Here is a 112,438-nt window from a genome sequence, read left to right as displayed (position 1 = left end):
GAGCCGTTTGTAGGCCCGTACAAGCGAAGCGCCGCCGGGCAAGAGGGCTACTGACGCTTTTTCGGCATCATGCGCAGAAGAGTATTATCTTTCCAGAAATAGTGATGCATCAGCGCCGCCACCGCGTGCAGGCCAATCACAAAATAGCCCAGGTTCGCCAGCGTCTCGTGCCATTCTTTCAGCACATCAACCAGGTCAAAATTGGACTCCGCCGCATGCGGCATCACCATGCCAAAAGCCAACCAGTCGCTGCCCCGGTTGTACATCATCACAATGCCAATCAGCGGCAGCGCAATAAACAGCAGATACACCACCAGGTGCCCCAGATGAGACATCCCCGTCACCATCGCTTTTGGCTTCGGCTGAATCGGTGGCGCGCGGAATTTCAGGCGAACCAGCAGACGCGTCACCATCAGCACCAGGATACTGATACCGCATGAGACGTGGATCATATTGATTACTGGACGCGCGGTGCGCGGGAAGAAACCTTTGAACTCCATGGCGCAGTAGGCGACGATGATTAACAGAAACACCAGCCAGTGGATGCCGATTTGCAGGCTTGTATATTTAGTGCGCATGTGATTTCCCGATTAAAAACAGTTACCGCGCCAACATAATCCCCTTTCCTTAAAAATTCATTAACTTTTCTGTATGGTTTTTCAAATACTTCCTCCCGCATGAAGCATCTTCAATTGCCGCCCAGCCCGTGATGGTCTAAGCCTGGATGAGTTCAAACTGTCGCATCGACACGTTTACAGGAGAACCCCATGAGTAAAATTGGCATTAACGGATTTGGACGCATTGGACGCCTTGTTCTGCGTCGCCTTCTTGAAACCCAGGACAGTAATACCGTCGTCGCCATCAACGACCTCACCTCACCGAAAGTGCTGGCCTACCTGCTCAGGCATGATTCCAACTACGGTGGCTTCCCGTGGAGCGTGGATTTCACCGAGGATGCGCTGATTGTTGATGGTAAAACTATTGCGGTGTACGCCGAAAAAGAGGCGAAGCACATTCCGTGGAAAACCGCAGGCGTGGATATCGTCGTGGAGTGCACCGGTTTTTATACCTCCGAAGAGAAATCACGGGCGCACCTGGACGCCGGCGCGAAGAAAGTGCTGATCTCCGCGCCTGCGGGTGACATGAAAACCATCGTCTACAGCGTGAATGACGACACCATTGACGCCAGTGACACCATTATTTCCGTCGCATCCTGCACCACCAACTGCCTCGCCCCGCTGGCGAAGGCCCTGCACGATGCGTTTGAAATAAAAGTGGGCACCATGACCACCATTCACGCCTATACCGGTACCCAGGCGCTGGTGGATGGCCCGCGCGGGAAAGACCTTCGCGCCTCGCGGGCGGCGGCTGAGAATATCATTCCCCACACCACCGGTGCCGCAAAGGCCATCGGTCTGGTGATCCCGGCGCTTAGCGGCAAACTAAAAGGCCACGCGCAGCGCGTGCCGGTAAAAACGGGTTCGGTCACCGAGCTGGTAGCGATTCTGGGCAAGAAAGTGACCGTTGAGGAGATCAACGCCGCGCTGAAAAAGGCGACTCAGGGCAATAAATCGTTCGGGTATACCGACGAAGAGATTGTGTCGTCCGATGTGATTGGCTCGCATTATGGTTCGGTGTTTGACGCCACGCAGACGGAGGTGTCAGAAGCGGGAGAGCTGCAGCTGGTGAAAGCCGTCGCGTGGTATGACAACGAATATGGTTTTGTTACGCAACTGGTGCGGACGCTGGATAAGTTTGCGGCACTGTGATTCTATGCCTTTATTCAGGGCTAAGATGAGCAGTGAAGCATCCCCTCTCCCTGTGGGAGAGGGTTAGGGTGAGGGGAACATACGGGTCTGGTGGTCATTCCGTTCACTTTATGTTCCTTGCTACTCTTTAACGACATAACCGGTGAACGTGCCAGGGTGGCTCAATCTGCACTGAACCCCGTTTCCTGGACACCTTTATTCTTTTGTTTTTTCTGCCTGAGTCCGGTACGCCACCGGGCTCAGGCCGCCAGTTTTCAGGCTGATTCGTTCAGTGTTGAAGTAACGAATATAAGCCTTAATATCCCGCTCCAGCTCTTTCACGCAACCATACCTCTTGCGGTAGTACATCTCCACTTTCAGATGGCTGAAGAAGTTTTCCATCACTGCATTATCCAGGCAGTTTCCCTTTCGCGACATACTCTGGACTATACCGGCTTTTTCCAGCATTAACCGCCATGCCGGTGTCCTGTAAGCCCAGCCCTGATCGCTGTGTAAGACCAGACCTTCACTATGTCTGTGTGCTTTCAGGGCCTTATGCAGCATCCTGCAGACCAGAGGCTGTGAAGCACTGGTCGACATATTCCAGGCCACGATTTCGTTATTGAACAGATCCTGCAGGGCTGACAGGTAAAGTTTCTGTCCCCCGGCCCGGAACTCCGTCACATCCGTACACCACTTGATCCCGCTTCGTTCAGCGCTAAAGTCCCGGGCCAGCAGATTGGCGGATGACAGACCCGCATCAGGCATATATGAGCGATATCTTTTCCGGCGTAGCTGACAGGTGAGTCCATGCTCCTTCATCAGCCTGCGCACGGTTTTGTGATTAAGCACGAAGCCCTTATCCCGTAGTGCTCTCGTCATTCTCCGGTAGCCATAGCGCTGCGCATGCCGCTGGCTGATGGCCTTCATTGCACCGACTGCATCCGCATAACGCTCAGTCCCGTGCTCAGGGTGCGAGACATGATAATAATATGTGCTGCGTGACAACCGCGCGGCATACAGCAGGCAGGGTAGCCTGTGTGCCGTCAGCAACGACTGCACTAATCTGGTTTTTTCTGCTGCTCCCTGAGTGCATTTTCTTCTCTCAGGGCTTTCAGCTTTTTTAAGTAAGCATTTTCCGCGCGCAGATATTCCAGCTCCCTCTGCAGTTCTTTGGGTGTCATTTCACTGAAGGGCTTGGCGCCGGGAACATATTTTTTCTGTGACATAGCGGGTCCGGGTCTGGCAGTGTGAAGCGCTTTTTCACCTCCCCTCCGGTAACGCTGCGTCCAGTCGAGAATAAGGGACTCATTGGGGATGGCGAAGCGCGATGAAGCCTCCGCATAGCTGCACCTGTTTTCAGCGACGTAGCGGACAACGCGGAGCCTGAATTCTGCAGTATAGGTCCGCGCAGGACGGTCCTCCAGACCGGCTTTACCCTGACGACGGTAAGCCCGCAGCCAGCGGGGCAGTGGGGTTCTGCCCACACTGAACAGATGGGCTGTTTCTTTGATACTCGACTGTCCGGCCATGTAATGCAGTACAGCTGCAAGCCTAATATGGAAAGGATATTTCATTGTTCTGAACCTCCAGATTTGGAATCTGGTGTCCAGGATCCGGGGTTCAGTGCAATCGCCACCACCCTGGCGACCCGGGCTCCCGGCGGTAAATCGCCGCTTCGCGGTACCCTCAGCTTATTCCTTCAGGCTATCGGGTCGGGCATGAGCCTGCATCCCTGCAGGCCACGCCCTCTCGGCGCATCCCTGCGCCTCGCCCCGGCCTTACGGAAACGCTTCGGCGATTTACAGCCGGACCAGGACATTGCTGTAAGCCAAAGGTTATTCTGAAGCAGTTGTTATCGCTTCTGATTACACCCTTAAATCGAGCGCCTGGACAACGCATCCGCGAGGACCGGATCCTGCTGCAGCTGTTTACACGCGGCAATCACCCCCTCAGGAAAGTCAACGTGTGCGATAAAATCCCGCCCGGCCGGGCCATAGCCGTTAACGTCATCATACAAACGCGGCAGTTCCCCCAGAACCAGTGACAGGTAGCGGTCAACGGGCCATAGTCCGCTATTGCCCCCGCAAAACTCCACGCCCTCTTTGCCGTTATGCAGTATCGGCGTAATCCCTGGGTGGCTTATCCACTCCGGTGACGCGGGTTCATCCTGACAAACGCGGGCAAACGTCGCCATCGTACGGCGCTGCATCGTCGGATCCTGCACCACCAGCACCCGCCCGGTTGCGCGCTGATGCTGTTTCAGCATGTTCCAGCTAAAACGCGCGTTCTCACCGCAGTTGGTGGAGCGATCTTCAATCCACAGGCGCGCCTCGGGGATCTGCCAGAACTCCCGCGCAATGTCTGCAAGAATGCTCGCTTCCGCCCGCCCTTCGACCTGTAAAGTGTGATAACGCGGATGACTGCGGATAGCTGAATATAAAAACGCGGTCGAGTGACCAATACCGCCGCTAATCAGGAGCGGGATTTCTCGCTGCGCGGCAATTCGACAGGCCGCCTCAATGGTCGGGATCACCGCGTTCCCTGCCAGAATTACCGCATCGACGTCCGGGTGCAGGCGGCTGCCGCTCAGGTCATCCTGCGCCAGCCATTCACCGACAGTATTGATGGCCGCCAGCGTGGCATCCGGCAGGATGGGAAAATGGGGCTGAACCATGGTGAACTCCTCGTTTGTGTCTCTTCAGGTTAGCGGCTTCTGACGGATAAAGCAGATGCGGGATCTGAAACCAGACGTTGTTTTATCGCCCAAATTGTCATTTTTCTGAAATAACCAGAAACATCCAAAAACAATCGGGTTGCACCTTCTTATTATGCTTTTAGTTTTCCATCATACAAAACATCCTGTTGCTCGCGCTCTCTGAAAAAGCACCCAACGCTGCTTATTTCGTCGTGATCTGACCAGTTTCATTCCCCGTGAGCTTGCCAAATGTAACATCAAAACCTAAGTTGCTTAACAATTTCACAACCACTTCATCATCGCAGGTTGCACCTGAAGCGCGCCAGGTGACACCTATAACTTTTATCAATGTGGCGGAGTTTCAGGTCATGACAGAACATGAAAGTACGACGACGGTATTACGAAAAAATAAGAAGGTGTTAATCGCCAGCCTTACCGGGAGCGCCATTGAATGGTTTGACTATTTTCTCTACGGTACGGCGGCCGCGCTGGTCTTTAATAAGATCTTTTTCCCGATGGTCGATCCGGTGATCGGACTCATACTCTCTTATCTCTCTTTCTCATTAACCTTTTTTATTCGTCCCATTGGCGGGGTACTTTTCGCCCATATCGGCGACCGCATCGGACGTAAAAAAACCCTCGTTCTCACCCTCTCACTCATGGGAGGTGCAACCGTTATGATTGGCCTGCTGCCCACGTATGAGATGATTGGCCTTTGGGCTCCCGCTCTGCTGATTCTGATGCGTATCATTCAGGGGATGGGCATCGGCGGTGAATGGGGCGGCGCGCTGTTGCTGGCCTATGAATACGCGCCCGAAAAACGTAAAGGCTTCTTCGGCAGTATTCCGCAGGCGGGCGTCACCATCGGCATGCTGATGGCAACCTTTATCGTTTCGCTGATGACGCTTTTCAGCGAGGAGGATTTCCTCTCCTGGGGCTGGCGCATCCCGTTCCTGCTGAGCTCGGTTCTGGTGTTGCTTGGCCTGTGGATCCGTAAGGACATCGACGAGACGCCTGATTTCAAGAAGGTAAAACAATCGGGTCAGGTGGCGAAGGCCCCACTACGCGATACGCTGAAGCATCACTGGCGCGAAGTGTTGATTGCCGCCGGTTTAAAGGTTGTGGAAACCGCTCCGTTCTATATTTTCTCAACATTCGTGGTGAGCTATGCCACCAGCACGCTGGCCTATCAGAAATCGCAGGCGCTGGAAGCCGTGACGCTGGGAGCCCTGGTGGCCACGGTTATGATTCCGTTAATGGGACTTCTCTCGGATAAAATTGGCCGTCAACGCATGTATGCCACCAGCGTCTTCATCCTGGGTTTGTTTATCGTGCCGTGGTTTATGCTGCTCAATACCGGAACAACCTGGGGCATTGTGCTCGCGACTGTCATCGCCTTTGGCGTGTTGTGGGCACCGGTAACGGCGGTACTCGGTACGCTGTGCTCTGAAATTTTTAGTGCAAACGTACGCTACACCGGCATTACGCTCGGTTATCAGCTGGGTGCCGCGCTGGCGGGCGGTACCGCGCCGCTGATTGCCACCGGACTGCTGGCAAAATATGACGGCGACTGGGTTCCGGTGGCCTGGTATCTTGCCGTCACGGTAGTCATTTCCCTAATCGCCATTTTCTGCGCCAGCCGCGTCAAGCGAGCGTCCCACCTGCAGGCACAGCCCGAACATCTCTGATCGTTGTCGGCCCGACTTTCGGGCCGCTCTTTTTCCTTAAACTTCCCTTCTACATTTGATTAACATGCGTAAATCATATTCACTTGAATTATCATTTGCGGCAGACGTAGAATCGCTAGCCCGCTAATTATTCAACTATTTCTAAGGTAAACGACGTTATGCGCCTGCCCGAACGCGACCCTTATGCTCCTCGCGAGTGGCAGCCACATGAGAAACCCGCCCTACTGGGTTCGCCTTCCACACCCGAGCACACTACGCCAAAACGTATTGCCTACGGCGTCGTTGGCCTGCTGGTGTGCCTGACGGGAGCGCTGGGAAATGCGGTGGTGACCGCCAACCTGCAAAATCTGCAGGGAACCTTCGGGGCCTGGTCGACCGAAATCGCCTGGCTGCCCGCGGTCTACGTCATGACCAACATCTCTATCAACCTGCTGCTGGTTAAGTTCCGCCAGCAGTACGGTCTGCGCGCCTTCACGGAAGGTTTTCTGGTGCTGTACGTGCTGGTGACCTTTTTCCACCTGTTCGTTAACGATCTCAGTTCGGCGCTAATGGTTCGCGCCGCGCACGGGATGGTGGCCGCCGCGCTCAGCTCGCTGGGGATTTACTATCAGATCCAGGCCTGGCCTGCGAAACACCGCCTGAAGGCGCTCACCATCGGGATTACCGGGTCGTCACTCGCTATCCCTCTGGCCCGCCTGTTTTCGACCGAACTGCTGCAGCTGGACGAGTGGCGCGGGCTCTATTTCTTCGAGCTCGGGCTGGCGCTGATCTCCCTGGCCTGCGTAATAGCCTTAAAACTGCCGCCGGGCGACAGGCGCAAGGTCTTTGAGAAAAAAGACTTCATCACCTTCTTTTTAATGGCCCCGGGAATGGCCCTGCTCTGCGCCGTGCTCTCTTTAGGCCGTCTTGACTGGTGGTTCGAGGCGCCGTGGATCGGCTGGTCGCTGGCGCTGTCGCTGGTATTAATTGTGTCTGCCATCGTCTTTGAACATAACCGCGCCAACCCGCTGCTGAACACCCGCTGGCTATCGAGCGGCAGCATCGTCCGTCTGGGGCTCATCATGCTGCTGATCCGTATCGTGCTGGCAGAGCAAAACACCGGCGTCATCGGCTGGCTTCAGTACGTGGGGTTACAGAACGAGCAGATGACCCACCTGGCGTGGTCCATTTTCGCCGGGATCGTCTGCGGGATCGTCACCAGCTGTCTCACCATCAAGCCGACGAAACTTGCGTGGCCAATCATCACCTCTCTGGCGCTGATGATTGTTGCCTCGCTGCTGGACAGCCAGTCCAACAACCTGACCCGGCCGGATCAGCTGATGCTAAGCCAGTTTCTGCTGGGCTTCGGCAGCGCCTTCTTCCTGGCACCCGCCATGCTGGCCGCCATTGGCGGGGTGATCGCCGATCCGCGCAACCTGGTCAGCTTCTCGGTGATGTTTGGCATGAGTCAGAACCTTGGCGGCCTGCTGGGTTCCGCGATCCTCGGGACCTTCCAGACCTGGCGCGAGAAGTACCACTCTAGCCTGCTGGCGGACCAGCTCACCACGCTCAATCCGCTGGTCAACGAGCGTATCCAGATTTACACCCAGATGTACCAAAGCCTGATTGGCGACAGTTCGCTGCTGGGAACGCAGGCGATAACGCAGCTGCAAACGGCGACCTCGCTGGAGGCGAATATTCTGGCTTACAACGATACTTATCTGCTGACGGCGAGCATCGCTGCCGCCACGCTGGTCTGGATTTTATGGCGCTTGCTGCGCCTGCGCATCACTGCCCGTATGGCGCTTAAGAACGCCACCGGCAATAAATAATTGAAATAGTTCTGGAGAGTTTATGAGTCAGCAGGATGCCGCCAAAGAGCAGGCCAACACCCGCAAAAATGTGCGCATTGTTTCCGTTTTCACCGCCGCTGCCATCGGTATTGTCGGCGTACTGGTGATCCTTTATGCGTGGCAGCTGCCGCCGTTCACCCGCCACGCGCAGTTTACCGACAACGCCTACGTGCGCGGTCAGACGACGTTTATCAGCCCCCAGGTGAATGGCTATATCACCGAGGTGAAGGTTCAGGACTTTGTGCAGGTTAAAAAAGGCGACCTGCTGCTGCAGATTGATGACCGCATCTATCGTCAGCGCGTGCATCAGGCCGAGGCACAGCTGGCGATGAAAATTGCCGCGCTCAATAACAACCTGCAGCAGCGTAAAAGCGCCGAAGCGACGATCGCCAAAAACGACGCGGCGCTGAAGAATGCGCGCGCCCAGAGCCTGAAAACGCAGGCAGATTTAAAGCGCGTGAAGGATCTGACGGCTGATGGTTCCCTTTCTATTCGCGAGCGCGACGCGGCGCTGGCCAGCGCCGCCCAGGGCAGCGCCGATATCGACCAGGCTAAAGCCACGCTTGAGATGTCGCGTCAGGATCTGCAGACGGTGATTGTCAATCGCGGCGCGCTGGAGGCGGATGTCGAAAACGCGAAAGCGACGCTGGAGCTGGCGCAGATTGACCTGCAAAACACCCGCATTATCGCCCCTCGCGACGGTCAGCTCGGCCAGATAGCCGTGCGTCTCGGGGCGTATGTGACCGCCGGGACCCATCTCACCACCCTTGTGCCGCCTCAGCACTGGGTCATTGCCAATATTAAAGAGACCCAGCTTGCGGAGCTGCGCGTCGGTCAGCCGGTAAAATTCACCGTCGATGCCCTGAACGATAAAGCGTATCAGGGCCGCGTGGAGAGTATTTCGCCGGCAACCGGGGTTGAATTCAGCGCCATCACGCCGGACAACGCCACCGGCAACTTTGTCAAAATCGCCCAGCGTATTCCGGTGCGCATCGAGGTGCTCGGCAAGCCAGAGGCGATCGCGCTGCTGCGTCCGGGCATGTCGGTGCAGGTGACCATTGATACGCGGGAGGCGAAGCCATGATCCTTCGCCCGATAGCCGGTCTGGTGCTGGCGGTGATGCTCGCCGGATGCCAGTCCGTCGACGTAAAACCGGCTCAGCCGACGCTGCAAATCCCCACCCAGTGGCGCGCCGATTCCGGTCCTGCCAGCCCGGCGGAGCAGCTCTGGTGGCGCAATTTCCATGACAACAACCTCAACCGCTATGTGGATCAGGCGCTTAAGAACAACAGCGACGTGCTGATCGCCCGCGAACGGATTAACGAGTATCAGGCGCGGGTCTTTGCGGCCGACGGCAGCCTGTTTCCTTCGCTTGACGCGGGCGTAACGGGGACGCGCGCCCGCTCGCAATCCGCCGCGACCGGGCTGCCGGTCTACGGCACGCTGTACAGAGGCAGCCTGACGGCGAGCTATGACGTTGATATCTGGGGCGTCAACCGCAGCACGGCCAGTGCAGCCGAAGCCTCGCTGGAGGCGCAAAAAGCCGCCGCTGCCGCCGCGGATTTGACCGTCGCGTCTTCCGTTGCCTCCGGGTATGTCACCCTGCTCTCGCTTGACGAACAGCTGCGCGTGACCGAATCCACGCTGAAATCACGCGAAGAGGCATTTAACCTCGCGAAACGTCAGTTTGAGACGGGCTACAGCTCGCGTCTGGAGCTGATGCAGTCGGATTCCGAACTGCGCTCGACGCGAGCGCAGGTTCCCTTGCTGCAGCATCAGATTGCGCAGCAGGAGAACGCCCTGAGCCTGCTGCTGGGAAGCAATCCCGGCGCGGTGGCGCGCAGTGAAAGCTATGAGACGCTGACGCCGCTGAAGCTGCCGTCACAGCTGCCGTCTACGCTCCTGAACCGTCGACCGGATATCGTTCAGGCCGAACGACAGCTGGTTGCGGCAGACGCCTCGCTTGCCGCCTCACGCGCCAGCCTGCTGCCGTCGATCAACCTGACTGCGACCGGATCGGTCCAGGATCGTACCCTTTCAGGCCTGCTGGACAACCCGCTTCAGCTCTGGAGCGTCGGGGGCAGTATTCTTGCCCCGCTGCTGAACCGCCAGGCGCTGAATGCGCAGGTAGACATTTCCCAGTCCCAGCGGAACCAGGCGCTGTACGCCTATGAAAAAACCGTGCGTAACGCGTTTGCCGAAGTGAATAACAGCCTTGATGCTTTTACGCGCTATCAGGAACAGCTGACGGAGCTGCTTGCACAGCAGGATGTGGCGCAGGAGACGCTGCGCATTGCGCAGAATCGCTATCGCAACGGTTATTCATCCTATCTGGACGTGCTGGACGCGCAGCGCACGCTGTTCTCGGTTCAGACCAGCGTCGTACAGGCTAAAAATAACCTGCTGCTGGCGCAGGTGGATCTCTACAGGGCGCTGGGCGGCGGCTGGAAGAACGCATGAACCGCCTTGCGCGCTGATGCCCTCACCCCGACCCTCTCCCACAGGGAGAGGGAGAAAAATCCAAGGAGTCAATCTATGCAACAACAATGGTCTGCAGTAGATAATTACATGATTTCTTCGCTTATTCCTGACGATGACGTGCTGAGTCAGGTACTGGAAAACAACAAGCGCGCCGGGCTACCTGAACACGATGTTGCGGCCAATCAGGGGCAGCTGCTGGCGCTGTTCGTGCGCATGACGCAGGCAAGACGCATTCTTGAGATCGGGACGCTGGGTGCCTATAGCTCAATCTGGATGGCGCGCACCCTGCCGCCGGACGGAAAGCTGATTACGCTTGAGGCTGACCCGACGCATGCCGACGTTGCCCGCCAGAATATTCGCCTCGCGGGGCTGAACGATCGTATTGAATTAATTGAAGGCCCGGCGCTGAACTCGCTGGAGAATTTCGGTGACGTTCCGCCGTTTGACCTGATCTTTATTGATGCCGATAAGCCAAACAATCCCGGCTATCTGGAGTGGGCGCTGCACTATTCCCGTCCCGGCACGGTGATTATCGGCGATAACGTGGTGCGCGACGGCGAGGTCATTAACGGACAAAGCGACGACGCGCGCGTGCTGGGCGTGCGGCGTTTTATCGAGATGATTGGGGATAACCCGCGCTTAACCGCCACCGCGCTGCAAACGGTGGGGGTTAAGGGATGGGATGGGTTTACGCTGGCAATGGTGAACCGGTGAAAATTGTGCGGCCTGATGCCCTCACCCCGACCCTCTCCCACAGGGAGAGGGAGAAAACCGGGCAAGGGTTTTAACCGGAGATCTGCTCCATCGCCTGCAGAATACGCTTATCCGAAATCGGATACGGCGTACCGAGCTGCTGGGCAAAGAAGCTGACGCGCAGCTCCTCGATCATCCAGCGGATCGCCTGAACGTCTTCATCATCGCGGCGCGCCGGCGGCAGCTTGTTTAGCCACTGCTGCCACGCCTGCTGCACGCTTTCCACTTTCAGCATCTGCGCGCGATCGCGGTGCGGGTCGATAGCCATTTTTTCCAGACGTTTTTCAATCGCCTGCAGATAGCGCAGCGTATCGCCGAGACGGTTGAAGCCGTTGCCGGTGACAAAGCCGCGATAGACCAGCCCCGCCATCTGCGCCTTCACGTCCGACAGACCCAGCGCCATGGTCATATCCACGCGCCCCTTCAGGCGCTTGTTGATATTGAACACGGCGGTGAGGATCTGCTCGACCTGTTTGGCAATCTCCACCACGGTGTCGTTCAGCTCCGCGCGCACCTTTTCATGAAGCTGAGCAAAGCCCTCTTCCGTCCAGACCGGACCGCCCGCCTCGTGGATCAGCTTGTCCACGCCGCAGGAGATGCAGTCGTCAATCAGATCCAGCACCTTGCCGTACGGGTTAAAGTACAGCCCCAGCTTGGCTTTGTTCGGCAGCTTCTCGTGCAGATACTTAATCGGCGACGGGATGTTCAGCAGCAGCAGGCGACGCAGCCCGCGCCACATCATCTGCTGCTGTTCCAGCGGGTTATCGAACAGTTTGATCGCCACGCTGTCGCGCTCGTCCACCAGCGCAGGCCAGGCTTTGACCTTATAGTTACCGCGCTTCTGTTCGTAGCTTTCCGGAAGCTGCCCAAAGCTCCAGATGTGCAGCCCGCTCTGCTCGATACCGTCGTCCGCCACCGCAGAAAGCGTCTCCTGAACTTTCCCTTTCAGCGACTCTTTCAGCTCGCTCAGCGAACGTCCTTCCAGCAGCTTTTTGTTTTTATCATCCACCACGCGGAAGCTGATTTTCAGGTGATCGGGCACCTGATCCCAGTTCCAGTCATCGCGGTCGATGGTGGTGCCGGTCATGCGCCGGAATTCACGCTCCAGCGCGTCCAGCAGCGGCAGCTCCAGCGGCGTGACGCGGCCTAAAAACGCTTCCGCGTAGTTTGGCGCAGGCACAAAGTTGCGGCGCACCGGCTTAGGCAGGGATTTGATCAGCGCAATCACCAGCTCGCGGCGCAGGCCGGGGATTTGCCACTCAAACCCGCCCTCATCGACCTGGTTTAACAGCGGCAGCGGAATATGAACGGTCACGCCATCCGCGTCGGCACCCGGTTCAAACTGATACGTCAGACGCAGCTTGAGGTTGCCCTGATGCCAGAAGTTCGGGTAGTCGAGCTTGCTGACCGACTCCGCCCCCTCTTTAATCAGCATGCTCTTTTCGAAGTTGAGCAGGTCCGGCGTCTCTTTGCTGGCTTTCTTCCACCAGCTGTCAAAATGGCGAGCGGAAATAACCTCGTGGCTGATACGCTGATCGTAAAACTCAAACAGCGCCTCATCGTCCACCAGAATGTCGCGGCGGCGGGACTTGTGCTCAAGCTCCTCCACTTCCGCGCGCAGCTTCAGGTTTTCGCGGAAGAACGCGTGGCGCGTCTGCCAGTCACCCTCTACCAGCGCGTGGCGGATAAACAGCTCGCGGCTGAGCGCCGGGTCAATCTGGCTGTAGTTGACCTTACGCGCGGCGACCACCGGCAGGCCGTAAACGGTCACCTTCTCGGTCGCCATTACCGCGCCCTGCGCGCGCTCCCAGTGCGGTTCACTGTACGAGCGTTTCAGCAGGTGCTGAGCCACCGGCTCCACCCATTCCGGATCGATACGCGCGGCAATGCGCCCCCACAGGCGGCTGGTTTCCACCAGCTCCGCAACCATGGTCCATTTCGGCGGCTTCTTGAACAGGCCGGAACCGGGGAAGATGGAGAAACGGGCGTTACGCGCGCCGGTATACTCCTGCTTTTCGGCGTCCTTCATCCCAATGTGGGACAGCAGGCCGGTCAGCAGCGCGATGTGAATTTCGCGGTACTCCGCCGGTTCGCTGTTAACCGGAATGCCCAGCTCTTTCACCACCTGGCGCAGCTGGGTGTAGATATCCTGCCACTCGCGCACGCGCAGGTAGTTGAGAAAATCCACGCGGCACTGACGGCGGAACTGGTTCGAGGAGAGCGCTTTCTGCTGCTCGCCGAGATAGTTCCACAGGTTTACGAAGGCGAGGAAATCGGACTCTTTGTCGTGGAAGCGACGGTGCTTTTCGTCGGACGCCTGCTGTTTGTCCATCGGACGCTCGCGCGGATCCTGAATGGAGAGCGCCGAGGTAATGATCATCGCCTCGCGCACGCAGCCGTGCTTCTGTGCTTCCAGCACCATACGGGCCAGGCGCGGATCCACCGGCAGCTGGCTGAGCTGGCGGCCCAGCGGCGTAAGCTTGTAGACCGTGGCCTGCTCGTCGGTGGTAATGGCACCGAGTTCTTCCAGCAGACGTACGCCGTCCTGAATGTTGCGTTTGTCCGGCGCTTCGACGAACGGGAACGCCGCGATGTCGCCCAGCCCCAGCGCGGTCATCTGCAGGATAACGGACGCCAGGTTGGTACGCAGAATTTCCGGGTCGGTAAATTCCGGACGCGACAGGAAATCATCTTCGGAATAGAGGCGAATACAGATCCCTTCCGACACGCGGCCGCAGCGGCCCTTACGCTGGTTGGCGGAAGCCTGAGAGACCGGCTCAATCGGCAGCCGCTGGACCTTGGTGCGATAGCTGTAGCGGCTGATGCGCGCCGTGCCCGGGTCGATAACGTATTTAATCCCCGGCACGGTCAGCGAGGTTTCCGCCACGTTGGTTGCCAGAACGATACGTCGCCCGCCGTGCGGCTGGAATACGCGGTTCTGCTCGCTGTTTGACAGGCGCGCGTAAAGCGGCAGGATCTCCGTGTGGCGCAGGTCGCGCTTGCTGAGCGCATCGGCGGTGTCGCGAATTTCGCGCTCGCCGCTCATGAAGATCAGAATGTCGCCCGCGCTTTCGTTGCCCAGCTCCTCAACGGCATCGAAGATGGCCTGCAGCTGGTCGCGCTCGGTATCATCCGCCTCTTCCACAATCGGTCGATAGCGCACCTCAACCGGATAGGTACGGCCAGAGACTTCGATAATCGGCGCATTGTTGAAATGCTTTGAGAAGCGTTCCGGGTCGATGGTCGCGGAGGTGATGATGATTTTCAGATCCGGGCGACGCGGCAGCAGCTCTTTCAGGTAGCCGAGCAGGAAGTCGATGTTCAGGCTACGCTCGTGCGCTTCGTCAATGATGATGGTGTCGTACTGCATCAGCAGGCGATCCTGCTGGATTTCCGCCAGCAGAATACCGTCGGTCATCAGCTTGACCATGGTGTTATCGCTAACGTGGTCGCTGAATCGCACCTTGTAACCAATGCAGCCACCCGGCTCCGTTTGCAGCTCTTCGGCAATACGGTTCGCCACGGTACGTGCCGCCAGTCGACGCGGCTGGGTGTGGCCAATCAGCCCTTTTAGCCCGCGCCCCAGCTCCATACAGATTTTCGGCAGCTGGGTGGTTTTCCCCGAACCGGTTTCACCCGCGACAATCACCACCTGGTGATCGCGTACGGCCTCGAGGATGTCCTGTTTTTTCTGGCTGACGGGCAGGTTTTCCGGGTAGGTAATCGCCGGGCGTGCGGCTTCACGCAGCACAACTTTCCCTGCCGCCTGTTCAATCTCTTTCGCCATCTCCTGGTAAATGGCCTGTTGTGCATCAGGATTTTTAACCTTCTTCACGCCGTGCAGACGGCGGACAAAGCGCTGTTTATCGCGCAGCATCAGAGAATCAAGCTGTTGCAGGAGCATCGGGAAGGTTAATTTTTGTTGTTCTGTCATAGCGTTAAAGGGCAGTACACGCCCTGATAAACTCTCTTTTTAATGATTGCTATAGAGTACCACATTGACGCCTTTAGCGCCTTATTCAAAAAATTCGAACATAGGCTTCGATATATTGCGCTATCTCTGTGGCAGGATTGTGAATAGAGTGTCAACAAGCAACGGGGCAACCCCCTTCAATCAAATGCAACAACAGGAATCACCCATGAGCAAAGTATTAGTTTTGAAATCCAGTATTCTGGCAGGGTACTCTCAGTCTGGTCAGCTGTCTGATTACTTCGTTGAACAGTGGCGTGAACAGCATTCTGCTGACGAAATCACCGTGCGTGACCTGGCTGCAAACCCAATTCCTGTGCTGGATGGCGAGCTGGTTGGCGCGCTGCGCCCAAGCGATGCACCTCTGTCTCCACGTCAGCAGGAAGCTCTGGCCCTGTCCGACGAGCTGATTGCTGAGCTGCAGGCGCACGACGTTATCGTCATCAACGCCCCAATGTACAACTTCAACATTCCTACCCAGCTGAAGAACTACTTCGACCTGGTGGCTCGCGCTGGCGTAACCTTCCGTTACACCGAGAACGGTCCTGAAGGTCTGGTGAAAGGCAAGCGTGCGGTTGTACTGACCAGCCGTGGCGGCATCCATAAAGACACCCCAACCGACCTGGTTGCGCCGTACCTGAGCCTGTTCCTGGGCTTCATCGGCATCACTGACGTGAACTTCGTGTTCGCGGAAGGTATCGCTTACGGTCCGGAAGTGGCGACCAAAGCGCAGACCGATGCGAAAGCCGCAATCGACAGCCTGGTTGCAGCGTAAGATTTTGCCCTCTCACCGCCAGGTGGGAGGGTTTTTCTTTTCTCCCGCATTTCGTTATCATCCGCTCCCACTCTCCAGCCGGGCGGCCTGATGTCTGCGATTACTGATTCTTTTATAGCCCCACCGTGTCACGACGACATTGAGATCCTCTGGCAGGATGAACATCTGCTGCTGATCAATAAACCTTCCGGTCTGCTCAGCCTCTCGGGCAAAAATCCGCAAAACCTTGATTCTGTCCATTATCGTCTGGTCCAGACGTTCCCCGGCTGCACGCTGGTACACCGTCTGGATTTTGGCACGTCCGGGCTGATGGTGGTTGCGCGCAATAAGGCCATCAACGCGGCGCTGTGCCAGCAGTTCAGCCAGCGCAGCGTGGAGAAAGTCTACAGCGCCCTGCTTTGCGGACATCTGGAAAACGATGAGGGAGTGATAGACGCGCCGATTGCCAAAGACCCGGCGCTGTTCCCGCTAATGTCGATCTGCGCCATCAACGGTAAACCCGCCCGCTCCCGCTATCGGGTGGTGGAACGGTTTTATCAGGAGACGGGGCTGCCGTTAACGCGGGTGAAACTGACACCGGAGACCGGGCGAACCCATCAGCTGCGTATTCACTGCCAGCAGCTGGGGCACCCGATTCTGGGCTGCGATCTGTATGGCGGTCTTGACGCGCAGGGGGCGGAACACGCGCCCCGGCTGATGCTGCATGCCAGCGAGTTGAATTTTATTCATCCCGTGAGCGGAGAGCCGGTTAACGCCCGTCACGCCGCCCCGTTCTGAATGCGGTTTACCACATCAAATCGTCAGGGATTTTGAAGTCCGCGTACGGATCGTCTTCGTCCTGTTCTTCCTGACTGAGCGCGCTGTTTAACACGATGCTGTCGGCATCGCGCTGGGCAATTTTATCGGCCACCACCGCCGGAATAATCGCGTATTCACAGTCGCCGCTGGCGTTAATGACCAGACGGGCAATAGCAAGACGGCCGTTGATCAGCTGAGCCTGAGTTTGCTTGTCGACCTCGATTTTTTTGATGAGATTGCCGTCGGTGAAGTTAAAGGTAATGTTGCCTCTCGCCACGGTGATGCGGTTCATCTCAATCAGCTGCTTCACCTGTGCTTTAAACTCTTTCGCCAGCACGGCCTGCTTCTGCTGCTCGCTCAGCTGCTTGTCGCGCTCGATCTGCGCCTTTTTGTTCTCTTCTACCGCTTCACGAGCTTCACGCGCCTGAACGCGTGATTTCTTTGCCGTGCGCTGCACTTTCGCCGCTTTCTTGCTGCTGACTAAGCCCGCTTTCAGCATCTGCTCTTGTAAGGTGAGTTTTGTCATGATCGTTTCTAAACCGGTTGGAAATTTTGGGGATTATAGCGGGAATTGAGGAAAGAGTGCGACATTAGCAGAACCGTAGGCCGGGTAAGCGCAGCGCCACCCGGCATGAAGGCAGCGACACCTCGAGCATTACACTTCATGAACTTCGCTCATGTTGCATTGAAATTAAGTCACTTCCCCTACGCTGCGGGCTCAGGCATAAATTATGCATCGGCAACTTCTTAGCAACATGAACTTAGGATGCATAACCACAATGAGCAAAGCTTTCACATATACCCTTAAGCGCAGTTGCTTCGATGAGAATTACAACCCGTCAGAAAATACGCGTACGACCACCAACTTTGCCAACCTGGCGCGCGGTGAAAAACGTCAGGAAAACCTGCGCAATACGCTGGTGATGATCAACAACCGCTTTAACGCCTTAGCGCGCTGGGATAACCCAAACGCCGATCGCTACGCGGTTGAGCTTGAAATCATCTCTGTCGATTTGAACATTGGCGCGGAAAAACCGTTCCCGGCCATTGAGATATTGCAAACCACTATTGTCGACAAAAAAAATAACCTGCGTATCCCAGGCATCGTCGGGAATAACTTCTCTTCTTACGTGCGGGACTATGATTTCAGCGTGCTGCTGCTGGAACACAACAAGAACCAGCCGCACTTCAGCATTCCGGAAAAGTTTGGCGAACTGCACGGCAATATTTTCCGCCACTTTGTGAATTCGCCGGAATACAAAGAGAACTTCAGAAAGGGACCGGTGATCTGCCTGAGCGTCTCCAGCAAAGACACCTACCGCCGCACCGGTAACCAGCACCCCGTGCTGGGCATTGAGTATCAGCCGGATGGCGAGTCGCTAACGGAACAGTACTTCGCGAAGATGGGCCTGCAGGTTCGCTATTTCATGCCGGAAAACAGCGTGGCGCCTTTCGCGTTCTTCTTTACCGGGGATTTGCTGAGTGATTACACCGATCTGGAACTGATTGCCACCATCAGCACGATGGAGACGTTCCAGAAAATCTATCGCCCGGAAATTTATAACGCAAACTCGACGGCGGGACTGTACTACCGACCGGATCTGAACCAGCAGGATCACTCCTTAACCAAAATTGTCTATGACCGGGAAGAGCGAAGCCAGCTGGCGATTGAACAGGGCCGCTTTACCGAAGCGTACTTCATTAAGCCTTACCAACATATTCTTGAGCAGTGGTCTGATAACTACACGCTTTAATTCATTCAAAAAGGTCTTTTATTATGAAAACATTGCTCCCGACGTCTACGGCTGGCAGCCTCCCTAAGCCGACCTGGCTTGCACAACCCGAAACGCTGTGGTCACCCTGGAAATTACAGGATCAGGAACTGCTGGCGGGTAAACAGGATGCGCTGCGCCTGTCTCTGGATGAGCAGATCCGTGCGGGAATCGATATTGTCAGCGACGGGGAACAGACCCGCCAGCACTTCGTCACCACCTTTATTGAACACCTGAGCGGCGTGGATTTCGAAAATCGCCAGACGGTACGCATTCGTAACCGCTATGACGCCAGCGTGCCGACCGTGGTTTCAGCCGTTGCGCGTCAGAAGCCGGTATTCGTGGACGATGCAAAATACCTGCGTCAGCTCACGGACAGGCCAATCAAATGGGCCCTGCCCGGGCCGATGACCATGATCGACACCCTTTACGACGCGCACTATAAGAGCCGCGAAAAGCTGGCCTGGGAATTTGCCAAAATCCTCAATCAGGAAGCGCGTGAGTTAGAGGCCGCAGGCGTCGATATTATCCAGTTTGATGAACCGGCATTTAACGTCTTTTTTGACGAGGTGAACGACTGGGGTATCGCCGCGCTGGAGCGCGCCGTTGAAGGGCTGAAGTGCGAAACCGCCGTACACATCTGCTACGGCTACGGCATCAAGGCCAATACGGACTGGAAAAAGACGCTCGGCTCAGAATGGCGACAGTATGAAGAGGCCTTCCCTAAGCTGCAGACGTCTAACATCGACATCATCTCGCTCGAGTGCCACAACTCCCGCGTACCGATGGATCTGCTGGAGCTGATCCGCGGTAAGAAAGTGATGGTCGGCGCGATTGATGTGGCAACGAACGCCGTTGAAACGCCGGAGGAAGTCGCCGATACGCTGCGTAAAGCGCTGCAGTTTGTCGATGCGGACAAGCTTTACCCGTCAACCAACTGCGGTATGGCTCCTCTCTCCCGCGAGGTTGCTAACGGCAAGCTGAGAGCGCTCAGCGCTGGCGCAGAAATTATCCGCAAAGAGCTCGGCGCGTAATCCTTTACGTTTGCCAGTACGGCGGCGTACCAAAGTGCTCGACGTAATAATCAATCACCGCCCTGACGTTCAGGGGCGGATGTCGGGCATCAGGATAGATCGCCGCAATAGCCTGCTGTTCCGTATTGATGGCACACTCCAGCGAAGGGAGGAGCGGAATCAGCTCGCCGCGCTGGAGCTGCTCGCTCACCAGCCAGTCCGGGAACAGCACGATCCCCATTCCACCCAGCGCCGCAGCCAGTAACGCTTCCGCATTATTGGAGGTCATCAATGGCGTAACGGGATAGTGTATCCACGCCTCGCCCTTCCTGCGAAACAGCCAGCGGTTAGGCCCTGACGATCCGCGATAGACAAGACAGTGATGACGGTTCAGATCGTCCGGCCCTTCAGGCGCACCCTGTTTTCGCACGTAGTCTGGCGATGCCGCCAGATGATAAATCTGCTGCCCGAACACCCGCGCATGAAACGAGGAGTCCGTCAGCACGCCAATCCGGAAGATCACGTCGGCGGCATCCCGATGGGGATCGATAAAATCATCGGTCAGCGTCAGCTCTACGCTGAGGCGGGGATAGCGTTCCGACAGGCCGGGAAGGCCGGGCGCAATATGCTTCTGACCAAAGAACACAGGTCCGTTAATGCGGATCGCGCCGGAAGGCTCCACCGCACGCGCGTCCAGCTCCCGGCGCGCCTCTTCCAGATTTTCCGCCATCGACCGGGCATAGCGAATAAACAGATGACCGCTTTCCGTCGGGATGACGGCCCGCGTATTGCGGTAGAAAAGCTGTTGACCGAGCGCATCCTCAAGCTGGTGGATCACGCGCGATATCTGCGAGGCCGATATCCCCTGCCGCCGCGCCACGACGGAGAAGTTCTGCGCTTCATACACGTCAATAAAGATCAGCAGCGCGCGGACGTTGATGTTGCTGGCGTCGACCATTAATGCATATCCTGCAAAGGTGTTTCCAGCATTATGGCATTTTTCTCACGAGGCTGCCGACGTAATCTTCTTCGCCTGAAAACGGAGGAAGCGTAATGCAGTTTGTGTTGATTTTACTGGTGATTGCCGGCGGGATGGGCCTCTCCGTCGAGGCTGGACTGCTGGGTCCGCTGGGCGGCGAAGTGGGTGACTTATGGGCGACGTTCAGCATCTTCGGCGTAGGCGCCGCGCTGACGTTTCTGCTGATGCTGTTTTTCAGCCCGCGTAACAGCCCGTCGTTTTTCGCACAGCCCGGCTGGCAGCTGCTCGGCGGCGTGCTTGGCCCTGTTTACGTGGTCATTTTGACCGTTGCGACCCCCGCTATCGGCATCGCAATGACCATGATTGGCATTCTGGCCGGTCAGGTCTTTAAAAGCCTGATCATCGATCACTTTGGTCTGCTGGGTACGCCACACAGAAAGATTAACGCGAAACGCATCGTGGCGCTGGTTTTTATTATTGCCGCACTGGTTCTGGTGGCACAGGGGTAAACGTATGACACTGATGATGATTCTTCTGGCCGTCTGTGGCGGCGCAACGCTGAGCATACAGGCAGCGATTAACGGGCAGCTCGGCAGCAGCGTGGGCGTTTTCAAGAGCGCGTTTCTGACGTTTTCCGTCGGCGCGCTGGTGACCGCCCTGCTCATTTTCTTCTTTGAGCCTAAGCAGGCGGTCACGCTGCTGGACGTGCCGAAATGGCAGCTCCTCGGGGCGATGTTTGGCGTGCCCTATATCGTGATAATGGTGCTCGCCGTACAGCGGATCGGCACCGCCGTCGCCACGGTGGCGGTGATATTCGGCCAGCTCGCCATGAGTATGCTGATTGATAACTTTGGCTGGCTGGGCAATCCCGCCATTCCGTTTTCACCGAGCCGTCTGAGCGCGGTGGTGTGCCTGGGGATTGCCCTGTACTTCATCTACTCCAGCAGCAAAACCGGCAGCGTCCGCGACTAAGCTGAGGTCTTACGGGTAAAGAACAGCGTCACCGTGGCGACGGTGACGCCAAATTTCTTCATCTCGGTTTTGTTAAACAGATGCGTCTCATCCTGCAGGTACATCCAGTCGTCGAAGTTCAGCAGCCAGGTGCTGCCGTTGGCCGTCACGTTCATGCTGTAATGCCAGTTAAAGGCGTTGCCTGCGGCCTGTCCCGTGGCAACTCCTTCAATATCCCCTGCCGTTCCCTCGTAGCGATCGTTCCCCACGCGGCGAATATGCCAGACCCGCTGCTGCTTCTCGCCATCGTCGTAGACAAAGTGCTCATTGAGCGTCAGCGTATCGCCGATAACGTCCCCGGCAATCTCAACGTGGAAACGGCGGATCTGCTTGCCGCTGCGATCCTGCACCATCCCCCACGCTTCGGTTTTGCCCTGGAAGTAGTGGAAGATATCAAGCCGCGGCTGCTGCTGGCGATACTCGGCCACCTCCGTGCTACAGCCCGCCAGCAGCATCGTGAATGCCAGCGCCATCATCAGGATACGTTTCATTTTTGGCCTCCGATTAACTGCTGACGCAGCTCAGGATATTGCGTGCGGGGATCGAGCCAGATGGCCAGAAAACGGGTGCTGAACGCTTCCGACTGGCGTGGTCCGAGTGGAATAAAGGTTTTCCGGGCAGCCGACTCGCGGTACCAGAACTGCCCCTGCTTATCGTTGAAAACAAACGCCAGCTGTGAACCCGGTCGGACATCCGGCCACAGCGACTGGAGCATCCGCAGCCAGGCTTCGCTTTGCGGCTCCTGCGCCAGGATGCCCTGCGCCTGCCACTGGTCGCGGGTCGCCTCAACCAGTTCATCGCGATCGATGTCGCGCGCATAGGTAATGATCAGCGCCTGATCCTGGTCCCGGCTGTAACGCCCATCAGGGGTGCGCAGCTGGGAGGTATAGACGGTGAAAGGTCCCCAGGTGAGCGTGGCGTCCCCCACCTTACGCCAGGCAAGCCAGTCGGCGGCCTGGGCAGCAGGCACAACCAGCGTTAGCCAAAGCAGCAAAAACGCAGCTCTCATTTTTGTCTCCCCATCAGCAGGTGGAAAAACAGCATCAACACCAGCCAGCCCGGCGCCATCCAGCTCACGACGATAAAGGTCGGCTCCAGAAACGTAATGCCCCCTAGCCGCTCGCCAAACAGGTAAGCCACCGGCCCCCCCGCGGCGGCCAGCAGGGTCAGCAGCCAGCCGGGTAACGTGGTGGTGCGTGTCAGCTGCGTCCAGACCGTGGCGAACATCAGCCACAGTGCCACCATCCATAACGGCATCAGGGACTCGCCGGTAAAGGCAATCAGCCCGGTCAGGGCCCAGAGGGCATCCAGCAGGCTGCCCGCCGCAGCCAGCCCAATAGCGTAAAAACGGTATGCAGGCGGCAAGAGCAGGCACGCCAGGATCGCCAGCGCGAACCAGATAATCAGGCCCTGTTCGCGAAAGAGCACCACCAGCGCCCAGTAAAGATCGAACGCGACGGCCAGCAGGAAGACCTGAAAATACCGTCTCATACGCGCTCGGCGGTCAGCTGCACCACGCTGATGGTGCGAGCGTTAAACCCGGCTTCGCAGTAGCCGAAGTAGTACAGCCACATGCGGCGGAACCGTTCATCGAAGCCGAGCTTTTCAATCTCCTGCCAGGCGTGGACAAAGCGCTGCCGCCAGTGGGCCAGCGTGCGGGCGTAGTCGGGGCCCATGTCGAAGAGGTTGCGCACCACGAAATCGGTGTGGCGCGTCATCAGCTCGTTCATCGCGGTAATGCTCGGCAAGAAGCCGCCGGGAAAAATGTAGCGCTGGATAAAATCGACGCTTTTGCTGTAGTCGCGATAGCGCTGGTCCTGAATAGTGATGGCCTGAATTGCCATCCGTCCTCCGGGGCGCAGCCGCGCCTGGCAGGTGCGGAAGAACGTCGGCAGATAGCGTTGCCCGACGGCTTCAATCATCTCTATCGAGACCAGCTTGTCGTACTGTCCGGTGAGGTCGCGATAGTCGCAGAGCAGCACCTCAACGCGATCCTGCAACCCGGCGCGGACGATCCGCTCGGTCGCCCAGATATATTGCTCCTGCGATAGCGTAGTGGTCGTTACCCGACAGCCATAATGACGGGCGGCGTATTCCGCCATCGCGCCCCAGCCGGTGCCAATTTCCAGCAGGTGGTCACCCGGGCTTAGCGCTAGCTGGTCACACAGGCGCGCCATTTTGGCCTGCTGGGCCGCCGTCAGATCCTGCTCGTCAGCGGTAAACAGCGCGCTGGAATAGAGCAGCTCCTTATCCAGAAAATGGGCATAAAAGGTATTGCCCAGATCGTAATGGGCGGCAATATTTTCGCGCGCCTGCAGGCGGGAGTTACGCCGCGTCCAGTGGCGTATCCGCTCCAGCGGCCTGCCGAGCAGGCGGAACCCGTTTTCCAGACGACCGAGCACCTCGCCGTTGAGCGCCAGCAGCTCCAGAAGCGGCGTGAGGTGCGCGGTTTCCCATTCGCCGTCCATCCAGGCTTCTGCCGCAGCAAGGCTCCCGCCCGTTAAGACGCGCCAGTAGACGCCGGGCGTGAGGATCTGCACGTCGGCATGCAGCGCGGAGGACGTCTCGCCAAAATGAAAGGTCTGTGCCCCTTCACGCAGCGTGAGCGAGCCGCCGCGGATGCCGCTTAACAGACGAAACAGCAGCCATCGCGCGAGGCGGACGTTGCGCGGGATATCGGGTTCTAACGCAAAGACGGGATCGGTCATGAGCGTTCACTCCTGCTGACGGGGTGGTTATACAGCGGCACGCGCTTGAGCCACAGGCGCAGCGCCTGCCAGTAAATGGCAAAAACGGTTTTCAGGGTCATGAGCGGGATGCGCAGCAACAGCGAGCGCAGCGCGGGGCGCGTCAACGGCTCCCGGCGCAGCGCGAGCGTGGCGTCAAAGACCTTCGCTTCCTGATGATTTTCAATGTGCATATGCAGCGAGTTATCCGGGTCGTTAAAGCGCCAGTGGTAGATCATGTCCATCGGGTTGAAGGGGGAAACGTGAAACGCTTTTTCCGTGGGCTGCGCATCCTGTCCGTTGACGGCATAGTAATGGCGTTCATTCCACGGCGTGTTGCGAACCTCCGCCAGCACCCAGCGCAGCGTTCCCTTCCCGTCGTAGCAGTAGTAAAAGTTGACCGGATTGAAATGAAAGCCGAAATAGCGCAGCTGCGTCAGAAGCATGACCCGCCCGTCCGGGCGTTCTCCGGTCAGGCTCTCCAGCCTGCTCAGCACGTTCTCTTTGAGCGGCGTACCGAGCGGGTAGTCGGCGTCGTGGAACGAGGCGCCGGCAAAGCGATTACGCCGCACGCCGACGGACGACAGCTGTGTCAGTTCATCGAGATCCAGCCAGGCCATAAAGACGCTGTAGCTAAATTCATGGGTTTTCGGCTGGAGGCGACGGTGGCGTAAGACGCCGTGGTAGAGGCAGCTGTTCATCTCAGTTCCCCCTCTCCGGCCGCTATCGCATTGACCACGTCCAGCGCGCTGCGCACGCCATCTTCATGAAAACCGTTGTACCAGTAGGCCCCGCAGTACCAGCTCCGGTTATGACCGTTGATCTCGCCGCGCCGCGCCTGCGCCCGCCAGCTTTGCGGGTTAAACAGCGGGTGTTCATAGACAAAGCGTTGCAGAACGAAGCGTTCATCTACCGGCGCGTCCGGATTCAGGGTGACGCAGAACAGCGGACTGCCCGCAGGCAGCCCCTGCAGGATGTTCATGTTGTAGGTGACGCAAGCGCTGGCCTGTTCCTGCGCGCTCAGGCGGTAGTTCCAGCTGGCCCACGCGCGCTGCCGCACCGGCAGCCAGCGCGGATCGCTGTGTAAAACGACCTCGTTGCGCTGCCAGCCGATATCGCCCAGCACCTCGCGCTCCGCGGGGGTCGGGTCATCAAGCATCGCCAGCGCGCTGGCGGAGTGGCAGGCAAAAATCACCCGATCGAAGGTCTGGCTGCCGTCTTCGAGCTGAAGCGTAACCCCGTGCTCGTGGCGGCTCACCCGCTGCACCGGCGCGTTCAGGTGCAGCGTCAGGCGGTCACCCAATTTTTCCATCATCGCGCGGATATACTCCCGCGAGCCGCCCGGCACCACGTACCACTGCGGGCGCTGGGTGATATCCAGCAGGCCGTGGTGGTGGAAGAAGCGCAAAAAGAGCGGCAGCGGGAAACGCTTCATCTCCTGCAGCGACGATGACCAGATGGCGGCCCCCATAGGCAGAATGTAGTGGCGCGCGAAAAACGGCGTGAAGCTGTGCTGTTCCAGAAACGTCTGCAGCGTGGCGTTCGGGTCCACCTCCCCGTCCAGCGCCTGTTTCGCCAGACGATTGAAGCGGACGATCTCCCCGAGCAGCCGCCAGAATACCGGATTCACCAGGTTTCGGCGCTGGGCAAACAGCGATGTCAGGGTGTGTCCGTTGTACTCCAGCCCCGTCGCCGGGTTGTGCACCGAAAAGCTCATCTGCGTTTTCTGCCCGCTGATGCCCAGCTCGCTGAGCAGGCCCATAAAGCGCGGATAGGTGCGGTCGTTGTAGACGATAAACCCGGTATCGATCGCGTATGTGCCCTGTGGCGTCGCCACGTCAACCGTTGCGGTATGGCCGCCGGGCGTGGCGCCCGCTTCAAACAGGGTCACCTGATGGTGTCCGGCCAGGCGCCAGGCGCAGGTCAGCCCGGCAATGCCGCTGCCGATAATCGCAATGTTCATGAACGCACCATCCTGCGCAGCAGCGCGCGCTGAAGAAACGCGGGCAGCCCGGAGAGCAACCGCAAAATAAAGCCGAACCCGTCAGGAAACGCGATATGCATTTTTCCTGCCGCCAGCCCGGTACGGATCGCCCTTACCGCCTCGTCGACGCTCACCCTGCCCGGCATGGCAAAATCGTTTTTGCGCGTCAGCGGCGTATCGACAAAGCCCGGGGAGACCACCGTCACGGCAATCCCTTTTGGCTCCCAGTCCAGCCGCAGACTTTCGGCAAACCAGCTCAGGGCCGCTTTGGACGCGCCGTAGGCCTCTGCGCGAGGAAAAGGCAGCCAGTGGGCCATCGAGCTCACCAGCACCACGCGGTTGCCAGCAGCCAGCTGCGCCTGCAGCGCGTCAAGGCAGTTCACCGGGCCAAGGAAATTTGTCGCCATAACCCGCTCCACCAGCGCCGCATCCACCACGCCCTGCTCGAGGTATTCGCAGGTGCCGGCGCAGAGGATAATCAGATCGGCGTAGCTGCCGGTCAGGGCCTGGCGACAGGCGTCCCTGTCTGTCATATCGAACAGGCGAACGGTGAGATTAGGGCAGGTCTGATGCAGCGCTTCAAGACGCGCCGGATCGCGTCCGCAGGCAATCACGTGGTAGCCGTCAGCAGCATAGGATTTCGCCAGCCCGGCACCGATGCCCGAGCTTGCGCCGGTAATCAGCACCGTCTTCATGATTTGACCCTCCGCTTCACGCCGCGCACCGCCCAGCCAAGCAGAGGAAGATGTTCGTAGATCATCTCTCCCGCATCGTAGTAGTCGCGCTGGTGCGTGATGAGATCGCTTTCCGTCTGTACCACTGAACACCCCGGCAGTTCAAGCGGCTCTCCCCCGGCGATGCGCGGGTGCGACCAGTGCATCATCCAGGTGACAACAAACCGGCTTTCGCTGCAAAGCGGCGAATCGATGGAAAAACGGCAATGCTCGACGTTGGCCAGCAGATGGGTGAAATAGCGCTGAAGCGCGAAAATCCCGTCATGCTCGCCAAACGGATCGATAAGCGTGGCATTCGAATGGTAAAGCCCCACCAGCGCGGACGGCGGCTGGCTATCCAGTGCGGCGTAGTACTCAACAAACCGACTCACGACAGAGGGCAAAGTGCTCATGGGTCACATCCTGGCTGTAAACAACGTGGCGTAATCGCATAATTAAAACTTACACAATTAACGTTATTTGTCCAAGTTTGTGGTGATTTATTTTTTATTTTAGATATACATCAATAGCTTAAGGATAGACAAAAGAGTGGATTTTGTAGGCCGGGTAAGGCGAAACCGCCACCCGGCTTTCACTTTCAGGATATCCTTAAGGCAAACTCGCCGGTCTTCTTCCAGGCTTATCCTTTTTATTCATAAGGATGCCCTCGTGAAACGTTTCTTTCTCTCCCTTTTCTCCAGCCCGGAATCCTTACTGCAGGTGATGAGTCAGCAGGAAATCATTGAAGCCGTCGAAGATGGCGATCGCATCATTATCGACCAGGACGGGAACGCCTCGGTGAACTACAAAAGCAACGAGGTGCGGCAGGATTTTCTGCGTCACGTCGACACGCTGAAGAGGGCCTGATATGGGAACGGCGATATTTATGGTGCTGATGGTATGCGGGTACTGGTACACCAGTCGCGACCTGTCGACCCGCTTTAAAATCAAGCGCTCATTTGGCTGGGACGTCTATTTCCTTGTGGCGCTGTACGGCTGTATTTTCGTTCTGCAGGGCGTGATTGCCACCGGTCTGCTCTGGCTGCTCCTGCTTACCCTTTCTGCCGCCAACAACGCTTTTCACTTTGCCTCACCGAAATATACCGACTGGCAAATCGACTTTATGAACTGGAGCTTTTTAGGCATTCAGGCGCCGGTGGTCGTGATGTTGGCGTTTGCCATCCTGTTTTGCCTCTACCGCTCTAACTGGGCAGGCAGCGCCAGGCTGGACGGTGAAAGCCGGAAAAAGCTCTACAAACGTCTGGCGCAGTCGAGCGGTATCGAACAACTGCTGTACCAGTGTATGGAGCAAGGCGAACTGGCGCAGGTTACGCTCCGGTCGAGGCGGATTTACGTCGGCATGATCCACACCGCGACGCTGGAATATGAAAAAACGGCCAATATCGTGCTGATCCCGATGTTAAGCGGGTACAGAGACGCGAAGACGATGAACTTTCGCATCGAGAATAATTACAGCAAGTGGTATGCGGAGCATGACATCACGCTCGACTCCGAACCCCGCAGCGCCATGTCATTCCGGAAGGTGATTTTACTCAATCAGATCGAGAGCCTCTCACTGTTCGACCCCGCCAGCGCCAGCGCGCTGTCGCTGGCACAGCATGACGCGCATTCTAAAGAGGCATCCCCATAATCCTGATTATGCTCTGCTGTGAAGCGGTTTCGAAAAGGACGTTCTTAACGCAGAGCATGCCCTGCTTCTGGTAGAACCGGTACGCTCCCGCGTTCTGCTCAAGCACCTCCAGCCAGAGATAGTCTTTCCCCCTGCTCCGGGCCATGTCGGTGATGCTGTTGAACATCACCTGACCATAGTTCTTGCTGGTCTCAGCGGGATCGAGGTAGAGCTTATTGAGGAGAACGCCCTTCTTGTCCGTTTCCGGGATCCTGGCATCCCAGGTCACTTTCATGAATCCCACTGGCCGATCGGTCTCGGCAACATACCAGGAAACAGCGTTGTCTTTCAGGCTCTGTTCAAGTACAGAAAGCGCGTAATCGCCGTGCAGAAAATCCTTCATCTCTGACTCTGACACCCACAAATGCTGAAAATGGGCGGGGTAAATGCGGTATCCCAGCTCGCTTAAGAGCGCTGAATCGGCCGCAGTGGCCTGTCGAATTCGAAGAGACATGGAGGGTATCCTTACTAACCCGCTTTACGTGTGATGCCGCGCGAAACGAGAAAGACAAAAAACAGTTAAATTCTTGCGACATATATTATTGTGGTGAACGACGTTAAGTACAGCCTGCAGGTGATGGATCTCGCCCTGACACACCAAAACGGGTGGGTGAAAACGCTCACCAGTTCGCGCTAGTCTGGCTGTGATGAATGGTAGATCAGGACTCGCGATTAGAAGGTATGGAAATTATTTTGATGCGACATGGAGAACCCCATTACAGGGGCGCGCCAAAGGTCTCGTGCAGGGAAATGGCGGGGTGGATCGACAGCTACAACCACTCTTCGACGGGCAGCGACAGGCCGCCTGAAATGGCGCAAATCCAGGCGTACCGCGCGCTCGCTTTCCTCAGCAGCCCTCTCCCGAGAGCCCTCTCATCGTTAAAAACGCTGGGGTGTGAACCGGGCGTAATTGATGATGTATTTCGGGAAGCGGAACTGCCGGTATTTCGTATCCCAGGGTTACGGTTATCGCCTTTTTACTGGGCGGCGCTGTTTCGTATACTTTGGCTCTGCGGCCTGTCTGGCGAGGCAGAGTGCGTTAACAGCGCAAAAAAGCGTGCCGCTAGGGCGGCCGAGATCCTCGTGACGGCGGCTAAGGGATCCGACGGACCCGTTTTGCTCATGGGGCATGGGATCATCAATCGGTTTATTGCAAAAGAACTGATTGCATCAGGCTGGAAAGAACAGACTCGTCCGGGTAAGGGGTACTGGGGAGCGGGTGTTTACAGCGTTGTGTAGCGGCACATGCGGAGCCGAGGGTTTTTAATCCTCGGCGCTCGGGTCATCGGGTCTGGCTAAGAATAATGCGATCGAACAGACGGTCACCCAACCAGACGCGCATGCCGATGAGCATCCTGGCATACTTGCCGGCTGCATAGCGCGTACGCGGATGAGGACTTTTAACGGCGCGGGCAACCACGTCCGCAATCACCTTCGGGTCGCTGCCTCTGCCATTCCCATAAGCATTTTTGACCGAGTTCGCCACGTTCCCCACCAGATGACCATAAGGGCCACTAGCTGAACGTTTGACAAAATTGCCGCTGACCACATCACCAAAGCCTGTCTCGATTAAACCCGGTTCTACAATCACAACCTTTATGCCAAATTCAGCCACTTCAAGACGCAGACAGTCAGACCATCCTTCGAGCGCATGTTTCGTTGCGTGATACCATGCTCCCAGAGGGGTGTAAATCTTCCCTCCTATCGAAGTGATGTTGATAATGTAGCCACTGCGTCTGGCGCGCATGGTCGGGAGCAGCAGCTGCGTAAGGCGGGCCGCTCCAAACACGTTAACCTCAAACTGATAGCGAGCTTCATCAATACCGATCTCTTCTACCGGCCCATAGAGCCCAAAACCCGCATTGTTGACCAGTACGTCAACCCCACCCGTCTGCGACACGATGGTATCCACCGCAGCCAAAATGTCTTCATCACGTGAGATATCCATCCGCAGAGGGCGCGCGCCAAGCTGGGCGAGATCGTTCATTTTCTCAACGCTGCGGGCAGCAGCGTAAACCTGATAGCCATCCTGAATAAGACGACGGGCGATGACTTTGCCCATACCTGACGATGCACCGGTGACCAGCGCGGTTTTCTTGTCCTGAGTAAACATAAATACCTCGGTGAGTAGACTGTCGTTAGTTTGCCCTCCCTCGGCCCCGCGTTAACTAGCGCATCGCGCCATATGACTCGCAAACTGCGCCATTATAGCGATAGATATGCCCGGATTTACTCAAGGCGCATGGCTGTTCTGGCCGCTTCAGGAGTCTGGCCCGTCCAGGTCATAAATGCGCGATAGAATGAGTTAGGATCTTCGAAACCCAGTAAAAATGCGATCTCATACCCGGAAAGACGCGTATTGCGAAGATAATGACGGGCCAGGTGTTCACGACACGCGTTGACAAGGTTGCGAAAATTATCCCCTTCCTGCTCAAGCCTGCGCTGCAGCGTGCGTTTGCTCATTCCCAGGCGCTCCGCCGCTTTTTCAATTGTCGCTTCGTTACCGGGAATAAGTTCCAGGAGTACCGCACGAACGCGCTCGGCGGTTGAAGCCTGTTCATTTAACTGACCGAGACGACGCTGCAGTTCCGGTTCAAATACCTGCCACATTCCCTCATTTACCGTTAAAAAGGGCCGAAGCGCATCGGCTGCGGAAAAGCTGATGACAGGCTGTTCTCCGTATTGCACGTCAGTACCAAAGAAACGCGAAAAGTGGCTGTTCTGAACCGCTGACGGTAGCGCAGAAACGCAGATCCGTAAGGGATTAACCGGTTCGCGGGTCCCCAGCCGCAGAAGTTTGAGCAGGAAGCCCAGCTCTGCCACCTGCAGAAACGGCGGGAGATCTGTCGCAAAAAGCCAGCGCGGTGAAACGGTAAGGTTGCCGTTTTGGTCGACCGTTGTCTCCAGAACCATGGGGGCAATAAGCTGTTTATATCTGGCCAGACGCTGGACAGCCTGCATCATATTGCTACTGCACAGTGCGGCAAAAAGTGGCGGATCAAACACATCCGCAGAGATTAACTCAATGAGCGGGACGGGAAAGGCAGGATCGTTCGTTTCGGCCTCCAGCGCGTTCCAGAAGCGGATGTATTCATTCGTATCGAGTCCGCGCGCTTTTTGCAAAAAGAGATCGTCAGGTAATCCTGCCCTGCGGAGAATGCGTTCTGGCTCAAGCCCCGCGTCTTTCAGCAGCGTTTTCCAGCTTATATCGAGGGCGAAAGTACGGTTATAGGCCATTTGCTCATTCCCGGTGTGAAGGTTATTCAACGCTTAGCGCTATTGCTCATCCACAGGTGAACTGGCGCTATGCAGTATTGTTGGCTGGCAGGTCACCGGGAAATTCAGTGAGTTAGCAATAAAGCAAAGCTCATGAGCGCGGTGATGGAGTTCCACCGCGAGATCGATATCATCCCCAGGACGAAGCGTGATGTAGGGTTTGAGCACGATAGAGGTGAAGCATCCTTTTTCTCCTTCGCGCATCGTTCCTTCCGCCCGGTCAATATAGGTATAAACGCTTATCCCCGCTTCCGCGCAAAGATGCAAATACCATAATTTGTGACAGGCAGAAGCTGACGCGACAAGAAGATCTTCAGGATTCCAGCAAGATGCATCGCCAAGAAACGCAGGATCTGATGAGCCTGAAATCGGAGATTTATCACCCGCCGTGATGTCATAAAGCCGATCGTAGGCTTTATAGGATTCCGTCCCCCGGCCTTTGTTCCCTTTCCACTCAACCTTAACCTGATAATGATGCTCACGATGGCTCATCTTGATGCTCCCAATAATGATATCCGATGGATTTTGCTGACAATGTTTGTTCGCACATCCCCTGTCTCGACGTAAGCTATCAGATGGTATACCATTATTCCATCTTTTCAGGAGAAAAAGTATGCAACTGAACGCCCTTTCGACGCCGGACGTGCTCGCCAGTGAATTAAGAAAGATGATCAACAGCGGACGTATGCGTGATGGAGAGAGGCTTGTTGAAAGGGATCTCGCCAGTCATTTTTCTGTCAGCCGAATTCCCATGAGAGAAGCGATCAGACAGCTTGAACGCGATGGGCTGGTGGAAATTTTCAGGAATCGCGGCGCTGTTGTCAGAACGCTATCCGTCGAGGATCTGGATGAGATTTACTCTCTACGCGCCTTGCTGGAAGGTGAAGCCGTCTTTCAGAGCGCGAAAACCGTGAGCTCTGATACGCTAATGAGGGCCGAACTGGCGCATGCGCTGCTCGCCAGAACGACTGAATTTGAAATGCAGGGCACTCTAAACCGGGAGTTCCACGATCTTCTCTACAGCGGGTGCAAAAACCAACGCCTGCTGAGGCTGATTAATGATACCCGCAATCAGATAGAGCGGTATGAATACCTTCAGCGAAAGCTCCTTTCCGAAACCCCGGTTTTTCAGGATGACCATGAAGGTATCCTTACAGCCTGCAAGGAACGGGATGCAGAGAAAGCGCGAGCTGAAGTCATGCGACATATTCATAGTGCCGGAGAAATGCTGAAAACGTTTATCAGCCGTCGCGTTGAGGGTTAAGGGGAAATCTCATTAGCCCCCCATTAACCCGGCTAATGCCCTCTTCAACGAATTGATGACCTCATCCGTATCCATACCCATTTGCGCATGAATAATTGCGCCGTCAATGAGCAGCATGATCTCATTGACGACGCGCTCGTCCGCGATCTTCGTCAGCGATGCAATAATTTTCTTTGTTTCGCATTTATGATTGCGGCAAATCTCTTTTATTTCGCTTTCAATATCTTCCGATTTTGCCTCTGCGCTGGCGTTAATAAACGCGCAGCCGTGAAACTCGGGCGAAATAAACCATTCGTAAAGCGTTGCAGATATCGCATCAAAAGGTATTTCACCTTCGACGAGATGTCGACGCAGCGTGGATTCAAACCAGCTAATCCATATTTCATGCCGATAGTGCAAATAGGCGAGAATAAGTAAACTTTTACTCGGAAAATAGCGATAGAAAGTCACCTTGGTCACTTTCGACGCTTTAATCAGCGTGTCCACGCCCGTCGCCCTGAAGCCCGTGGAATAAAACAGATCGTGCGCCGTAAGTAATATCTTATCTCTGACGCTGATTTTTTTCTCGTTGCCTGCGGATTCTGTTTTCACTTTTGGGTGGCCTCAAAACGGATGTTGACAGCGTTATTTTACAGGCATAGATTACCGCATGTAGACAGATCTGTCTACATCATATAACGCAGAGGTAATAGCAATGAACACTCGTCCTCCTTTACCGCCCTTCACGCGTGAAAGCGCCATCGAAAAAGTCAGACTGGCAGAAGATGGCTGGAACAGCCGCGACCCGGCGAAAGTCGCGCTTGCCTATACGCTGGATACCCAGTGGCGCAACCGCGCAGAGTTCGCCACTAACCGCGAAGAAGCCCGGGCGTTTCTGGAGCGGAAATGGAAAAAAGAGCTGGACTATCGTCTGATTAAAGAGCTCTGGGCATTTACGGATAACCGGATCGCGGTGCGCTATGCCTATGAATGGCATGATGATTCCGGCAACTGGTTCCGCTCGTATGGCAATGAAAACTGGGAGTTTGAGCCGGACGGACTGATGAAGCGACGCTTTGCCTGCGTAAACGATATGCCGATAAAAGAATCCGAGCGTCTGTTCCACTGGCCGTTGGGCAGACGCCCGGACGATCACCCCTCGCTGAGCGATCTTGGCTTATAGGATTTTCGCATCACTCCGGGCCGACCCGGAGTGATGAATTTACAGGGCGCCCAGCTGTTTCATCAGCGTCAGGTTGTCCTCAATATGCCAGTTAGCCACAATCTTACCGTCAGCGATCTCATAAATATCCGTGGCGATAAAATCTATTTTCTGCCCCTTTCCTTTCAGCTTGCCAAATGTCCCGGTGAAGGTACCGTGAAAATGTAAATGCGAAACCACGCGATTGCCTGAAATAATCATTTGCTCAACGTCACAGCGCAAATCAGGCACGGCGGCACGAAACGCCCGGGAGGCTAAAATAGCGCCTTCGGGACCCTGCTTACGACCTTCCGGAGGCGTTTTATCAACAAAACTTGCCGCCAGGGCATCACGGGCCAGCGTTTCATTACCGGTGTTCCAGAACGAGGCATATTCACGGGAAACAGCTTCATTCGTCTTTAATTGCGTCTTTGGCAGGCTGTTGTCAATAATAAGCCGCTCCGGTTTCAGCCATTCCCCCTGCGTCGAAAACGCGGTTCCCGACAGACCTGCAAGAATAACCATCGCTACAGCGGAATTGAAATACGTAGAAAATTTCATGATATCTCTCAAAAGTATATTACGTTACCCGCAGACAATTTCCTGCGGTTCAAAAGTGAGGTACGTTGCAGGTTTTCACCCCTTATCGTTTGGTGAAATCACTTTACAGGCGGCATCGGGTTTTGATAATTACGCTAAAAGCAGATGCACTTTTCGGAAAATATGAATAATGGGCAAACTCGAAGACATGGCGTTACTGGTTGAAGTGGCCGAGGCCGGCGGTCTTTCTGCCGCCGGACGACGCCTGTCGCTTTCCCCCGCCACCATGACGGCCAGGCTGAAGGCGATTGAGGAGCGTTACCAGACGCGTCTGTTTCACCGTTCAACGCGGTCCATCACGCTGACCCGCGCCGGAGAAGAGTTTTACCATGCCGCGCTGCGCGTGCTGGAGGAAGTGCATCACGCCGAGTCGTTACTAACGCAAAAAGAAGGCGTGCTCAGCGGCAACATTCGCCTTTCTGCACCCTCGGACTTTGGTCGGCAGTATCTTAGCCCCGCCGTTGTGGAATTCTCCCGATGCCATCCTGACGTTAAATTTTTCATCTCATTAAGAGAACACGTTGAGGACCTGGTCGCTAACCGGCTGGATATGAGCGTGCGTTTCGGCAACCTGCCGGACAGCAGCCTTGTCGTCAGAAACATCCGTCCGAACCATCGGGTGCTGGTCGCCTCCGGGGAGTACCTTAACGAACGCGGTATCCCCTCCACGTTTGCAGATTTAACCCGGCACCGGTGCCTGGCGCTTGAGTCTCAGGGCGTGGTGATGAACGAATGGCGCTTTGAAACCAACGGCGAGGAAAGCATTGTTCGCGTAGAGCCTGCCATGGTGTGCGACGACGGGGCATTGCTTCGCCAGTGGGCTCTCAGCGGGGCTGGCATCGCGGGGAAATCGTGGTGGGACGTCAAAGACGATGTTGAAACCGGAAGGCTCACGGTGCTGTTTGCCGACAGCTTCACCGGCTTTAGCCGATACGATCGCAAAGATGTCGGGCTGCAGTTTGTTTACCCGCAGCGCAAACTGCAGCCGCTTCAGGTCACGGCGTTTAGCCAGTTTTTTCTCGACTGGCTAAAAAAGCATTAAATGAGATCGCGTCAGGCACCTGCGGTTAATTTGTCGCCAAAATAAGAGATAGCGCGCATTTCGGTGACAACCTCAGGACTACCCTAGGAGCGGTTTTCAGGAGGTACAAAATATGAAAAAGCTTCTGATATGTTGTTTGTTTGGCAATACCGCAAACTCTCTCGCCAAAAAGATGCAGTCTCTGGCAGAACGCGAAGGCTATCCGCTGATGATTAGCGCCGTTGGGCTGGATAACTTCGCCAGTGTCGCTCCCGCTTTCGATGGTTTCCTCGTCGCGCCGCACATTCAGTATAAACTCGATGAGATAAAAGAAACGGTGGGTAATACGCGATCAATTGCCATTATTGAGAGCCTGCCCTATGCGTCCCTGGACGCGAAGAAAGTGTTGAATTTCGTGAAGGAGCAGATGCCAGAGCTGGCTGCCTGATAGACAAGGCCGCATCGGTTTTGCGGCCTCCTCTCAGCCGCCGATCAAAACGTGTCGACACAAGGCTGGCCGACCTTATTAAGGGCGTTTTTCAGTCTGGCCCTGAGTTCAGTTAACGCCGCTTCTTTCTCTTCAAGCTGCTGCAGCTTGCGGCGCAGGGACGCTTGTTTTTGCTCAGCTGTAAAGTTGTCGTCAACCCAGACAGCTAAAACCTCTGAAATCTCGGCTAAGGTAAAGCCCAGCATTTTGGCATGCTTGATCATGTTTAAACGCTGTAAATCGACGGCGGAATAAACTTTGTAGTTATTGCTGCGATTGGGCTGCGGGATATTTTCTAATAGCCCCTGCCGCTCATAGTAACGCACCGTCTCTTTCGACAACCCCGTTTTCGCACACAGTTCACCAATTCGCATCGCGTCGCCCTCAGCTTGTAAAAATCACGCTTGACCGTGTACCTAAGTACACGGTTTATCCTGTGCAACATACATTAGGGAAACGGGATTAAAGATATGAATTCTTTTGATTATACAGGAAAAACGGCGCTGATTACCGGAGCGTCTTCGGGCATAGGCCGTGATTTCGCCAGACAGCTCGCCGCACGCGGCACGGCTTTGATCCTGGTCGCCCGCTCCGAGCCAAAGCTGCAGGCGCTTGCCGCAGAGTTGGTCAGAAAGCATGGCGTATCCATCACGATAATTGTGCAGGATTTAGTGAAACCGCAAGCCATTCCCCACATTGTGGAACGGCTTGAAACCTTAAGACGCGTCCCCAACATTCTGATCAACTGCGCCGGGTTTGCCACCTATGGGCCATTCGAAAAGCTGTCGATCGACAGGCAGCGTGATGAGATAAACGTGAACTGCCTGGCCCCCGTGGAGCTGACTCACGCCCTGCTGCCGGGAATGCTGCAGCAGGGCTCCGGGGTAATTATTAACGTTGCCTCAACGGCCGCGATGCAACCCGACCCCTATATGGCGATTTATGGCGCTACCAAAGCCTTCCTGCTCTCGTTTTCGAATGCGCTGTGGGGAGAGTATCGCTCAAAGGGTATCCGCGTCCTGGCGCTTTGCCCCGGCGCAACGGATACGGCCTTTTTTGATGTGGTGAATGCTGAGGAAGCCTCGGTAGGCAAAAGAATGCCCGCTGACAAGGTGGTCACCCTGGCGCTGAAGGCCGTGGAGAGTAACCGCAGCTACCTGATTACCGGATGCGGTAACTGGCTTCTGGGGCAGCTACACCGGTTCGTGACGCGCAAGCGTCTGGTGCTCCTCGTTGAAAAAATATTGCGTCCACGCTCGGCTTAAGCAAAAACGGCTCTGTTCAGCGCAAGGGAGTTGCGCTGAAATCCTCGCTTATTGCAGACAGATAGATGCCATAGTGCACGAAAAACAGTGATACACTTACCCCACCTGGTTGATCGTCCCGTCTGAAGGGCTCATGATGAATGACGGTAACCAAAGTACTAAATGGTCACTCGTTGTTAATCGTAGCCTGTCACGCTAAGCTTAAATAATGACTAAAAATATGAATCCCCCATCAGCACGTGGTCCACTTGACCACGCGGTCAGAGAGCAAATCGTCGAAGCCGCTTTTGAGCACTTCGGTCACTACGGCTATGAAAAAACCACCGTCGCCGAACTGGCTAAATCCATCGGTTTTTCAAAGTCCTACATTTATAAATTTTTCGATTCCAAACAGGCTATCGGCGAGGTGATCTGCGCTAACCGCCTGGAGCTGATCATGGCGGCGGTGCTTTCCGCCATCAAGGATGCCCCGTCAGCAAGCGAAAGATTACGCCGCCTATTCAAGGCGCTCACCGAAGCGGGGAGCGAGCTGTTTTTCCACGACCGTAAGCTTTACGACATTGCCGCCGTCGCCGCACGCGAGCAGTGGCCGTCGACAGAACGGTATGCAGAAAGCCTGATGAAGCTGATTGAGAGCATCATCATCGAAGGCAGGCAGGCCGGAGAGTTTGAGAGAAAAACGCCGCTGGATGAGGTTACACAGGCTATCCACATGGTGATGTGTCCTTTTATCAATCCGGTCCAGCTGCAGTACAACCTCGAAATGGCCCCTACAGCGGCGGTGCTTCTCTCTTCACTGATTTTAAGAAGCCTGGCCCCCTAATTTGTGACCATTGACTTTTTTGGTCACTAGTCAGAGAATGCGGATACCGTCCTGTTACGTCAAAAAGGTTTCCCATGCTCAGGCTCACTTCAGCCCGCGTTGCCGTTTGTCTCCTGCCGTTTGCCCTGGTGGCGTGCGGCGATATTTCCGCAAGTGACGATCCGCGCACAAAGCCACCGCTCGTCAGATCCGCATCCGTCGAGCTTGCGAACAATACCGCCCGCGCCTTCACCGGCGTTGTGGTCGCAAGAACGCAAAGCGATTTGGGTTTCAGGGTTCAGGGAAAAATCCTTGAGCGACTGGTTGATACGGGTCAGACCGTCAAACAGGGCCAGCCCTTGCTGCGCCTGGATCCGGTTGACCTGAAATTACAGGCCCAGGCTCAGCAGCGCGCGGTGGATGCAGCCCAGGCGCGCGCGCGAAAAGCCTCCAGCGATGAGGCGCGCTATCGCGGTCTTGTGGCGTCCGGTGCCGTATCTGCTTCGGAGTATGACCAGATCAAAGCGGCGGCCGATACGGCCAGGGCCGATCTCAGCGCCGCCCGGGCGCAGGCCAGCGTGGCGCAAAACGCCACGGGCTATGCCGTACTGTTGGCGGATTCCGACGGCGTGGTCATGGAGACGCTCGCCGAGCCGGGTCAGGTCGTCAGCGCCGGACAGGTGACGATCAGGCTCGCCAGAGCGGGACAGCGTGAAGCGCTCGTGCAGCTTCCGGAAACCCTGCGCCCTGCCGTCGGCAGCGAAGCGCAGGCCACGCTTTATGGCAATGAAGAACACCCGGTCACCGCAACGCTGCGATTGCTGTCTGACTCGGCCGATGCCACGACCCGCACGTATGAAGCCCGCTACGTGCTGGATGGCCTGCTGGCGAACGCGCCGCTGGGGGCGACCGTCACGCTGAATATTCAGAACAATAAAGCGGAAGGTCAGGTCATGCAGGTCCCGCTGGCTTCACTCTATGATGCAGGAAAAGGTCCCGGCGTCTGGCGCATTTCCGCCCAGCCGGCAAAGGTCGAATGGACGCCCGTCAAGGTGCTGAGCGTGGGTGAAGATGCGGTGCAGGTCACGGGCGGGGTGAAGCCCGGTGAGAAGATTGTTGCGTTAGGCGCACATCTTCTGCACGAAGGTGAAGTCGTCAGGCTTGCTAAACAACGCAATGCCGCCCTGGCGGAGAACACACCATGAGCGGAAGCCGCTTCAACCTGTCAGCGCTGGCCGTCCGCGAACGTTCCATCACGCTGTTTCTGATCGTTCTGGTCACGATTGCCGGAATTTATGCCTTCTTTGGGCTCGGGCGCGCGGAAGACCCGCCCTTCACGGTAAAGCAAATGACGGTGATAACCGTCTGGCCGGGCGCCACCGCGCAGGAGATCCAGGATCAGGTCGCCGAACCGCTGGAAAAGCGCCTCCAGGAACTCAAATGGTATGACCGTACCGAAACCTATACCCGTCCCGGCATGGCGTTTATTACGTTGTCATTGCAGGACAAGACCCCGCCTGCCGAAGTGCAGGAGGAGTTCTATCAGGCGCGTAAGAAGCTTGGAGATGAATCGCAGCGTCTTCCGGCGGGCGTCATCGGCCCGATGATCAATGACGAATTCTCGGATGTCACCTTCGCCCTCTTTGCCCTGAAAGCGAAAGGCGAACCGCAGCGGCAACTGGTACGTGATGCCGAAGGCCTGCGCCAGCAGCTTCTGCACGTTCCCGGCGTGAAGAAAGTGAATATTATCGGCGAACAGGCAGAGCGGATTTATATCTCCTTCTCTCATGATCGTCTGGCGACGATAGGACTCTCACCCCAGGATATTTTCAATGCCCTCAACAGCCAGAACGCGCTAGCCGCGGCGGGTTCCATTGAGACCCGAGGCGCGCAAATTTTTATCCGCCTGGACGGCGCGTTCGATGAACTGCAGAAAATTCGCGATACGCCATTTGTCGCTCAGGGTAAAACGCTCAAGCTGTCCGATGTGGCAACGGTTGAACGAGGCTACGAAGATCCCCCGACGATGCTGATACGTAATCAGCATGAACCCGCCCTTCTGCTGGGCATCGTGATGCGCGAAGGCTGGAACGGTCTGGCGCTGGGTAAAGCGCTGGATGCGGCAACGGCAAAAATAAATGATAGCCTGCCGCTTGGCATGTCCCTGACCAAAGTTACCGACCAGTCCGTGAATATTCGCTCCTCGGTCGATGAGTTCATGATTAAATTCTTCGTCGCCCTGCTTGTGGTCATGGTGGTTTGTTTTGTCAGCATGGGCTGGCGCGTGGGAGTGGTGGTTGCGGCGGCGGTCCCGCTGACGCTGGCGGTCGTCTTCGTGGTGATGGAAGCCGCGGGAATAAACTTCGACCGCGTGACGCTGGGCTCCTTGATCCTCGCCCTTGGCCTGCTGGTTGATGATGCCATTATCGCCATCGAAATGATGGTGGTTAAAATGGAGGAAGGTTATGACAAAATCAAAGCCTCGGCCTTCGCCTGGAGCCATACCGCCGCGCCCATGCTGGCCGGAACCCTGGTGACGGCCATTGGCTTTATGCCGAATGGTTTTGCCCAGTCGACCGCCGGGGAATACACCAGCAATATGTTCTGGATTGTCGGCCTCGCCCTGATTGCATCGTGGTTTGTCGCGGTGGTGTTCACGCCCTATCTTGGGGTGAAGATCCTGCCGGCGATCCCCAAAGTCGAAGGGGGTCATGCCGCCATCTATAACACGCCTCGCTATAACCGTTTTCGCCAGCTGCTGGCCCGCGTTATCGCCAGAAAATGGCGGGTGGCCGGGTCGGTGGTCGCCATTTTCATCGTGGCCGTGCTCGGCATGGGTCTGGTAAAAAAACAATTTTTCCCGACCTCCGACCGCCCGGAAGTACTGGTTGAGGTGCAGATGCCCTACGGTACCTCGATTGAGCAAACCAGCGCCGCAGCGGCAAAAATAGAAGCGTGGCTTGGCCAGCAGCCTGAAGCCAAAATCGTCACTGCTTATATTGGTCAGGGTTCGCCCCGCTTTTATCTGGCGATGGCGCCTGAACTGCCCGACCCGTCTTTTGCGAAAATCGTGATCCTGACGGACAGCGAGACGTCACGCGAGGCGCTTAAGCTCCGGCTGAGAGAAGCTGTCGCCAACGGCCTTGCGCCCGAGGCGCGTGTGCGGGTGACGCAGCTGGTGTTTGGCCCTTACTCGCCCTTCCCGGTTGCCTGGCGCGTGACGGGTCCGGATGTCGAACAGGTGCACGACATCGCTGATAAGGTGAAAGCCGTGCTTCAGGCAAGCCCGTTGATGAGAACCGTCAACACCGACTGGGGGTCACGCGTTCCCGTATTGCATTTCACCCTCGATCAAAACCGCCTGCAGGCGACCGGATTAACCTCCAGTGCCGTCGCCGAGCAGCTTCAGTTCCTGCTGTCTGGCGTGCCCGTCACCTCCGTGCGGGAAGATATTCGCTCGGTAGAGGTGATTGGCCGCGCGGCGGGAGATATCCGTCTTGATCCGGCAAAAATAGAGGGCTTTACCCTTGTCGGCAATGCGGGACAGCGCGTACCGCTGTCTCAAATCGGCAAGATTGAGATCGGTATGGAAGATCCGATCCTGCGCCGTCGCGATCGCACGCCGACGATAACCGTCCGGGGCGATATCGCTAACAATCTTCAGCCACCGGATGTGTCGGTCGCCATCATGAAGCAGCTCCAGCCGATTGTTGATACGCTGCCGGCCGGGTACCGAATCGACATGGCGGGTTCAATTGAGGAATCGGGTAAAGCCACGCAGGCAATGCTTCCGCTGTTCCCGATCATGATTGCCCTGACGCTGCTGATCATCATTTTGCAGGTGCGCTCAATCTCGGCGATGGTGATGGTGTTCCTAACCGCGCCGCTCGGGCTGATTGGCGTGGTGCCCGTGCTGTTGATTTTCAATCAGCCGTTTGGCATCAACGCGCTGGTCGGTTTGATCGCCCTTTCCGGCATTCTTATGCGCAATACGCTGATCCTGATCGGTCAAATCGATCATAACCAGAAGGAGGGTCTCGAGCCGTTCCAGGCGGTGGTTGAAGCGACGGTCCAGCGAGCACGCCCGGTCCTTCTGACCGCCATGGCCGCCGTGCTGGCGTTCATTCCCCTGACGCATTCGGTGTTCTGGGGCACGCTGGCCTACACGCTGATAGGCGGAACGCTGGGCGGGACGATCATCACGCTCGTCTTCCTGCCCGCGATGTATGCGATCTGGTTCCGGATCCGCCCAGCGGAACAACGCGTGCTGCACCCCGCAGAAAACGTGTAAACTACCATGAGTAGATAACACATCTGAGGAAAGCATGGTTGTTAAGCGCTTAAGAAAAGAGGACCGCCGCGTGCAGCTGCTGGAGGTTGCACGCGGAATCGTTCGTCAGCAAGGCACGGAGGCATTGACGCTTGGCTACCTGGCCGAGCGGGCCAACGTGACCAAGCCTATCCCCTACGACCACTTTGGCGATCGTGAAGGATTGCTGATGGCGCTGTACCAGGACTATAGCGATCGGCAGCTGGCGAAATTCCGCGAGACGCTGGCGTTCGACAGCAAAACGCTGGAAAAGACGATCCGCTTTTTCAGCGCCGCCTATATCGACTGCGCCATTACCGCCGGGCCTGAAACCGGGCCAATCGCCTCGGCACTGTCCGGTTCCCACGCGTTGCAGACGTTTCGTGAGGCATGCGTAGCCGAATGTGCCGACTGCCTGCGTACCGCGCTTTCCCCTTTTGTTACGCTGAAAGGCGTTCAGGGGGAAGCGGCACTGACGGCCATCATTGGCGCGGCGGACGCGCTCAGCACCGCCGCAGGCAACGGCGTGCTCGCCCGGAACGTGGCGGAAGATACGCTCAGCGGCGCCATGACCGGCGTGCTGGAGACCTACGTGAATAGCACAAAATGATCGCTTTGGACGGATTGACACCTAAGTTACCAATAGTAATATAGGTGTCAGTTCTCACCCATTCGAGGTCGCTATGTCTGCTACAAATGCTATTAATAACGCACTGATCGTGACGGCTCACCCTGTCGACAATTCGTTATCCCATTCGCTGGCTGACCGCATTGCCGGGAAATTACGCGAGCAAGGTACCCAGGTTGAGATTGCCGATCTGCATGCTGAAGGGTTTAACGCAGCGATGACCCGCGCCGATCTCGATTTGTATCACGGCGATCCGAGCGCCCTTCCCGACGATATTCTGCGCGAGCAGCAGCGCGTCGAGCGAGCGGATATGCTGGTGTTTGTCTTCCCGGTGTACTGGTGGTCTGTCCCCGCGCTGTTGAAGGGCTGGTTCGATCGCGTATTAACCCTGAACTGGGCGTATAAGGTGGCCGAAGACGGCCGGATTGTGGGCAGCTTACGTGATGTTCCCGTCCGCCTGATTGCGACCGGCGGCAGCGATCTCAGCGGATTCGACAAACACGGCTATTCGACGGCGATTCAGACGCAGATAATCGAAGGAGTATTTGGCTTCTGCGGGCTGAAGAACGTTAAGCTCGATATCCTTTACGAGGCAGACACGGCGACGCCTGAGCAGGTTGAGGATTTCCTGCAAAGCCTCGGCAATATTAAATAATATCAGCCAGTGAACTTCATATACTTCAGGTGCAACGCTAACGTTGAACCTACCGATGTTAGTGTATTGAAGAGAATCTCTCACCAGCGCTATAACTGGATGCGATAGTTGCGCTAACAGCGAAATAAACAAAGTTCATTACATGGTTAAGTCAGTTCAGCCAACAACCACCCTCACCACCACCGGCACCTTCGGCGGCGTGGGCGTATCTGTAGCGAACGACTGACAGACAGAACCTCAACCCCCGCCAGTCTGGACGGGGAAATATCTCTCCGTTCACCACCCTCTGAATGGAGAAAGAAAATGGTTTCATCTGACAATGCTCTATTAATTATCGACATGCAGCAGGGCCTCTTCCGGGGCCCGGTTTCCCCCAGTTCCGCCGATGCCGTTCTGGCAAATATCCGTTTGTTAATAGCCAATGCGCGGCACGCGCAGGTGCCCGTCTTTTTTGCCCGCCATATCGGGCCAGACGACTCCCCCTTCTCAGAGAAGGGTCCCTTAACACAGCTGATCCCCGAGCTGGACGTAAAGGACCATGATGTTGTTTTCACAAAGCGCTATCCCAGCTGTTTTCGGGATACCGAATTGCTGCGTGAGCTTAATCAGAGAGGCATCAAACAGCTGGTCATTGCCGGGATGAAAACAGAATTTTGTGTCGACACCACCTGCCGGGCCGCGCCGGAGCTGGGTTTCAGGACGGTATTGATTTCAGATGCGCATACCACAATGGACAATGCACATTTATCCGCCAATGACATCATTGCGCATCACAACAGCACGCTGGCCGGTCCGTTCGTGACGCTGTCGACTGCCGGCGACTGGCATTTTAATACGGTCAGTTGAGTGGGCGGGATCGTCTCTCTCTTTTCCGGCGCGCCTTTCCGCGCGCCGGGCACATGAGAAAATAATTACAGCGTAAAACCACCGTCACCCACCTGTGCCTGGGCGTACCATTTCATCAGCTCCGCGCTACCGGGCGCGCTCTCAGCCGGTGACCATGGGGCGGTATCGTGCTCAGGAACAGGCTGGTAGCCGCCGTGTTTTACCTCAAAAATGACGCCGCCTTTATCCAGCGACAGCACGGCATGCCAGGTACCGGCATCCATCTCCAGCACCTTGCAGTCTTCACCTAACACCACGCGCTGGGTCACGTTACCGTTCTCGTCAAAATTCAGCACCAGAAAGCGACCGCTCAGAGCGGTTAACAGTTCAAACGTGTGCGGGTGGCGATGGGGGCGAACATAGGTGCCGGGCTCCATCGCGATGGCCAGGCGCTGCACCGGGTCGCTCAGCTCAGGATGTAAATTGCGATGCGCGCGTAAGCGAGGAGAATTGGCAGCCTGCTCGCTTTGTTGCTGCAGGTCACTGAACGTAATTTGTTTCATATACACCTTTGTTAATGGGGTCAGCGGACGGCAACCCGATTGCCGCAAGACGTTATACCATTCTGAACGGTCGATGAGCGATGGCATTTGTGAAACAAATCGCTGCAACGTGAGGATGTGCGTGATTGCACTCCAAGGCGCAACATTGAGTAAAACTCACATTGATTCCCACTATTTATCGTTTTTCAAAAGTGACGCCCCTGAAATACCATCCACTCATCCCTGGGATAGAAAAAATAAATAATACCAAGCCCGTATGGAGCACCTATGACACTCGATGTTTTATTCCATGTAATGAATATTATCTCGCCACATAAATTTAGCGCCCAAGCAAATGCGCATGAGTTGATAACGTTACTTTCAACAGAAAAGGAAAGTTCAGAGGCGCTATCACCTTTTATCCATCGACTACACCTCCTCTCTTTCGCCCAAAGCAATTCAGCTAACGCCGAAGAGTTGCTCTCAGCGCATTTACCAAAAGAGGATGGGATCCTTCCGCTGCTTGACTTTGCGGAGTGGCCAAAGGTGCGTTACGCCACGTCAGGCGAAGCTCAGACGCGTGAATCTGAGGAGTATTTCCGTGAAATGACGTCGGCTGCCAATCTGTTACGCACTGCGCTGATCGATGCTGAACGCGCAAAAGGGACGCCTGCGCTTAATATTCTGGATAAATTACTCAACCTGAACAGCGCCCTGCCGGAGAGATATAAAAACATGGCGAATATTCCCTACGCATAAATACGTTCAGGATGCGGAATATCTCACAATTAATATTCCGCTATTTATTAAGCCCGATTTTCATTGTAATCAAGACAGACGATATTCAAAGAAGGCACCACCGGCGCGTTAAGGTTAAGCCATGCTAGCAACCGTTCAATACTCTGTCCTCTGAGCGAATTTTTGGGCCAGACAAGGTAATAGCCGTCCCCTGTTGCTATCGCTTCCCTGAAGGGCAGCGCGAGCAGACCGCTTTTCAGCGCGTCGAGCGCGAGGCGGAGATCGGCCATCGCCACGCCGTGACCGTGCATGGCGGCCAGGCTTCCCTGTTCCAGGGTGTCGAACACTATCCCTCGGCTCACGTCGAGTCCGGGGAATAACCCCGTTCTTTTCAGCCAGCGCTTCCAGTCACGTCTGTCCGGCGAGGGATGGATAAGATCGCACTGTGGAAGTTGATGCCGGGCAGAATCAAGCAAAGACGGGGTACAAACGGGAATGAGCCATTCGCTGAAAAGCAGCCTGCTTTCTGTTGATTCGCCGAAATAGCCATTACCGAGCAAGATCGCACAATCGTATGGCTCACGGCTGAAGTCAACGGAGTCAATGTCCATCCAGACGCTGGCTATCTCAACTTTAGGTTTTGCATGGCTTTCACGAAAGATTTTCAGAACGTCAAGAAGCCACCGCATCGTCAGGGAGCTGGGGGCTTTGAGGCGCAGAAGGTGGTTTTCACTTTTAAATGCGCGACAGGCCCACTCGATGCTGGTGAAACTTTCGCTCAAATGTCCGGCCAGAACGCGCCCGGCATCACTGACCTCCACTCTTGGCCCTTGACGTTTAAAGAGCTCACAGTCGAACCACATTTCAAGGGTCCGGACATGCCTGCTGACCGCGCCAGGCGTAATATTCAGTGCTTCAGCCGCTTTGCTGAAGGAGTTAAGCCGCGCGGCAACTTCAAAAGCGCGCAGGGCATATAGTGGCGGTAAAGACATACGTTCCCTTTCTGTGAGATTTAACTATGCAGTGTTTGTATTATCGGCACTCGGTGACTTGTCGCCCAGGTCCTCGGGCGGAAACGTCAGCAGCAGCTCCCTGAGCAGAGACTCAAGCTGCGCGCGCTGCACCTCAGATAAGCTGCTCAGCAGCGCATTTTGGGTTTGTGTATGCACGATCAGCGCCTGTTCGATACGCTCCTGCCCGTGCGGTGTCAGGCTTACGAGGGTGCTGCGCTTATCATCCGGATCGCCAATTCGCCTGATAAGCCCTTGCTGTTCGAGATGGCTGAGCCGGTTCGTCATTGCCCCTGAGGTGATCAGCAGCGATTTATACAGCTGCGTGGGGGAAAGACAGTACGGCTCACCGGCGCGGCGCAGCGTGGCGAGCACGTCAAACTCGCCCTCGCGAAAGCCAAACTGCGCCATGGCCTGCGCCCGTTTTTTTCCCAGATGCTTCATCAGCCGGAGCATTCGGCCAAAAATTTTCATCGACGAGGCGTCCAGCCCCGGCATGGCACGGCTCCACTGGTCGACAACAAAGTCTACATGGTCTTTCATTTTCACCCCTGATGGCGTGGGTATTTATCCTGTTGTGCGGTACATCTTACGCAAAAACAGATTTTATCTTAACGTTAAGATAAATGCTCGCAGCAATTTGCGCGAGCCATTCACAACCGAAAAGGACTCCATGTTGAAACGCACGTCGCCTTTACTCTTCGCCGTTATCGCTTTTATCGTCGGGCTGAACCTGCGCCCTATTCTGGCTTCTGTCGGACCGTTGTTTTCCGTGCTGCAGCGCGAAGCGGGACTGACCGCTACGCAATTCAGCCTGCTGACCACCCTGCCGGTCGCGATGATGGGGCTGGCCGCCTTATGTGGGCCCTGGCTTTTAGCCAGAGTCGGCGCCGTACGGGGAATTATGTTCGGGCTCTTCATCCTGCTTGTGGCCTGCTTATTACGCGGTTTTAGCGCCTCACCGCAGAGTCTTATGGGCACCGCGTTACTGGGCGGGTCAAGCATAGGCACGATCCAGGCGTTAATGCCTGCCCTGATCAAAAAGGAATATACGCAAACGGCCAGCACGGTAATGTCGCTTTTCAGCACGGGCATTATGGCCGGTGCGGCAGTCGCCGCCGCCAGCGCCGAGCCGTTGTTTTCATGGCTAACGCTGAAGCCCGCGCTGGCAATGGCCGGGCTGTTAGCGCTGCTGGCGCTGATACTGTGGTTGACTCTGGTTAAGCATCCTCGCGAGGAAAAAACAGCACACGAAACCGTTACGCTCTCGTCCTCCCGTACCGCACTACTGTTGCTCTTTTTCGGCGTGGGAACAGGAGCCTACACGCTGGTATTGGCCTGGCTGCCCCCGCTCTATATTCAGGCGGGATGGTCCGCACGCAGCAGCGGCTACATGCTGGCCTGGCTGACGTTAACCGAGGTTGTCGCAGGGTTTGCCGTCTCCGCGCTGATCGGTAAATTCCCCGATCGTCGCGTGCCGCTGATCGCCGTATTGCTGCTTCTGCTGGCGGGATTACTGTGTCTGGTCTTTTCGCCGGGTACAACGCCAGTGTTATCCACGTTGCTGCTTGGCACCGGGATCGGCGCCCTCTTCCCGCTGTCGCTCATCGTCACGTTCGATCATGCGCGAACGCCCGCGCAGGCCGGGAAATTACTGTCTAAAGTTCAGGGAGGTGGATATATGCTCGCCGCGCTTATGCCGTTAATTGCCGGGATCGTTCGCGACAGTTCGGTCTCGCTGACCAGCGCATGGCTGATCATGAGTGCAGGAGTCGTGCTGCTGATCGTCATCGCGCTGAATTTTAAACCCGTCGTGGACGTGCAGGCACAATGAATGCGATACCAGAATTGAGAGTCGTATTTCAGCCGGTCGTAAGATAAATTCAGGGTGAATTTCACCTCATTCAGGAGTGGAGATGTCGCAGACGCTACCAGAAATTGATGTCTTATTTGTCGCCGGGTTCGGGCCCATTTCGCGGGATACGGAGTCCAGCACCGCGTTCTATGTCCAGACGCTCGGCCTTCCGCTGAAGCCGATGGAGGGGAACAGCGATTATCTGCTCACTGAAGAGGGTCAGCTGGAAGGCGTGAAGCATTTCGCCGTCTGGCCGCTCGCACAGGCGGCCGCGTCCTGTTTTGGAGAAGAACAGTGGCCAGTTGAGCACCCGATACCGCAGGGCTGGGTTGAGTATGAGGTTCAGGATCTGGACTCGGCTACCCGCGTTCTGAGTGATAAAGGCTATCGGTTACTGGTGGCTAACCGTATGGAACCGTGGGGGCAAACCGTCACTCGCCTGCTCAGCCCGGAGGGTTTGCTTACGGGGCTGACGATTACACCGTGGCTGCGGGGGTAATGGGTTTTGTTGTAGCGCGAAGCAGACTTGCATAAGGGTAGTGTCTGCTTTGAGCGAGGAGCGGACTTTTTCAGTCATTATCTAAACATTCAGGCCAAGTAATTTGAATCGCCATTGAATGTGTTTTATATGCACATGAAGTGCCCCTAATATGAAAGAGAAAGTTCAAGATTTCGTAGTTTTTACCGATGATGTCGGTATTACATGCATTCAATGTGTGGGTTGCATCAGCCAGATTCATTAGAGGGGAGCCGATTTGTACACTTATGCAATAGAAGAGGTTCAGGACATTCTGTATCGAATTGATACGGATATGAACATGACCCGAGAACAGCAAAGGGACAAGCTAAACTACGTCTGCGCTATGTTTGCAGAACTGGCGTATCACTATGTGCCCGAAGCAGAGATAGGCTCTAACAAGCGTGCGAAGATCATTTCCAGCGAGGCTTACAAGCAAATTCTTAAACGTAAGATGGCAAGTAGTGTAGACATAACACCCTACGTATCACGGCAACGGAATGAAGGTGAGTTGCCACAAAGTTTTATTGTCACAACCGAGCAAGTTGTAGCCATAGGACATGTTTTTGGAAAAAGATTGTTTATCGCTTTCAGAGGAACAAAATTTACATTAGGTGCCGACTGGTACACTAATTTTCAGGCAAAAAAAGTGCCAATTCCTGGAGGCGGTTTTCCATGGACAAAAAGGATATCCGGACGTAATCCGGGCCTTTTTCACCGAGGTTTTTTAATAGAGGCGTGTCGTATTTCTGCCCTTATCAATACAGAGTTAACCCTGCGCGGCTTTGGTCATGTCGAAGAGGTGTACCTATCTGGTCATTCTCTTGGAGGGGCTGTAGCCTTTCTCTCACAGCAGTTCCTCAGAGTTGGTCAGGTAGCTCGAATATTTATTTATGGCGCGCCACGTAGCAGTAATGTTCGTGGATGTATTGATAAAAAGTTCAAGTACCCAATTCAGGTTCGTCATACAGGCGATCCCGTTCCTACGGTCCCACCTTTAACATTCCGCTATGTAGACTACCCTTTAGAACTGAATACCGATGGTAATCATTATCGGGACCCAAGCTTTTTGGAGTGTCCGTTTACTTCGATCTTCCGTTGGTTATGGTGCTTATGTGGGCTTGGCAAGTCACATTTTATGGAAATTTACCGTAAAGAATTAGGGGTAACGGCAGGGGCAGTAGGCGCTGAATTGGAACTTGTTCCTATGAAAAGGCTAACAAACAAACAACTTAAATGAATGCTATGTACTCAATTTGGGCTGGTTTATGCATAGGATAAAATCATTATATGCACATGAATTTTTTTTGTAAAACTTCACGAAAACTATGCAACCATGACTGTCATTCCAAGTAATGGAGAATATGTGATGCCAATTTCTATTAAAGCCACGACAAACACCCGTACAGGCATCAGGGGAGTACAGCGATATGGGGATATGTATCGCTGGCGTGTTAATGCTGTCAGGTTCAGAAGCCTAACAGGACAAGATCCAACACCGTCATTCATTGCCCGTCTTAATGAGCGTAAATCCGGATGTGTAGACTCAGCTAGTTTTTATACGATTGAGGATGCTGGGGATGACCTTTGCCAGTTCTTAAAAGCGATGACTGGAGTTTCATTTGAGTACTAATGATCTGACACGAAATTACTCTTTATTCTTTTCATAATGTCCGCTTCTGGCACCAAGCGGACCGCCTGAAGCGCCATTAGGCCAGCTTTAAACGAACAGCAGACGCAATCCCTCATTGATAGCAGCAGCAGGCTTTAACTATTGGGAAGCAGCACTGATAGCACGATTTTACATCAAGTGATAAGGTCAGGTTTCCCATAACCTTATGAGAAGGTACGTCCGTGAGCATTTCAGAGAAGTATGAGTGGCATAAGGATAACTACCTGGTGAGTACAGACAGGGAAAAACTGGATGTACAGGCTATCCATCGCTATCTGACGAGGTCGAGCTGGGCTAAAGGGATTGACCTGTCAATTGTAGGCGCATCAATTGAAAACAGTCTTAATTTCGGCGTTTACCATGATGAAAAACAGATAGGTTTCGCGCGTTTGATAACAGATTACGCAACATTCGCTTATCTATGTGATGTTTATATTCTTGAGGAATATCAGGGAGAGGGCCTGGGAAGATGGATGATGCAATGCATACATCATCATCCCATCTTTGAGCAGCTTCGCAGAATCATGTTGTTTACAACAACAGCTCCCTGGCTCTATCAAAAATTTGGGTACGAACCCATTAATCGGGAAAACTATGCATGGAGTATCACCCGGCCTGATATTTATACCAATGGAATAAATCGCGGCTGACCTACGCTCATATTCATCTCCAGGCTGGCCAGTTTCCCCCTGACTTTACAGTGTCCGCTCCTGATGCCCAGGCCATTGTGTAACCCGCTTACAGCGGGCCTTATAGTTTATGCTTTGAGCATATAGATACATGATGGAACTGTCTGACCGCTAGATATGGTTACCTCTACCGTAACCCGTTCATACTCAGCACCTTCGAACTCATCGAGTATGTGCCAGTAATTATGTAAATTCTCAGACGTGAAAAGAAAACCCTGAACACGATTACCAGAGTCATCCAGTACAATCCCCGGATAACCCATCTCTGCACCCCAGCCTTTCTCTAATAGAGAACCACCAACGTGGCCTTCCTGCCATGTTCCCCCAATATTTTCAAGAATATGAGCATTAGGCCGACCCGGGCCGAGTGTCCCGTAAACAAACAAACTTTCCATGACTTCTCCGCGTATCGCTATGAAAAAGATAACGTTCTTTGTGCTAATTTTGATTTTCGGACTCTGGCCTGACAAATCATTTGTTCTCACAACACGCGTGAATTATTATCACGCGTATGATATTCGATCGCCTCCCCCCATTGCAGACGCTGTGCGCTTTTGAAGCCACTGCCCGCCTCTCAAGCATGACACTCGCGGCAGCGGAGTTGCACGTTACGCATGGCGCGATAAGCCGGCAAATCCGGAAGCTCGAAGAGCATCTGGGGTTAAAGCTATTTTTCAGGCTGACACGACAGATAATACTGACGGAGGAAGGGGCTGAATTTCACCATGTGGTTACCCGTCTTTTGAGTGATTTAATGAGGGAGTCCGAGCGTCTGCGTGGAAGAAACCTGATAAAGAGTTTACGTATAAGTACAACGGTTTCATTTGCCAGTAAGTGGTTAGCACCACGTCTCAATCGGTTCAGGCAGAGATTTCCTGAATTTAATATTGAACTGGATGTTACTGACATTAATGTAGATCTTAATGATGGTCAGGTAGATGCTGCAATTCGTTACGGCCTTGGCAATTATCGAGATGTTTCGTCTGAACGTCTGTTCGATGAAACAGTCACCCCTGTCTGTAGCCCAGATTTTCTTGAGAAACATAATGGCCTGACAGAGGTTAAGGGGCTTTTAAACTGCGTTCTTCTTCATGAGTACAGAATGCTGGCGAACTGGAAAGCATGGTTTGAGTTGGCCGGAGAAAATAATTTTAGCTGCCACCAGGGGCCCTTATGGACTCTTGGCAGCATGGCGACTGAGGCTGCCATACGTGGCGAAGGTGTTGCTCTGGGACGCAGCGTTCTTATTGCAGATGATGTAGCTGCTGGAAGGCTTGTTGTTCCGTTTCCACAGTATAAACTTAAGGCTGAGCGGGGTTACGATTTAGTCTACCGTTCAGATAATCAGGATTCATTAAAAATCAACATTCTAAGACAATGGATCTCTGAAGAAATGAGTTTGCTGAAAGATTGAATGGCGCGCTAGAAAGGTCCGCTCCTGCGCCAGAGATACGAACTGACCGAGTAGCAGGTTCGCTGTGAACAAGGAGCTGACATCAACGCTTTAATTTACCCGTTATACCTAAGCCTCGCGCTTTTCCGCCCATTTCAGCATTGCATCGAGAGCCGGGCAAAGCTCCTTCCCCCAGTCAGTGAGTCGATATTCAACTTTCGGTGGCACCTGGGGATACACCATACGCGAAACAATGCCATCGGCTTCCAACTGTCGCAGTTGTTGTGCCAGCATTTTCTGCGAAATTTCCGGGATCAGTTTTTGAAAATCAGAATAGCGCTGTACTTTTCCGTCGAAGAGATGAAACAGAATAATTAATTTCCAACGACCTTCCAAAACTCGCAAGACTTGCTCCACGCCGCTTGCGGCAGATTCCGGGCTATATAACTTACTCATAGTTCAATTACTCACTTTTTCGTGCGTACTTGTCAATTTCACAGTCTATGTTAAAAATTCCCGTACTGTAAATAACGGGAGTTTAGAGTAATGTCATTATCACTGCCGAAAGCTATTTCTACCTATTTTGCAATCAGTAACGGTGCCGATACTGCAGGCATTAAACACTGTTTTACCACCGAAGCCGTTGTGAAGGATGAAGGTAAAACGCATCAAGGACATGCGGCAATTGAAGCCTGGCAACGTGCCGCGCAGGCTGCCTTTGACTACAGCGTTGAGCCAATTGAAGTACTCATCGAAAATAACCTTGTAACGGTCACATCGAATGTAGTTGGTAATTTTCCCGGCAGTCCATTAATGCTCAAACATGCTTTCGGTCTTGTTGGTGACAGAATTAACACTCTGGAGATTGTCTAATGCCAATGAATCTTGATTTTCGAGGCAGGCGCGCGCTCGTTACAGCAGGCACAAAAGGGATCGGCAAAGCTGTTGTTGCGCTTTTAAAACAGCAGGGGGCCACGGTAATAACCACCGCTCGCCACATACCCACAGAAACGATTGCAGACGCTTTCGTTGCGGCAGATTTGACCACAATAAAAGGATGTGAATTAGTCGCGGAAGCCGTTCAGAAGTACCTGGGGGGTGTCGATATCATCGTCCACATAGCTGGGGGCTCTACTGCACCCGGCGGTGGCTTTGCAGCGCTGAGTGAGGAAGAGTGGCAACAGGAACTCAATCTTAATCTGTTGTCTGCGGTACGCTTAGACCGTGCTTTGTTGCCAGGAATGCTGGTGCAGCAGGACGGGGTGATCATTCACGTCACCTCTATTCAGCGCGAGATGCCACTACCGGAATCGACAACTGGATATGCGGCGGCGAAAGCGGCGCTGTCGGCGTATAGCAAAAGTCTGTCGAAAGAAGTATCCCCAAAAGGGGTTCGGGTGGTTCGTGTTGCGCCTGGCTGGGTAGAAACCGAAGCGTCGGTAGCGATGGCGGAACGACTGGCGGAACAGGCAGGCACGGACTACGAGGGGGGTAAGCAGATCATTATGAATGCACTTGGTGGTATTCCGCTGGGCCGCCCCTCAAAGCCCATTGAAGTGGCGAGCCTCATCGTCTTCCTTGCCTCTTCCTATGCTGCCAGTATTACGGGTACGGAATATGTAATTGATGGCGGCACCATCCCCACTGTGTAATCCTGTAACTTAAACGGCGGCTTATTTTGGCCGTTTAATTTCACGACTCTCACCTTCCCAGCGCTGCAACAACTATCCCCTCCATTTTCTCTGGCGTCGTCATCGGCGCAAAACGCTTGAGTGGTTTACCGTCGCGGCCGATCAGGAACTTGGTAAAGTTCCACTTGATCCGCCCACCCAGCACGCCGGGCAATTCGTTTTTCAGATAACGAAACAGCGGGTGCGCTGCGCTACCGTTAACCTCGACCTTCTCGAACATCGGGAAGCTCACGCCGTAGTTGATATAACAGGTTTTCGAAATTTCGTCGGCGCCGCCGGGTTCCTGTTTGCCAAACTGGTTGCAGGGGAAGCCCAGCACCACTAACCCTTGAGCGGCGTATTTCTTGTATAGCGCTTCAAGGCCACCGTACTGTGGCGTGAAGCCGCACTGGCTGGCGGTATTAACGACCAAAACCACCTTTCCCGCATAGTCGGCCATAGAGATAAGCTGCCCGTCCAGACGGGTGGCGGTAAGTTGATAAAAGCGAGTCATACTGAAATCCTCAAAGCAGGCCGAAAAGTCGCGGTGACCATCAACAGGGACGCCACCGTTAGAAAGTTTACATTCAAGCTGGCTATTTGTGATACATTCCCGGCGCGTCAATGACCACCACACTCGCTATCAGGTATGCAGAACATAACAAAAAAAATTCACTGGCTTCTGCTTACTCTCCCACTCCTCAGCGGTTGTGGCACGCTCTCGCAAATGTCCTCCCCGGAAGGTACTCAGGAACTTCTCACTCATGATTCGCTGGATGGCGACGTTGACAGCGTGGTGCGTCACTATATGGCGCAAAAATCCGTTCCCGGGATGACGGTCGCGGTGATCCATAATCACGGCTCACCGCAGTTTTATACCTGGGGCGTAACCGATGCGGTCAATCGCTATCCGGTCAGGCCCGACACCCTGTTTGCGCTCGGCTCGCTCAGCAAAGGGATCACGGCGGAAGTGGTGGCTTGTCTGGTGAATGAAGGGCAACTGAACTGGAACGATAACCTGGCGACAATGCTTCCGCCGGGGACGCCGCTTAGCGCGGATGCACAAAAAATCACCCTGCTTGAACTGGTAACCCACACCTCCGGCCTGCCGCGTCAGAATATGGATGTTCCGATGCTTGGAAAATTCATCAGCTACTTAAGCACGGGCGATAATTTCTACGGTGAGCTGGATAGCGATAACGTGCTGCGCTACCTCGCCGACTGGCGAGCGCCAAAGAATAAAGTGCCGCAATACTCCAATACCGGCTACGCGCTGATCGGCTATATTCTGAAACACAAAACCGGCGAAGATATCCAGAGTTTAGCCTCGCGCTATATTTTCCATCCGCTGCAAATGGCTAACAGCAGCTTTACGCCCCGGCAGCTAAAAGGGTACCCCCAGCGTGCGCTTGGCCACGCGGGCGATCAGCCGAAATTTATCCCGCGCGGGCAGCTCACCCCTGACTGGCATTTTTCCAATAACATGGTGGCGGCAGCGAGCCTATACAGTAACGCCGAAGATCTGGCGACCTATGCCCGCTATCACGTCTCAACGACCCACAATCCCTTGCTGGACAATGTCTTTGCCGAAGTGAGAAATACCGATATTCAACGTCCCGACGGGGTACAGGGTATTGCCTGGACCACCGACTTTATCGGTCTGGAAAAAATCACCTACCAGGTCGGCTATATCGGCGGCTACTCCAGCTTTATCGGCTATGACAAAGAAAAAGGCAATGCGGTGGTGGTGCTGCAAAATACCTTTAACTGGAGTAATTACATTGGCATCGCGCTATTAATGGATATGGCGAAAAAAGACAGTCTAATCCCTACACCGCCGACTTCGGCCTTAAATTCTCATCAAACGTCAGCCGTTTCCGGTCAGGCTCAGCCTCGCGCAGCGGCTCCACCTGGTGCATAGTGAGCTTGCAGCGCTCCACCAGCACCTGATACTCCCGCGTGCCCTGCTGCTTCCATGCCAGCTCCTGCTCGCTGAGTTCGCGAATCGCTTTGGCAGGGCTACCGATAATCAAATGGTTGGCGGGCATCTCCGCTTTCGCCTTCACGAACGCCGCCGCGCCGACGATGCTGTTTTCACCGATGACCGCGCCGTCCATCACCACCGCGTTCATGCCCACCAGCGCATTGCGACGGATCACGCAGCCGTGGAGAATGGCGCTGTGGCCGATATGCCCGTCCTCTTCCACCACCGTGTCCTGCTCCGGGAAACCGTGCATCACGCAGTTGTCCTGAATGTTGGCACCGTCTTTCACCACGATACGGCCAAAATCACCGCGCAGGCTGGCGTTAGGACCAACATAAACGCCTTTGCCCAGAATCACGTCCCCAATCAGCACCGCCGTCGGGTGAACATAGCTCTCGTCAGGCACGACCGGCGTCAGACCGTCAATTTGATAAACTGGCATCTTCACTCCTTATGCGCTTGTAAGACCACCAAAGCGTTGATAGTAAAGCGTTCCGGGCACGGGCAGTTCGCCCACGGAGGTTTCGCCCTTCTCGCTGACAAACGCCAGCGCCCCCGGCGCGACACGCTGATAGATGTTAATGCAGAGCTGTCGGGCGCTTTGCCCCGCCCAGTGCGCGGGCAGCAACTCTTCCGGCAGCAGCGGGTCTTTCAGCACCACGCGACGATAAAAATGAATCAGCAGCAGCTGGATCTGGAAACAGCGTTCCGGCGTCAGCTCCTCCGGCGCGGCCTCTTTCAGCAGCGGCAGCAGCGGGCGGAACGAATTGATAAAGGACTCGTACATCGCATTTTGCTCGGTTAACTGCCAGCACTCTTCCACCCGTGAACGCAGCGCGGCGCGGGAGAGCGCCAGCGGCGAGTGGGCTTCAAAGAAAATCACGTTTTCCGCCACCCCGGCATCGTGAAGCAGGGACTGCACGTCCGCCAGATGCTGCGACGGCGAGGCCATCAGGCTCGGTGCCAGCGTGCCAAACCCCTGCCAGATCAGCTGTTTTTTGACGTCGGCAAGGGTGGTTTTATCCAGCCCTTCTGAAAGCAGCAATAACCATTTGCCGTCCCAGGCGGGCAGCTCCGCGCGGTAGATCTTATTCTCCGCGCGACGCGTCAGGCGCAGCCCTTTGTCGCTCAGGCGGTAAAAGCTGCGACGCCCGATGCGGGAAACGTCCAGCCAGCCCTCTTTGTTGAGGCGAAACAGCGCGGTGCGCACGAAGCGCTCGCCAAACCCCATGCCTTCCAGCAGGGCGGCCAGGCTGCCGAGCCAAATCTCACCGCCGCGATGGGAAAGCGCGTCACCGTATAACGAGGAGATAAGCGAGGTCCCGCTGACGGGAACGGAGCTGACCGCGTGCTGGATGAAGGCGTCGAGTTTATTCATGTGATTCATTCTGTTGTTATTTTTGTCCTGGATGAATCATAGCATAGGATTCTGGGGTTTCCCCCTCACCCTAACCCTCTCCCTGTACGGTCCGGGGACATAGTGAACACTTGTTCGGGGACATGGTAGACACTTACAACTAAGGCATAAGAACCCGTTTATGGAGTCGCTTATGCCCTGGGATGCGAGAGATACCATGTCATTACGTACCGAGTTTGTTTTGTTCGCCTCGCAGGACGGGGCGAACATTCGTTCCCTCTGCCGTCACTACGGTATTTCACCTGCCACAGGCTACAAGTGGCTTCGCCGCTGGGCTCAGGAAGGTGCCGCCGGCCTTCAGGACCGCCCGCGCATACCGCACCATTCCCCGAACCGCTCATCTGACGACATCACAGCCCTGCTGCGCATGGCGCATGACCGCCATGAGCGCTGGGGCGCACGCAAGATAAAGCGCTGGCTCGAGGACCAGGGGCACCGCATGCCCGCCTTCAGCACCGTCCATAGCCTGATGGCCCGCCATGGTCTGCTGCCGGGCGCTTCACCGGGCATTCCCCCCACGGGACGGTTCGAACATGACGCGCCGAACCGCCTCTGGCAGATGGATTTTAAGGGCCACTTTCCCTTTGGCGGCGGCCGCTGCCATCCGCTCACCCTGCTGGACGACCACTCCCGTTTTTCCCTGTGCCTGGCGCACTGTACCGATGAACGGCGCGAGACCGTGCAGCAGCAGCTGGTCAGCGTGTTTGAGCGTTACGGCCTGCCGGACCGGATGACGATGGACAACGGCTCACCGTGGGGCGACACCACCGGCACCTGGACGGCGCTGGAGCTGTGGCTGATGCGCCACGGTATCCGGGTGGGGCACTCCCGGCCTTATCATCCGCAGACGCAGGGCAAGCTGGAGCGTTTTCACCGCAGCCTGAAGGCGGAAGTACTGCAGGGAAAATGGTTCGCAGACAGCGGTGAGCTGCAGCGCGCCTTCGACCACTGGCGGACGGTCTATAACCTTGAACGCCCGCACGAGGCGCTGGATATGGCGGTACCGGGCTCGCGGTATCAGCCGTCAGCGCGGCAGTACAGCTGCACCACAACGCCCCCGGAATACGACGAGGGCGTGATGGTCAGGAAGGTGGATATCAGCGGAAAGCTGAGCGTGAAAGGGGTAAGTCTGAAGGCAGGCAAGGCGTTCAGGGGAGAACGGGTCGGGCTGAAGGAGATGCAGGAAGACGGCAGCTACGAGGTGTGGTGGTACAGCACGAAAGTGGGGGTGATCGACCTGAAGAAAAAGTCGATCACCATGGGTAAAGGATGATAAAAAGTGTTCACCATGTCCCCGAACACCTGTCTACCATGTCCCCGGACTGTACACTCCCAAAGGGAGAGGGAACTTTTTACACCCTCTCCCTTTGGGAGAGGGCTGGGTGAGGGAAACTCAACCGTTGGCCGCGACTTTACGCAAATCAAACACCCGGCAGGCTTTCCCCTCTGAGCGCGGAATGCTGCCGCAGTTCACGATCGTCACGTCGGTGGAAATCCCCACCATCGACTTAATGCGGTGGCGCAGCTGGTGGCACACCTGACAGCGCTGCTCGTGCGTCAGCGTGAGGCTGCTCTCTTTCAGCTCCACCTTCACGGAAAGTGAATCAAGATGCCCGCGACGGTTCACCTCCAGCTGGTAGTGCGGAGAAAGGTGTTCGAACTTCACGATCTCCTCTTCCAGCTGCGACGGGAAGACGTTGACGCCGCGGATGATCAGCATATCGTCACTGCGGCCGCTGATCCGGTCCATACGACGCATGCTGCGCGCGGTTGCCGGGAGCAGGCGCGTCAGGTCGCGGGTCCGGTAGCGGATCACCGGCAGCGCCTCTTTGGTCAGCGTGGTGAACAGCAGTTCGCCCTGCTGACCGTCATCCAGCGGCGTGCCGTCGTTCGGGTTGACGATCTCCGGGTAGAAGTGATCTTCCCAGATGGTTGGCCCGTCGACGGTTTCGATACACTCCATCGCCACGCCCGGCCCCATCACCTCGGAGAGGCCATAAATATCCAGCGCCGTAATGCCTAAGCGTTTTTCAATTTCGCGACGCATGGCCTGCGTCCACGGCTCGGCGCCGAAGACGCCCACGCGCAGGGAACAGCCGCTGGCATCGCCGCCCATCTGGCGCTCCAGCTCTTCAATCAGGTTAAGGCAGTAGGACGGCGTCACCATGATCATGTCCGGCTGGAAATCACGGATCAGCTGTGCCTGTTTCTCCGTCTGGCCGCCGGACATCGGGATCACCGTCGCGCCTAAACGCTCGGCGCCGTAGTGCGCGCCCAGCCCACCGGTAAACAGGCCATAGCCATACGCCACGTGAATTTTGTCCTTCGCACTGCCGCCCGCCGCGCGCAGGGAGCGGGCCACCAGATTGGCCCAGTTGTCGATATCGCCCTGCGTGTAGCCGACAACCGTCGGTTTGCCGGTGGTGCCGGATGACGCGTGAATACGCACCACTTGCTCCATCGGCACGGCAAAGGTATCGAACGGATAGTTATCCCGCAGGTCCTGCTTGGTGGTGCACGGGAATTTGCGGATATCCGCCAGCTCTTTGAAATCGTCAGGGTGAACGCCCGCGGCGTCAAACTTGCGTTTGTACATCGGCACGTTGTTATAGGCGTGATGCAGCGTCCATTTCAGACGCTCGGTCTGCAGCGCCTGTAACTCGTCAAGGGAGGCCGTTTCAATCGGATCAAGCTTTGTTGTATTTGTCATTGTAGGGTACTCACATTGTTTTTATGCTCAAACACGCTCAAGGATCATGGCAATGCCCTGACCCACACCGATGCACATCGTACACAGCGCGTAGCGCCCGCCGCGTCGGTGCAGTTCGTTGCTCGCGGCCAGCGCCAGTCTGGCACCGCTCATGCCCAGCGGGTGGCCCAGCGCAATCGCGCCACCGTTCGGGTTGACGTGCGCGGCATCATCCGGCAGGCCCAGCTGACGCAGCACGCCCAGCGCCTGCGAGGCGAAAGCTTCGTTAAGCTCGACAACGTCCATATCGTTAATACTGAGTCCGGCGCGCTCCAGCACCTTACGGGTAGCGGGTACCGGGCCAAGCCCCATCAGACGTGGCTCCACGCCTGCCGTCACCATCGCCACGATCCGCGTGCGCGGGACTAACCCCTGCGCCAGCGCCATCTTCTCGCTGGCGACGATCAGCGCCGCAGCGCCGTCGTTGACGCCGGAGGCATTTCCCGCCGTAACCACCCCGTTCTTACGGAACGGCGTTTTCAGACCGGCAAGTTGCTCGAGCGTGGTGTCCGCACGCGGGTGTTCATCCACGCTGAACTCAGTGACCGCCCCTTTTTTGCCCGGCACCAGTACCGGCACAATCTCCTGCGCCAGAATGCCGTTCTGCTGCGCCTGCGCGGTACGCTGCTGGCTGCGCAGCGCGAACGCGTCCTGATCGGCACGGCTGATATTTAACAATTCAGCTACATTCTCTGCCGTTTCCGGCATACTGTCAGTTCCGAATTGCTGATGCATGAGCGGATTCACAAATCGCCAGCCGATGGTGGTATCAAAGATCTCCGCCTGACGCTGAAACGCGGCGGTGGCTTTGCCCATCACAAACGGCGCGCGGGACATGGACTCCACGCCGCCCGCGATCAGCAGGTCGCCATCGCCCGCCTTAATGGCGCGCGCCGCAAAACCAATCGCGTCCAGCCCCGACCCGCACAGGCGGTTAATGGTGGTTCCGGACACCGTCTGCGGCAGCCCGGCGAGCAGGGACGACATGCGCGCTACGTTGCGGTTATCTTCCCCCGCCTGGTTGGCGCAGCCGAAGATCACATCATCGATCTGCTCAATGTCGAGCTGCGGATAGCGGGCCAGCAGCGCGCGCAGCGGCACGGCGCCGAGATCGTCGGCTCGGACTGCGGAAAGCGCGCCGCCGTAGCGCCCCACCGGGGTTCGAACGCCATCACAAATAAATGCGTCACGCATCTGCCTCTCCTGTCACGCTGCCGCCGATGCGGTGAGATTTTCCGCGAAAAAGGGCGACGGTTTTCTGTTGTTGGTTCTGGATTTCAATGTCATACACGCCGGTCAGCTTGCCCTGATGCATCACCCGCGCGGTGGCGGTGAGCGTGTCCCCGGCAAAGCCCGGACGCAGAAAATCAATCGAGCAGCCAGAGGCTACCGCCGCCAGCCCCTGGCTGTTGCAGGCGTAGGCAAAGGCGGTGTCTGCCAGCGAAAAAAGCTGTCCGCCGTGGCAGGTTTTGTGGCCGTTAAGCATCTGCGGGGTGATGGTCATGGTCACCACCGCGTAGCCTTCATCCATGTCGACAATGTCCATCCCCATCGCCTGCGCGCAGGCGTCCCGTTCGTACATCGCGCGGGCGTTATGCCAGGCGTTATGACTCATAGCTACTCTCCAGAAGCGCACGCTGGCGCAGCAGTGAACAGGGGCGATAGCGCTCTTCGCCGTAATGACGCTGCAGGTTCTCCAGCAGCGTCAGCAGCCGCTGCCAGCCCAGACGCTCGCCCCAGGCGATCGGCCCGCTCGGGTAGTTCACGCCCAGGCGCATGGCGGTATCGATGTCCTTCTCGCTGGCGACCCCTTTTTGCAGGGCATCCAGCGCTTCGTTGGCAATCATCGCCAGCGTGCGCCAGACCAGCAGGCCGGGATAATCGGCAATTTGCACCACCCGGTTACCCTGCTGCTGTAGGTAGCGGATGACCTTTTGCGTCGCGGTGTGCGGGTTGCTGGCGGCCGCTGCAATCACCGCCACATCGCGCTCAATGCGGTCCACTACCACCACCGCGCCGTTGAGCCGCAGCGCCAGCGCCTGAGCGGTTTCCCCCTGCGTTTCAATCAGATATACATCATCAATTTCGGTGACACCGTCACGTCTCTTTTCCACGCGCATCGGGCTGTAGCTGTCGTTAACGGCTGGCACCCACCGCACCTCGGGTTTGTCACCCTGCCAGTCGTAGACGCCCTTCCCGCTCTTTTTACCCAGCCTTCCTGCCAGCACCAGCTCCTGCTGCACCAGCGAAGGCAGAAAACGACGCTCCTGCCAGAAGGCGTTAAACACCGAGCAGGTCACCGCGAAATTCACGTCCTGACCAATCATGTCGGTCAGCTCCAGCGGCCCCATCGGGAAACCGCCGCCTTCGCGCAGGGCGGCATCAATCACCTCCGGCGGCGCGACCTGCTCTTCCAGCGCGCGCCAGGCTTCGGAATAGAACGGACGGGCGACGCGGTTGACGATGAACCCCGGCGTTGACTGGCAGCGAACGGGCTGTTTGCCCCAGTTCAGCGCCAGCTCGCACAGCGCGTCTGCCACTTCCGGAGAGGTCGCCAGCCCGCTGACCACCTCCACCAGCTTCATGACCGGCGCCGGATTAAAGAAGTGCAGCCCTGCGACGCGCTCCGGGTGGCGGATGTCCGCCGCAATCGCCGTGACGGAGATGGAAGAGGTATTGCTGGTCAACACCGTCTGCGGCGGGCAGATCTCAGCCAGCTGTGCAAACAGCGCCTTTTTCACTTCCAGACGCTCGGAGGCCGCTTCAATGACCAGATCGGCCGCGGAGAGCGCCTTGATATCCGTGACCGGAACCAGCCGGGCGAGGATCTGGCTCCCGGCATCGGCGGAGAGCTTTCCGCGCGTCACCCGGGAGGCCAGACGCTGGCGGATCCCGTCGATGGCACGCGATATCGCATCGCTGGAGATGTCGTAGATCAGAACCTGATGACCATGGCTGGCGGCGACTTCGGCAATCCCTGCGCCCATCGTGCCGCTGCCAATCACGGCGACAGTGCGTATGTTCAGCATCTTATTTCCCCGTAAAGTTCGGCGCGCGCTTCGCCAGGAAGGCGCTTACGCCCTCGCGGTAATCGTCGCTGCGTCCGGCCAGGCGCTGATAGTCGCGCTCCAGATCGAGCTGGGCGTCCAGGGTGTTGGTTTCCGCAGCATTGATGGCCTGCTTGATCAGACCCAGCCCGAAGGTCGGCTGAGAGGCAAAATGCAGCGCCATCTGCTGCGCCGTAGTGGAGAGCTGTTCGTCATCCACCACCTGCCAGATCATTCCCCACGCCTGCGCCTGTTCGGCGCTGAGTTTGTCGCCGAGCAGCGCCAGCCCCATGGCGCGGGCGCGTCCGGCCACGCGCGGCAGCAGCCAGGTGCCGCCGCAGTCCGGCACCAGGCCGAGCTTGCTGAAGGCCATCACGAAGTTGGCCGAACGCGCGGCAATGACCATGTCACACCCCAGCGCCAGCGTGGCCCCCGCGCCGGCCGCCACGCCGTTAACGGCACAAATGACCGGTTTCGGCAGCTTTGCCAGGCGGCGCACCAGCGGGTTATAGAAAGTTTCAACGGACATCCCCAGATCCGGCGCCGGGCCGCTGGGGTCGACGTTGCGGTCGTTCAGATCCTGACCGGCACAGAAACCACGTCCCGCCCCGGTGATCAGCAGGCAGCGGATAGCGTCATCACGCTCGGCCTGCTTCAGGCATTCGGCAAGCTGCTGATGCATCACGTCGTTAAAGCTGTTCAGACGCTCCGGACGGTTCAGCGTAATGGTCATTACGCCCTGCTCAACATGACTGAGAATAAATTCCACAATTAGCGTCCTTTAAAGTCGGGGGTGCGTTTTTGTAAGAAGGCGTCGATGCCTTCCCGGCGGTCTTCGGTGGCAGAAAGCAGCGTAAACAGCTGGCGCTCCTGCGCGAGCCCGGCCTGGAGCGGCACCTCCTGAGACTGGCGCAGCGCCTGTTTCGCCGCCTGCAGCGCCAGCGGAGAGTGGCGCGCCATCAGCACCGCCTGCTTCAGGGCATACTCCAGCGTCAGCGCTGGCGGGAAAACATCGCTGACCAGCCCCGCGCTCAGCGCCTGCTGCGCGGAAATACTCTCGCCGGTCAGCACCATTTTGCTGGCAAGGGATTTACCGACGCTGCGGATAAGACGCTGGGTGCCGCCCGCGCCGGGCATAATGCCCAGCGTGATTTCCGGCAGACCAAAGCGGGCGTTATCGCCAGCAACGACCACGTCGCACAGCAGCGCCAGCTCGCAGCCTGCGCCCAGCGCGAAGCCGTTCACGGCGGCGATCAGCGGTTTGGTAAACGCGTTAATGCGCGCCCACAGCTGCGGGCGGATATCGTTCAGGGTGGCGGGCAGGTCTTTCTCCGCCATTTCGTTGAGATCGGCCCCGGCGGCAAAGCAGCGCTCGCTGCCGTAAATCACGCAGACGGCGATGTCGGCATCCACGGCGGCGGCCTCAAGCTGCTCAGCAAGCTGCGTCAACAGCGCATTGTTGAGGGCGTTGCGCGCCGCCGGACGGTTCAGCGTCAGCTGCAGCACGCGTTCATGACGGATAACAATCAGTTCGCTCATGCCATCCCCTTCGCGTCGAAGTCGACAATCACGTCGGCGGTTAACGGCAGCGACTGGCAGCTCAGCACGTACCCGGCGGCCAGCTCGTCCGGCTCCAGGCTGTAGTTGGTCGCCATGTCCACCTTTCCGCGCAGTACTTTGCATTTACAGGTGGCGCACACGCCGCCCTTGCAGGCATACGGCAGATCCGCCCCCTGGCGCAGGGCGGCATCCAGGATGCTTTCGTCGTCCGCCGTCAGGGTGATTTCGCGGTCGCGCCCGTCCTGGCGGACGGTCACTTTCTGCCCTTCCGCCTGTACGTGCACCGCGCGTTTAGCGGAGATCCCCGGGGTGTTAAAGCGCTCAAGGTGAATCGCTTTGTCCGGCATCCCCAGCGACTTCAGCGCGGCTTCGGCGTCGTCCATCATCGCCGACGGGCCGCAGATAAACGCCTCGTCGTACTGGCGGAAGTTGATCAGGGTTTTCGCCAGCGCCTGCAGCTTTTCCCCGTCGATGCGGCCAAAGAGCAGATCGCTGTCCAGCCGCTCCTGGCTGAAGATGGAGACCAGCTGCAGCCGCTGCGGGTACTTGTCCTTCAGGTCCGCCAGCGCCTGGCGGAACATCATGCTCTGGCTGCTGCGGTTGCCGTAGATCAGGGTGAAATGGCTGTTGGGTTCGGTCGCCAGCGTAGCGGAGATAATCGCCAGCATCGGGGTGATCCCGGATCCTGCCGCAATCGACAGATAGTGGCCTTCACGTTCAGCCTGCGGCTGGTAGCCAAACTGCCCCTGAGGAACCATCACCTCCAGGGCCATACCCGCTTTGATCTCATCCCGGGCGTAGCGGGAAAATCGCCCGCCGTCGATGGCTTTGACCGCCACGCTGATCTCGCCCGGGGCGGTACTCCGGCAGATGGAATAGCAGCGGCGCAGCTCGTCCCCGTCAAGCTTCGTTTTTAACGTCAGGTGCTGGCCGGGGCGGAAGCGGTAGGCGTCCTGCAGCGCCTGCGGCACCGCGAACGTGATGGTCACCGCGTCGCGGGTTTCGGGTTCCACTTTTGCCACTGTTAATGAATGAAACGTTGTCATGGCAGCCTCAAATACATTTGAAATAGTCGAAGGGCTCGCGGCAGGTATTGCAGCGGTAGAGCGCTTTGCAGGCCGTCGAGCCAAATTCACTGATAAGCGAGGTATCGGTGCTGGCGCAGCGCGGGCAGCTCACCTCCAAAGGCGCGTGCGCGTGACAGCTATGCCCTACGGGCGGACTGATGCCGTACGCCCGCAGGCGCTCGCGCGCGTCGGCGGTCATCCAGTCGGTGGTCCAGGCGGGGTCAAGCTGGAGCACAATGTGCACCGGGGTAAAGCCGTGAGCGGTCATCGCATCGCGGATCGCTCCCAGCAGGTGTTCCGTTGCCGGGCAGCCCGAGTAGGTTGGCGTGAAGCCAATGACCCAGCCTTCCCCCTGCGCCTTCACGCTGCGCACCATGCCTAAATCGGTGATGGTTAACACCGGCACTTCCGGATCGGGGATCTGGCTTAACAGCGACCAGATCTGCGGGATTTGCGCGGGCGCGATGTCGACGAGGCGTTGCATAGCGTTCTCCTTTACCACTGCTGACCGGGATACGCGCGCTGGAGATACTGCATTTCCGCCAGCATCGGGCCCAGATGTTCGGTATGCAGCCCCCTCTTGCCACCGGTGCGGTACGCCACCTCTGCGGGCACCTGCAGGCAGGCTTCATTCAGACCGGCATACACTTCACTTTCCCACGGCTGGCGCAGGAGGCGCGGGTCAACCGCCACGCCGGACTCAATCAATTCCAGTTCCACGTCATCGGCTTCAAACAGCTCCGCCGTAAAACGCCACAGGCCGTCGATGGCCTGCTGCATCTTTTGCGCGGACGTTTCGGTCCCGTCGCCCAGACGCACCAGCCAGCCGCGGCTGAAGCGCAGGTGGTAGCGCGCCTCTTTAATCGCTTTGGCGGCGATGGCGGCAAGCTGGCCGTCGCTGCTTTGGGTCAGGCGTTCGTACAGCGCCACGTTCCAGGCATCCATCAGGTACTGGCGGGCAATCGTGTCGGCGAAGCTGCCGTTCGGCTGCTCCACCAGCAGGACGTTGCGGAACTGACGCTCGTCGCGGCCAAACGCCAGCGTGTCTTCATCGCCCTGACCTTCCCGTTCCGCGGCATAGGTCAGGAAATTTCGCGCCTGGCCCAGCAGGTCGAGACCGATATTGGCGAGCGCGAGGTCAATTTCCAGCTCCGGCGCGTGGCCGCACCAGGCGCCGAGACGCTGGGAGAGCACCAGACCGTTGTCGCCCAGACGCAGGGCATAGGCAGTCACTGAATTCATTCTTTGCCTCACATATGCTCGATGCCGTCAGGGATGGTGTAGAACGTCGGATGGCGATAAACCTTGCTTTCCGCCGGGTCGAAGAACTCACCGCTCTCTTCCGGCTGGGAGGCGACAATCTCGCTCGCCTTAACCACCCAGATAGAACACCCTTCGCTGCGGCGGGTGTAGGCATCACGCGCATTTTCCAGCGCCATGCGATCGTCGGCGGCATGCAGACTGCCCACGTGACGGTGGGATAACCCTTGTTTGCTGCGTACGAACACTTCGTACAGCGGCCAGTAGACATTGCTCATCGTGATTCCTCTTAAGCCACTTTGCGGGCGTGTTGTTTTTCCGCGTGCGCCAGTGCGGCCTCCCGCACCCACGCCCCCTCTTCCCAGGCTTTACGTTTGGCGGCCAGGCGTTCGTGGTTGCAGATGCCGCGCCCGTTAATGACCTCGTCAAACTCCTGCCAGTCGATCTCGCCGAAGCGGTAATGACCGCTCTCTTCATCCAAACGCAGGTCGGGATCCGGCACCGTCATGCCCAGCATCTCCACCTGCGGCACCGTGTTGTCGACAAAGCGCTGGCGAAGTTCGTCATTGCCGAAACGTTTGATTTTCCAGGCCAGACTGCGGGCGCTGTTCGGCGAGTTGTCGTCGTTCGGCCCGAACATCATCAGCGCGGGCCACCAGAAGCGGTTGATGGCGTCCTGCAGCATCTGGCGCTGGGCTTCGCTGCCCTGCGCCAGCGCCATGCAGGCCTCAAAGCCCTGGCGCTGGTGGAAGCTCTCTTCTTTACAGATTTTCACCATCGCGCGGGCATACGGACCGTAGGAGGTCCGGCATAGCGCCACCTGGTTGACGATAGCGGCGCCGTCAACCAGCCAGCCGATCACGCCGATATCGGCCCAGCTCAGGGTCGGATAGTTGAAGATGGAGGAGTATTTCATCCTGCCGTCGAGCATCTTCTGGTAGATGTCTTCCCGCGCGCAGCCCAGCGTTTCCGCCGCGCTGTAGAGGTAGAGCCCGTGCCCGGCTTCGTCCTGCACTTTCGCCAGCAGGATCGCTTTTCGGCGCAGCGTCGGCGCGCGGGCGATCCAGTTCCCCTCCGGCAGCATGCCGACAATTTCGGAGTGCGCATGCTGACCAATCTGACGGATCAACGTCTTACGGTAGGCGTCAGGCATCCAGTCCTGAGGCTCAATCGCCGTCTCCTGCGCTATGCGCTGCTCAAACCGTTGTTCTTGCGTCACGTCATCACCTTTATGATTCGTTAGTTTGCAAATTAAAGCGTAATGTTGAATCACTTTGTTTTTTAAAAGTTACACAAAGGTTAAATATAACCCCAAGAATTGTTTCCTGGTTTTGTGATGTTGCTCGCAAGGCTTTTGCTGCACGCCCTCTGAACAGTCGCTTTGCGCGCTGCAATTCATAAGACCGGATCACAATGTTAACAATTCATTAAAACTCAGCTTGATTTTTATGATTCATGATTAAACTATTAATGAGTAAATTACGTAACATTTGGAGATAAGCGATGCAGCAGTTAGCCAGCTTCGTGTCCGGTACCTGGCAGTCTGGCCGGGGCCGCGAACGCACTATTTATCACGCCGTCAGTGGCGAAGCGCTGTGGAGCGTGACCAGCGAAGGGCTGGACATGGCGGCCGCCCGTCGCTATGCGATTGCGCGCGGCGGTGAAGCGCTTCACGAGATGACCTTTATCGAACGTGCGGCCATGCTGAAGGCGGTGGCAAAGCACCTGCTTAGCGAGAAAGAGACGTTTTATGCCCTGTCGGCCCAGACGGGCGCGACGAAGGCGGACAGCTGGGTAGATATTGAAGGCGGCATCGGCACCCTCTTCACTTACGCCAGCCTGGGCAGCCGCGAGCTGCCGGATGACACGCTGTGGCCGGAAGACGAGTTAATCCCGCTGTCGAAAGAAGGCGGCTTTGCGGCGCGCCACGTCCTGACCTCCAAATCCGGGGTGGCGGTGCACATCAACGCCTTTAACTTCCCCTGCTGGGGGATGCTGGAAAAGCTGGCGCCGACCTGGCTTGCCGGGATGCCCGCCATCATTAAACCCGCTACCGCTACCGCGCAGGTGACGCAGGCGATGGTGAAATCCATCGTGGACAGCGGACTGGTGCCGGACGGTGCCATCAGCCTGATCTGCGGCGGCGCGGGGGATCTCCTTGACCAGCTCGACAGCCAGGACGTGGTGACCTTTACCGGCTCCGCCAGTACAGGGCAAAGCCTGCGCGTGCACCCGAATATTGTGGCGAATTCGATTCCGTTCACCATGGAAGCTGACTCCCTGAACTGCTGCGTGCTGGGGGAGGACGTCACGCCGGAACAGCCGGAATTTGCCCTGTTCATCCGGGAAGTGGTCCGCGAGATGACCGCTAAGGCCGGGCAAAAATGTACGGCCATTCGCCGGATTATCGTCCCGCAAAACCAGATTGACGCCGTGAGCCAGGCGCTGATTGCCCGCCTGGAAAAGGTGGTGGTGGGCGACCCGGCGCAGGAAGGGGTGAAGATGGGTGCGCTGGTCAACGCCGAACAGCGCGCGGACGTGCAGGAGAAAGTGGAGCAACTGATCGCCGCAGGCTGCCAGATCCGTCTGGGTGGCAAAGCGGATATGCAGGCCGCGGGCGCGTTCTTCCCGCCGACCCTGCTGTTCTGCCCGCAGCCGGATGAGACCCCGGCTGTCCACGCGACCGAAGCCTTCGGCCCGGTGGCAACGCTGATGCCGTATCGCAACGCACGCCACGCGATGCAGCTTGCCCGCGCGGGCGGCGGCAGCCTGGCGGGTACGCTGGTCACCGCAGACCAGGACATTGCCCGCCAGTTTATTGCCGGTGCGGCGCGCGCCCACGGGCGTATTCAGATCCTTAATGAGGAATCATCAAAAGAGTCTACCGGCCACGGCTCCCCGCTTCCTCAGCTGGTGCACGGTGGCCCGGGCCGTGCGGGCGGCGGCGAAGAGCTGGGCGGCCTGCGCGCGGTGAAGCACTACCTGCAGCGCACCGCGATTCAGGGCAGTCCGACGATGCTGGCGGCCATTGGCAAACAGTGGGTGCGTGGCGCAACGGTGCAGGAAGATCGCGTGCATCCGTTCCGCAAATACTTTGAGGAGCTACAGCCGGGCGACAGCCTGCTGACGCCGCGCCGCACCCTCACGGAAGCAGACATTGTGAACTTTGCCTGCCTGAGCGGCGACCATTTCTATGCCCATATGGATAAGATCGGCGCGGCAGAGTCGATCTTCGGCGAGCGCGTGGTGCACGGCTACTTCCTGATCTCCGCCGCAGCGGGGCTGTTTGTAGATGCGGGCGTCGGGCCAGTTATTGCTAACTACGGCATGGAGAACCTGCGCTTTATCGAGCCGGTTAAACCGGGCGATACCATACAGGTGCGTCTGACCTGCAAACGTAAAACGCTGAAGAAACAGCGTACCGCCGAGGAAAAACCGACCGGCGTGGTGGAATGGGCGGTTGAGATCTTCAACCAGCACCAGCAGGCCGTGGCGCTCTACTCCATTCTGACGCTGGTGGCGCGCCAGCGGGGCGATTTCTGACACCTTCCCTTCACCGCCTTTCTTGCCGGGTGGCGCGATGCTTACCCGGCCTACGATGATCTGCCGAGGTGTGACGCCGCTCCGCTCTTTTTTTAACCTGGCAAGACTGACAAATAACCTGGCAGATGCAGGCAAACGCTTTTCTCATGGGCCTGTCAGGATAAGGCTGTCACAACACAATAAACACAACAAGATGAGGTCTACGATGGGAAGCAATTCTTCTTTTTCTGCCCGTAGAACGGCGCTGGCCATGGCCGTTGCGCTGTGTTGCGCCTGGCAATCCCCTGTTTTCGCCCACGGCAGCGAGGCGCATATGGTCCCGATGGACAAAACGCTGCAGGACTTTGGCGCGGACGTTCAGTGGGATGATTACGCACAGATGTTCACCATTGCGAAAGACGGTGCCTTTGTGAAGGTCAAACCGGGCGCAAAAACCGCCATCGTCAACGGTAAAACCCTCAAGCTCGAGGTGCCGGTGGTGATGAAAGGCAAGAAAGCCTTTATTTCCGATACCTTCATCAACGATGTTTTCCAGTCTGGCCTCGATCGGACCTTCCTGGTTGAAAAACGCCCTCACCCGTTAAACGCGCTAACGGCGGACGAAATTAAGCAGGCCGTTGAGATAGTCAAAGCCTCGGCGGACTTTAAACCAAATACCCGCTTTACCCAGATTGCCCTTGCAGAGCCTGAAAAAGCCAAAGTGTGGGACTTTGTGCTCAACGGTACGGCAGTGGATGCCCCTCGCCAGGCGAAGATCGTCATGCTCGATGGAAAGCACGTTATCGAAAGCGTGGTGGACCTGAAGGATAAAAAAATCCTGCGCTGGGAACCGGTGAAAGACGCGCACGGCATGGTGCTGCTGGATGATTTCACCGCGGTTCAGCAGATTATCAACGAGAGCACAGAGTTCGCCGAGGTGCTTAAAAAACACGGCATCACCGACCCGAAAAAAGTGATTACCACGCCGCTGACCGTCGGCTATTTCGACGGTAAAGACGGCCTGAAGCAGGAAGATCGCCTGCTGAAGGTAGTGAGCTATCTGGATGTCGGCGACGGCAACTACTGGGCGCACCCGATTGAGAACCTGGTCGCGGTTGTCGATCTTGAGCAGAAGAAAATTCAGAAGATCGAAGAAGGCCCGGTCATCCCGGTTCCGCTCGCCCCGCGCCCGTATGACGGCCGCGACCGGGTAGAAACGGTGAAGAAACCCCTGGAGATCGTCGAACCGGAAGGCAAGAACTACACCATCACCGGGGATATGGTGCACTGGCAGAACTGGGATTTCCACCTGAGCCTGGACTCCCGCGTCGGCCCGATGATTTCAACCGTTACTTATAACGCCAACGGCAAAAAGCGCCAGATTATGTATCAGGGGTCGCTCGGCGGCATGATCGTCCCTTATGGCGATCCGGACGTGGGCTGGTACTTTAAAGCCTATCTCGACTCCGGCGACTACGGTATGGGCACCCTGACCTCACCGCTGGTACGCGGTAAAGACGTGCCGTCCAACGCCGTGATGCTCAATGAAACCATCCCGGATTACACCGGCGCGCCGATGGAGATCCCGCGCGCGATCGCCATTTTTGAGCGCTACGCGGGGCCGGAATATAAACATCAGGAGATGGGCCAGCCAAACGTCAGCGCCGAGCGCCGCGAGCTGGTGGTGCGCTGGGTGAGTACCGTGGGCAACTACGATTACATCTTCGACTGGGTGTTCCATGAAAATGGCACCATCGGCATTGATGCCGGCGCGACGGGTATCGAAGCGGTGAAAGGCGTGCAGGCGAAAACCATGCACGACGCCACCGCCAAAGACGACACAAAATACGGCACGCTGATCGACCATAACATCGTGGGCACCACCCACCAGCACATCTACAACTTCCGTCTTGATATGGACGTGGACGGCATCAACAACAAGCTGGTGGCCATGGATCCGGAAGTGAAGCCGAATACCGCCGGTGGCCCGCGCACCAGCACCATGCAGATCAATCAGTACGATATTGATACCGAGCAGCAGGCGGCGCAGAAATTCGACCCGGGCACCATTCGACTGCTGAGCAACACAAGTAAAGAGAACCGCATGGGCAACCCGGTCTCATACCAGATTATCCCTTACGCGGGCGGTACGCACCCGGTGGCAACCGGCGCGAAATTTGCCCCGGACGAGTGGATCTACCATCGACTCAGCTTTATGGACAAACAGCTTTGGGTGACCCGTTACCATCCGGATGAACTTTACCCGGAAGGAAAATTCCCGAACCGCTCCATCCACGACACGGGCCTGGGGCAGTACAGCAAGGATAATGAGTCGCTGAACGGTCAGGATGACGTGGTCTGGATGACCACCGGCACCACCCACGTCGCCCGCGCGGAGGAGTGGCCGATCATGCCGACGGAATGGGTGCATACCCTGCTTAAACCGTGGAACTTCTTCGACGAGACGCCAACGCTCGGGAAAAAGAAAGACGTACAGAAATAAATAACGCACCGGGCGCAATGCCCGGTTTTTCATCTATTTACTTGCTGAATACCTCTCCCCGATTATAGTTATTTCTACCTCGTTTATTTCCCTTGCATTTCTTGAACCACTTTCAGCCAGGACACGAAGTTTCAACGAACGACGTAATACACCACTGAGAGGTTAGGATGAAATTCAATTTGATCGTCAGGAGTCTTGCTCTGGCTGGACTTGTTATTTCCGTTAGCTCCGCGTATGCCGCAGAAGCCCCGAAGGATGCCACGGCCGCAACGCAACAAGCCAATAATGCCCTGTTTAATCAGCTTCCTTTCTCCGACAACACCGATTTTACGGACGCCCATAAAGGGTTTATTGCCCCTATTCCTCAGGAAATTATCAAAGGGGAACAAGGCAATGTTATCTGGGATCCACAGCAGTATTCGTTTATTAAAGAAGGCGATAAAGCACCGGACTCCGTTAATCCCAGCTTATGGCGTCAATCTCAGCTGATTAATATTAGCGGCCTGTTTGAAGTGACCGACGGCGTATATCAGATCCGAAATCTTGATCTGTCAAATATGACCATCATTGAAGGGAAAGAAGGCATTACCGTGGTTGACCCGCTGGTGTCGGCAGAAACGGCGAAGGTCGGGATGGATCTCTATTTTAAAAATCGCGGCAAAAAACCGGTCGTCGCCATTATTTATACCCATAGCCACGTTGACCACTATGGCGGCGTGCGCGGCGTGGTGGATGAAGCCGACGTGAAGTCCGGCAAAGTGAAGGTCTACGCGCCTGCCGGGTTTATGGAAGCGGCCGTTGCCGAGAATATCATGGCGGGTAACGTGATGAGCCGCCGCGCCAGCTATATGTATGGCAACCTGCTGAAGCCAGACGCCAAAGGCCAGGTGGGTGCCGGTCTTGGAACAACGACCTCCGCCGGGACGGTCACGCTGATTGCCCCGACCAATATCATTGAGAAAGATGGGCAAAAAGAGGTTATCGACGGCCTGACCTATGATTTTATGCTCGCACCGGGATCCGAAGCGCCGTCCGAAATGCTCTGGTATATCGAAGAGAAAAAGCTGATTGAATCCGCTGAGGACGTGACCCATACCCTGCACAACACCTACTCGCTGCGCGGGGCCAAAATCCGCGAGCCGCTGCCGTGGTCGAAATACATCAACCAGGCGATTGTGCGCTGGGGTGATAAGGCCGAAATCATCATGGCGCAGCACCACTGGCCGACCTGGGGCAACGAAAACGTGGTCAAGCTGCTGAAAAGCCAGCGTGACCTCTATCGTTACATCAACGATCAGACGCTGCGTATGGCGAACGAAGGGCTGACGCGCGACGAAATCGCTGCGAACTTCAAGCTCCCGGATTCACTGGCGCATACCTGGGCTAACCGCGGCTATTACGGCTCGGTAAGCCATGACGTAAAAGCCACCTATGTGCTGTATCTGGGCTGGTTTGACGGCAACCCGGCGACGCTGGATGAACTGCCGCCTGAAGAAGCCGCGAAGAAATTCGTGGAGTATATGGGCGGCGCGGATGCCATCCTCAACAAGGCGAAAACCGACTTCGACCAGGGGAACTACCGCTGGGTGGCGCAGGTGGTCAGCAAAGTGGTCTTTGCCGATCCCAACAACCAGGCGGCACGTAACCTGGAAGCGGATGCGCTGGAACAGCTTGGCTATCAGGCTGAGTCCGGTCCGTGGCGTAACTTCTACCTGACCGGTGCGCAGGAGCTGCGTAACGGCGTGGTGAAAGGTCCAACGCCGAATACCGCAAGCCCGGATACGGTACGCGCGATGACGCCAGAGATGTTCTTCGACTATCTGGCTGTCCATATCGACGGTCAGAAAGCCGGTGAGGCTAAATCGGTGTTTAACATTGATTTAGGTAGCGATGGCGGGAAGTACAAACTTGAGCTGGAAAACGGCGTGCTGAACCACACGGCGAACGCAGAAGCAAAAGAGGCGGACGCTACGCTGACGCTTAACCGTGACACCCTGAATAAAATCATTCTCAAGGAGGTTACGCTGAAACAGGCCCAGGACAGCGGAAATATTAAAATTACTGGCGACAGCGCGAAACTTGATGCCATGCTTAGCTATATGGACAAGTTTGATTTCTGGTTTAACATTGTGACACCGTAACGGTGCACGCAAAGGGCGGTTCGTCCGCCCTTTCCTGCTTCACGTGTTAGCCAGACAGGGTAAAAAGCGTCAATGGAAAAAAGAAAAAAACCGACACTTGAACGGGCAACCTGGCCAACGCGCCATGCCATGGTCATGCACGGGCTGGCGATGAACCTGCCGTGGCTGGCCTTCGTCAATATCAGCTTCGCTCTGATGATCCTGCTGCGACACGTCCTGCTTAATACCAGCGATCCCCTTTATCCCCACTCGCCGCAGCTGACGAGAATGGTCGATGCCTCCATGCTCGGCATTATCATCCTCTCCGCGGCGCTGATCCTCATGGCCTGGCGGCGCATCGCCGGTATCAGCGTGGTGTTGTTTATCTGCAGCGCTATCTGGTCGGTCTCCTGCTTCTGGTTTATCACCCAGCTGCTGCTCCCGCACGTCTGGCCGCTGTGCGTTATTTTATTACTCGCGGGCTTAACGGCGCTCTATTTTTATCCTGAAGGGTTGCTCGCCTTTGTTCTCCCGCTCTGGATCACCCTGCCGATAGCAAGCTGGATACGGAACGATGGCCTCAACCTTCACTTCGTCGTTATCTGGAGCGTGTTTTCGCTGATCCTGATCTGCGGGCGTTTCATCCTGTTGAGCTGGTTTGACGAGGCCTGGCGACGTAACCAGCAAAATCAGCTGCTGATCTCCAGGCTGGATGCGCTGGCGCATCAGGATCCGTTAACCAAAACCGCCAATCGCCGGAAAATGGAAGTGGTGCTGGAGAACGCGGTTGAGCAGAAAAAAACCTTCTCGGTGATTATGCTGGATATCGACTATTTCAAACGCTACAACGACACCTACGGGCACCAGGCGGGTGACGACTGCCTGACGCGCGTGGCGCGGGTGCTGAAGCAGTCGGTGCGAACGCCTGACGATGTGGTGTCACGCTACGGCGGCGAGGAGTTCGTGGTGATCCTGTTTAACTGCCCGGAAAACATCGCTGAAAAGGTGGCCCTACGCATTCAGGACGGCCTGCGCGCGGAGTCCATACCGCACAGCGCGTCAACCGTTAGCGACCATGTCACCGTGAGCATGGGGATTGCGAGCATGGCGGAAGGGTTAGCGGGCACCGAGATCATCGCCCGCGCCGATGCGGCGCTGTATCGGGCGAAGGAGGCCGGGCGAGATCGAGTATGCCGCTGAGAACGGCGACTATTCCGCATGACGCCCGGCAATCCACTTGCGATACTGGCCGGGCGACATTCCCGTCACGCCAGTGAAAGCGCGCCTGAACGCCGTGTCGTCAGCGTAACCGCAATCGCCAGCAATCTGCGCTATGACGTACCCCGGCTGCTCCAGAAGACGCATCGCCTTTTCAATGCGCATGCGCGTCAAAAAGTTTTTAGGGCTTTCATTCATCTCCTCCGCCATTTTTCGGTGAAGGGTACGAGTGGTCATATTCAGCGCCCGGGCAAGCTGCTCTACGGTAATCGCCGGATTTTCATACCGAACGATATGTTCCGCCTTCATTATCATCGGATGTACCGAATTTAAAAAACCTGCTGGCGCGTAAACCTGCTGAGACAACGGCTGGCTGTCAGCCACGGCCATATCGGCCGTCAGACGCGCCAGCTTCTGCCCCGCATGCAGACGGATGATATGCAGCGCCAGGTCAACCCACGAGAGCGGGCCGCCGGAGGTGATAACCCGCGCGTCCTGCACCAGCGCTTTACCCCAGACGGGTTTGCTGAGCGGATAACGCTGGCGGAAAGTATGGTAAAGCCACCAGGTCGTCGTGCATGCCCGCCCATTGAGTACCCCCGCCTCGGCGAGAACCAACCCACCGGCACAGGCTCCCGCAAGCATCGCGCCTTTATCATACTGGTCGCGCAGCCATATGCCAGCCTCGTGGACCGCCGCTAGCGAGACCGGGCGTTTCTGCTCGTCAAGCTTCATCCCGCAGGCAATCACGAGGTCGAAGGTTCCCCCGGTTGAAAAGCTCCCATCGGTCTCGATCGGCCGACCCTGCGCGTCCGGGACCGGCTTTCCTTCCGCCGTAATGATGACAGCCTCAAATGGCGATATGCCCGCGCCGTCCGGCTGCTGGGAAATCACCTCGTTAGCGAGCCAGAACATGTCGCAGAGCCCTGCCACGGCGGATTTCATACTTCCGGGTAACGCTAAAATGCCAATTCTCATGATTCAGGCCCGAATAAAATGTCTGATTTCGTATGTTAACCGTCATTTCAGACACTACAAGCTTCTTTGCGCCTCTCGTTACACTGTGCTTCAACGTCTCTCAGGAAATTACGTCACGCCTATGAAACCGACACGCTTGCCCGTTCTTCTCTCTTTGCTTTGCATGGCTGCATCGCAGCCTGTACAGGCGCGGATTAATAACATCATCCTCGTGCACGGTGCCTTTACCGATGGTTCCGCCTGGCAGGAAGTGATAGACCGATTGCAGACCCGGGGCTATCACGTCACGGCAGTGCAGAACCCCCTGACCTCGCTGAAAGATGACGTCGCCGCCACTGAGCGTGTCATTGACCGTCAGCAAGGGGAAGTGGTCCTTGTCGGCCACTCCTGGGCTGGCGCGGTCATCGCTCAGGCAGGCAATAACCCGAAGGTGAAAAAGCTGGTTTTTCTCTCCGCCCTTGCCCCCGACAGCGGTGAATCGGTCACCTCTCTTCTTACCCGGCTTAACGCCCCGATGGCCGACATGCGCCCGGATAAAAAAGGGCTGATCTGGCTGGACGATCCCGATGCCTATCAGCGCACGATGGCCAATGACCTGCCTCTTAAACGCGTAAAGCTGCTGACGGCAACGCAGCAGCCCATCGCGGCAAACGCCTTTAGCGAGAAGGTAGAACATGCCGCCTGGCGCGAAAAACCCTCATGGTATCTGATAACCGAAGACGATCGCGCCCTTTCTCCCGGCGTCCAGCAGCAGCTTGCCGGCGCCATGAATGCCACCGTCCTGCGTATTAAGAGCAGCCATATGTCGATGATTTCCCACCCGGAAGCCGTCAGCCAGTTTATCGAACAAGCAACCCAGACCGACGCAAAGGAAACAAAAAAATGAATATCCTGCATATAGATTCAAGCATTAACGGCGAGTTCTCACTTTCACGTCAACTGACGGCAGAGGTGGTTCGCCAGCTCGCGTCAGATAGGGTGGTCTATCGCGACGTCGTTAAAACCCCCATCGCCCATCTCACCGGCACCGTTGCTGCAGGCTTCCGGCCGCTGCGGGTAGCCACGGACGCTACGGCTGAAGACGTCCGTGAACACGAGCTGTCCGAGGCGCTTGTGAACGAATTTCTCAATAGCGACCTCATCGTGATAGGTGCGCCTATGTATAACTTCTCCGTCTCAACGCAGCTTAAAGCCTGGTTAGATCGACTGGCCCAGCCGGGAAAAACCTTTAGCTATACCCCGACGGGTCCGGTGGGGCATGCGACCGGCAAAAGAATTGTCGTCGTTTCAACCCGCGGCGGGATATATCACGGTACGCCAATCGAAGACATGGATTTTCAGGAGCGATACCTGCAGAAATTTTTTGGCTTTCTGGGCATCGACAGAGTGGAATTCGTTCGTGCCGAAGGGGCGACGCGCGGTGAGGAGATCCGGACTAAAGGCGTTGCGCAGGCGTTTGACGCTATTCCATCGGTCATCGCCGCAGCATTAAAATAGCCGCCGGGTTAAAGCCTGCCGGGTAACTGCAGCGTTACCCGGCAGCGTTTTTAATACCGCACGCAAACCGACTTGGTTTCACACCAGCCGTCCAGCCAGTCCGGGCCAAAGTCACGCCCGGTGCCGGACTGCTTCATGCCGCCGAACGGCAGGTTGGCGTCGATCAGCGTATGGCTGTTCACCCAGACGGTGCCCGCCTGCAGCCTGTCGGTGTACTCCAGCGCCTTGCTGATATTCTGCGTCCAGACGCTGGCCGTCAGGCCATATTCGCTGTCGTTTGCCAGCTGGAGCGCCTCTTCCCCGTCGGCGACGCGCACCACGTTGACCACCGGGCCAAACACCTCTTCACGCGTCAGGCGCAGTGAGGCATCCGGGTTCACCACCAGCGTCGGCGAAACGTAATAGCCTTTGCCTTCCGGCCCCCGGTTACCGACGATCAGGTCCGCGTTGCGCGACTTGGCTTCATCAAGGAAGGTCTGCACCTTGTCACAGTGCGCGCGCGACACCAGCGGGTTGATAAACGCTTCCGGCGACATGCCCGGCCCGACGCTCAGGGATTTCACCGCCTGCTCAAACCCGCTGACCAGCGTGTCAAACAGCGGTGCTTCAATGTAGATGCGCGAGCTCGCCGCGCACACCTGCCCCTGGTTCAGGAAGCTGCCGGTCATCAGGCCCTCGATCACCCACGCCGGGTCCGCGTCTTTCAGTACGATAGCCGGGTTTTTCCCACCCAGCTCCAGGGTCACCCCGGTTAGCGTATCCGCCGCCGCGCGGGCGATTTGCTTACCCGTCGCCGTTGAGCCGGTAAAGCTCACCTTTGCAATATGCGGATGCGAGGTCAGCGCTGCGCCACACACCGCGCCGCTCCCGGTTACCACGTTGAACACCCCATCCGGAATGCCCGCTTCGCTTGCCAGTTCCGCCACGCGCAGCATGGTCAGCGGCGTGGTCTCTGACGGCTTGATGACAATAGAGCAGCCCGCGGCCAGCGCAGGCATCACTTTCCACATCCCGATCATCAGCGGGAAGTTCCAGGGCACAATCCCGGCCACCACGCCAACCGGCTCCTTACGCGTCCACGCCTGATAGCGGGCACCCTGCGGCAGCGGGATGGAAAGGTCGAGAGTCTTACCCGAAATTTTGGTGGTCAGCCCGGCGGTATAGCGCATCCAGTTCAGGGTGCAGCTGACTTCAAACATGCGGGAAATGTTAATGGATTTGCCCTGCTCCAGCGTTTCAAGCTGGGCCAGCTCCTCGCTGTGCTGTTCGACCAGATCGGCGAAATGAAGCAGGATCCGCTCGCGCTCCGCCGGCAGTTTTCCGGCCCAGCTGCGGGCGACAAACGCGCGCCAGCCGGACATGACGGCGCGGTCAACGTCATCGACGCTGGCATCGGCAGTTGAGGCAATGACCTCGCCCGTGGCCGGGTTGAAGACGTTCAGCCGCTTTTCACTGTCCGACACTGCCTGACGCCCTTCAATCCACAGGCCGTGCTGTCGGTCTAAAAATTGTTGTACGGCAGGCTGAATGGCCACCTGTGATTCAGACATAGGATACTCCTTCGTTATTCTTCGCAGGGTGTCCATCCAGTCTAAGTGGGGTTTTGCATTCTCGCTTTTGTCTCTGTGACATTCGCTTTGCCACCTGTGACAGGCTCCGCAAATCGCGATAATTGCCGCTTATATCGCTGTTACCGGTGAGTGTTCTTTCCTATAGTCAGCCTCATAGCTCTGACAAAATGCAACACAAATGCAACAATGCGAAAACGTTGACGGAGCAGTGAGAGAAACGATGGCGTGTGCAAGCGAGCAGGAACAGTATCAGCAGTGGCTGGCGCAAATTAACCAGGTTTGCGGGCGTTTTAACGCGCAGCCCACCGAGGGGAAGTTCTTCGGCGAGCTGGAGACCAGCTATGCGCGCAGCCTGAAGCTCAGCACCGTGACCGCAGGCGGCGTTAACCTGTTCCGCTCCCGTCAGGAGATTACGCAGAGTAACGATGCCTGGTTCTATACCGTGTTCCAGCTTGAAGGCAGCGCGGAAATTGAACAGGTTGAGCGTCGGGCGGTACTCAGAACCGGTGATATCACGCTGATTGACGCGTCGCGTCCCTGCTCGATCAACTGGCGGGAAAAATCCCGCCAGATTTCGCTGCTGGTTCCCCGCCAGATTATTGAGCAGCAGTGTCGTTTCCAGGAGATAAGCTGCGCGACCGCCCTTTCCCGCACCTTGCCCACGGTACAGCTGAGCCATCGCCTGCTGATGGAGAGCATGAGCAATGCCGACCTGAGTGACCGGGAGAGTGAAGCGGCGCTCGAAGCGATGATCTGCCTGCTGCGCCCCGCTTTCCAGCAGCGTGAAATCATTCAGCCGCGCAAGGAACGCCAGTTCCTGCATGTAGTCGCGCTGATTGACGACCATATTCAGTCTGAATCACTGCGCCCCGAATGGATTGCCGCCGAGAGCGGTATGTCCGTGCGCAGCCTCTATCGCATGTTTGCGGAAAAGGGGCTGGTGGTGGCGCAGTACATCAAAAACCGTCGTCTGGATCTGTGTGCGCAGGTACTGCGCGCTGCCGGTGATGATGAAAAGCTGGCGGGCATTGGCTACAGCTGGGGTTTCACCGACCATAGCCATTTTTCAACGGCGTTTAAGCAGCGTTTTGGCGTCTCGCCGGGTGAATACCGCAGGCGCTACCGCTAACTACTTTTTGAGCCATTTTCCGTTAATACCCTTCACGTATTCGCCCGGCTGCGCGCGGGCAACCAGCTTTTGACCTGCCATTTTGGCCACTTCATCGACCGGCAAATTATTGCTGTCAGCCAGCTTCTGGTAGTTTTCCGTGCGTGCCGCATTGATACGATTGACCAGCGCCAGCGTTTCCGCATCCTGTTGAATCGGGGCAAGATAGCCGCTGAGGGTTTCCCCCACGCGCCCCTGCGCCCGGGCATCGTTCAAGGTCAGCGCAGCCGCCTGCACGTTCATCCCCAGCGCCAGTAAAATCAGAGCTAATCGTTTCATGGCATCCTCAGAACAGATCGCTGCGCGATTTCAGCAGAGTTTCAACGTCTTTATCGACCTTAATATGGATCTCATGTTCGATTTTGACATTCATATTGATGGTAATCGGCTCCTTTGGCGCAGCGACTTCAATACGCGGCGTACAGCCGGTCAGTAGCGCGGCAACGGCAACGGTGAGCACACCAGCCATCTTTTTCATTGTTGTTCCTCACTTTCCTTGCCAGTCGAACTGCGGGGAGCAGGTATCGCCGCATGTTGCTCAAACCAGGTTTGCAGGTTGTCCCCAAAACGCAGGCTGCGCCAGAGGGTAAAGACATTCTCGTCATGGGTATAGTTCAGGTTGACGGAGCTGCTTTTGCCATCCACCCGGCTGGTCCCCTTGATGGTCGCCTGCATGGTTAATTCACCCAGGTTATCTAAATTGATTCTCGTCCACGAACGCGAAATTTCCATATAGCGGAGCCAGTTAATCGCCGCGCCCGCAACCATATTATCCTTCACGATGGCGTCTGCCGTATCTTTGTCGATACGTAGCGTCATTGGCCCCGGGTTGGTCAGCCAGCCATCTTTAATGATCCATTTTTCATTGTCCAGCCAGAACGGCAGAGCCCCGCTCACCGGCCCTGACATGGCAAACTGTTTCGGATTAACGGCGCTAATCAGCTCGCTGGAGGAGATATTGTCCACGCGCAGCAGGGCCGGATCGTGCTGTGGCATCCGCAGCTGCTGCATGGTGATCTTCCCGCCGAGGGTTTCCACCTTCACGTTGGTGAGCAGCAGCGGATTGTCCTCCGTCCAGGGATAATCCCCCTGTAGATCGGCGGTAATGTTGCGTGCGGTCACCAGGTTTACCACTTCGCCGATGCGCAGCGTGACCGGCCCGCGCGTGCCGAGGGACCAGGTTCCCTCGCTGAAGCGGAACGGCAGCACAAAATCGACGCCGTTAATCTGGTTATCCGGCATCCAGGCGCTGCCGGATTTCAGCACGCCGTGCCCGCCCGCTTCAAAGCCCTGATCGGCCGCCGCCGAGAAGGCGACCTGCGCGTAAAGTTCCCCGTCGCGCAGCGTCATTTTCCAGTCCGGCGGGATCAGCGGCTGGAAGACGGTGAGGGACTGTTTCGGCCACCAGGCCTGCCCGCGAAGACGTACGCCGTCCCAGCGACCGTTCACCTGTACCGGGCCGATTTTGTCCGCATGGAGGTCGCCCTTAAACTGAAAAATGGTCGGGTCGGTGCCGTCGACGCTGAAGGTCAGGACCGAGGGCGGCAACGCGCTGCCGCCGGAGAAACGGGTTTGCCCGGCGTTGAGCGACAGCGCGCCGCTGAGGGACGGTTTATCGGGGTCACGCAGCCAGCGCACCGGTTGATCCAGCACCAGACGCGGCTTGCTGACCTCCATCGTACCGTACTGAAGCCTGTCAAAACCGGTGGAGAGCGCCGTCAGCTCAATAAGGTTGTCGCGCCACTCGCCTTTCCCGGCGACATCCCAGCGGGCATGCATCGGCGTAAAACCGCCTTTGCCCCAGTAGCGCCATTGCCACAGGCCGTTATCAGGTAAAAAGTCGTTGGCCTGGCCGTCCAGGTGGAGTTCAAAATCACCCATCTTGTTTTCATGGGCGCGCAGAATCGCCTGTAAACGGCCGTCCACGCCCTTCTGCGTCAGCTTCACGCCCGCCAGCGGCCAGCGGATTTCATCAATATCGAGTGAGTCAATGATGCGCCCGCGCGAGCGGAGCAGCGCGCCCGGCTCAAAGGCCAGCTGCGGCTCATACAGGCTGCCGGTCAGCGTGGCGGGCAATTTGGCGTAAAGAATGAGATCGTTTTGCTTCGCCTCGCCGCTGAGATACAGGGGCATGTCGCTGTTTTCCATGCCGAGCCTACCGGGCCCAATATTCAAGACCGCGTTGCCTTTCCCCGCGTCACCGTGGGTAAGCACATTCAGTCGTCCGGTCAGGGTGGTTTTATCCAGCCCCTGCTGCCAGTTGTCCGCGCGAAGGGACACGCGCCCGCTCAGCGGCATACCGGAAAGATCCCAGTTCCAGCGCCCGTCGCTGATGTTCAGCTGCTCCGCCGTGACCTGCCACGGTAGGTCGAGCAGCGGATCGGGGTTGTCCCGCGCCATCACCACCAGCTGTCCCTGGTTGTCTTCCCAGTCCAGATCGGCATCGACCAGAGACGTTAACTGTGGCACGTTAAAGGTCGCGACCGCGTGGCCTTTCACCGGCACGCCATCCGGTACCAGCGGCAGGGTAAACTCGCCCACCAGCTTAATCGGCTGCGGCTGGTCCGGGAGCTGTACATCGAACAGGCTGACCGAGAGCGTCTGACCGCGAAGCGTGCCTTTAATGCTGACCTGCTCGCCTTTATAGGCGATCTCCTGAATGGACGGGGTCAGCGATGCATGAAGTTCGCCCTGCCACTGCTGCCAGGGCGAAAGCGTCAGACGGTGAATCGTGAGCCAGGTATTGGGTAACACGGCCTGCCACTGTGCCAGCGTTTTGGGGGCGACCGTTGAGGGCGCAGACTGGGGGATTTTGCTCAGACAGACGGAGTTAAGATCCAGCGCGCCGATATCAAGCTTCCAGCGGCTCGGATGTGACAGCGTCACGTTATCGATGCGGGCAATTTCGCAGTCTTCAACCAGATAGCGAAGATCGGGGATCGCCAGCGCGTGGCGAGTCAGTTTCGGACTCTCTTCGAATGCGATGCGCGTCCCGACGGGCAGCCAGATCCCGGCGAGCGTCGGTACCCACTGGGCGAGCGTCATCAGCAGCGTCAGCGGCAACAATATGAACAGCAGTAAAAGCGCAAGAGCGGCTTTGTATTTACCCTTCATGGGCAGTTAATATCCTGATTTAGCGAAAGAATTAAGCCGGCAGTGCCGATCATTGTCGCATGTTTAGCCAGTCAGTTGAAGGGAATGCCATTTTTAAGGATAGATGCTCTAGAATAATTGATAGAACTTATTGAATTCAATAATATTTTAGAAATTGTAAGATAATTTTAATCATGCTAACGTGGATGCAAAATCACTGGAGAAAGTCTTATGAAACTCGCGGTATATAGCACAAAGCAGTACGACAAAAAGTATCTGCAACATGTTAACGAGGCTTACGGGTTTGAGCTTGAATTTTTCGACTTTCTGCTGTCCGAAAAAACCGCCAAAACGGCGCACGGCTGTGAAGGCGTCTGCATTTTTGTTAACGACGACGGCAGTCGTCCGGTGCTGGAAGAGTTGAAAAAACAGGGGGTGAAGTACATCGCCCTGCGCTGCGCGGGCTTTAATAACGTGGACCTCGACGCGGCGAAAGAGCTCGGTCTGAAGGTGGTGCGCGTCCCGGCGTATTCCCCGGAAGCGGTGGCGGAACATGCGATTGGCATGATGATGTCTCTCAACCGTCGTATTCACCGCGCCTATCAGCGTACCCGTGACGCCAACTTCTCGCTGGAAGGGCTGACCGGCTTCACCATGTACGGCAAAACCGCGGGCGTGATCGGCACCGGTAAAATTGGCGTGGCTGCCCTGCGCATTCTGAAAGGCTTCGGCATGCGTCTTCTGGCGTTCGATCCGTACCCGAGCGCAGCTGCGCTGGATCTGGGCGTGGAATACGTCGACCTGCCGACCCTGTTCTCGCAGTCCGACGTGATCTCCCTGCACTGCCCGCTGACGCCGGAAAACTACCACCTGCTCAACCAGGCGGCGTTTGACCAGATGAAAGATGGCGTGATGATCATCAACACCAGCCGCGGTGGGCTGGTTGACTCTCAGGCCGCTATCGAAGCGCTGAAAACCCAGAAAATCGGCGCGCTGGGGATGGACGTGTATGAGAACGAACGCGATCTGTTCTTTGAAGACAAGTCTAATGATGTGATCCAGGACGACGTGTTCCGCCGCCTGTCTGCCTGCCATAACGTGCTGTTTACCGGACACCAGGCGTTTCTGACTGCCGAAGCGCTGATCAGCATTTCAGAAACCACGCTGGGTAACCTGCAGCAGTTGGAAAAGGGCGAAGCGTGCCCTAACGAACTGGCATAAGCGTGACGCCGGGTGGCGGCTATGCCCCACCCGGCGTACTGTCTGTTTCCCAGGTCCGGTGCGCAAAGCACCACCAGAGCAGGACGGCCACCAGCGCAATCGCGCTCAGGACGCTGAATGCCGCCGCAAAGGAGTAATGACCCGCAATCGTGCCGGTTAACGCCGGACTCATGGATGCCCCAACCCCCTGCATCAGCATCACCACGCTCTGCCCGGCATTGACGTGCCCGCTTCCGCGCAACAGCACCACGATAAACGACGGCACCACCACCCCCAGGATCCCTGCGGCCAGCCCGTCGAGGATTTGTACCGGGATCATCATTAACGGCGCGTCCGTAGACGCCGCCAGCGCCGCGCGCACCGGCATCACCAGCAGCGCCAGCATAATCAAGCGCCAGTAGCCGTAGCGGTCTATTCGGTGGGCGACCCAGATGGCAACGGGGATCATCACCGCCTGAGAGATGATGACGGTGCCTGCCGCGTACAACCCGGGGTTGATCGAGGCGGGTGCCGCGGCCACCCTCATGCTCAGCATCGGCAGCAGCGCGGCGTTCGCCAGGTGAAACAGCAGCAGCGTCAGCCCGGTGACAAACAGCGCCCGGTTTTTAATCAGCACGGCAAAGCCGGGGACCGGCAGGCTCGTGGAAGAGGACAGCCCGCGCGCCGCGTCGTTATCAATATCCCCGTTACGGATAGCAAGCAGCGCGCACAGCGTTAACAGCGTGGTACAGGTCATCAGCAGGAAAATCCCGCCTACGCCCCAGTACCAGGCAATGCCGCCCGCAATCAGCGCGGTGACAAAATTGCCGCCGTGATTGAACGCCTCATTTTTGCCCATCTGCGCGCTGAACCCGCTCTGGCCGGTCAGCCCCAGCGTAATCCCGGCGATCAGCGGCCCCACAAATGCCGCGCAGATACCGGTGACGATTTGCGAAACTGCGACAACACCGCTCTGCTGGCTAAACCACAGCAGGAGCGTGCTAAGGGTGATGAGCAGGCACACCAGCGCCAGAACGGTCCGCTTGCTGCGTGAGGTGTCGGTGATGAATCCCGCCGGCAGCGTAGCGAGTAGTCCCGCCAGCCCACCTGCCGTCATCAGGATGCCGATATCATCGGGTGTCCAGTGGCGTTCGGTCAGAAAAATACCGAGAAAAGGACCGAGTCCATCGCGGACATCCGCAATGAAAAAACTTGTCAGGCATAATGCCCGCAGCGAACGAAGAGACATACTGCCTGCCTTTGTCTGTTATCGCCTGTAAAAAAGGAAATGTAGTATACCGGGTATTTTTGAAAATCAGATGACGTCTTAAAAAACATGTCCTCCGAACTTAAACAATTCATAACGGAGGCTGTTTTTTCGCTTTACTCATTATCTTGCCTGTCTATACTGGCAATAAATTTTCACAGGAGTCCTTCGTTGGAAAGTTATTTTATAGTCGATACGAAGGTAAGCTAGCGCAATTTTCTCGCTGCTTACCTTAAACGGTGGGCAGCAATCCTCTTTAAGCGATTGTGTCCCGAAATAGTAAAACCGCTCAATTTGTGGGGCATCGCGATGTTCATGTTTACACATTCACTCTTTCCGCCACCGTCGTCCTGACACGCTTAGCATTTAAACGGCGTTATGATGTGCTTAGCAAAGCACTGACGCTTATTATTTAATAACGTTAACAGGCGACAGGCTGATGTTCCCTTATATCTCTCATCTGCTCGCAGCGATGCTGCTGGGCGCAATTATTGGCGCGGAAAGACAGTGGCGCCAGCGTATGGCCGGGCTTCGTACCAATGCACTGGTTGCTACGGGCGCGGCGGTGTTCATTTTGAGTTCGGTATCTACCTCTCCTGATAGCCCGGGGCGTATCGCAGCGCAGATCGTCTCCGGAATTGGTTTTCTTGGCGCTGGCGTCATTATGCGTGAAGGAATGAATATTCGTGGTCTGAATACTGCCGCAACGCTGTGGTGCTCGGCCGGAATTGGCGTGCTGTGCGGATTAGGCCAGTTCTGGAATGCCGCCATGGCCAGCGTAATTATTCTCTGTGCCAACATATTGCTACGCGAAGCCGCGCAGCGAATTAATCAACTGCCCGTGCTCCATGAAGGCGAAAAATGCTATGTACTGAAAATCACCTGCAATGATGAGCATGAAGATGCGGTGCGGCAGAGCGTCGTAAACATGGCCAAAGAGCTGACGCTAAGTCTGAAAGCGATTTATTCCGCAACGGCGCAGACAGAAGGTAAAACTGAAATTCGGGCGGAGGTGATGACCCGGGAGGAATACCGAAAATTACTCGATCTGATTATGGGTAATATGGGCGGGAATAAAATTATCGCCTCCGTCAGCTGTCATGCAATATAAGTATATTACCGGGCATGACGCCCGGTATAGCCTTTGCCGTTTTGCACGGTCACAGACAATAACGCGGAAAGCTTCATAAGGCAGCACTGGTTTTAGCCAGCTGTCTCATCATCTCCGTCGTCAGGCTGAGCTGTTCGCTGCCCATCAGATGGGACAATTTCTCCTTAGCTGACTGCCATACCGGGATGACCTCTTCAAGCAGACGCCAGCCTTCACCCGTCAGCGTGAGTCGTTTTCCGGCACGTCCACGGCCTCCAGCCGAGTCAATAATGCCCCGGGATTCCAGACTACGGATATTTCGACTCAGCGTTGTCGCATCCACCCCTGCTCTGGCGGCGAGTTCAGCAACGGTTTCATTCGGGGAACCCCCAATGCCGACCAACAGACTGAACTGCTCGGCGGTCAGATCAAAAGGTCTAAAGCAGGCGTTGTAATAGCGTGTAATAGACCGAGCGGTAGCGCGCGCCTGAAACCCCGGGCAGACATCCGGAATGGTCTTCAACAGCGCGACATCAATGTTGTTCATCATTTCATCTCGACAAGCAATGCTAAACTTAATAGTGTATATACACTATTAATCATGTTTAAGGAACGGCTATGCCAGCCTTTGTTCATATCAACTTACGCATTATTGACCCTGCCAGACAGGCCAGCCTGGCCCCTCGCTTCACGTCAGCATTAGAGGAAGCAGGAGGTAAAATTGTTCATTTTGGAGCTGTTACACAGGTACTGGAAGGCGAAGTTGAGCCGTTACCCTATGCAGGCATTTTTGAATTCCCGACGCTAGATCAGGCTCTTGCCTTCTATCATTCGGAAAAATATGCGCCGATTAAGGCTGAACGCCAGCTCGCCCAGGAAGCGAGAATGTTCATCGTCACGACGGAATAACAGGCAGGTTCGACTGTACCTAAATCACAGAACTGAAATTTGTACCCGTTATGACAGCGTGCTCTCTGTTTTGCTGGAATTAACGGTTTAACCTGAGTTGTGCAAAAAACACTCAGGAGGGACACATGTACAACACAATTTTGGTTCCAATTGATATTTCCGAGGATAGCCTGACACATATGGTTATCCCGTTCGTTCAGGCACATACCGCCCTTAACACCGCCAAAGTCCACTTTCTTACCGTTATTCCATCGCTTCCTTATTATTCATCATTAGGTTTGGCCTACTCCGTAGAAATGCCGAAGATGAAAGAGTTCCAGCACGCGGCCTTAGCAAGGCTGGATGAAATTGTTAAGCAATTTAAAATCCCTGCAGACAAGATTCAGACTCACGCCGTGACGGGATCCCCTAAGGATCAAATCCTTAAGCTCGCTGACACGATCGGCGCCGACCTGATTATCATCGCCTCCCACAAGCCTGACATATCAACATATCTGTTGGGTTCAAACGCTGCGGCAGTGGTGCGGCATGCGAAATGTCCGGTACTGGTCGTAAGATAGAAAACCGGGCGAGAAGCCCGGTTTTTTTGTTGACGCATCCCTGAGTCAGGGCTGAATAAACGCGTTTAAACATTCAGTACGTTTGCGTTTAAATTGAGATCGGTAATGGCGGCCGTTTTTCCGAGCAAGTAGCCCTGAACTTCATCACACTTATTTTTTTTAAGGAAAGAGAGCTGTTCGGCGGTCTCCACCCCTTCTGCGGTTACCGCCATCGAATAGGCTTTACCGAGATCGATAATTTTCTCTACGACTGATTGGTTCTGGGGCGAATCGCCCAGGGTAAAAATAAAGCTCTTGTCGAGCTTGAGCCCGTCAAACTGAAACTTCCGGAGATAGCTCAGGGATGCATAGCCGGTACCGAAGTCGTCAATCAGAATGCGGACGCCCATTTTTTTGAGAGACTTCATGGTCTGCAAGGTTTTTTCAGGATCGGAAAGCGTGACATTTTCAGTCACTTCTATTTCCAGACGGTTAGCTTCAAGCCCTGTTTCGTGGAGTATCTCTTTTATCCTTTCGGCAAGATCGCTTGCCTGAAATTCGATAGCAGAAATATTTACGGATACCGATAACCCCGGCAAGTTATCTTTTGTCTCCGCGCACGCTGTGCGTATGACCCAGTTGCTGAGGTTAATAATCAGCCCGGTTTCTTCCGCCAGCGTGATGAACTGATCGGGCATCATAGTCCCTCGCTGCGGGTGCTTCCAACGTACCAGCGCTTCGACGGCATCTATTTTCGAGTATCGGAGGTTATAACGCGGCTGGTAAACCAGGTAGAGTTGCTCTTCGCGAATTGCGGTCTTCAGTTCTAATTCCAGTTTTCTCCGTTCGGTCAACTTTTCAGACATATCCGGGCGATAATAGACCCATCGGTTTCTTCCAGATTGTTTCGCCTGGTAAAGGGCAATATCCGCATAGCGTAAAAGATCGTTTGCGCTGCTGCTATCCTGGGGAGCCAGCGCAATACCCATGCTTACGCCTATCGCCACGTCATTGCCGTCAATGGAGAAAGGACGGTTAAGTTCTTGCACGATGCGGTGACACACCTCCTCAATCTGCTCTGTTTGGCTGGTGTTGCCGAGGAGGAGCATAAATTCATCCCCTCCCTGCCTTGCGACAAAATCACCTCGACGAACGCAGTTTTTAAGCCGTAAAGCGACCTCGCCAAGCAGAGCATCGCCCGTGGAATGCCCAAAAATATCATTAACGGGTTTAAACTTGTCTAAATCGAGGCAAATCATGGCGAAGGGATAATGATTGACGCCGTCTTTAGCGAACTGGCCTGCCAGAAACTCCTTAATATGATACCGGTTCGGCAGACCGGTTAATTCATCATGGCGTGACAGGAACTCCACCCGTTTTGTTGCTTCAACTTCCTGAGAGACGTCGGTTGCCGCGCCTCGCAAAACCACCGTTCCATCAGGCTGAGCAGAAAACTTTGCCAGAAGCGTGCAATAGGACGTGGATTGTTGCGCGTGAGTATAAGGACAGTTCCGGAATTCAAAGCGTTCAGTTAACTCGCGGCGGCTGACACAGCCATGTAATAATCCGCTTGTAGAGGGAAAGAGTTCATCCAACCTGCGGCCTATCCATTCGCTATTTTCATATCCCGTCACTATAGAAAAACGGCCTGAAAGCCACGTTATCTTTAACGATAAATCTGTTTCCCAGAACCAGTCGCTGGTTGTTTCACTGACGTCCCGGAATCGTTTTTCACTCGTGATGAGATTCAACCGCGCCTGCTCGAGGAGAAAGGTATTTTCGTCAAGCATTCTCGCCTTCTGCATAATATGGCGCATGAGAATAACCGTCATCGATACCGTCAGAATGACGGAAAGGATGAGTAAGGGTAAAAAATAAATAATCAACGCCTGGCCGGGGTTTTCGCTGTCCCAGATAATGTGCACATCACCATTCTGGGTGCTTAAGGTAAATTCTGTCTGATTGTTTATTTGAGAAGTGACTGTATCGGGTGAAGTACGAACATTTTTGACTCCGGCATCCTGCCCAATGGTGAAGAGTTTTTTAGCCGTTAGCTTGTCTATAAACACCATCGTCGAAGCTTTCCCCGGTAAGGGTTGCACGCTCGTATCATCGCCCGTCGTTATCCATTCCGCAGAAACAATGGCTGGAACGGAATCGATAAGCGTTAGCATAGAAACCGGCAATCCCTTTTTTATGCTCACATCGCGGAGTAAACGGTCTTTTGTTGATTTATCTAACCAGCGTTCCAGATCCTGAAGCTTCAGTTTCCCGTCAACCACGCTGTATCGCGTGCTCCCTTGAGGGGAGAGAACAAACACCCCTTCGTAGCCAAAGTTGTCATAGAGGGATTTACCCAGGTTTTGCTTATCCCATGCCCAGTGAACGTCGGTGTTCAGATGAAGATGTTTGTAGGCATCTCCCCACTCAGCATTGTCTTTTAAATGGCTTCGCATGCTTTCCTGGCGGGTATCCAGGGCTTTCCTTAACAAAAATTCATCGTGCTTGTCGCTGATTTCATTAACATTACCTTTTATTATTAGCAGGGAAATTATTGCCGCAATGAAAATACTTATCAACAACGTGACAATATAGGTAAAGGTTTTATTTATCAGGCCTTTAGAAGGCTCGGCATCCATAAAATCTGGATTGTTCAACGGTAGGGTCATCATTCGCCTTCTTAACGGCTATTACGTCAATTTTATGCCATCTTCATTTATCGGCATTTAATAATAAAAATTTATAGCTAAAACCCTGAAGCTAAAGAATATGTAATTTTTACAACCCAGATCAAATTATTAATCATTAACTCTTTTACTGCCTAAACTCGGTAAATTAAATATACCGATAGGAGTGACGTTTAACCTCACCGTTTTATTTATATAGAACGCATATTAAGACACTTTTTGGCTGAAGCGGTTACAGGCGTATAAAAAACCGGGCGTAAAGCCCGGTTCTTTTTTCTGACGAGACTGACTCTATTCGCTCAGCCCGCGATTCTCCAGCATCGGTTCAATCTTCGGATCGTGCCCGCGCCAGCTGCGATACAGCTCAGCTAAATCCGTGCTGTTACCACGGGACAAAATCGCCTCGCGGAATTTTTGCCCGTTTTCACGCGTCAGGCCGCCCTGTTCGATGAACCACTGATAGCCATCGTCAGCGAGCATTTGCGTCCACAGGTAGGCGTAATATCCCGCCGCGTAGCCGCCGCCAAAAATATGGGCAAAATAGCTGCTGCGATAGCGCGGCGGTACGGCGGGCAGATCCAGCCCCTCTTTTTTCAGTGCTGCCGCTTCAAACGCGTCTACGCTCGAAACGGCCTCACCGATGCCGTGCCAGTTCATGTCCAGCAGCGCGGCAGCCAGCAGCTCCGTCATGTCATAACCCTTGTTGAAATGGGTCGCGTTGAGCATGCTTTCCCGCAGCGCGTCCGGCATCGGTTCACCAGTTTCGTAATGGCGGGCATAGTGGGTAAACACCTGTGGATGGCTGGCCCAGTGTTCGTTGATTTGCGACGGAAATTCAACGAAATCACGCGGCGTATTGGTGCCGGAAAGCGTGGCGAAACGCTGGCTGGCAAACAGGCCGTGCAGCGTATGGCCGAACTCGTGGAACAGGGTGATCACGTCATCCCAGGAGAGAAGCGCGACGCCGCCGTTAGCCGGTTTTTGGTAGTTACAGACGTTGTAGATCACCGGACGAGCAGCAAGCTCGAAGGATTGCTCGACGAAATTCCCCATCCACGCCCCGCCCTGCTTGGAATCGCGGGCAAAGAAGTCGCCGTAAAACAGCGCCATGCCCTCACCGGTGTGGTCGAAAATTTCCCAGACCCGAACGTCCGGGTGATACACCGGGATATCGAAGCGCTCCACAAAGCGGATGCCAAACAGCTGGCTGGCTGCCCAGAAGACGCCATCCTGCAATACGGTATTGAGCGCAAAATAGGGTTTGATTTGCGATTCATCGAGGGCATATTTTGCCTGGCGCACGCGCTCTGCATAAAAGGCCCAGTCCCAGGCCTGCACGGTGAAACCGCCCTGCTCGTCATCAATGACGTTCTGAATATCGGCCTGCTCGCGCTCTGCACGGGCGCGGGCGGCAGGCACAATGCCTCGCATAAAGGTCAGCGCGGCGTCCGGGGTTTTCGCCATCTGGTCGGCGATACTCCAGCTGGCGTAATCCTCAAAGCCCAGCAGGCGGGCCTGCCGCGCACGTAGCGCCGTAAGGCGGAGGATCAGCTCGCGAGTGTCGTTTTCATCCCCTTTCTGGGTGCGCGTCCAGCCCGCGTTGAACAGGTTTTCGCGGGTCTGACGATTGTGCAGCGCGGAAAGCGCGGGCTGCTGGGTCGTGTTCAGAAGCGGGATCAGCCAGCGATCGTTTAGCCCTCGCTCCGCGGCAGACTGCGCCGCGTCGGCGATCTCGCTGGCGCTGAGCCCGTCAAGCTGGTGCGCGTAATCCACCACCAGCCCGCCCGTCTTATCGGCAGCCAGCAGACGCTGGTTAAACTGGCTGGTCAGGGTGGCCGCCTCGGTATTCAGCGCCTTCAGCTCGGCTTTTTCTGCTTCATTGAGACGCGCGCCCGCCAGAATAAACCGCTGCCAGGTCTCCTCAACCAGCCGACGGGATTCGGCGTCCAGCGCGGCACGGTCCTGCCAAACGCTCTCCACGCGGGCGAAAAGCACGTCATTCAGCCAGATATCGTTCGCCAGCGCGGCAAGCTCGGTGGAGAACTGCTCCTCAAGCTCCTGCAGGTACGCATTGGTGTGCGCGGAGGTCATGGCGAAGAACACGCTGCTGACGCGCGAGAGCATGGCGCCGCTTTTCTCCAGCGCCAGCACGGTGTTGGTGAAGTCAGGCGCAGCGGCCTGAGAAACAATGGCGTCAATGTCCGCCCGCTTCTGGCGAAGCGCTTCATCGAAGGCCGGGCGATAGTGGCCGTCGTTGATTTCATTAAAATGGGGGGCCTGATAGGGCAACAGGCTGATGTCAAAAAAGGGATTCGTGGCCGTCATCTTTCGCTCCTGAGTACGGGTATCCTCCCAGAGTAGGCCAGGCCGCCATCCCCTGCAACGCCGTCATACAAATGTTGCCTTAACGCACCCTCTGCGGCCGTGCTATGTTAGTACAACACAAAAAGCGTTGAGGAACAGTGAGATGATTATTTTAGTTACCGGGGCAACGGCAGGTTTTGGTGAAAGCATCACGCGTCGCTTCGTCGCCAACGGGCACAAGGTTATTGCCACGGGCCGTCGTCAGGAGCGCCTGCAGGAGCTGAAAGACGAATTAGGCGACAGCATCCTGACCGCGCAGCTGGACGTGCGTAACCGCGCGGCCATTGAAGAGATGATTGCCAACCTGCCCGCCGAATGGCGCGCCATCGACGTGCTGGTCAACAATGCCGGTCTGGCGCTGGGCATGGAGCCCGCGCACAAAGCCAGCGTTGAAGACTGGGAAAACATGATCGACACCAACAACAAAGGGCTGGTCTATATGACCCGCGCGGTGCTGCCTGGCATGGTCGAGCGCAACCGCGGCCACATTATCAATATTGGCTCAACCGCCGGGAGCTGGCCTTACGCGGGCGGCAACGTCTATGGCGCGACGAAGGCGTTTGTGCGCCAGTTCAGCCTTAACCTGCGTACCGATCTGCACGGCACCGCCATTCGCGTCACCGATATCGAGCCGGGCCTGGTGGGCGGCACCGAGTTTTCCAACGTGCGTTTCAAAGGCGATGACGCGAAAGCGGGCAAAACCTACGAAAATGCTAACGCGCTGACGCCGGAAGATGTGACCGAAACGGTCTGGTGGGTGGCGACGCTGCCAAAACACGTCAACATCAATACCGTAGAAATGATGCCAGTCAGCCAGAGTTTTGCCGGACTTAGCGTCCATCGTGGCTAAACCTGCCCTACCCGGCCTGCGGGCCGGGTCTGTTTCGGGCCCTAAAAGAATGGTAGTATGTTCAGGCTAACTCTCTGAGAAATGACAACTCATGGCCGCTGAATCGCAACTCAATCCCACCCAGCCCGTAAACCAGCAAATCTATCGCATTTTGCGACGTGATATTGTCCATTGCCTGATCCCACCGGGAACGCCGCTTTCTGAAAAAGAGGTGTCCGTGCGATTTGACGTTTCCCGTCAGCCGGTGCGTGAAGCGTTTATTAAGCTTGCCGAGAACGGGCTGATTCAGATCCGCCCGCAGCGCGGCAGCTACGTGAATAAAATTTCACTCTCTCAGGTACGCAACGGCTGTTTCGTTCGCCAGGCCATTGAGTGCGCGGTGGCGCGCCGTGCCGCAACGCTTATCAACGACAACCAGTGTTACCTGCTGGAGCAGAACCTGCACCAGCAGCGCATTGCCATTGACCGCAAGCAGCTGAATGACTTCTTCCAGCTTGATGATGAATTCCACCAGAAACTGGCGCAGATTGCCGATTGCCAACTGGCCTGGGACACCATCGAGAACATCAAGGCCACCATTGACCGCGTGCGCTACATGAGCCTCGATCACGTCTCCCCGCCGGAAATGCTGCTTCGACAGCATCATGATATTTTCAGCGCGCTTGAAAAACGCGATGCGGACGGCGTGGAAAAAGCGATGACGCTGCATCTGCAGGAGATCAGCGAATCCGTGCAGCTTATTCGTCAGGAAAATAGCGAGTGGTTTAGCGAAGAGTAATATTCGCCGCCCCCTTTCGGGTGCGGCGGCGTGATTAGCGCACGACTAACACCGGGATCGTGGCGTAGCGCAGAATAGATTCCGCGTTTGAACCCAGCAGATGGGTAGAGATGCTCGGATTTTTCGACCCGATGACTATCGCATCATATTCCCCCTCCTTGCTCAGCTTGATAATTTCATCGCGGACGTTGCCAAAACGCACCATGCTGTGAATATTCTCAGGGGCAATATCGAACAGTCTTTTTAACTCGTTCATTTTCTTGCCGGATTCTGCGGTCATATACTCTTCAAACTTTTTAATATCGGCGTTGAACCCGCGCAGCAGAGACCGGCTGCTGGCTGGCAGAATGTTGACCAGGGTAATCGACGCGCCCTCTGCCTTCGCCAGGTTTGCCGCGTGGCGAACCGCTTTGTCGCTCAAATCCATTTCAAACACGTCTACAGGCATCAAAATGCTCTTATACATAAGCCTGACTCCTTATTCCGATGAAGGGTTATTTCCTGCACCCAGAATGACATCAGGAATATAAACCAACCCTCAACGCTTCCCTGTCGAAACTATCAGTTAATGAAAATAACGGTCTGCTTTGTAAATTACCGTCCTGAACCGTCAGCGCCCGACTAAATAAAGAAAAAAGTGTGAGTTTGATCAAAAACAAAAACATGTGGTGCGGACAGGCGTATTTATATGCCCCGTGAACGGCAAACCTGAAATAGCGCCGTAACGAACAGGTTAGAGAGGAGAATATACCATGATGACATACGACCGTAACCGCAATGCAATCACCACCGGCAGCCGCGTCATGATTAGCGGCACAGGCAAAACTGGCGTGATAAAAGCGATCCACAGCGACGGGCTGGATGCCGCGCAGGTGCGCCGCAGCAAAACGGTTGAAGTGGAAGGATGCGAAGGTAAGTTCGAGCCGATTGAGCTGATTCGCCTGGGGATGCACTAAGCTGTGAGCAGACATGCCGCCGCGCACGGCGGCATGTGCTGAATTACCGTAGGGACGCGTACTGCGCCACGGTTGCTTTCGCGCCCTGTTGCAGCAACGACCGGTACGCGGTCATCACCGCAGCAACGAAGCGCGGCTCCTGCGGTAACTCTTTACCAAAGATGGCCTCAATGCCGAGCAGCGCGTTAACCCGACTTTCCCCTTCCGCACTTCCCTTCACCGCCGCCTGAATCACCGCCAGCTGCGGATCGCTCACGTCAATGGCGTTACCCTGCTCATCCACGCCGCCGACATAACGCATCCACCCAGCCACACCCAGCGCCAGCAGTGGGAAAGGTTTCTGATGCACCAGGTGCCAGCGCACGGAGTCCAGCATACGCTGCGGGAGCTTCTGGCTGCCGTCCATCGCGATTTGCCATGTCCGATGGCGTAGGGCCGGGTTGCTGTAACGGGCAATCAGGAGATCGGCATAGCGGCCTAAATCAACGCCCTTCACTTTCAGCGTGGGTGCCTGCTCGTTAAGCATCAGCGCGTGCGCGGCGAGGCGGTAGTTTTCATCTTCCATACAGTCGTTGATATGCTGGTATCCGGCCAGGTAGCCCAGGTACGCCAGGAACGAGTGGCTGCCGTTGAGCATGCGCAGCTTCATCTCTTCAAACGGGATCACGTCTGACACCAGCTCGGCGCCGGCTTTTTCCCACTCGGGACGTCCTGCCACAAAGTTGTCTTCGATTACCCACTGGCGGAACGGTTCACAGGCTACAGCCGCCGGGTCACGCACGCCCGTCAGCTGCTCGATTTTATCCAGCGTATCGGGAGTGACCGCCGGCACGATGCGGTCCACCATGGTTGACGGGAAGGTAACGTTAGCCTCGATCCAGTCCGCCAGCTCACCGTCTACCGCCCGGGCGTACGCGCAGGTCACATTGCGCATCACGTGGCCGTTCTCCGGCATGTTGTCGCAGGACATCACGCTAAACGCAGGCAGACCCGCCGCTTTGCGACGCGCCAGCGCTTCCACCACCACGCCCGGCGCAGATTTCGGCTGGTGCGGGTTTTGCAGGTCGGCGAGGATAAACGGGTGATCGAGCATCAGTTGCCCCGTCGCCGGTGAGTGGCAGTACCCTTTCTCGGTGATGGTCAGCGAGACAATCGCCACCTGAGGTTCACACATCGCTGCCAGCACGGTCTCCAGCCCGTCAACCTGCGCATGGAGGGCCTTTTTGACCACGCCAACCACGCGGGATGTCCATGCATCGGCAGACATCTCCGCCACGGTATAAAGATTATCCTGCGCGTTCAGATCGGCAATCTGCTGCTCGCCGCCAATCAGGTTAACCTCACAGTAGCCCCAGTCGCTGCCGTGCTCGGCCGCGAGAATGTCGGCATACACCGCCTGATGCGCGCGGTGAAATGCGCCGAAGCCTAAATGTACAATGCGTGCTTTAAGGCTGTCGCGATCGTAATGAGGCAGCGTCGCGTTGGCCTGTAATAAGGTGTTTTCCATGATTAAGACTCGTTAATTAGAAAGCTGTGGATCGCTGCCGCTCCTTCTGAAGCGGCAGCGCCTGCTGACTACACCAACTAGAATGGCAGTTGGGGTAAAAAAAATAACTGCCATCAACCATACTGATACTGCCGTTTGAGATTTTGATTTATATTAACTTTTGCTCATGTGGTGTGACATAAACATAAAGTTGTGTGATAAGTCACGAAAGCTATAAACCATTAGCGTCGCGAAGAGATCGCGCCGTAACCCACACTTTCTTCTGGGGCGGATTCCGCTGCGTCTTGCGCGGCGCTCAAATCACGGTCGCGCACTTCCGGCATCAGGATCGCCGAGATCAGCCCAATCACGGAATACGCCACCAGCATGGCGACAATCGGCCACCAGGAGCCGGTCATATTGCAGAAGATCCCTGCCAGCACCGGACCAAAGCCCACCGCCACCAGACCGCCCGCCTCTTTCGAGATAGCCATACGGGTAAAGCGATTTCGCGAGCCAAACATCTCCGCCATGGTGATATTTTCCAGCGCAAACAGCCCCAGCACGGCGAAGTTATGGATAACGATGATAGAGAGCATGATTGTCCCCGGCGCATAGCTCTTATCGACGATGATCGACAGCATCGGGTACGCGAGAAGAATGGCGGAGATATTGAGGATAATGTACGGCAGACGGCGTCCCACTTTATCGGAAAGCCAGCCCAGCAGCGGAATGGAGATAAACCCGAGAATGGAGCTTATCATCAGCGCATCGGTAGGGATGGCTTTATCGAACAGCAGCGTCTGGACCAGATACCCGGCAAGGAACGTCTGGATCAGACCCGAGTTGCCCGCCTGACCAAACCGCAGGCCCGTCGCCAGCCAGAAGGATTTACTTTTCACCATTGAACCCAGCGATGTGTCCGGCTGCACGGTTTGTGCATCGTTCACTTTCTCAAACACCGGGCTCTCTTTCAGGTTCATACGCAGCCAGATGGCGAAGATCATCACCACGACGCTGGCGAGGAACGGCACGCGCCAGCCCCAGGCAATCAGCTCTTCACGATCGAGGGCAAAGAACATCACCGCCCAGATCGCCGTGGCGCTCAGCGTTCCGCAGTTAGTGCCCATCGCCACCAGCGAGGAGATGATGCCGCGTTTGCCTTTCGGCGCGTACTCCGCCAGCATGGTCCCGGCACCGGAAATCTCCGCCCCGGCCCCGAGCCCCTGAATAATGCGCAGCGTCACCAGCAGAACCGGGGCAAAAATCCCGATCTGGGCATAGGTTGGCAGGACGCCAATCAGCGTGGTGCAGATCCCCATCATGGTGATGGTGATAAACAACACCTTCTTACGACCAATGCTGTCGCCCATTCTGCCGAAGATAAAGGCGCCGACAATACGTGCTATGTAGCCTGCGCCGTAGGTCCCCATCGCGAGGATCAGCGCCATCGCGGCTGACTGTTCAGGGAAGAAGATCTCATGGAAGACCAGGGCGGCCCCCAGCGAGTAAAGCTGAAAGTCCATAAACTCCAGGGCGGTGCCCAGCCAGCCGGATACGGCGGCTTTCACCAGGTCGGAGGTGGTTCTTTGAGGTTGTGCTTGCGTCATAATGGCTATCTCTAAAAGGTAAGATGCGTACCACCAGAGCCTGTCTGCGCAGGCTCTTAACCGCGTAAATGATTATTGGCCGAACGTGAGCAAGACTTTGCAGCACTGCCGCTGGTCTTTCTCAAACAGTTCAATGGCGTCTGTTACATGGTGATAGTCAAAGGTATGGGTGATCAGTTTTTCCGGGTCGATCAGCCCCTTCTTCAGCCAGTCGATGACGACCGGGAATTTATTGGCATTAAGGCGCGAGGAGAAGATCGCCAGCTCTTTGCCCGTGATGCCCTGCTGAACAATCTGGCTCGGCTCGCTGGAGAAGCCCATCAGCACGATGCGCGCCGCCGGAGAGGCCAGGGTTATCGCTTCCTGCAAAATCGCCGGATGACAGGCGGCATCAATGATTAACGTCGGTTTGATGCCCTTTTCGTCCAGCGCGGCCTGCAACGAGTGCTCGCCGTTATTCAACACCCAGTCCGCGCCGCTGCGCTGGGCCATTTTCAGGCGTTCATCAATGCGGTCAACCACGACAACCTGCTTCACCTTATAGACGCCTTTCAGCGCCTGCACGGTGACCAGCCCCATCGGGCCAGCGCCGTAAATCAGCGCAACGTCCTGCTCGGTAGGGTTGGCCTGACCCGTCACGTTGGCGGCGATGGTGAAGGGCTCCACCATGACGGCGTGTTTATCCGGAATGTCATCCGGGATAGGCCAGGCATTTTTAGCGGGCACTGCCGCATATTCGCTGAAGCCCCCGTCGCGGTGTACGCCCAGCACCACCAGCGAGGTGCAGACGTTCGGTTTTCCGACGGAACACGGGTAGCAGTGTCCACAGCTGATCACCGGATCAACCGAGACGCGCTGGCCCAGACGGGCGCTGTCTACGCCCTCGCCCACGGCGTCAATCACGCCAAAGAACTCGTGACCGATCGTGCGTGGATACTTCGCAAACGGATTATGGCCGCGATAGATGTGGCTGTCCGAACCGCAGATCCCCGCCAGCGTGATTTTGACGCGGACTTCGCCTGCGCCTGGCTCCGGGCGTGGCCGCTCTTCAATCACCAGTTCGTTCGGCTGTTGAATCACTACGCTTTTCATCGTTCGCTCCTCGTTTACCAGTTCCACAGCGTGCCGTCTTCAAGACGGGCCACCGGCAGATAGGCCGGATCGTAGGGGTATTTCGCCGCCAGTTTTTCATCAAACTCGATGCCGAGCCCCGGCTTGTCGCCCGGATGCATATAGCCGTTATCAAAGCGCCAGCTGTGCGGGAAGACTTCCAGCATCTGTTCGGAATAGCCCATATATTCCTGGACGCCAAAGTTTGGCACCCACAGGTCGAAATGCAGCGCGGCGGCGTGGCAGACGGGCGAGAGATCTGACGGGCCGTGCGAGCCGGTGCGCACCTGGTAGAGCGAGGCAAAGTCCGCGATGCGACGCATCCCGGTGATCCCGCCCGCGTGGGTAATGGTGGTGCGAATGTAGTCGATGAGCTGCTCTTCGATGAGCTGCTTGCAGTCCCAGATGCTGTTAAACACTTCCCCCACCGCAATAGGCGTGACGGTATGCTGGCGGATCAGGCGGAAGCAGGCCTGGTTTTCCGCAGGCGTTGGGTCTTCCATCCAGAACATGCGGAATTCTTCGATGCTCTTGCCGAAGCGCGCCGCTTCGATTGGCGTCAGGCGGTGGTGCATGTCGTGCAGGAGATGTTCATTAAAGCCGAATTTACTGCGCACCGCGTCGAACAGCTTCGGGGTGAAATCGAGGTATTTTTCGGTGGACCACAGCTGCTCTTCCGGCCAGTCGCCTTTGGTCGCAGGCTCGTAGGCCAGCCCCTTCCCTTTGGCCATGCCGTAGGTGGTTTTCATGCCCGGCACGCCGCACTGGACGCGGATCGCCTTAAAGCCCATCTCTTTATGACGGGCGTAGTCCTCCAGCACGTCGTCAATCGTGTGTCCGGTGGTGTGGCAATAGACCATCACCCCTTCACGGGATGCGCCGCCCAGCAGCTGGTAGAGCGGCATGTTGGCCGCTTTGGCTTTGATGTCCCACAGCGCCATGTCCACGGCGGAGATGGCCGACATGGTGACCGGGCCGCGACGCCAGTAGGCGCCCTTATAGAAAAACTGCCAGATGTCTTCGATGCGGTGCGCATCGCGGCCAATCAGCTGGGGGCAAAGGTGATCCTTGAGGTACGAGGCAACGGAGAGCTCGCGTCCGTTCAGCGTAGCGTCACCGAGGCCAACAATCCCCTCATCGGTGGTGATTTTAAGGGTGACAAAGTTCCGCCCCGGGCAGGTAACAAACACGTCAGCCGCGACAATCTTCATAGTTCCTTTCCTTACATCGTTCGTTGTGATGCTGGAAATTTACCCACCAACCCTACTACCATACAAGTATAATGATCATAAAATCAGCTAGCGATCACAAAACCCGGGGGCTCAGGCGCGCCCCCATCCCGCCACAATGATCAGCATACCGCACAGGGCAACCAGCGCGCCGGCCCAGTCGTACGCGCTAAGTTTGACGCCGTCCACCACGCGTAACCACAGCAGCGCGGTACAGACATAGACACCACCGTATGCGGCGTAGACGCGGCCGCTGGCAGCCGGATGCAGCGTTAACAGCCAGACAAACAGGGCCAGCGCGACGCTTGCCGGGATGAGCAGCAATACGGATCCTCCCTTCTTCAGCCAGAGCCACGGCAGGAAGCAGCCGATGATTTCGCATAGCGCGGTAGCAAAAAAAAGCAGCGTCGTTTTGAGCATAGTTAACGTCAGGTGAGGATCTATTTAGACATCATACCCGATAATGTCCTTTACTTTTCCATACTTGCTTCGCGGGTATGCCGTCATTTCTCTTTGGTGTAGAATCTGTTCGGGGTAACTTGATTATCTGCACCCATTTAATAAGGAAACGCTATGACCACATTAAGCAAACGCCTTTGTCTGACAGCCCTGCTGGCGCTGTCATCGTTCGCCTTTGCCGCCTCTGCGACAGCGGAAACCAGCAAGCTCATTATTGAGTCTGGTGACAGCGCGCAAAGCCGCCAGAACGCCGCCATGGACAAAGAACAATGGAATGACACCCGCAGCCTTCGTCACAAAGTCAACAAACGTGCTGAAAAAGAGTGGGACAAAGAAGATGTCGCTTTTGACGCGCGCGATAAGTGTCAGCAAAGTGCAAACGTCAATGCCTACTGGGAGCCAAACACCCTGCGCTGCCTGGATCGCCGCACTGGCCGCACGGTAGCCCCGTAATGTCGGCGCCCTGCGACATTAAACTCCGTCCGCTGGAGCGTGAAGACCTGCGCTTCGTCCACCAGCTCGACAACAATGCCAGCGTGATGCGCTACTGGTTCGAAGAGCCTTACGAGGCCTTTGTTGAGTTATCGGATCTCTACGATAAGCACATTCACGATCAGAGTGAACGTCGTTTTGTGGTGGAGTGTGAAGGCGAAAAAGCCGGTCTTGTGGAGCTGGTTGAAATCAACCATGTTCACCGTCGGGCGGAGTTTCAGATCATTATTTCCCCGGAGCATCAGGGAAAAGGCCTTGCCTCACGGGCAGCGAAGCTGGCAATGGATTACGGGTTCAACGTTCTGAATCTCTACAAGCTCTATCTGATTGTGGACAAAGAGAACGAGAAAGCGATCCATATCTACCGCAAGCTGGGCTTTATGGTGGAAGGCGAGCTGGTTCACGAATTCTTTATCAACGGTGAATACCGCAATACCATTCGCATGTGCATCTTCCAGCATCAGCATCTGGCCGGGCACAAGCCGTCAGGCACCAGCCTGCTGAAACCGACCGCGCAGTAACCTGCGCGGTTTTATTCTCAGTAGTATTCAATCGTGTTTTTGATGGTGTACTTGTGCTCAACGGCAGGTTTCACGCTGTCGTCGGTGATCGTAAGATCGCAGCTCACCGGATTATTGTGTCGATCGTAATCGCAGCTCTGCTTCACGTTGCCCATCGGCTTATCATTGAGCATGCTCACCGCCGAGTAATCCATCCTTTTGCGAACATCTTTAGACGGCGTCGACTGGACGGACAGGTGCTGATCCCCGGAGACGGTGGTTTTGCCCAGCGGGTAGCCATCCGCATCGTAGCGATACTTCACTTCCATCTCTTTGCCGTGCGCCGCCACCACAAAACCGTTGTCGTCGGTATCCCACGTCACCCCGGCTGACGGCAGTTCGGCCAGCTGGCATTTCCCCTGCAGCTTCACTTTGCGCTGCTGGGTTTCCGCATCAAGGTAGTAATTGGCATCCAGCACCAGCGCCACGCCGGTGTTGGCCTCCAGGTCGTGCAGCTCCAGCGTATCGAAACACCCTTCCGCCGACACGGTGCCGGTGACCCGTTTGGACACTTCGCCCTTCTCGTTGAACAGCGTCTGGGTAAAGTCTTTGACCGGGCCGCGCAGAGGATCAAAATCAAACTCGTTTGAAAAACTCGCCATCTCGGGCGTAAACGACAGCGGCGCGGAGCTGTTGTCGCACCCCACCAGTGTTGCTGCCAGTAGCGTTATCGCTGCGTATTTCTTCACATTTATTACCGTAAAGGGAGATTATTCCCAATCATATTAGCAAATACAGTTGTTTACACGAAGCCTGCTAAAATTAATCTCTACACAGAGAAAAGGAGCAAGAGATGAAACGGTTACCCTGGATTACCGCCCTGCTGTTAATGACTGCCTCAACGGCCGCGCTGGCGGCACCGGATTCCTGCGAACGCGTGAAAAGCGACATTCAGCAGAAGATTATCAACAACGGCGTACCTGAGTCAGGTTTTACGCTGAGCATTGTGCCGAACGACCAGGCCGACCAGGCGGGCACGCAGGTAGTGGGCCACTGCGCCAACGACACGTTTAAAATTTTGTACACCCGTACAGGCAGCGGGGCTGCTGAAGCTCAGTAATTTACCCTCAATCCCTTTTGATTTGATGAGGATTAAGATCTAATACCTCCAAATAAGTAACACTCACCCCATCATTAGCCCGGTTATCATTTCGGGAAAAATAATACGCAATTATAATGATGGGGTGAGCCATGTCCGATACTGAACATTACGGCGGAATTAGCCGTCGAACTCTCGTGAAATCTACGGCTATAGGTTCTCTGGCGCTTGCCGCTGGCGGGATCTCGCTTCCTTTTGGTTTAAAAAGCGCCGCCGCCGCGGTGAAGGATGACGTTCAGCCTGCTGAAGATAAAGTGGTGTGGGGCGCCTGCTCGGTCAACTGCGGCAGCCGCTGCGCGCTGCGTCTGCACGTCCGCGACGACGAAGTGTACTGGGTCGAAACGGATAACACCGGCGAGGATATTTACGGTAACCATCAGGTGCGCGCCTGCCTGCGCGGACGTTCAATTCGCCGTCGGATCAATCACCCCGACCGTCTGAACTACCCGATGAAACGCATGGGCAAGCGCGGTGAGGGCAAGTTTGAGCGCATCACTTGGGATGAAGCGCTGAACGCTATCACCGCCAGCCTGAAAGATGTGGTCGACAAATACGGCAACGAAGCGGTGTATATTAACTACTCCTCCGGCATTGTCGGCGGCAATATCACCCGCTCCTCCCCTTACGCTTCGCTGGTGGCGCGCCTGATGAACTGCTACGGTGGTTTCCTGAGCCACTACGGCACCTACAGCACGGCGCAAATCGCCTGCGCGATGCCTTACACCTACGGTAGCAACGACGGGAACAGCACCTCGGATATTGAAAACACCAAACTGGTGGTGATGTTCGGCAATAATCCGGCGGAAACGCGCATGAGCGGCGGTGGGATTACGTATTATCTGGAGCAGGCTCGCGAGCGGTCCAACGCGCGAATGATCGTTATCGACCCGCGCTATACCGATACGGCAGCCGGACGCGAAGATGAGTGGATCCCGATCCGTCCGGGTACCGATGCCGCACTGGTGGCGGGTATTGCCTGGGTATTAATCGACGAAAACCTGGTCGACCAGCCGTTTCTTGATAAATACTGCGTTGGCTACGACGAAAAAACGCTGCCGGAAGGCGCGCCCGCTAACGCGCACTACAAAGCGTACATTCTCGGCCAGGGCGATGACCACACGGAGAAAACGCCGGAGTGGGCCTCACGCATCACCGGCATTCCGGCGGATCGTATCGTCAAGCTTGCCCGCGAAATCGGCTCCGCAAAACCAGCCTACATCTGCCAGGGCTGGGGACCGCAGCGCCAGGCAAACGGCGAGCTGACGTCCCGCGCCATCGCCATGCTGCCTATTCTGACCGGAAACGTGGGGATCAACGGCGGTAACAGCGGCGCGCGTGAATCAACGTATACCATCACCATCGAGCGTATGCCGCTGCCGGATAACCCGGTCAAAACGCAAATCTCCTGCTTCAGCTGGACGGACGCCATTGCCCGCGGGCCGGAGATGACCGCCCTGCGCGACGGCGTGCGTGGGAAAGATAAGCTGGACGTGCCGATTAAGTTCATCTGGAACTATGCGGGTAATACCATCATCAACCAGCACTCCGATATCAATAAAACCCACGATATCCTGCAGGATGAAAGCAAGTGCGAAATGATTGTCGTCATCGACAACTTCATGACCTCGTCAGCGAAGTACGCCGATATCGTGCTGCCGGACCTGATGACCGTCGAGCAGGAAGACATCATTCCTAACGATTATGCGGGCAACATGGGCTACCTGATTTTCCTCCAGCCCGTGACCGCGCCGAAGTTCGAGCGTAAGCCTATCTACTGGATCATGAGCGAAGTGGCGAAACGCCTCGGGCCGGATATCCATCAGAAATTCACCGAAGGACGCACGCAGGAACAGTGGCTCCAGTTCCTGTATGCCAAAATGCTCGAAAAAGACCCTATGCTGCCGTCCTATGACGAGCTGAAAAAAATGGGCATTTATAAGCGCAAAGATCCTAACGGACACTTTGTGGCCTATAAAAAATTCCGCGAGAACCCGGAAGCCAATCCGCTGAAAACGCCATCGGGCAAGATTGAAATTTACTCCAGCAAGCTAGCGGAGATTGCGGCCACCTGGGAGCTGGCAAAAGATGAGACCATCAGCCCTCTGCCCGTCTACGCATCGACCTTTGACGGCTGGGATGCGCCCGAGCGCGCGCAGTTCCCGCTGCAGCTGTTCGGCTTCCACTTCAAAGCCCGTACCCACTCGAGCTACGGTAACGTCGACGTGCTGAAAGCGGCCTGCCGTCAGGAGGTCTGGCTTAATCCTGTCGATGCCGAAAAACGCGGCATTAAGAACGGCGATACGGTGCGCGTCTTTAATAGCCGCGGCGAGGTGCGAATTGAAGCGAAAGTGACGCCACGCATCATGCCCGGCGTGAGCGCCATGGGCCAGGGTGCCTGGCACGATGCCAATATGAGTGGCGATCGTATCGACCACGGCTCATGCATCAACACGCTGACGACCCATCGACCTTCTCCGCTGGCAAAAGGCAACCCGCAGCATACCAATCTGGTGCAGATTGAGAAGGTATAGAGAGTGAAACGCGAGACCCTGGTTTATTCTATGGTCAGTATTATCGGTTAACACAGTCGCGCGGACGTCATCCGCGCGAGCAAGGAAGGTTTAATGAAAGACGTCTCACATCGTGAATCGTTCGCGTTCAGCGCCCGGGTGCTGGGCGCGCTGTTTTACTTCGCTCCCGACAGCGAGCAGGCCGCGCCGCTGGTGAAAGCGCTCACCGCTGGCGAATGGGTTCAGGACTGGCCCCTGCCTTCGGAAACGCTGCTGCCCATTGCCGATACGTTTGCCTCATCTTCCGAAGAGCCGCTGACGGACGCCTGGCAACGGCTGTTTATTGGCCCTTACGCCCTGCCCGCCCCGCCGTGGGGATCCGTCTGGCTTGACCGCGAATCCGTGCTGTTTGGCGACTCGACCCTCGCGCTGCGCCAGTGGATGCGGGAGAACAATATCACTTTTGAGATGCAGCAGAACGAGCCGGAAGATCACTTTGGTACGCTGCTGCTGCTGGCAGCATGGCTGGCCGAGAATGGCCGCGAAGCGGAGTGCGCTCAGCTCCTGGCGTGGCACCTGCTGCCGTGGAGCACCCGTTTCCTGTCGGTGTTTGTCGACAACGCAGGGCATCCGTTTTATACCGCGCTGGGCAGGCTTGCGCAGCTGACGCTCGCGGACTGGCGATCCGGGCTGCTTATTCCGATTGCGGAAAAGACGCTGTATCGCTAAGGCGGGAGGCTTGCTCGCGAGTGGCGGGCAAGCCTTTAACTTCTTATGCCTCTCCACCTGATTCACTCGCACTCTCTTTACTCTGAATGAACCGAAGTGCGAGATAGAGGTCTGGCGCCAGAATCATGTCATCCTCATTCATCGTTGGCCGACTCTCTTTAAACCAGCGCGTTAATTCCGTTTTCCTGCCCGCAAGGATTAATTTAATCTGTCGCCCCTTCAGGTCACGCTTTAACTCATTAATGGTTGCCAGAACGCTGATGTCTGAATAGGTGAAGCAAGCAACGGCATCAATGACCACCCATTTAGGTTGTAATGCCGCACCATCAACCAGGTTCAATACCCGACGTTTAAAATAAGCCACATTAAAATAGGTCAACGGTGAGTTAAATCGATACATCAGCACGCCCGGGACCATTTTAATATCGGTTGTATTGCCTAATGAGTGAATCATTCCATCTTCGTCAGTGCCCAGCAAGTGCTCAGAGGGACGAAACACTGTACGAAGGAACTGTAGTAGCCCAAGCAGCACCGCAAGGCCAATCCCCTGGATAACGCCGATAATTAACACACAGCCAAACGTGAAGAAGGCCAGGCGAAATGCCTGTTTATTTCTGCGCCTCAGATTCCATAGCCCGCGTAAATCAATTAATGACCACGAGGCATACATTAGAACAATACCTAATGCAGATACCGGAATAAATTGTAATGGCTGAGTGAAAAACACCACGACGATACCGATGAGTAAGGCCGCAACGATGGAAACCAGCTGACTTTTCCCACCCACTGAATCATTAACCGCGGTCCGGGAATCGGCTCCACTGATAGCAAACCCCTGAGATAACCCAGACATAATGTTCGCAATACCCAGCGCTCTGAACTCTGCATCAGCATTGATTTCATAGCCATTTTTAGCGGCAAAACTGCGGGCGGTCAGCATCAGGCTGACAAAACTGACTAAGGCCAGGTTCAGCGCCGGGATCACTAAATCACGCATCGGACCGGGCTGGAACGCTCCCCAGTTAACGACGGGTAAACCCGGCTGGAAGCCATCCCCCCCAATCGTGGCGATACCATACTGTTGCGCAGATGTTCCCCACACCAGAACCGTTGTCAGCACAATGGCAATCAACGGTGCTGGCCAGTGGCTGCGATACGTTTTGATAACGATTAAAATAATTAACGTTATAAGTGATATCCCTATCGTTAATAAATGGCTGTCTGAAAGTCGGCCTGGCAAGGCCATTATTTTCTCAATAACCTGCGCTTCATCTAGCTTGATGCCAAAAACCTTGCCTAATTGCCCGACAATAATCGTCACGGCTACGCCATTAAGCAAACCCGTAAGAATGGGATGAGAAAGCAGATCGGCAAGTGCGCCCAGGCGAAATTTACTGGCAAGCAGGCACCATCCGCCCATCATCAACGTCATGATGATTGTTAGTTGCCAGTGCAGTTCGGGATTACCTGCAGAAAGAGGAAACACGACGGCCGCAATCACCGCGCAGGTCGTAGCATCAGGGCCAACAATAAGCTGACGTGAAGAACCAAACAGCGCATACGCTATCATCGGTAAAACGCAGGAATACAGCCCCACTATTGCCCCAACACCTGCCAGCTCAGCATACGCAATAGCAACGGGTAGCGCGACAGCCGCAACGGATAACCCGGCTTTAACATCCTGTTTTAGCCAGCTTTTGTCGTAGGCTAACAAATTTTGTAAACCTGGCATGTAGTTTAATAAAACTTTTCCGAACACGTTATTCTCCGGATATAAATATTACCCGCGTTATGTTGGCACACTTCTCAGTGAGGTTCTGGCTTTCAAATGCTCCGGATTAAGACCGCCACTGTTCAGAATTTAATAACAGTTCAACTATTTATTATTCTGACTGGTGTTAAACATAGTTCAAAAACGACCGCTTAGCAGGAGTGGGCCCTTTCACATGCTGCAGTGCTACACACTGGTGAGAGATCGGTTACCAGCAGACAGGCAGCCGAGGATCTGACAGGTTTGTGGTTCGGTGTTAGATGCAAGTCAAAACTGTTCATCATTTGTACTTCCTTGTATGCAAGAGATTAAAAATCAAAGCTTTTTGCAAACAGGACAAAGACTACGATGACTTGAAAAAAAATGTCTCCCTAAGGTACAGCTAAGTTAGCCACGTTAGTGTGAAATAATCACACTATGGCAAAGGGCGCCAAAATGATAACCAACCCAAAGAATACCTGGCTCAATAAAGTCCCAGAAGTTACGCTTTTCTTCTGGCTTATCAAAATGATGTCTACAACTGTTGGCGAAACAGCTGCCGATTTTCTGAATATGGATCTCGGCTGGGGACTGACTTACACCACACTGCTAACCTTCGTGTTATTTATCATTTCACTGGTAACCCAACTGCGCACCACCCGCTATATCCCGTCTATTTACTGGACGACAGTGCTACTAATAAGTGTATTCGGTACGCTGGTAACCGATAATTTGACCGACCATTTTGCCGTACCTCTTTCTTTGTCCTCAGGCGTGTTTGGTGCACTGTTGATTCTGACCTTTGTGCTCTGGTATAACGAAGAACACACGCTCTCTATCCATAGTATTACAACCCGTAAGCGCGAGATTTTTTACTGGGTGGCCATCCTCTTTACCTTTTCGTTGGGAACCGCAGCTGGCGACTGGCTATCGGAGGGCTTAGATCTTGGTTACATGAATGCCGCAGCGCTATTCGGTGCC

General features: G+C 56.1%; 112 protein-coding genes and 1 pseudogene (1 of these 113 cut by a window edge). 56 read left to right on the top strand and 57 right to left on the bottom strand.

Translation table 11 applies throughout. The annotated features are described in order from the left end of the window. Positions 1–47: 47 nt before the first annotated feature. Entirely contained in the window at positions 48–578 is a 531-nt protein-coding gene (cybB, locus tag AC2TE5_RS10950; RefSeq protein ID WP_213330470.1) for a cytochrome b561, read from the bottom strand. Between the two features lie 189 nt (positions 579–767). On the opposite strand from cybB, the gene gap reads away from it, so the two are divergent. Further along, the gene (gap, locus tag AC2TE5_RS10945) at positions 768–1,769 is read left to right on the top strand and encodes a type I glyceraldehyde-3-phosphate dehydrogenase (protein WP_213330468.1); all 1,002 of its coding nucleotides are present in this window, start codon (positions 768–770) and stop codon (positions 1,767–1,769) included. 195 nt (positions 1,770–1,964) lie between these two features. On the opposite strand, the gene AC2TE5_RS10940 is transcribed toward gap, so the two are convergent. Together AC2TE5_RS10940 and AC2TE5_RS10935 are read right to left on the bottom strand one after the other, a co-directional pair. Continuing rightward, positions 1,965–3,325 (bottom strand): IS3 family transposase gene (locus tag AC2TE5_RS10940; RefSeq protein WP_484613244.1). Its coding sequence is split into 2 segments (ribosomal slippage): positions 1,965–2,875 and positions 2,875–3,325, totalling 1,362 coding nucleotides; the frame shifts between segments, so codons are not numbered across the junction. 299 nt (positions 3,326–3,624) lie between these two features. Then, positions 3,625–4,425, bottom strand: a complete 801-nt coding sequence (locus AC2TE5_RS10935) for a YdcF family protein (protein ID WP_213329281.1) — start codon at positions 4,423–4,425, stop codon at positions 3,625–3,627. A 389-nt stretch (positions 4,426–4,814) separates the two neighbouring features. Here AC2TE5_RS10935 and AC2TE5_RS10930 point away from each other — a divergent pair, with 389 nt between their 5' ends. From AC2TE5_RS10930 to AC2TE5_RS10910, 5 genes are all read left to right on the top strand, one after another. After that, positions 4,815–6,134, top strand: coding sequence for an MFS transporter (locus AC2TE5_RS10930; protein ID WP_213329284.1), 1,320 nt, complete (start codon positions 4,815–4,817; stop codon positions 6,132–6,134). Positions 6,135–6,292: 158 nt separating this feature from the next. Beyond that, positions 6,293–7,945 (top strand): MFS transporter, encoded by a 1,653-nt coding sequence (locus AC2TE5_RS10925; RefSeq protein ID WP_484613243.1) that lies wholly within the window; start codon positions 6,293–6,295, stop codon positions 7,943–7,945. 22 nt (positions 7,946–7,967) lie between these two features. Further along, on the top strand, positions 7,968–9,050 hold the full coding sequence (locus AC2TE5_RS10920) for an HlyD family secretion protein (RefSeq protein WP_484613242.1): 1,083 nt from the start codon (positions 7,968–7,970) through the stop codon (positions 9,048–9,050). Next, complete coding sequence (locus AC2TE5_RS10915) at positions 9,047–10,426, top strand: efflux transporter outer membrane subunit (protein ID WP_484613241.1); 1,380 nt, start codon at positions 9,047–9,049, stop codon at positions 10,424–10,426. The genes AC2TE5_RS10920 and AC2TE5_RS10915 overlap by 4 nt, the downstream gene beginning before the upstream one ends. Positions 10,427–10,501: 75 nt before the next feature. Continuing rightward, positions 10,502–11,161 carry an O-methyltransferase gene (locus tag AC2TE5_RS10910; protein ID WP_484613240.1) on the top strand — a complete coding sequence of 220 codons (660 nt, stop codon included), beginning with the start codon at positions 10,502–10,504 and terminating at the stop codon, positions 11,159–11,161. A gap of 70 nt (positions 11,162–11,231) precedes the next feature. Here AC2TE5_RS10910 and hrpA read toward each other — a convergent pair whose 3' ends face one another. Next, positions 11,232–15,134: an ATP-dependent RNA helicase HrpA gene (gene hrpA, locus AC2TE5_RS10905; protein WP_484613239.1), complete on the bottom strand. Its 3,903-nt coding sequence runs from the start codon at positions 15,132–15,134 to the stop codon at positions 11,232–11,234. 205 nt (positions 15,135–15,339) lie between these two features. On the opposite strand from hrpA, the gene azoR reads away from it, so the two are divergent. Further along, entirely contained in the window at positions 15,340–15,945 is a 606-nt protein-coding gene (azoR, locus tag AC2TE5_RS10900) for an FMN-dependent NADH-azoreductase (RefSeq protein ID WP_080327161.1), read from the top strand. A 90-nt stretch (positions 15,946–16,035) separates the two neighbouring features. Beyond that, positions 16,036–16,722, top strand: coding sequence for an RluA family pseudouridine synthase (locus AC2TE5_RS10895; RefSeq protein ID WP_484613238.1), 687 nt, complete (start codon positions 16,036–16,038; stop codon positions 16,720–16,722). 7 nt (positions 16,723–16,729) lie between these two features. Here AC2TE5_RS10895 and AC2TE5_RS10890 read toward each other — a convergent pair whose 3' ends face one another. Further along, the gene (locus AC2TE5_RS10890; protein ID WP_029740565.1) at positions 16,730–17,269 is read right to left on the bottom strand and encodes a DUF2058 domain-containing protein; all 540 of its coding nucleotides are present in this window, start codon (positions 17,267–17,269) and stop codon (positions 16,730–16,732) included. 253 nt (positions 17,270–17,522) lie between these two features. Here AC2TE5_RS10890 and AC2TE5_RS10885 point away from each other — a divergent pair, with 253 nt between their 5' ends. Together AC2TE5_RS10885 and AC2TE5_RS10880 are read left to right on the top strand one after the other, a co-directional pair. Then, complete coding sequence (locus AC2TE5_RS10885; RefSeq protein ID WP_213329303.1) at positions 17,523–18,497, top strand: DUF1852 domain-containing protein; 975 nt, start codon at positions 17,523–17,525, stop codon at positions 18,495–18,497. Between the two features lie 23 nt (positions 18,498–18,520). Continuing rightward, entirely contained in the window at positions 18,521–19,549 is a 1,029-nt protein-coding gene (locus AC2TE5_RS10880; RefSeq protein ID WP_484613237.1) for a methionine synthase, read from the top strand. Between the two features lie 4 nt (positions 19,550–19,553). On the opposite strand, the gene AC2TE5_RS10875 is transcribed toward AC2TE5_RS10880, so the two are convergent. Further along, the gene (locus AC2TE5_RS10875; protein ID WP_484613236.1) at positions 19,554–20,486 is read right to left on the bottom strand and encodes a LysR family transcriptional regulator; all 933 of its coding nucleotides are present in this window, start codon (positions 20,484–20,486) and stop codon (positions 19,554–19,556) included. A 95-nt stretch (positions 20,487–20,581) separates the two neighbouring features. Between AC2TE5_RS10875 and AC2TE5_RS10870 the strand changes: the two genes are divergently transcribed. Next, positions 20,582–21,016, top strand: a complete 435-nt coding sequence (locus AC2TE5_RS10870) for a DMT family transporter (protein ID WP_023335619.1) — start codon at positions 20,582–20,584, stop codon at positions 21,014–21,016. 4 nt (positions 21,017–21,020) lie between these two features. Further along, positions 21,021–21,479 carry a DMT family transporter gene (locus AC2TE5_RS10865; RefSeq protein ID WP_213820540.1) on the top strand — a complete coding sequence of 153 codons (459 nt, stop codon included), beginning with the start codon at positions 21,021–21,023 and terminating at the stop codon, positions 21,477–21,479. On the opposite strand, the gene AC2TE5_RS10860 is transcribed toward AC2TE5_RS10865, so the two are convergent. The 8 genes from AC2TE5_RS10860 to AC2TE5_RS10825 are packed head-to-tail and all read right to left on the bottom strand — an operon-like array spanning position 21,476 to position 27,354. Further along, the gene (locus tag AC2TE5_RS10860) at positions 21,476–22,009 is read right to left on the bottom strand and encodes a DUF3833 domain-containing protein (protein WP_121423644.1); all 534 of its coding nucleotides are present in this window, start codon (positions 22,007–22,009) and stop codon (positions 21,476–21,478) included. The two genes, AC2TE5_RS10865 and AC2TE5_RS10860, sit on opposite strands and share 4 nt — an antisense overlap. Beyond that, the gene (locus AC2TE5_RS10855) at positions 22,006–22,527 is read right to left on the bottom strand and encodes a hypothetical protein (protein ID WP_484613235.1); all 522 of its coding nucleotides are present in this window, start codon (positions 22,525–22,527) and stop codon (positions 22,006–22,008) included. The genes AC2TE5_RS10860 and AC2TE5_RS10855 overlap by 4 nt, the downstream gene beginning before the upstream one ends. Next, complete coding sequence (locus AC2TE5_RS10850; RefSeq protein ID WP_484613234.1) at positions 22,524–23,009, bottom strand: DUF2878 domain-containing protein; 486 nt, start codon at positions 23,007–23,009, stop codon at positions 22,524–22,526. The genes AC2TE5_RS10855 and AC2TE5_RS10850 overlap by 4 nt, the downstream gene beginning before the upstream one ends. Then, on the bottom strand, positions 23,006–24,226 hold the full coding sequence (locus AC2TE5_RS10845; protein ID WP_484613233.1) for a class I SAM-dependent methyltransferase: 1,221 nt from the start codon (positions 24,224–24,226) through the stop codon (positions 23,006–23,008). The genes AC2TE5_RS10850 and AC2TE5_RS10845 overlap by 4 nt, the downstream gene beginning before the upstream one ends. Beyond that, entirely contained in the window at positions 24,223–24,945 is a 723-nt protein-coding gene (locus AC2TE5_RS10840) for a DUF1365 domain-containing protein (protein ID WP_213329314.1), read from the bottom strand. The genes AC2TE5_RS10845 and AC2TE5_RS10840 overlap by 4 nt, the downstream gene beginning before the upstream one ends. Then, on the bottom strand, positions 24,942–26,207 hold the full coding sequence (locus AC2TE5_RS10835) for an NAD(P)/FAD-dependent oxidoreductase (protein ID WP_484613232.1): 1,266 nt from the start codon (positions 26,205–26,207) through the stop codon (positions 24,942–24,944). The genes AC2TE5_RS10840 and AC2TE5_RS10835 overlap by 4 nt, the downstream gene beginning before the upstream one ends. Beyond that, a complete protein-coding gene (locus tag AC2TE5_RS10830; protein WP_484613231.1) occupies positions 26,204–26,923 on the bottom strand; it encodes an SDR family NAD(P)-dependent oxidoreductase in 720 nt (239 codons plus the stop codon). The genes AC2TE5_RS10835 and AC2TE5_RS10830 overlap by 4 nt, the downstream gene beginning before the upstream one ends. Continuing rightward, on the bottom strand, positions 26,920–27,354 hold the full coding sequence (locus tag AC2TE5_RS10825) for a nuclear transport factor 2 family protein (RefSeq protein WP_484613230.1): 435 nt from the start codon (positions 27,352–27,354) through the stop codon (positions 26,920–26,922). Before AC2TE5_RS10825 ends, AC2TE5_RS10830 begins: the two co-directional genes overlap by 4 nt. Positions 27,355–27,610: 256 nt before the next feature. Between AC2TE5_RS10825 and AC2TE5_RS10820 the strand changes: the two genes are divergently transcribed. Together AC2TE5_RS10820 and AC2TE5_RS10815 are read left to right on the top strand one after the other, a co-directional pair. Then, the gene (locus AC2TE5_RS10820) at positions 27,611–27,808 is read left to right on the top strand and encodes a hypothetical protein (protein WP_023335609.1); all 198 of its coding nucleotides are present in this window, start codon (positions 27,611–27,613) and stop codon (positions 27,806–27,808) included. A gap of 1 nt (position 27,809) precedes the next feature. Continuing rightward, a complete protein-coding gene (locus AC2TE5_RS10815; protein WP_213329322.1) occupies positions 27,810–28,592 on the top strand; it encodes a hypothetical protein in 783 nt (260 codons plus the stop codon). On the opposite strand, the gene AC2TE5_RS10810 is transcribed toward AC2TE5_RS10815, so the two are convergent. Next, positions 28,573–29,085, bottom strand: coding sequence for a GNAT family N-acetyltransferase (locus tag AC2TE5_RS10810; protein ID WP_484613229.1), 513 nt, complete (start codon positions 29,083–29,085; stop codon positions 28,573–28,575). The genes AC2TE5_RS10815 and AC2TE5_RS10810 overlap by 20 nt on opposite strands. Before the next feature lie 242 nt (positions 29,086–29,327). Here AC2TE5_RS10810 and AC2TE5_RS10805 point away from each other — a divergent pair, with 242 nt between their 5' ends. Further along, positions 29,328–29,870, top strand: coding sequence for a histidine phosphatase family protein (locus AC2TE5_RS10805; RefSeq protein ID WP_213329550.1), 543 nt, complete (start codon positions 29,328–29,330; stop codon positions 29,868–29,870). A gap of 43 nt (positions 29,871–29,913) precedes the next feature. Here AC2TE5_RS10805 and AC2TE5_RS10800 read toward each other — a convergent pair whose 3' ends face one another. From AC2TE5_RS10800 to AC2TE5_RS10790, 3 genes are all read right to left on the bottom strand, one after another. After that, positions 29,914–30,744 carry an oxidoreductase gene (locus AC2TE5_RS10800; RefSeq protein WP_252034678.1) on the bottom strand — a complete coding sequence of 277 codons (831 nt, stop codon included), beginning with the start codon at positions 30,742–30,744 and terminating at the stop codon, positions 29,914–29,916. A 116-nt stretch (positions 30,745–30,860) separates the two neighbouring features. Continuing rightward, positions 30,861–31,868 (bottom strand): AraC family transcriptional regulator, encoded by a 1,008-nt coding sequence (locus AC2TE5_RS10795; RefSeq protein WP_484613228.1) that lies wholly within the window; start codon positions 31,866–31,868, stop codon positions 30,861–30,863. Between the two features lie 39 nt (positions 31,869–31,907). After that, positions 31,908–32,399 (bottom strand): OsmC family protein, encoded by a 492-nt coding sequence (locus AC2TE5_RS10790; protein ID WP_213329331.1) that lies wholly within the window; start codon positions 32,397–32,399, stop codon positions 31,908–31,910. A 121-nt stretch (positions 32,400–32,520) separates the two neighbouring features. Here AC2TE5_RS10790 and AC2TE5_RS10785 point away from each other — a divergent pair, with 121 nt between their 5' ends. Continuing rightward, a complete protein-coding gene (locus tag AC2TE5_RS10785) occupies positions 32,521–33,171 on the top strand; it encodes a GntR family transcriptional regulator (protein WP_484613227.1) in 651 nt (216 codons plus the stop codon). A 12-nt stretch (positions 33,172–33,183) separates the two neighbouring features. Here the strand turns inward: AC2TE5_RS10785 and AC2TE5_RS10780 are convergent, their stop codons facing one another. After that, positions 33,184–33,762 (bottom strand): TetR/AcrR family transcriptional regulator, encoded by a 579-nt coding sequence (locus tag AC2TE5_RS10780; protein WP_484613226.1) that lies wholly within the window; start codon positions 33,760–33,762, stop codon positions 33,184–33,186. 103 nt (positions 33,763–33,865) lie between these two features. On the opposite strand from AC2TE5_RS10780, the gene AC2TE5_RS10775 reads away from it, so the two are divergent. Beyond that, positions 33,866–34,333, top strand: coding sequence for a nuclear transport factor 2 family protein (locus AC2TE5_RS10775; RefSeq protein WP_032645324.1), 468 nt, complete (start codon positions 33,866–33,868; stop codon positions 34,331–34,333). Between the two features lie 39 nt (positions 34,334–34,372). Here the strand turns inward: AC2TE5_RS10775 and AC2TE5_RS10770 are convergent, their stop codons facing one another. Then, entirely contained in the window at positions 34,373–34,912 is a 540-nt protein-coding gene (locus AC2TE5_RS10770; RefSeq protein WP_484613225.1) for an ester cyclase, read from the bottom strand. A gap of 169 nt (positions 34,913–35,081) precedes the next feature. Between AC2TE5_RS10770 and AC2TE5_RS10765 the strand changes: the two genes are divergently transcribed. Next, positions 35,082–35,993 (top strand): LysR family transcriptional regulator, encoded by a 912-nt coding sequence (locus AC2TE5_RS10765; RefSeq protein ID WP_484613224.1) that lies wholly within the window; start codon positions 35,082–35,084, stop codon positions 35,991–35,993. A 112-nt stretch (positions 35,994–36,105) separates the two neighbouring features. Further along, positions 36,106–36,420, top strand: a complete 315-nt coding sequence (locus tag AC2TE5_RS10760; RefSeq protein WP_213329343.1) for a PTS sugar transporter subunit IIB — start codon at positions 36,106–36,108, stop codon at positions 36,418–36,420. A 44-nt stretch (positions 36,421–36,464) separates the two neighbouring features. Here AC2TE5_RS10760 and AC2TE5_RS10755 read toward each other — a convergent pair whose 3' ends face one another. Further along, positions 36,465–36,833, bottom strand: a complete 369-nt coding sequence (locus AC2TE5_RS10755) for a MerR family transcriptional regulator (RefSeq protein ID WP_219322522.1) — start codon at positions 36,831–36,833, stop codon at positions 36,465–36,467. Positions 36,834–36,929: 96 nt separating this feature from the next. On the opposite strand from AC2TE5_RS10755, the gene AC2TE5_RS10750 reads away from it, so the two are divergent. The 7 genes from AC2TE5_RS10750 to AC2TE5_RS10720 all read left to right on the top strand — a co-directional run bounded on the left by AC2TE5_RS10750 (position 36,930) and on the right by AC2TE5_RS10720 (position 44,964). Further along, a complete protein-coding gene (locus tag AC2TE5_RS10750; RefSeq protein WP_484613223.1) occupies positions 36,930–37,724 on the top strand; it encodes an SDR family NAD(P)-dependent oxidoreductase in 795 nt (264 codons plus the stop codon). A gap of 208 nt (positions 37,725–37,932) precedes the next feature. Then, positions 37,933–38,547 carry a TetR/AcrR family transcriptional regulator gene (locus AC2TE5_RS10745; RefSeq protein ID WP_213329350.1) on the top strand — a complete coding sequence of 205 codons (615 nt, stop codon included), beginning with the start codon at positions 37,933–37,935 and terminating at the stop codon, positions 38,545–38,547. A 74-nt stretch (positions 38,548–38,621) separates the two neighbouring features. Continuing rightward, complete coding sequence (locus tag AC2TE5_RS10740) at positions 38,622–39,731, top strand: efflux RND transporter periplasmic adaptor subunit (protein ID WP_484613222.1); 1,110 nt, start codon at positions 38,622–38,624, stop codon at positions 39,729–39,731. After that, on the top strand, positions 39,728–42,817 hold the full coding sequence (locus AC2TE5_RS10735) for an efflux RND transporter permease subunit (protein WP_484613221.1): 3,090 nt from the start codon (positions 39,728–39,730) through the stop codon (positions 42,815–42,817). The genes AC2TE5_RS10740 and AC2TE5_RS10735 overlap by 4 nt, the downstream gene beginning before the upstream one ends. A gap of 34 nt (positions 42,818–42,851) precedes the next feature. Continuing rightward, positions 42,852–43,445 carry a TetR/AcrR family transcriptional regulator gene (locus AC2TE5_RS10730; RefSeq protein ID WP_484613220.1) on the top strand — a complete coding sequence of 198 codons (594 nt, stop codon included), beginning with the start codon at positions 42,852–42,854 and terminating at the stop codon, positions 43,443–43,445. Positions 43,446–43,518: 73 nt separating this feature from the next. Continuing rightward, entirely contained in the window at positions 43,519–44,118 is a 600-nt protein-coding gene (locus AC2TE5_RS10725; RefSeq protein ID WP_213329359.1) for an NAD(P)H-dependent oxidoreductase, read from the top strand. 303 nt (positions 44,119–44,421) lie between these two features. Beyond that, on the top strand, positions 44,422–44,964 hold the full coding sequence (locus AC2TE5_RS10720; protein WP_484613219.1) for a cysteine hydrolase family protein: 543 nt from the start codon (positions 44,422–44,424) through the stop codon (positions 44,962–44,964). 65 nt (positions 44,965–45,029) lie between these two features. Here the strand turns inward: AC2TE5_RS10720 and AC2TE5_RS10715 are convergent, their stop codons facing one another. Next, a complete protein-coding gene (locus AC2TE5_RS10715) occupies positions 45,030–45,506 on the bottom strand; it encodes a WbuC family cupin fold metalloprotein (RefSeq protein ID WP_484613218.1) in 477 nt (158 codons plus the stop codon). 267 nt (positions 45,507–45,773) lie between these two features. Here AC2TE5_RS10715 and AC2TE5_RS10710 point away from each other — a divergent pair, with 267 nt between their 5' ends. After that, positions 45,774–46,244 (top strand): hypothetical protein, encoded by a 471-nt coding sequence (locus AC2TE5_RS10710; RefSeq protein WP_484613217.1) that lies wholly within the window; start codon positions 45,774–45,776, stop codon positions 46,242–46,244. 47 nt (positions 46,245–46,291) lie between these two features. On the opposite strand, the gene AC2TE5_RS10705 is transcribed toward AC2TE5_RS10710, so the two are convergent. Beyond that, positions 46,292–47,215: a LysR substrate-binding domain-containing protein gene (locus AC2TE5_RS10705; RefSeq protein ID WP_484613216.1), complete on the bottom strand. Its 924-nt coding sequence runs from the start codon at positions 47,213–47,215 to the stop codon at positions 46,292–46,294. A gap of 24 nt (positions 47,216–47,239) precedes the next feature. Continuing rightward, positions 47,240–47,776, bottom strand: coding sequence for a MarR family winged helix-turn-helix transcriptional regulator (locus AC2TE5_RS10700; protein ID WP_484613215.1), 537 nt, complete (start codon positions 47,774–47,776; stop codon positions 47,240–47,242). A 130-nt stretch (positions 47,777–47,906) separates the two neighbouring features. Here AC2TE5_RS10700 and AC2TE5_RS10695 point away from each other — a divergent pair, with 130 nt between their 5' ends. The 4 genes from AC2TE5_RS10695 to AC2TE5_RS10680 all read left to right on the top strand — a co-directional run bounded on the left by AC2TE5_RS10695 (position 47,907) and on the right by AC2TE5_RS10680 (position 51,927). Next, on the top strand, positions 47,907–49,067 hold the full coding sequence (locus tag AC2TE5_RS10695) for an MFS transporter (protein ID WP_484613214.1): 1,161 nt from the start codon (positions 47,907–47,909) through the stop codon (positions 49,065–49,067). 82 nt (positions 49,068–49,149) lie between these two features. After that, positions 49,150–49,587 (top strand): VOC family protein, encoded by a 438-nt coding sequence (locus AC2TE5_RS10690; protein ID WP_484613213.1) that lies wholly within the window; start codon positions 49,150–49,152, stop codon positions 49,585–49,587. 256 nt (positions 49,588–49,843) lie between these two features. Further along, complete coding sequence (locus tag AC2TE5_RS10685) at positions 49,844–50,845, top strand: lipase family protein (protein WP_484613212.1); 1,002 nt, start codon at positions 49,844–49,846, stop codon at positions 50,843–50,845. 614 nt (positions 50,846–51,459) lie between these two features. After that, a complete protein-coding gene (locus tag AC2TE5_RS10680; RefSeq protein ID WP_484613211.1) occupies positions 51,460–51,927 on the top strand; it encodes a GNAT family N-acetyltransferase in 468 nt (155 codons plus the stop codon). Positions 51,928–52,034: 107 nt separating this feature from the next. Here AC2TE5_RS10680 and AC2TE5_RS10675 read toward each other — a convergent pair whose 3' ends face one another. After that, positions 52,035–52,361: a gamma-glutamylcyclotransferase family protein gene (locus tag AC2TE5_RS10675; protein WP_484613210.1), complete on the bottom strand. Its 327-nt coding sequence runs from the start codon at positions 52,359–52,361 to the stop codon at positions 52,035–52,037. 116 nt (positions 52,362–52,477) lie between these two features. Between AC2TE5_RS10675 and gcvA the strand changes: the two genes are divergently transcribed. Beyond that, on the top strand, positions 52,478–53,380 hold the full coding sequence (gene gcvA, locus AC2TE5_RS10670) for a transcriptional regulator GcvA (RefSeq protein ID WP_484613209.1): 903 nt from the start codon (positions 52,478–52,480) through the stop codon (positions 53,378–53,380). Positions 53,381–53,488: 108 nt separating this feature from the next. Here gcvA and AC2TE5_RS10665 read toward each other — a convergent pair whose 3' ends face one another. Next, positions 53,489–53,815, bottom strand: coding sequence for a winged helix-turn-helix transcriptional regulator (locus AC2TE5_RS10665; RefSeq protein WP_213329385.1), 327 nt, complete (start codon positions 53,813–53,815; stop codon positions 53,489–53,491). 90 nt (positions 53,816–53,905) lie between these two features. Here AC2TE5_RS10665 and AC2TE5_RS10660 point away from each other — a divergent pair, with 90 nt between their 5' ends. Both AC2TE5_RS10660 and AC2TE5_RS10655 read left to right on the top strand, forming a co-directional pair. After that, a complete protein-coding gene (locus tag AC2TE5_RS10660) occupies positions 53,906–54,232 on the top strand; it encodes a nuclear transport factor 2 family protein (protein ID WP_484613208.1) in 327 nt (108 codons plus the stop codon). Then, a complete protein-coding gene (locus tag AC2TE5_RS10655) occupies positions 54,232–55,011 on the top strand; it encodes an SDR family oxidoreductase (RefSeq protein WP_484613207.1) in 780 nt (259 codons plus the stop codon). Before AC2TE5_RS10660 ends, AC2TE5_RS10655 begins: the two co-directional genes overlap by 1 nt. A 49-nt stretch (positions 55,012–55,060) precedes the next feature. Here the strand turns inward: AC2TE5_RS10655 and AC2TE5_RS10650 are convergent, their stop codons facing one another. After that, complete coding sequence (locus AC2TE5_RS10650; protein ID WP_484613206.1) at positions 55,061–55,543, bottom strand: glutathione peroxidase; 483 nt, start codon at positions 55,541–55,543, stop codon at positions 55,061–55,063. A 135-nt stretch (positions 55,544–55,678) separates the two neighbouring features. Between AC2TE5_RS10650 and AC2TE5_RS10645 the strand changes: the two genes are divergently transcribed. Continuing rightward, on the top strand, positions 55,679–56,950 hold the full coding sequence (locus AC2TE5_RS10645) for a serine hydrolase domain-containing protein (RefSeq protein WP_484613205.1): 1,272 nt from the start codon (positions 55,679–55,681) through the stop codon (positions 56,948–56,950). Here AC2TE5_RS10645 and paaY read toward each other — a convergent pair. Both paaY and paaX read right to left on the bottom strand, forming a co-directional pair. Beyond that, a complete protein-coding gene (gene paaY, locus AC2TE5_RS10640) occupies positions 56,859–57,455 on the bottom strand; it encodes a phenylacetic acid degradation protein PaaY (protein ID WP_023619119.1) in 597 nt (198 codons plus the stop codon). The two genes, AC2TE5_RS10645 and paaY, sit on opposite strands and share 92 nt — an antisense overlap. A 9-nt stretch (positions 57,456–57,464) precedes the next feature. Further along, positions 57,465–58,400, bottom strand: coding sequence for a phenylacetic acid degradation operon negative regulatory protein PaaX (gene paaX / locus AC2TE5_RS10635; protein ID WP_021241337.1), 936 nt, complete (start codon positions 58,398–58,400; stop codon positions 57,465–57,467). A 163-nt stretch (positions 58,401–58,563) separates the two neighbouring features. Here paaX and AC2TE5_RS10630 point away from each other — a divergent pair. Continuing rightward, positions 58,564–59,700 (top strand): annotated as a pseudogene (locus AC2TE5_RS10630) (IS481 family transposase); the annotation flags it as partial. Positions 59,701–59,823: 123 nt separating this feature from the next. Here the strand turns inward: AC2TE5_RS10630 and paaK are convergent. Genes paaK through paaA form a run of 11 tightly spaced genes read right to left on the bottom strand, consistent with a single transcriptional unit; the run spans position 59,824 to position 69,332 of the window. Next, the gene (gene paaK / locus AC2TE5_RS10625) at positions 59,824–61,140 is read right to left on the bottom strand and encodes a phenylacetate--CoA ligase PaaK (protein WP_047647866.1); all 1,317 of its coding nucleotides are present in this window, start codon (positions 61,138–61,140) and stop codon (positions 59,824–59,826) included. A gap of 27 nt (positions 61,141–61,167) precedes the next feature. Next, the gene (gene pcaF, locus AC2TE5_RS10620; protein ID WP_484613204.1) at positions 61,168–62,373 is read right to left on the bottom strand and encodes a 3-oxoadipyl-CoA thiolase; all 1,206 of its coding nucleotides are present in this window, start codon (positions 62,371–62,373) and stop codon (positions 61,168–61,170) included. Next, positions 62,366–62,794 (bottom strand): hydroxyphenylacetyl-CoA thioesterase PaaI, encoded by a 429-nt coding sequence (gene paaI / locus AC2TE5_RS10615; protein WP_045399003.1) that lies wholly within the window; start codon positions 62,792–62,794, stop codon positions 62,366–62,368. The genes pcaF and paaI overlap by 8 nt, the downstream gene beginning before the upstream one ends. After that, positions 62,784–64,208, bottom strand: coding sequence for a 3-hydroxyacyl-CoA dehydrogenase PaaH (gene paaH / locus AC2TE5_RS10610; RefSeq protein WP_484613203.1), 1,425 nt, complete (start codon positions 64,206–64,208; stop codon positions 62,784–62,786). Before paaH ends, paaI begins: the two co-directional genes overlap by 11 nt. Position 64,209: 1 nt before the next feature. Further along, entirely contained in the window at positions 64,210–64,998 is a 789-nt protein-coding gene (gene paaG / locus AC2TE5_RS10605; RefSeq protein ID WP_213329553.1) for a 2-(1,2-epoxy-1,2-dihydrophenyl)acetyl-CoA isomerase PaaG, read from the bottom strand. Continuing rightward, positions 64,998–65,765 (bottom strand): 2,3-dehydroadipyl-CoA hydratase PaaF, encoded by a 768-nt coding sequence (gene paaF, locus AC2TE5_RS10600; RefSeq protein ID WP_484613202.1) that lies wholly within the window; start codon positions 65,763–65,765, stop codon positions 64,998–65,000. The genes paaG and paaF overlap by 1 nt, the downstream gene beginning before the upstream one ends. Continuing rightward, positions 65,762–66,832: a 1,2-phenylacetyl-CoA epoxidase subunit PaaE gene (gene paaE, locus AC2TE5_RS10595; RefSeq protein WP_484613201.1), complete on the bottom strand. Its 1,071-nt coding sequence runs from the start codon at positions 66,830–66,832 to the stop codon at positions 65,762–65,764. The genes paaF and paaE overlap by 4 nt, the downstream gene beginning before the upstream one ends. Positions 66,833–66,839: 7 nt before the next feature. Beyond that, a complete protein-coding gene (paaD, locus tag AC2TE5_RS10590) occupies positions 66,840–67,337 on the bottom strand; it encodes a 1,2-phenylacetyl-CoA epoxidase subunit PaaD (protein ID WP_120158057.1) in 498 nt (165 codons plus the stop codon). 11 nt (positions 67,338–67,348) lie between these two features. After that, positions 67,349–68,095 (bottom strand): 1,2-phenylacetyl-CoA epoxidase subunit PaaC, encoded by a 747-nt coding sequence (gene paaC / locus AC2TE5_RS10585; RefSeq protein ID WP_168979381.1) that lies wholly within the window; start codon positions 68,093–68,095, stop codon positions 67,349–67,351. An 8-nt stretch (positions 68,096–68,103) separates the two neighbouring features. Then, entirely contained in the window at positions 68,104–68,391 is a 288-nt protein-coding gene (paaB, locus tag AC2TE5_RS10580; protein WP_003857353.1) for a 1,2-phenylacetyl-CoA epoxidase subunit PaaB, read from the bottom strand. An 11-nt stretch (positions 68,392–68,402) separates the two neighbouring features. Next, positions 68,403–69,332 (bottom strand): 1,2-phenylacetyl-CoA epoxidase subunit PaaA, encoded by a 930-nt coding sequence (gene paaA, locus AC2TE5_RS10575; protein ID WP_259467191.1) that lies wholly within the window; start codon positions 69,330–69,332, stop codon positions 68,403–68,405. Between the two features lie 284 nt (positions 69,333–69,616). Between paaA and paaZ the strand changes: the two genes are divergently transcribed. From paaZ to AC2TE5_RS10555, 4 genes are all read left to right on the top strand, one after another. Beyond that, on the top strand, positions 69,617–71,656 hold the full coding sequence (paaZ, locus tag AC2TE5_RS10570; RefSeq protein WP_484613200.1) for a phenylacetic acid degradation bifunctional protein PaaZ: 2,040 nt from the start codon (positions 69,617–69,619) through the stop codon (positions 71,654–71,656). Positions 71,657–71,861: 205 nt separating this feature from the next. Further along, complete coding sequence (gene tynA / locus AC2TE5_RS10565; RefSeq protein ID WP_484613199.1) at positions 71,862–74,138, top strand: primary-amine oxidase; 2,277 nt, start codon at positions 71,862–71,864, stop codon at positions 74,136–74,138. A 167-nt stretch (positions 74,139–74,305) separates the two neighbouring features. Continuing rightward, positions 74,306–76,279, top strand: coding sequence for an alkyl/aryl-sulfatase (locus AC2TE5_RS10560; protein ID WP_484613198.1), 1,974 nt, complete (start codon positions 74,306–74,308; stop codon positions 76,277–76,279). 72 nt (positions 76,280–76,351) lie between these two features. Next, positions 76,352–77,458 (top strand): GGDEF domain-containing protein, encoded by a 1,107-nt coding sequence (locus tag AC2TE5_RS10555; protein WP_484613197.1) that lies wholly within the window; start codon positions 76,352–76,354, stop codon positions 77,456–77,458. A gap of 9 nt (positions 77,459–77,467) precedes the next feature. Here AC2TE5_RS10555 and AC2TE5_RS10550 read toward each other — a convergent pair whose 3' ends face one another. Then, positions 77,468–78,454 (bottom strand): GlxA family transcriptional regulator, encoded by a 987-nt coding sequence (locus AC2TE5_RS10550; protein WP_484613196.1) that lies wholly within the window; start codon positions 78,452–78,454, stop codon positions 77,468–77,470. Between the two features lie 121 nt (positions 78,455–78,575). Here AC2TE5_RS10550 and AC2TE5_RS10545 point away from each other — a divergent pair, with 121 nt between their 5' ends. Both AC2TE5_RS10545 and AC2TE5_RS10540 read left to right on the top strand, forming a co-directional pair. Then, complete coding sequence (locus AC2TE5_RS10545; protein WP_484613195.1) at positions 78,576–79,340, top strand: alpha/beta fold hydrolase; 765 nt, start codon at positions 78,576–78,578, stop codon at positions 79,338–79,340. After that, the gene (locus AC2TE5_RS10540; protein WP_484613194.1) at positions 79,337–79,951 is read left to right on the top strand and encodes an FMN-dependent NADH-azoreductase; all 615 of its coding nucleotides are present in this window, start codon (positions 79,337–79,339) and stop codon (positions 79,949–79,951) included. The genes AC2TE5_RS10545 and AC2TE5_RS10540 overlap by 4 nt, the downstream gene beginning before the upstream one ends. Positions 79,952–80,001: 50 nt before the next feature. Here the strand turns inward: AC2TE5_RS10540 and AC2TE5_RS10535 are convergent, their stop codons facing one another. Next, on the bottom strand, positions 80,002–81,501 hold the full coding sequence (locus AC2TE5_RS10535; protein ID WP_484613193.1) for an aldehyde dehydrogenase family protein: 1,500 nt from the start codon (positions 81,499–81,501) through the stop codon (positions 80,002–80,004). 241 nt (positions 81,502–81,742) lie between these two features. Here AC2TE5_RS10535 and feaR point away from each other — a divergent pair, with 241 nt between their 5' ends. Continuing rightward, complete coding sequence (feaR, locus tag AC2TE5_RS10530) at positions 81,743–82,651, top strand: transcriptional regulator FeaR (RefSeq protein ID WP_484613192.1); 909 nt, start codon at positions 81,743–81,745, stop codon at positions 82,649–82,651. Here the strand turns inward: feaR and AC2TE5_RS10525 are convergent, their stop codons facing one another. Genes AC2TE5_RS10525 through AC2TE5_RS10515 form a run of 3 tightly spaced genes read right to left on the bottom strand, consistent with a single transcriptional unit; the run spans position 82,652 to position 85,804 of the window. Beyond that, positions 82,652–82,969 (bottom strand): YdbL family probable chaperone protein, encoded by a 318-nt coding sequence (locus tag AC2TE5_RS10525; RefSeq protein ID WP_028017556.1) that lies wholly within the window; start codon positions 82,967–82,969, stop codon positions 82,652–82,654. 7 nt (positions 82,970–82,976) lie between these two features. Further along, positions 82,977–83,168 carry a YnbE family lipoprotein gene (locus tag AC2TE5_RS10520; RefSeq protein ID WP_014169918.1) on the bottom strand — a complete coding sequence of 64 codons (192 nt, stop codon included), beginning with the start codon at positions 83,166–83,168 and terminating at the stop codon, positions 82,977–82,979. Continuing rightward, positions 83,165–85,804 (bottom strand): YdbH family protein, encoded by a 2,640-nt coding sequence (locus tag AC2TE5_RS10515; RefSeq protein ID WP_484613191.1) that lies wholly within the window; start codon positions 85,802–85,804, stop codon positions 83,165–83,167. Before AC2TE5_RS10515 ends, AC2TE5_RS10520 begins: the two co-directional genes overlap by 4 nt. A gap of 210 nt (positions 85,805–86,014) precedes the next feature. On the opposite strand from AC2TE5_RS10515, the gene AC2TE5_RS10510 reads away from it, so the two are divergent. Continuing rightward, on the top strand, positions 86,015–87,004 hold the full coding sequence (locus tag AC2TE5_RS10510; RefSeq protein ID WP_008502392.1) for a 2-hydroxyacid dehydrogenase: 990 nt from the start codon (positions 86,015–86,017) through the stop codon (positions 87,002–87,004). A 19-nt stretch (positions 87,005–87,023) separates the two neighbouring features. On the opposite strand, the gene AC2TE5_RS10505 is transcribed toward AC2TE5_RS10510, so the two are convergent. Continuing rightward, the gene (locus AC2TE5_RS10505) at positions 87,024–88,232 is read right to left on the bottom strand and encodes an MFS transporter (RefSeq protein ID WP_213329440.1); all 1,209 of its coding nucleotides are present in this window, start codon (positions 88,230–88,232) and stop codon (positions 87,024–87,026) included. 457 nt (positions 88,233–88,689) lie between these two features. On the opposite strand from AC2TE5_RS10505, the gene AC2TE5_RS10500 reads away from it, so the two are divergent. Next, positions 88,690–89,361: an MgtC family protein gene (locus AC2TE5_RS10500; RefSeq protein ID WP_484613190.1), complete on the top strand. Its 672-nt coding sequence runs from the start codon at positions 88,690–88,692 to the stop codon at positions 89,359–89,361. 73 nt (positions 89,362–89,434) lie between these two features. Here the strand turns inward: AC2TE5_RS10500 and AC2TE5_RS10495 are convergent, their stop codons facing one another. Beyond that, entirely contained in the window at positions 89,435–89,890 is a 456-nt protein-coding gene (locus AC2TE5_RS10495) for a MarR family winged helix-turn-helix transcriptional regulator (RefSeq protein ID WP_484613189.1), read from the bottom strand. Positions 89,891–89,958: 68 nt separating this feature from the next. On the opposite strand from AC2TE5_RS10495, the gene AC2TE5_RS10490 reads away from it, so the two are divergent. Then, positions 89,959–90,249, top strand: a complete 291-nt coding sequence (locus AC2TE5_RS10490; RefSeq protein ID WP_121423590.1) for a DUF1330 domain-containing protein — start codon at positions 89,959–89,961, stop codon at positions 90,247–90,249. A gap of 125 nt (positions 90,250–90,374) precedes the next feature. Continuing rightward, entirely contained in the window at positions 90,375–90,809 is a 435-nt protein-coding gene (uspF, locus tag AC2TE5_RS10485) for a universal stress protein UspF (protein WP_213329444.1), read from the top strand. A gap of 65 nt (positions 90,810–90,874) precedes the next feature. Here the strand turns inward: uspF and AC2TE5_RS10480 are convergent, their stop codons facing one another. Continuing rightward, positions 90,875–93,457, bottom strand: coding sequence for a bifunctional diguanylate cyclase/phosphodiesterase (locus AC2TE5_RS10480; RefSeq protein ID WP_484613329.1), 2,583 nt, complete (start codon positions 93,455–93,457; stop codon positions 90,875–90,877). Positions 93,458–93,766: 309 nt separating this feature from the next. Further along, positions 93,767–95,800 (bottom strand): peptidyl-dipeptidase Dcp, encoded by a 2,034-nt coding sequence (dcp, locus tag AC2TE5_RS10475; protein ID WP_484613188.1) that lies wholly within the window; start codon positions 95,798–95,800, stop codon positions 93,767–93,769. Between the two features lie 142 nt (positions 95,801–95,942). Between dcp and ydfG the strand changes: the two genes are divergently transcribed. Both ydfG and AC2TE5_RS10465 read left to right on the top strand, forming a co-directional pair. Beyond that, positions 95,943–96,689, top strand: coding sequence for a bifunctional NADP-dependent 3-hydroxy acid dehydrogenase/3-hydroxypropionate dehydrogenase YdfG (ydfG, locus tag AC2TE5_RS10470; RefSeq protein WP_023311558.1), 747 nt, complete (start codon positions 95,943–95,945; stop codon positions 96,687–96,689). A gap of 91 nt (positions 96,690–96,780) precedes the next feature. Continuing rightward, positions 96,781–97,467, top strand: a complete 687-nt coding sequence (locus tag AC2TE5_RS10465) for a GntR family transcriptional regulator (protein ID WP_063145668.1) — start codon at positions 96,781–96,783, stop codon at positions 97,465–97,467. Between the two features lie 34 nt (positions 97,468–97,501). On the opposite strand, the gene AC2TE5_RS10460 is transcribed toward AC2TE5_RS10465, so the two are convergent. After that, positions 97,502–97,933 (bottom strand): universal stress protein, encoded by a 432-nt coding sequence (locus tag AC2TE5_RS10460; RefSeq protein ID WP_023335546.1) that lies wholly within the window; start codon positions 97,931–97,933, stop codon positions 97,502–97,504. A 286-nt stretch (positions 97,934–98,219) separates the two neighbouring features. Here AC2TE5_RS10460 and ydfZ point away from each other — a divergent pair, with 286 nt between their 5' ends. Next, a complete protein-coding gene (gene ydfZ, locus AC2TE5_RS10455) occupies positions 98,220–98,423 on the top strand; it encodes a putative selenium delivery protein YdfZ (RefSeq protein WP_014883679.1) in 204 nt (67 codons plus the stop codon). A 43-nt stretch (positions 98,424–98,466) separates the two neighbouring features. Here ydfZ and AC2TE5_RS10450 read toward each other — a convergent pair whose 3' ends face one another. The 5 genes from AC2TE5_RS10450 to AC2TE5_RS10430 all read right to left on the bottom strand — a co-directional run bounded on the left by AC2TE5_RS10450 (position 98,467) and on the right by AC2TE5_RS10430 (position 104,278). Beyond that, a complete protein-coding gene (locus AC2TE5_RS10450) occupies positions 98,467–99,930 on the bottom strand; it encodes a mannitol dehydrogenase family protein (protein ID WP_484613187.1) in 1,464 nt (487 codons plus the stop codon). A 221-nt stretch (positions 99,931–100,151) separates the two neighbouring features. Then, positions 100,152–101,519 (bottom strand): MFS transporter, encoded by a 1,368-nt coding sequence (locus AC2TE5_RS10445; protein ID WP_339277512.1) that lies wholly within the window; start codon positions 101,517–101,519, stop codon positions 100,152–100,154. Between the two features lie 72 nt (positions 101,520–101,591). Then, positions 101,592–102,611 (bottom strand): Zn-dependent oxidoreductase, encoded by a 1,020-nt coding sequence (locus AC2TE5_RS10440; RefSeq protein ID WP_484613186.1) that lies wholly within the window; start codon positions 102,609–102,611, stop codon positions 101,592–101,594. Positions 102,612–102,625: 14 nt separating this feature from the next. Next, positions 102,626–103,840, bottom strand: a complete 1,215-nt coding sequence (gene manD / locus AC2TE5_RS10435; RefSeq protein WP_063145672.1) for a D-mannonate dehydratase ManD — start codon at positions 103,838–103,840, stop codon at positions 102,626–102,628. Between the two features lie 111 nt (positions 103,841–103,951). Next, complete coding sequence (locus AC2TE5_RS10430; RefSeq protein ID WP_032657499.1) at positions 103,952–104,278, bottom strand: YnfA family protein; 327 nt, start codon at positions 104,276–104,278, stop codon at positions 103,952–103,954. Between the two features lie 153 nt (positions 104,279–104,431). On the opposite strand from AC2TE5_RS10430, the gene AC2TE5_RS10425 reads away from it, so the two are divergent. Both AC2TE5_RS10425 and speG read left to right on the top strand, forming a co-directional pair. Then, positions 104,432–104,770, top strand: a complete 339-nt coding sequence (locus tag AC2TE5_RS10425) for a DUF1283 family protein (RefSeq protein ID WP_023311550.1) — start codon at positions 104,432–104,434, stop codon at positions 104,768–104,770. After that, complete coding sequence (gene speG, locus AC2TE5_RS10420; protein ID WP_484613185.1) at positions 104,770–105,330, top strand: spermidine N1-acetyltransferase; 561 nt, start codon at positions 104,770–104,772, stop codon at positions 105,328–105,330. The genes AC2TE5_RS10425 and speG overlap by 1 nt, the downstream gene beginning before the upstream one ends. Positions 105,331–105,347: 17 nt before the next feature. Here the strand turns inward: speG and AC2TE5_RS10415 are convergent, their stop codons facing one another. Continuing rightward, on the bottom strand, positions 105,348–106,058 hold the full coding sequence (locus tag AC2TE5_RS10415) for a YnfC family lipoprotein (RefSeq protein WP_213329456.1): 711 nt from the start codon (positions 106,056–106,058) through the stop codon (positions 105,348–105,350). Between the two features lie 104 nt (positions 106,059–106,162). Here AC2TE5_RS10415 and AC2TE5_RS10410 point away from each other — a divergent pair, with 104 nt between their 5' ends. The 3 genes from AC2TE5_RS10410 (at position 106,163) to dmsD (ending at position 109,707) form a co-directional block, all read left to right on the top strand. Next, entirely contained in the window at positions 106,163–106,429 is a 267-nt protein-coding gene (locus AC2TE5_RS10410) for a DUF1161 domain-containing protein (RefSeq protein WP_193939747.1), read from the top strand. Between the two features lie 131 nt (positions 106,430–106,560). After that, the gene (gene ynfE / locus AC2TE5_RS10405) at positions 106,561–108,999 is read left to right on the top strand and encodes a selenate/tellurate reductase subunit YnfE (protein ID WP_484613184.1); all 2,439 of its coding nucleotides are present in this window, start codon (positions 106,561–106,563) and stop codon (positions 108,997–108,999) included. A 93-nt stretch (positions 109,000–109,092) separates the two neighbouring features. Then, complete coding sequence (dmsD, locus tag AC2TE5_RS10400) at positions 109,093–109,707, top strand: Tat proofreading chaperone DmsD (protein WP_484613183.1); 615 nt, start codon at positions 109,093–109,095, stop codon at positions 109,705–109,707. A gap of 43 nt (positions 109,708–109,750) precedes the next feature. On the opposite strand, the gene AC2TE5_RS10395 is transcribed toward dmsD, so the two are convergent. Next, the gene (locus tag AC2TE5_RS10395) at positions 109,751–111,466 is read right to left on the bottom strand and encodes a SulP family inorganic anion transporter (protein ID WP_484613182.1); all 1,716 of its coding nucleotides are present in this window, start codon (positions 111,464–111,466) and stop codon (positions 109,751–109,753) included. Between the two features lie 447 nt (positions 111,467–111,913). Here AC2TE5_RS10395 and AC2TE5_RS10390 point away from each other — a divergent pair, with 447 nt between their 5' ends. Further along, on the top strand, positions 111,914–112,438 hold the 5' portion of the coding sequence (locus tag AC2TE5_RS10390) for a COG4705 family protein (RefSeq protein WP_484613181.1). It continues 243 nt past the right edge of the window; 525 of the gene's 768 nt are visible here — the first part of the coding sequence; its start codon is at positions 111,914–111,916; the stop codon falls past the right edge of the window.

This window comes from Enterobacter sp. N5-15 (assembly GCF_057221635.1).
The sequence above is the reverse complement of the archived record's forward strand: the minus strand, read 5'-3'. Positions and strand labels throughout refer to the sequence as shown.

Bases quoted from the DNA above. Each gene is read 5' to 3' on its own strand.
- cybB (WP_213330470.1), bottom strand. From the start codon at position 578: ATGCGCACTAAATATACAAGCCTGCAAATCGGCATCCACTGGCTGGTG.
- gap (WP_213330468.1), top strand. From the start codon at position 768: ATGAGTAAAATTGGCATTAACGGATTTGGACGCATTGGACGCCTTGTT.
- AC2TE5_RS10935 (WP_213329281.1), bottom strand. From the start codon at position 4,425: ATGGTTCAGCCCCATTTTCCCATCCTGCCGGATGCCACGCTGGCGGCC.
- AC2TE5_RS10930 (WP_213329284.1), top strand. From the start codon at position 4,815: ATGACAGAACATGAAAGTACGACGACGGTATTACGAAAAAATAAGAAG.
- AC2TE5_RS10925 (WP_484613243.1), top strand. From the start codon at position 6,293: ATGCGCCTGCCCGAACGCGACCCTTATGCTCCTCGCGAGTGGCAGCCA.
- AC2TE5_RS10920 (WP_484613242.1), top strand. From the start codon at position 7,968: ATGAGTCAGCAGGATGCCGCCAAAGAGCAGGCCAACACCCGCAAAAAT.
- AC2TE5_RS10915 (WP_484613241.1), top strand. From the start codon at position 9,047: ATGATCCTTCGCCCGATAGCCGGTCTGGTGCTGGCGGTGATGCTCGCC.
- AC2TE5_RS10910 (WP_484613240.1), top strand. From the start codon at position 10,502: ATGCAACAACAATGGTCTGCAGTAGATAATTACATGATTTCTTCGCTT.
- hrpA (WP_484613239.1), bottom strand. From the start codon at position 15,134: ATGACAGAACAACAAAAATTAACCTTCCCGATGCTCCTGCAACAGCTT.
- azoR (WP_080327161.1), top strand. From the start codon at position 15,340: ATGAGCAAAGTATTAGTTTTGAAATCCAGTATTCTGGCAGGGTACTCT.
- AC2TE5_RS10895 (WP_484613238.1), top strand. From the start codon at position 16,036: ATGTCTGCGATTACTGATTCTTTTATAGCCCCACCGTGTCACGACGAC.
- AC2TE5_RS10890 (WP_029740565.1), bottom strand. From the start codon at position 17,269: ATGACAAAACTCACCTTACAAGAGCAGATGCTGAAAGCGGGCTTAGTC.
- AC2TE5_RS10885 (WP_213329303.1), top strand. From the start codon at position 17,523: ATGAGCAAAGCTTTCACATATACCCTTAAGCGCAGTTGCTTCGATGAG.
- AC2TE5_RS10880 (WP_484613237.1), top strand. From the start codon at position 18,521: ATGAAAACATTGCTCCCGACGTCTACGGCTGGCAGCCTCCCTAAGCCG.
- AC2TE5_RS10875 (WP_484613236.1), bottom strand. From the start codon at position 20,486: ATGGTCGACGCCAGCAACATCAACGTCCGCGCGCTGCTGATCTTTATT.
- AC2TE5_RS10870 (WP_023335619.1), top strand. From the start codon at position 20,582: ATGCAGTTTGTGTTGATTTTACTGGTGATTGCCGGCGGGATGGGCCTC.
- AC2TE5_RS10865 (WP_213820540.1), top strand. From the start codon at position 21,021: ATGACACTGATGATGATTCTTCTGGCCGTCTGTGGCGGCGCAACGCTG.
- AC2TE5_RS10860 (WP_121423644.1), bottom strand. From the start codon at position 22,009: ATGAAACGTATCCTGATGATGGCGCTGGCATTCACGATGCTGCTGGCG.
- AC2TE5_RS10855 (WP_484613235.1), bottom strand. From the start codon at position 22,527: ATGAGAGCTGCGTTTTTGCTGCTTTGGCTAACGCTGGTTGTGCCTGCT.
- AC2TE5_RS10850 (WP_484613234.1), bottom strand. From the start codon at position 23,009: ATGAGACGGTATTTTCAGGTCTTCCTGCTGGCCGTCGCGTTCGATCTT.
- AC2TE5_RS10845 (WP_484613233.1), bottom strand. From the start codon at position 24,226: ATGACCGATCCCGTCTTTGCGTTAGAACCCGATATCCCGCGCAACGTC.
- AC2TE5_RS10840 (WP_213329314.1), bottom strand. From the start codon at position 24,945: ATGAACAGCTGCCTCTACCACGGCGTCTTACGCCACCGTCGCCTCCAG.
- AC2TE5_RS10835 (WP_484613232.1), bottom strand. From the start codon at position 26,207: ATGAACATTGCGATTATCGGCAGCGGCATTGCCGGGCTGACCTGCGCC.
- AC2TE5_RS10830 (WP_484613231.1), bottom strand. From the start codon at position 26,923: ATGAAGACGGTGCTGATTACCGGCGCAAGCTCGGGCATCGGTGCCGGG.
- AC2TE5_RS10825 (WP_484613230.1), bottom strand. From the start codon at position 27,354: ATGAGCACTTTGCCCTCTGTCGTGAGTCGGTTTGTTGAGTACTACGCC.
- AC2TE5_RS10815 (WP_213329322.1), top strand. From the start codon at position 27,810: ATGGGAACGGCGATATTTATGGTGCTGATGGTATGCGGGTACTGGTAC.
- AC2TE5_RS10810 (WP_484613229.1), bottom strand. From the start codon at position 29,085: ATGTCTCTTCGAATTCGACAGGCCACTGCGGCCGATTCAGCGCTCTTA.
- AC2TE5_RS10805 (WP_213329550.1), top strand. From the start codon at position 29,328: ATGCGACATGGAGAACCCCATTACAGGGGCGCGCCAAAGGTCTCGTGC.
- AC2TE5_RS10800 (WP_252034678.1), bottom strand. From the start codon at position 30,744: ATGTTTACTCAGGACAAGAAAACCGCGCTGGTCACCGGTGCATCGTCA.
- AC2TE5_RS10795 (WP_484613228.1), bottom strand. From the start codon at position 31,868: ATGGCCTATAACCGTACTTTCGCCCTCGATATAAGCTGGAAAACGCTG.
- AC2TE5_RS10790 (WP_213329331.1), bottom strand. From the start codon at position 32,399: ATGAGCCATCGTGAGCATCATTATCAGGTTAAGGTTGAGTGGAAAGGG.
- AC2TE5_RS10785 (WP_484613227.1), top strand. From the start codon at position 32,521: ATGCAACTGAACGCCCTTTCGACGCCGGACGTGCTCGCCAGTGAATTA.
- AC2TE5_RS10775 (WP_032645324.1), top strand. From the start codon at position 33,866: ATGAACACTCGTCCTCCTTTACCGCCCTTCACGCGTGAAAGCGCCATC.
- AC2TE5_RS10770 (WP_484613225.1), bottom strand. From the start codon at position 34,912: ATGAAATTTTCTACGTATTTCAATTCCGCTGTAGCGATGGTTATTCTT.
- AC2TE5_RS10765 (WP_484613224.1), top strand. From the start codon at position 35,082: ATGGGCAAACTCGAAGACATGGCGTTACTGGTTGAAGTGGCCGAGGCC.
- AC2TE5_RS10760 (WP_213329343.1), top strand. From the start codon at position 36,106: ATGAAAAAGCTTCTGATATGTTGTTTGTTTGGCAATACCGCAAACTCT.
- AC2TE5_RS10755 (WP_219322522.1), bottom strand. From the start codon at position 36,833: ATGCGAATTGGTGAACTGTGTGCGAAAACGGGGTTGTCGAAAGAGACG.
- AC2TE5_RS10750 (WP_484613223.1), top strand. From the start codon at position 36,930: ATGAATTCTTTTGATTATACAGGAAAAACGGCGCTGATTACCGGAGCG.
- AC2TE5_RS10745 (WP_213329350.1), top strand. From the start codon at position 37,933: ATGACTAAAAATATGAATCCCCCATCAGCACGTGGTCCACTTGACCAC.
- AC2TE5_RS10740 (WP_484613222.1), top strand. From the start codon at position 38,622: ATGCTCAGGCTCACTTCAGCCCGCGTTGCCGTTTGTCTCCTGCCGTTT.
- AC2TE5_RS10735 (WP_484613221.1), top strand. From the start codon at position 39,728: ATGAGCGGAAGCCGCTTCAACCTGTCAGCGCTGGCCGTCCGCGAACGT.
- AC2TE5_RS10730 (WP_484613220.1), top strand. From the start codon at position 42,852: ATGGTTGTTAAGCGCTTAAGAAAAGAGGACCGCCGCGTGCAGCTGCTG.
- AC2TE5_RS10725 (WP_213329359.1), top strand. From the start codon at position 43,519: ATGTCTGCTACAAATGCTATTAATAACGCACTGATCGTGACGGCTCAC.
- AC2TE5_RS10720 (WP_484613219.1), top strand. From the start codon at position 44,422: ATGGTTTCATCTGACAATGCTCTATTAATTATCGACATGCAGCAGGGC.
- AC2TE5_RS10715 (WP_484613218.1), bottom strand. From the start codon at position 45,506: ATGAAACAAATTACGTTCAGTGACCTGCAGCAACAAAGCGAGCAGGCT.
- AC2TE5_RS10710 (WP_484613217.1), top strand. From the start codon at position 45,774: ATGACACTCGATGTTTTATTCCATGTAATGAATATTATCTCGCCACAT.
- AC2TE5_RS10705 (WP_484613216.1), bottom strand. From the start codon at position 47,215: ATGTCTTTACCGCCACTATATGCCCTGCGCGCTTTTGAAGTTGCCGCG.
- AC2TE5_RS10700 (WP_484613215.1), bottom strand. From the start codon at position 47,776: ATGAAAGACCATGTAGACTTTGTTGTCGACCAGTGGAGCCGTGCCATG.
- AC2TE5_RS10695 (WP_484613214.1), top strand. From the start codon at position 47,907: ATGTTGAAACGCACGTCGCCTTTACTCTTCGCCGTTATCGCTTTTATC.
- AC2TE5_RS10690 (WP_484613213.1), top strand. From the start codon at position 49,150: ATGTCGCAGACGCTACCAGAAATTGATGTCTTATTTGTCGCCGGGTTC.
- AC2TE5_RS10675 (WP_484613210.1), bottom strand. From the start codon at position 52,361: ATGGAAAGTTTGTTTGTTTACGGGACACTCGGCCCGGGTCGGCCTAAT.
- gcvA (WP_484613209.1), top strand. From the start codon at position 52,478: ATGATATTCGATCGCCTCCCCCCATTGCAGACGCTGTGCGCTTTTGAA.
- AC2TE5_RS10665 (WP_213329385.1), bottom strand. From the start codon at position 53,815: ATGAGTAAGTTATATAGCCCGGAATCTGCCGCAAGCGGCGTGGAGCAA.
- AC2TE5_RS10660 (WP_484613208.1), top strand. From the start codon at position 53,906: ATGTCATTATCACTGCCGAAAGCTATTTCTACCTATTTTGCAATCAGT.
- AC2TE5_RS10655 (WP_484613207.1), top strand. From the start codon at position 54,232: ATGCCAATGAATCTTGATTTTCGAGGCAGGCGCGCGCTCGTTACAGCA.
- AC2TE5_RS10650 (WP_484613206.1), bottom strand. From the start codon at position 55,543: ATGACTCGCTTTTATCAACTTACCGCCACCCGTCTGGACGGGCAGCTT.
- AC2TE5_RS10645 (WP_484613205.1), top strand. From the start codon at position 55,679: ATGCAGAACATAACAAAAAAAATTCACTGGCTTCTGCTTACTCTCCCA.
- paaY (WP_023619119.1), bottom strand. From the start codon at position 57,455: ATGCCAGTTTATCAAATTGACGGTCTGACGCCGGTCGTGCCTGACGAG.
- paaX (WP_021241337.1), bottom strand. From the start codon at position 58,400: ATGAATCACATGAATAAACTCGACGCCTTCATCCAGCACGCGGTCAGC.
- paaK (WP_047647866.1), bottom strand. From the start codon at position 61,140: ATGACAAATACAACAAAGCTTGATCCGATTGAAACGGCCTCCCTTGAC.
- pcaF (WP_484613204.1), bottom strand. From the start codon at position 62,373: ATGCGTGACGCATTTATTTGTGATGGCGTTCGAACCCCGGTGGGGCGC.
- paaI (WP_045399003.1), bottom strand. From the start codon at position 62,794: ATGAGTCATAACGCCTGGCATAACGCCCGCGCGATGTACGAACGGGAC.
- paaH (WP_484613203.1), bottom strand. From the start codon at position 64,208: ATGCTGAACATACGCACTGTCGCCGTGATTGGCAGCGGCACGATGGGC.
- paaF (WP_484613202.1), bottom strand. From the start codon at position 65,765: ATGAGCGAACTGATTGTTATCCGTCATGAACGCGTGCTGCAGCTGACG.
- paaE (WP_484613201.1), bottom strand. From the start codon at position 66,832: ATGACAACGTTTCATTCATTAACAGTGGCAAAAGTGGAACCCGAAACC.
- paaD (WP_120158057.1), bottom strand. From the start codon at position 67,337: ATGCAACGCCTCGTCGACATCGCGCCCGCGCAAATCCCGCAGATCTGG.
- paaC (WP_168979381.1), bottom strand. From the start codon at position 68,095: ATGAATTCAGTGACTGCCTATGCCCTGCGTCTGGGCGACAACGGTCTG.
- paaB (WP_003857353.1), bottom strand. From the start codon at position 68,391: ATGAGCAATGTCTACTGGCCGCTGTACGAAGTGTTCGTACGCAGCAAA.
- paaZ (WP_484613200.1), top strand. From the start codon at position 69,617: ATGCAGCAGTTAGCCAGCTTCGTGTCCGGTACCTGGCAGTCTGGCCGG.
- tynA (WP_484613199.1), top strand. From the start codon at position 71,862: ATGGGAAGCAATTCTTCTTTTTCTGCCCGTAGAACGGCGCTGGCCATG.
- AC2TE5_RS10560 (WP_484613198.1), top strand. From the start codon at position 74,306: ATGAAATTCAATTTGATCGTCAGGAGTCTTGCTCTGGCTGGACTTGTT.
- AC2TE5_RS10555 (WP_484613197.1), top strand. From the start codon at position 76,352: ATGGAAAAAAGAAAAAAACCGACACTTGAACGGGCAACCTGGCCAACG.
- AC2TE5_RS10550 (WP_484613196.1), bottom strand. From the start codon at position 78,454: ATGAGAATTGGCATTTTAGCGTTACCCGGAAGTATGAAATCCGCCGTG.
- AC2TE5_RS10545 (WP_484613195.1), top strand. From the start codon at position 78,576: ATGAAACCGACACGCTTGCCCGTTCTTCTCTCTTTGCTTTGCATGGCT.
- AC2TE5_RS10540 (WP_484613194.1), top strand. From the start codon at position 79,337: ATGAATATCCTGCATATAGATTCAAGCATTAACGGCGAGTTCTCACTT.
- AC2TE5_RS10535 (WP_484613193.1), bottom strand. From the start codon at position 81,501: ATGTCTGAATCACAGGTGGCCATTCAGCCTGCCGTACAACAATTTTTA.
- feaR (WP_484613192.1), top strand. From the start codon at position 81,743: ATGGCGTGTGCAAGCGAGCAGGAACAGTATCAGCAGTGGCTGGCGCAA.
- AC2TE5_RS10525 (WP_028017556.1), bottom strand. From the start codon at position 82,969: ATGAAACGATTAGCTCTGATTTTACTGGCGCTGGGGATGAACGTGCAG.
- AC2TE5_RS10520 (WP_014169918.1), bottom strand. From the start codon at position 83,168: ATGAAAAAGATGGCTGGTGTGCTCACCGTTGCCGTTGCCGCGCTACTG.
- AC2TE5_RS10515 (WP_484613191.1), bottom strand. From the start codon at position 85,804: ATGAAGGGTAAATACAAAGCCGCTCTTGCGCTTTTACTGCTGTTCATA.
- AC2TE5_RS10510 (WP_008502392.1), top strand. From the start codon at position 86,015: ATGAAACTCGCGGTATATAGCACAAAGCAGTACGACAAAAAGTATCTG.
- AC2TE5_RS10505 (WP_213329440.1), bottom strand. From the start codon at position 88,232: ATGTCTCTTCGTTCGCTGCGGGCATTATGCCTGACAAGTTTTTTCATT.
- AC2TE5_RS10500 (WP_484613190.1), top strand. From the start codon at position 88,690: ATGTTCCCTTATATCTCTCATCTGCTCGCAGCGATGCTGCTGGGCGCA.
- AC2TE5_RS10495 (WP_484613189.1), bottom strand. From the start codon at position 89,890: ATGATGAACAACATTGATGTCGCGCTGTTGAAGACCATTCCGGATGTC.
- AC2TE5_RS10490 (WP_121423590.1), top strand. From the start codon at position 89,959: ATGCCAGCCTTTGTTCATATCAACTTACGCATTATTGACCCTGCCAGA.
- uspF (WP_213329444.1), top strand. From the start codon at position 90,375: ATGTACAACACAATTTTGGTTCCAATTGATATTTCCGAGGATAGCCTG.
- AC2TE5_RS10480 (WP_484613329.1), bottom strand. From the start codon at position 93,457: ATGACCCTACCGTTGAACAATCCAGATTTTATGGATGCCGAGCCTTCT.
- dcp (WP_484613188.1), bottom strand. From the start codon at position 95,800: ATGACGGCCACGAATCCCTTTTTTGACATCAGCCTGTTGCCCTATCAG.
- ydfG (WP_023311558.1), top strand. From the start codon at position 95,943: ATGATTATTTTAGTTACCGGGGCAACGGCAGGTTTTGGTGAAAGCATC.
- AC2TE5_RS10465 (WP_063145668.1), top strand. From the start codon at position 96,781: ATGGCCGCTGAATCGCAACTCAATCCCACCCAGCCCGTAAACCAGCAA.
- AC2TE5_RS10460 (WP_023335546.1), bottom strand. From the start codon at position 97,933: ATGTATAAGAGCATTTTGATGCCTGTAGACGTGTTTGAAATGGATTTG.
- ydfZ (WP_014883679.1), top strand. From the start codon at position 98,220: ATGATGACATACGACCGTAACCGCAATGCAATCACCACCGGCAGCCGC.
- AC2TE5_RS10450 (WP_484613187.1), bottom strand. From the start codon at position 99,930: ATGGAAAACACCTTATTACAGGCCAACGCGACGCTGCCTCATTACGAT.
- AC2TE5_RS10445 (WP_339277512.1), bottom strand. From the start codon at position 101,519: ATGACGCAAGCACAACCTCAAAGAACCACCTCCGACCTGGTGAAAGCC.
- AC2TE5_RS10440 (WP_484613186.1), bottom strand. From the start codon at position 102,611: ATGAAAAGCGTAGTGATTCAACAGCCGAACGAACTGGTGATTGAAGAG.
- manD (WP_063145672.1), bottom strand. From the start codon at position 103,840: ATGAAGATTGTCGCGGCTGACGTGTTTGTTACCTGCCCGGGGCGGAAC.
- AC2TE5_RS10430 (WP_032657499.1), bottom strand. From the start codon at position 104,278: ATGCTCAAAACGACGCTGCTTTTTTTTGCTACCGCGCTATGCGAAATC.
- AC2TE5_RS10425 (WP_023311550.1), top strand. From the start codon at position 104,432: ATGACCACATTAAGCAAACGCCTTTGTCTGACAGCCCTGCTGGCGCTG.
- speG (WP_484613185.1), top strand. From the start codon at position 104,770: ATGTCGGCGCCCTGCGACATTAAACTCCGTCCGCTGGAGCGTGAAGAC.
- AC2TE5_RS10410 (WP_193939747.1), top strand. From the start codon at position 106,163: ATGAAACGGTTACCCTGGATTACCGCCCTGCTGTTAATGACTGCCTCA.
- ynfE (WP_484613184.1), top strand. From the start codon at position 106,561: ATGTCCGATACTGAACATTACGGCGGAATTAGCCGTCGAACTCTCGTG.
- dmsD (WP_484613183.1), top strand. From the start codon at position 109,093: ATGAAAGACGTCTCACATCGTGAATCGTTCGCGTTCAGCGCCCGGGTG.